This is a genomic window from Mesorhizobium sp. B2-3-15, from assembly GCF_006442875.1.
In the GTDB taxonomy this organism is placed as follows: domain Bacteria; phylum Pseudomonadota; class Alphaproteobacteria; order Rhizobiales; family Rhizobiaceae; genus Mesorhizobium; species Mesorhizobium australicum.
The window spans coordinates 113,091-228,433 of the sequence record NZ_VFVO01000011.1 but is presented as its reverse complement, the minus strand read 5'-3'; the positions used below and the strand labels follow the sequence as shown (position 1 = coordinate 228,433).

Here is a 115,343-nt window from a genome sequence, read left to right as displayed (position 1 = left end):
GGTGATGCGTTTGTATTTTGTCGAGGCAGCGGCATCGCTTTGCCTCCATGCAGACAGAAACGCCAATGATTGACCTGCATTCCCATATTCTGCCTGGTCTCGACGATGGCTCTTCCAGTCTGGCTGAATCGCTCGAAATGGCGCGGCTGGCAGCGGCTGATGGGACAACGCATATGGTGTGCACCCCGCACGTCATGCCCGGCGTCTATGAGAACGGCACGACAAATATTGCCCAGGCAGTCGAGGCGCTGGTCAGGGAACTTGCTTGCGCCAGCATCCCGCTTGTCCTCTAGGTCGGCGCCGACGTTCATGTTTCGCCTGATCTTCCCGACCGGCTGAAGCTCGGCAAAGTGCCGACGTTGAACGGATCGCGCTATTTCCTCTTTGAGCCACCGCATCACATCTTGCCGCCGCGGCTCGAGGATCTCGCTTCCCGCCTCGTTGGCGCGGGCTATATTCCGATCCTGACCCATCCTGAACGGTTGACCTGGATCAAATCGAACTATGACGTAGTCGAGCGATTGAACGCATTGGGCTGCCTTATCCAGCTCACGGCGGATTCGGTCGTAGGAGCCTTTGGCCGGACCGCTCTCTACTACTCGGAAAAGCTGCTCGACGAAGGCAGGGTGGACATCATCGCATCCGATGCGCACGGCCCGTCGAGGCGTCGGCCGGGGCTTTCCCAGGCGGTGGTCGCCATCGCAAATCGGTGCGGCGAAGATGAAGCCTACAATATGGCGGTGAAACGCCCGGGCGCGATATTGCAGAATCAGCTGCTCGCGCCCATTGGAAAAGTGAGCACCAAGAAATTGTATGCCGGCAGCGCGAGCCGTTTCGGCGGATTGGGTCGGCTGTTCAAGAGCGGGTCTCTCGGATGAACATTTTCGATCTTGCCAGAAACAATGCAGGTATGCCGACGCTGGCCGCGTTGCTTGCACTCTCTGCTTGCGCGAGCTCTTCTTCGACATCATCGACGGCCTCCGTCGAAGCGTTGCAACCGACATCGTCTTCGACGGCCCTTGCCGGCGGTGGTGCGCTGCAGGTGGTGAAAGACCTGCCAGCGCCGCAAAACACGCAAAATGGCAGCGAGCAGCCGCTGTCAGCCAACGACGTGCTCGAAGTCAGCGTCTTCCAGGTCGATAATTTGAACAGGACCGTTCAGGTCGATGCCAGCGGCCAGATTTCCCTTCCGCTCATTGGCGCGATGACCGCGGCCGGCAAGACCGTTCGTCAGCTCGAGAAGGAAATCGAGACCGCGTACGGCGCAAAATATCTGCAATCGCCCGACGTGACGATTTTCGTGAAGGAATCGGTAGGCCAGCGCATTACGGTCGACGGCGAAGTCAACAGGGCAGGCATCTATCCGGTGTCCAGCAGCGCTTCCCTGCTGGATGCGATCGCACTCGCCGGAGGATTCAATGCTGTCGGCGACGCCGGCAAGGTCTTCGTCTATCGCAATTTTGGCCAGAGCAGGCTGGTCGCCAACTACAATGTCGAGGAAATTCGCGCAGGCAAGAATCGCAACCCGCGCATCTACGGCGGCGACGTGATCGTCGTTTTCGCTTCGAAGTCGAAAATCGCGATGAACAATCTCAAGGACGCGTTGGGTCTCGCCTCGAGCGCGGCCCGCATTGCGGTCATTCCATAAGACAGGCACGGCCGGCCACGGACAAACCAGGATGACTTTGCGCCATGCTCGATCGCAACAGGCAGCCCCAAATTGCCGGCCCCGGATATGGCCAAGCCCTGTCCGCGGATCTTTATTACGATGGGGCGCAGAATTATAGCCCGTATGGTCGTGACTATGCCGCCCAGGACGAGGGCTTCAATCCGCTCCGTTTGCTGTTCTATGTCATCCAGTATCGCTGGCTGATCGTCATGATGGCCGTCGCGGGCCTCGTCGCCGGTGTCATTGTGACGATGATGCAGACACCCAAATATCAAGCGACGACGCAGCTGGAGGTTCTGGTCCCTTCGGCAAAGGTCTTCCAGGACATTGAGGTGGTTTCCGAAAACAGTGACGTCCGGGCGTTTCTGACCGCCCGGGAGAAATTGAAGAGCAGGGCCTTGGCGCAGCGCGTGGTCTTTCAACTGGGCCTAGCCGAAAAGCCGGACTTCCTGTTTCCGACTCCGAGTTTTTCAATAGGCAACATCTTCTACCGCGCCTTCGGAATTTCCAAATCGCTCTCGATCCAGGAAAAGACGCCCGAAGAGCGGGAAGGCATGGCGATCAAGCGCGTCCTCGATGACCTCACGGTCAATCTGGTGACGAACACCAGCCTGCTGTCGATCACCTTCGTCGACCAGAAGCCGAAATATGCGAGCGATGTCGCCAATCAGGTCGCCCAGAGCTTCATCGATCAACGTCTCGACCAGACCAGCGAGACGTCGGATCTGGCAAGGCAGTTCATTCAGGAGCAGGTCCTGCAGGTCAAACAGAAGCTGCAGAAGTCCGAGGAGGAACTGGTCGCCTATGCCAAGGATGCCGGCATTACCGTCACCGGCGGCGACAAATCGCTGATCGGGTCAAACATCGAGGCCCTCAACACGGCACTCGCGACCGCAATCCAGGAGCGTCTCGATGCCGGGCGGATGGTGGATCAGGTGGACAAGGGGCGTGGCGCCAGTCTCGGTCCGGTTCTGGAGAGCGAAGGCCTGCAGAAGCTCAGTGAAAAGCTCGCGGACCTCACAAGCCAATACCAGCAGAAATTAGGCATCCTGAAACCTGGCTTTCCAGAAATGCAGCAGTTGCAGTCGCAGATCAAGGAACTGCAGCGGCTCTACAACAATGGCGTGCTGGCGATAACCGACTCGCTACGGTTGAAATTTCAGGAAGCGCAGAACAAGGAAGCCGACCTCAAGGCCAAGCTCACGGAGCTGGAAAAGCAGCAGATCGTCTTCAACGACAAGAACATCAAATACACCATCCTCAAGCGCGAGGTCGATTCCAACCGGTCGCAGTACGACGGCCTGATCGCCAAGCTGAACGAAGTCGGCGTGAGTTCTGAGCTCAAGACGCAAAGCGCTGCCGTTGTCGATGTCGCGACCCGGCCCTTGAGCCCTTATTCTCCTCGCCTCAGCATCAATCTTGCAATAGCCTTGGTGCTCTTCATGGCCTTGAGTGCGTCGATCATCTACATCGTCGAATTGCTCAACAACACCTTCACAAATCCGGAGCAGATCGAAAAAGAGCTCGGATTGGCCATGCTCGGCATCTTGCCGCTCGTCGACGACCGGGAACTCATAGCCAGCATAGCCGATCAGAAGTCGGGGCTTTCGGAGGCCTATCGTTCGTTGCGGACGTCGCTGCAATTCTCAGGAGCGGAAGGGGCGCCGCGTTCGCTGCTGGTGACCAGCTCCGAACCGTCGGAGGGTAAATCGACCACATCGTTCAAGCTTGGCCAGGATTTTGCCGCTCTCGGCGCAAAGGTTCTGCTTGTCGACGGTGATTTGCGCAAACCCAATCTGCATCGGCTGTTCGGCCTCGACAACGCGATCGGCTTAAGCAATCTCCTGACAAACACCGTTCGCAAGGAAGATCTGGCCGGTATCTTCAGAGCGACGAAATATCCCAATGTGACTGTTCTGACATCGGGGACGATACCGCCGAACCCGGCGGACCTGCTCTCTTCGCCCAAAATGGCGCTGATCATCACCAATCTCGGCAAGCGCTTCGATCTGGTCATCATCGATGCGCCGCCCGTCGTTGGCCTTTCGGATGCGCCGATCCTCGGCCGGCTTGCCGAAGGCACGCTGATGGTGATTTCCACCAACCAGGTAACCCGCAAATCCGCCAAAACGGCTCTGAAGCGTCTACGAGCAGCCGGAGCGAATGTCATCGGGGCAGCGATGTCGAAATTCCAGGTGAACAAGTTCGACTACAACTACGCCTACAAATACATGAATTCCCAGTATTACGAATACGGCACGAATATCCCGAAAATCGAGGGCAAAGTCGATGGTGGAGCAGGCCAGCCCGCGCATGCAAAGTCTCCTGCGTTCAGGCGTTTGGTTCGTCGCCTCCGTTCTGGTGTTGATGGCTTCGTCGACCGGGCTAAGTCGTCTTCTTGAGACGGGAACGCCAAGCGTCTCTCTCGCGCTGGATCCGTTGAACGTAGATGCTTTGATAGGCGAGATCGCCGGCGAACTGAACCAGACGAACGACGGTGCCGATCTCGATGGGTTGGCCGCAAAGGCCCGGAATGCGCTTCGCTTCAACGTCGCGGATGCACGCCTCTATAGCCTGATTGGTGAGATCAAGTATCGCCAGGGCGAGAAGGACCAGGCGTTCGAACTCTTTGATCGAGCTCGAATGCTGTCCAAGACCGAAATACACGCATTGCAGAGATCCATCGATCGCTCCGTCGCGACGGGCAACCTGGTAAGGGCTGTAGCCGAGATCGATATCTTGCTGCGTCGGTGGCCTGATCAATTTTCAACCGTGGCCGCCGGTTGGCCCGCCATTCTCGCCAATCCCGACGGGTACGGGGCCGTGCTCGCCGCCATCCGGGCGGAGGCGCCATGGCGGGGCAAGCTTTTTTCGACCCTTGGCCAGAACCCCCAGGGTTTGGCAGCCGCAAACCAACTGTTGCTCGATCTCGCGGGGTCCCCGACGTCTCCAACGTCCAACGAATTGTCGGCCGTGATCGATGGCTACATCAAGCAAAGGCAATATGACCCGGCCTATCGGCTGTTTCTCTTCAGCCTGTCCGACGAGGAACGGAAACTGGGCGGCTACATTTTCAACGGCGGCTTCGAACCGGTCCACAGCGGCAAACCATTCGACTGGGTGATACACGACCGGTCGGGTATGGAGATCACCTTCGCCGGATCGCGGGATGCAGGTGAAAGCGACAGCGGAGCGACGATTCGATTTCTGAACACGCCCGTCAAGAACGCGGCGCTTCAGCAATTTACCGAACTTCCTCCTGGCTCCTACAGGATTTCCCTGAACGCTTCGGCCACGAATCTCAAACTGCCGAAGGATTTGTTCTGGTCTCTCAGATGCGTCGCTCCCTCACGCGAGATAGCGCGCTTCAACATACCGGAAGGTACCTTCAACAGGCGAAGCCTGAGCCTGGACTTCACGGTTGGGCCGGCGGCGTGCCCCATGCAGTTGCTGAGTCTGGAAACGGCCGCGATCGCACAGAGTTGGCGGTTTCGGTATGTCGGGACGTTGGTCATGCACAAATTGAGCATCGAAAGAGTATCGTCGTGAGAGAACGGTCGCGACAGCCCACGCAGTGGGATAAATATCTGCTTGGCTCGGTGCTCTTTCTATCGATGCTGATTGGTGGCGGCACCGCGAGCGGTCTGTACACCGAGACGCTGATCGAGATTGCGGCGGTCATCTGCGCCGCGGCGATCCTCTCGAGGCCGTCGCAACAGGCAATTCCCCGCGCCGTGTTGTGGTTGCTTGCTCTTGTGGTTGCGGTGTTCTGTTTTCAGGTCGTGCCGCTGCCCGCGACCCTGCTCGAGGGGGTACGGCCCGCGGTGCTGCTTGCGGATCCATGGCTGGATGGCGAAAGCCGGTTGCGCTTCGTCAGCGTCGGAGTGGGGCGCACCATCGAGTGCATGCTCTATTTTGTCGCGGCCGCGGCGTTCTTCCTCGCCGTCCTGCGCCTGCGCGCCGAGCAGGTCCACGGTCTTCTGCCGTTCTTTTTCATGGGGGTGATCTGCAATGGCCTGGCGGCGGCGATCCAGTATTCGCTCTCCGATACCGTTGCCATCGAGGGACTGCTGCCGTTTACCATCAATGCGGGTCTCTTTGCCAACCAGAACCACTTCTCGGCCTTGCTCTTCGTCTCGATCCCCTTCGTGGTTTATTATGGCTTGTTCCGCGGCCACCTTCTTTCAGGAGCGCTCGGTCTGGTAACCCTCCTGCTGCTGCTTCTGGCCGCCGGTTCGCGGGCCGGCATTTTGATCGGGCTGGCGATCACCGCCATCTCCGTTGTCTTCCTGTCCGCGCGCTCGAGGGTTGGTGGTTATGGCATCCTCGCGGTTTTCATCGGTCTTTCGATCTACACGATCGGCGCGTGGGCAAAGATCGATGCCAAAGTGGTCGACCCGGCCTTTGGACGAGCCGAATTCGCACGGACCACGATTGAGGGAATTGAACAGAATTGGACCACCGGTGTCGGATTTGGTGCTTTCAGAAGGTTTACCAGATCCATGAGAAAGGCAGCATGATCTTCAAGTCTTATGTCAATCATGCGCACAACGATTATCTGGAATTGGCGTTGGAGGGCGGTTTGCCGGCTATCCTGCTGATGGTTGCCTATGCGGTGCTGCTGTCCGCATCGTCCGCCAGAATTCGCGGGGAACCGTTGCAGAAGGCGGCTTTTCTGTCGCTAGCTTTTCTGCTCGTTCATTCCCTCGTCGATTATCCCTTGCGAACCGCCGCCCTTGCGATGACGTTTGCCTGTTTGAACGGTATTGTCTTTCACCGCGGTTTTGCCGATCGGCTCAACCAGAGGGATGAATTGGGCAAGGCCAGCCGCCGCGACGAGGACAATCTGCTTGTCCCGGCCAGGGCATCGGCCTTGCCAAGGTAGGACCAGGTGGGTTCGGCCGAAGCGGGAGGCGCCAGCCGATTGCCCGTGCGTGGCCAATGCGTTTGTTGTGTGCCGCATTGACAAGCCAATGCATGAAACCTAAGCACAGGCACTCAGGGCCGGGGGGCTTTGGCATGTCGAGGAGAGCTTCTTGAAAGGAATTATCCTTGCTGGAGGCAGTGGAACGCGTCTCTATCCACTAACATTAGCAGTCTCTAAGCAAATTCTTCCCATCTACGACAAGCCGATGATCTATTATCCGCTGAGCGTTCTGATGCTCGCGGGAATAAGAGAGATCCTGGTCATTTCGACGCCGCGTGATCTGCCGGCTTTCCGTGGCTTGCTCGGCGACGGGTCGGATTTTGGGCTGGCGCTGTCCTACGCCGAGCAGCCGCAGCCCAATGGCCTCGCCGAAGCCTTCATCATCGGCCGCGATTTCATCGGCAAGGACGGCGTGTCGATGATCCTGGGCGACAACATCTATTTTGGTGACGGGCTGTCGCAGCTTTGCCGCGCCGCTGCATCGCGCCAAACAGGCGCTTCGGTGTTCGCCTACCATGTCGAGGATCCCGAGCGCTATGGCGTGGTGTCCTTCGACAAGGCGACCGGGACCGCGCTGACGATCGAGGAAAAGCCACAAAGCCCGAAGTCCAACTGGGCCGTCACGGGTCTCTATTTCTACGACAATGACGTCGTCGACATCGCCCCGACCATCCGCCCTTCGGCGCGGGGCGAGATCGAGATCACGGCGGTCAACAATGTCTATCTCGAGCGCGGACAGCTCCATGTTCACCGGCTGGGACGCGGCTATGCCTGGCTCGACACCGGCACGCATGACAGCCTGCATGAAGCCTCTTCCTTCGTGCGCACGATCGAACACCGCCAGGGCATCAAGGTCGCCTGTCCGGAGGAAATCGCCTTCGAACAAGGCTGGCTGAGCGCTGACGAGGTGTTGCAGCGTGCAGCTCGCCTGGGAAAGAACGAATACGCCGCCTATCTGCGCCGGCGTGTCGCCGATCTGTCGGAGGGCTAGATGCTGGAGGTGAGATCCCTTGGCATCGACGGGGTGCTGGAAATCGTTCCCAAACGCCATGGCGACGCGCGCGGTTTCTTCATGGAAACCTACAATGCCGAGCTCTTTTCGCAGGCCGGGATCGACCTGGTTTTCGTGCAGGACAACCACTCCTATTCCGCCGCCGCGGGCGTGCTGCGCGGGCTCCATTACCAGCTAGCGCCGCGTGCCCAGGACAAGCTGCTGCGGGTGATCCGCGGCAGCATTCTCGATGTCGCCGTCGACATCCGCCGCGCCTCGAAGACCTTCGGAAAATGGGTCCCCCTCGAAGTGTCGGCGCAAAAAGGCAACCAGATCCTGGTGCCCAGGGGCTTCGCGCACGGCTTCGTCACGCTCGTGCCCGACACCGAGGTGCTGTACAAGGTGACCGACACCTATTCGCCCGAGCACGACCGGTCGATCCGTTTCGACGATCCTGCCATCGATATCGAGTGGCCGTCGCTGGCCGGCGGCTTCCAGCTTTCGGACAAGGACCTCAAGGCGCCGCTGCTCGCCGTCGCCGAGGTATTCGCCTGATGGGTGTTTGCGTGAGGACTGCGGTATGAATTTTCTGGTGACGGGCGGTGCCGGCTTCATCGGCTCGGCGGTGTGCCGGCATTTGTGCGCCAACCCGGCCTACCGGGTGACCAATCTCGACAAGCTGACCTATGCGGGCAATCTGGCCTCGCTGCGGCCGATCGAGAACGCCCATAATTACAGCTTCGCCCAGGCCGACATCTGTGACGAGAGGGCGGTGCTCGACCTTCTGCGCCGGCACGACATCGACATCGTCATGAACCTGGCCGCCGAGAGCCATGTCGACCGCTCGATCGACGGACCGGGCGCCTTCATCGAGACCAACATCGTCGGCACCTACAAGATCCTCAACGCCGCGCTGGAATACTGGCGTGGCCTGTCCGACGACAGGAAAAGCCGCTTCCGCTTCCATCACGTCTCCACCGACGAGGTGTTCGGCGACCTGCCTTTCGACAGCGGCATGTTCGTCGAGGAGACGCCCTACGCGCCGTCCTCGCCCTATTCCGCCTCGAAGGCGGCCTCGGACCATCTGGTGCGCGCCTGGCACGAGACCTACGGCCTGCCGGCCGTGCTTTCCAACTGTTCGAACAATTACGGCCCCTATCATTTTCCCGAGAAGCTGATCCCGCTCGTCATCCTCAACGCGCTCGACGAAAAGCCGCTGCCGGTCTATGGCGCCGGCGCCAATGTGCGCGACTGGCTGTTCGTCGAGGATCACGCGCGCGCCCTGGAACTCGTCGCCACGAAAGGGCAGCCGGGCGAGAGCTACAATGTCGGCGGCAATTCGGAACGCACCAACCTTGCCGTCGTCGAGACGATCTGCGACCTGCTCGACACCAGGCGTCCGCGCGCCGGCGGCAGGCGCTATCGCGAGCTGATCTCCTTCGTCACCGACCGTCCCGGCCACGACCGCCGCTACGCCATCGACGCCACCAAGATAAGCCGCGAGCTCGGCTGGACGCCCAGGGAGAATTTCGACAGCGGCCTTGCCAGGACCGTGGACTGGTTCCTCGACAACGAATGGTGGTGGGGGCCGATCCGCGAACAGCGCTATGCCGGCGAAAGACTGGGCGAAGCCCGCAAGGTGGGCGCGTGAGGCTGCTTGTCACCGGACGCGACGGCCAGGTCGCTGCGAGCCTGCTCGCGGCCGGCCAGGCGCGCGCCGGCGTGGAGCTCGTCGCCATCGGCCGCCCGGCGCTTGACCTGGCACGGCCTGACGCCATCATCGACGTCATCGCGGGTGCGAAGCCCGATATCGTCGTGTCGGCCGCCGCCTACACCGCCGTCGACCAGGCCGAGGACGAGCCCGATCTGGCCTTTGCGGTCAACGCGACCGGTGCCGGCAAGGTGGCGGAGGCCGCGGCGCGGCTGGGCGTGCCGGTCATCCATCTTTCGACCGACTATGTCTTCGACGGAACCAAGGCCGATGCCTATATCGAAACCGACCCGACGGCGCCGCTCGGTGTCTACGGCGCGTCCAAGCTCGCCGGCGAGCAGGCGGTGGCATCAGCCAATCCGCGCCACCTGATCCTGCGCACCGCCTGGGTCTACAGTCCGTTCGGCAAGAATTTCGTGAAAACCATGCTGCGGCTGGCCGCCGACCGCGATGAGATTTCGGTGGTATCAGATCAATGGGGAAATCCCACATCCGCACTTGATATCGCCGACGCGATCCTGCATGCGGCCACCATGCTGCATGGCGACAAGGACTTCGCCGGGTTCGGCATCTGTCATCTGGCCGGCAGTGGCGAGACCAACTGGAGCGGCTTCGCCGGTCATATCCTCGACACAAGCCTGAAGTTTGGTGGTCCCTGGGCGCGGGTACGGGATATCACGACGATGGACTACCCAACCAAGGCGCGCCGCCCTGTCAACTCGCGGCTATCGAGCGCGAAATTTGGCGCGGCATTCGGATGGACGGCGCCGGACTGGCAGAAGTCGGCCCGAGAAGTGGTCCATCGTCTCGTAAGCGGGGGCTCCAACGGTCCCTAACTGCATGACCAAGCAGCGGCCGGTGGAGGGTTGTCGCGGCGCAAAGCCGCTTCAGCGGCGGCCACTATCGAGCTGGCGGTAGAGATCGGCATAAGCCTTTCCCATCCTGTCGGCTGTAAAGAGCCTGATGTAGCGATCACGGGCAGCTTGCCCCCAATTCGCTGCTTCGACGGGCGAATCGACGATCTGGTTGATGGCTTCGGCCAGGCGTGCTGGATTTGAAGGCGGAACGACTAGCCCCGTCTCGCCGGCTTTGTTCACATAACTTGTTCCCGTTCCAATTTCGCACGAAATCATCGGTTTGCCGCACATGGCAGCCTCCACCAGTGAAAGCCCGTAGGCTTCCGACCTCTGGTTAGACGGAAAAACGAAGCCGAGGCAGTTGCGCAGGAGCGCCATCTTATGCTGCTCCATGACCTCGCCAAGAAACATCACATTGTTGCGGCGCAACGTCTTGGCCTGAAGCTTGAGGCTCTCCTCGATAGGCCCCGACCCGGCAATAACGATCTTGCACCTGATCCTGTCGGCTGCCTCAATCAGCACGTCCAGCCCCTTGTAATAGCGCAAGACGCCGACGAATAGCACGAAAGGCTCCGCCACAGCCGCTTGGCACCAGCTGTTGTCGGCTTTGGTCGGCGTGGGATAAGCCATTTCATCTATGCCGATGGGAATGATCGTTGATTTGCCCTCCAAGGCTCTGAGAACGGGGCTCGATTTCAAATAGTCCGGAGACGTCGCAACGATAGCGTCCACATCCCTGAGGAAGCGCAGCATCAGCGGTCGATAAAGAGGTAGGATGAGTTTCTGTTTGACGATATCGGAATGGTAGGTGACGATCGTCGGTTTGCCGTGACGGGCGTGGAAATGCACGATGTCCATGAACGGCCATGGAAAATGGTAATGTATCAGGTCGGCATTTTTGGCGAGCGCTCTGAATTCCCAAAAGACCTCGCGTGAAAAACCGGTCGATGCCAGCTCGAAATCCAGTTTGGCCTTGCGGGCCATATGCCCACCGAAAGCCTGTGTGTTCTCTCCAGGGCTTCGGCTCAACGAAAGCACTTCGGTTTCGATGCCGTGGCGCGCCGTGCTTTGCGCGATGGCATGGATCGTCCGCTCCACGCCGCCAAACGTATCCGGCCAGTAAGTCTTGAAGAAGTGCAGGACTTTCAAACGCGGGTCTTCCGTCTTTGCTCGATGGCCTGCTCAAAAATTTGCAGCATGCCCTTGGCGTGGTTCTCCCAGGTGAAGCGCCCGGCATTTTTCTTCGCATCCGCAGCGATCCCGTTCCGGAATTCCACATCGGTACAGAGGCGGTGGAATGCAGCGGCGATTGCCGCAGGATCTTCCGGGTCGACGAGCACGGCATTGCTTCCCGCCACTTCAGGCATTGACGAGGTGTTCGACGTCAGCACCGGTTTGCCGAAAGACTGTGCCTCGACGATCGGAAAGCCAAACCCCTCGTAAAGCGATGGCATCGCCAGAAAGAGGCAATTCGCATAGAGCGTGGCGAGCGTCGCGTCATCGACGAAGCCGGTAAACTTGATATTCGTCTCAAGCGCGCTGTCGCGCACGTCGCCGGCCAGGCTCGTCTGCTTCCAGCCCGTGCCGCCGACGATAACCAGGTCGCAGCGCGACCGGGCGCTCTGCGGCAGGAGGCCATAGGCCTTAACCAGGTTGCCGAGGTTCTTTCGCGGCTCGAGCGTGCCGACGAAAAGCGCGTAGGGCTTGGTGATGCCGAGGGGCGCCAAACTCGAAAAATCGCTCGGAGCCGGCAACGCGGTCGTGCCGGGTGCGACCGTCTTGATCGGCGATTTCAGCCAGGGAAACTCGGCGGTCAAGGCGGCGGCCGTTGCTGTCGAATCCGCGACCACGACATCAGCGGTTTTCAGCGCGGGCTTCATCATCAAGCGGTCGCCCAGCCAGGTCCGGGTCCGCATGGTCTGTGCGGCGTACAGCCAGACGAGGTCATGAATCGTGACCACCCTTCCGATGCGCCTGTCCAGGATGAAGGGCAGGCGATGGGACGGCCCCCACAAGACATCCACCCGATCGCGCAAGGCCCAGGAGGGCAGGACTGCCTGTCCCCAGAACACCCTCGCGTAGGGACCATTGAAGTTGGCGACCTGGACGGAAACGCCAGGCGGAATATCATAACTCGCATTGATCTTGCTCGGCGCATAGACAAACACATCGGCGCCGAGCGCCACCAGCGCTTTGACCGAATTGTGCACGAACCTGCCAATTCCATCGGTGGCTGATCCGAGATTCCTGCCGTCGATCCCTATTTTCAATCGTCTCTCCGGAAGCGAATTAGGCAAAGAATGCCGGACATTTTTGCGGCGATAGCAGGACAACGCTGCGAGGGAGGATCATGCGGCAGATCATTATGAAGCAACGCTAATATACATTTCGCAGGTTCCGTGGTTCGAAATGGGAATACGGTTTCCCGAGGAAAATCATTTGCGCCTCCGCCCGATGGTGGTAGACGCACGGAGTGTCAGGATCCAATTCGAGAGTACGCCGCTGCCAAAGCTGATTATCCAGATTCCTTGCTATAACGAAGCCGAGACGCTTGCGACAGCGCTGAGTGATCTGCCGCGGACCGTCACCGGGTTTGACAGCGTCGAATGGCTGGTCATCGATGACGGCAGCAGCGACGAGACGGTGAGGGTCGCCGAGGAAAACGGCGTAAACCACATTGTGCGTCATACCAGCAACCGCGGTCTCGCCTATGCCTTCATGACCGGCATCGAAGCTTGCCTCGCGCGCGGCGCCGACGTGATTGTCAACACCGATGCGGACAACCAGTATCGCGCCGCCGACATTCCGGCGATCACCAGGCCGGTGCTGGAGGGGCGTGCGGATATGGTCGTGGGCGCGCGGCCGATATCGGAGATAGAGCACTTCTCCCCGGTGAAGAAGCTTCTGCAGAAGTTGGGCAGCTGGGTCGTGCGGGTGACCAGCGGCACTGATGTGCGGGATGCCCCGAGCGGCTTTCGCGCGATCTCGAAAAACGCGGCCCAGCGCCTGATCGTGTTCAACAACTATACCTATACGCTGGAAACCATCATCCAGGCCGGGCGCAAGAACATGCGCGTGGTCTCGGTTCCGATCCGAGTCAATGGTGATTTGCGGCCGTCAAGGTTGGTGAAGAGCATTCCTTCCTATCTGAAGCGCTCCATCTTCACGATCATACGTATCTTCGTCATTTACCAGCCGGCTCGGTTTTTCGGCTGGATCGCGGCTATCCTCTTCAGCCTTGGTTTTTTCCTCGGCCTGCGCTTCCTTTATTTCTATTTGACCGAAGGGGTTAGCGGCCATATTCAGTCGGTGGTCCTGGCGGGCGTGCTGATGACGATGGGTTTCCAGTCCCTTCTCGTCGCCTTTCTGGCCGACGTGATCGCCGCCAACCGCAAGCTTCTCGAAGACATTCGTTATACGCAGCGTTCCGCGCAGGGAGAGAATGGCAACTACGCAGAAGCCCGCTTCAGCAGGAAAGCAGGATAGGAAGATGAAGGTAGCTGGCGGGCAGGCGGAAGACGGTATCGTCATAGGCAACACCTATGACAAATATGGCACGCGCAACCCGATCGCCCGCCGGATGGTGCAAGGTTTCGAAGCGGCATTGTCCAGCTTGGTGACTAAGGTGACGCCCGCTACTATTCACGAAGTCGGATGCGGAGAAGGCTATTGGGTCATGCGCTGGCTGGAGCAGGGTATCGACGCGCGAGGCACCGATTTCTCTGCCCAAGTCATCGGAATGGCAAAGGAGAACGCGCGCGGAAAGGATGTTGACCACCGGCGTTTCGCTGTCCGCAGTATTTATGAGGTGGCCCCTGAACCAGACAGCGCCGATCTCATCGTATGTTGCGAAGTAATGGAGCATCTCGAGGAGCCGCGGAAGGCATTGCAAGCGCTGGAGCGTATCGTCAGGTCGGACCTGATCCTCAGCGTACCCCGGGAGCCGATCTGGCGTGTCCTGAACTTGGCGCGCGGGAAATACATCTCGGCCTTGGGCAACACGCCCGGCCATCTGCAGCACTGGTCGCAGCGCGGCATCGTCGCGCTGGCTTCAGAGTTTTTCGATGTGGTCGAGGTTCTGTCTCCGCTGCCATGGACCATGATGCACTGCAAGCCGAAGAAAAGGCATTGATCGTGGCGCTTGGCCCTCGTGCCAAGACCTGGCTCAATCGCATTGGAGCCTTCCTGGGGTTGGCCGGTGTTGTTTTCGTAGGGATCAGACTCCAGGGGTACACCGGCGAGATCGATTTTCGCCGCATGGGAGCAGCCAGCTACACCGCCATTATAGCCTTGGCCGGCGTCTATGGAGTGTCGAACCTGCTGCTTGCTCTCGGCTGGCGACATCTTCTGCACCACCTTGGTGCTCCCGTCTCGCGGCCTTGGGCGATTCGCACCTATGCCATTTCGCAACTCGCCAAATATGTTCCCGGCAATATCTTTCAATTTGCAGGACGGCAGGCGATCGGCGTGGCGGCCGGCATCGGCAACGGACCGCTCGTCAAGTCGACCGCCTATGAAGTGGCGGCCCTCATTGTCGGCGGACTTCTCTTTTCGCCGCTTGTGTTGCCGCTTGTTCTGGCCGGCTTGCCGAGTTGGTTCGGCTGGATTTCGTTCGTCGCGGCAGTAGCTATCGCGTTTTCGCTGATTGGCCATCTCGGCGGCGCCGTTTTTTGCAGGGCCGCTATCTGCTATTTTGGGTTTCTCGGGCTTTCGGGCCTGATCTTCGTCGCAGTCTTCGACCTTGTAGGTGGAGCTCGCGAACTCGCACTCTACCCGGCAATCGCTGGAGCATATATTTTGGCCTGGCTTTTGGGGCTTCTAACTCCGGGTGCGCCGGCCGGGCTCGGCGTCAGGGAGGCGGTACTGCTCTTTCTGCTTGGAGGGCTCAGCTCGAGCCCGGTCATTCTGCTGGCGGTGGTGATCGGGCGAGCGATCACTGTCCTGGGCGACGTTCTCTTTTTCGCCGGCGGGCACTCAATTACCGCGTAGCCTTGCGCGCCAGTACAGGATTTCGCCGTTTAAGCCTTCCTAAAACGCAACACGCAGCACGCCTTCCTGGTCATGAGGTGCGAAACATAAGAAACATAAATAGACACTGGCCTCGCCGGACCAAGTCGGCTAAGAGCGCCGGTAGCCTGGAGGGCTCTATGTCGGTCAATATTAAGGCCCTTGTGGCGGCAGCTTTTTTGTTGTCGCTCGTACTGATCGTCAATGGCGCTATTCCCGGCTATCTAAGCCCCACCACAGGACAGGTTTTCTGGCTACTGGGGTTCTCGAAGGCATTCGTGAATTCAACGTCTGTGTATTCGTACAATTTCGGGCTCCCAAGTCCGGCGCCACTATCGTTTGGTCTCTCGGCGGCGCTTCCGGCGGCGGTGCTTCTTGGGGCTGGCGTGTCTCTCGTCAACGCTTATGCCGTTCTTTTTGCTGGCTGGCTGAGCGTCGCTTTCGCGGGGGCATATTTCCTCGCCCGCTATCTGGAAGCGGGCGTCCTAGCGTCACTCTTTGCGGCATTAATTTGGTGCAGCTTCCCGATGATCACGCAGCATCATTTATTCTGCGCCTTGGCCCTCGGGATGGCCCTGCTGCCGTTGTATTTTTGGTCCTGCATGAGGGTTGTTTTCTCTGAAAGGCTCTCCCTTTGGAGCTCTGCCTGGCTGGTAGTTATAACGATCGTGGCTGCTTTCATGGACGGGTACACGTTCATGATGTTCGCAACTGGAACGGCCATTATCTGTGTCTGCGAATGCGTGAAAAGAAGGCGAAGCGCCAGGGTTGACCTGATCTACCGAGCGGCAACAATTACTACAGCCTTCGGGGTCGCCTATGGACTTTACGCTCTGTACGAAGGAACTCCAACGCTCGCCCCGGTCGAGCTCGATTTTTTCCGGGGTTGGGCCGCCAACGTTGAGTTCTTCTTCATCCCGACAAAGATGGTGCTGGCCCTCCCGGACCTGCTGAACTTGAGTGTCGAGCGGGCTCAAGGCGATTATTTCGGAGACTACACAGTCTACCAGGGCACCTTCTGCACGGCGATAGCCGGCGTGGCTGCATATGGCTTAGTGACAGTCAAAGGCAACCGATTCTGGCTGGTGGCCTTTGGGTTAATAGCTCTATTTGGATTTTATATGGCGCTCGGGCCTACGGTGAAATTCTTCACATATCGCCCTCCTAATGGGCCGACGATCATGCCGGCCGAATACGGATGGTTTCCAACCGGCAGTGCTGTGATCTCAAAATACTTGCCGGGTTTCAACAACATGAGGGCAAGCTATCGATGGGCCGTCGTTGCCATATTCGGGTGCTGGGCCGTCTTCGTCGTCATGATGGCAAGTGGCAAACTCTCAACGGATGCGAAAGCTGCGCTGGTCGCCTTCCTTTTTATGTTCAACATTCCGAACCCTCACCAATTTAGCGAGGCAAAGCGGTTCCATGATCTGGTCCAGGACGTAAGCGACGAGGTCGCGTCATGGGACCCATACTTTGCCGACGGCGAGAAGGTGGCATTCCTTCCGTACCGCAACGACTTTCTAATCAACTACGTCGCGGCTGATCTGAACATCAAAACGTACAACATTGGCGGAGACAAAAACCTTGAATGGGCCGTTGGCGACTGGCCGCCCGAGATGGCGGCGTTCCAGCAAGGCGCAATTTCCCCTGACTTTGAGAGTAATGTGCGCAGTCTTCTAAAATCGAGAAAGGCTGACGCCGTAGTGCTTTCCTACACAAATATGATGCTTGGCGCTTATGTTTGGCCGTTCGATGATGACGACAAGGATCAGTTATTGCCCATAGCGCGCAAGCTTGATGCAGACAGCCAATTTCATGTAGTCTTCGCCCCGCATTTCGCGACCGTGCGATTGGCGGACAACCTCCAGGCTGGTGGGTAACGGACGTCTCGTCGTGATCTTGCAATGTGTTGTCGCACTCGCCGCTCTCGCGCGTTCTGTGCTCTGTATGACTACCCAACCGGCATCAGCTACGCGAGCCCCTGGCGCCTCCCCCAGTGGCTGGCCAGCCCGGCCTAGGAGTGGAGCGAGACAAGAGGTCAAGGCTAGAGACGTCGCCGACTAGGGTGACAATGATATTGGCGCTGGGCAAGGACCATGTCCGCAGCTTGATGTAGTCGGCCTCTAGCCAGACACGAGGCTCTTTATAGTAGACGGATAGGCACGGAGAATAGTGTCCCAAGTCAAATTGCGAACATCATCAAAATCTCTTTCGCTATTCGCTCCAAATAATAGTATATCTCTGATGTGCTGTTTAAACTCGGCTGGGTCGTCAGATATATTAACCCCTGGAAGAGTTGCATAATCTTCAAAACCAGAAAAGCTCTTGGAGGTGCCGACAACTGGCTTCAAGGAAAGGAGGGCTTCAGCTGTTTTCAGGTTAGACCCACCGCCGGAGGTTACCGGCAGCACGACAACCTCGGCCAATCCAAATAGCGCGTTTAGTGCATCTTCCTCTTGGCGCCCAATTAGCAGCGTTGTCTCAGCAAATATGGCGCGATTCGTAGAGTATAGTGGTGAAGACGTGATAAGGTCACAAACCCCGCCAACGACAACGAGCTTAGCTTCTGGCGGTATACATCCAGGGGCGGGAAGAAACATCCGAAAAAAACCTTCCGCGTTAGGGGGGTGCGCGCTGCCGGTAAAGATCGCAATCTTCTGATACCGGAGTTCATGCCGCCAAGAGCGCAATAGACTCTCGGACGCGTGGCGACGAATGTGACCGTTGCCAAATACACAAACCTTCCGGGCTCCCCATTTAACGTAGATGTCGGCGTCGCGTCTTGTGCAGGCCAGTACCAAATCCGCCGCTTCCACCAAATCTCTTTCCAGCTTCTCCGCCGCCTTTCGATCATGCAGAGACGGCATAAGTTGCGACTCGACGTTCTGGCTCGAGTAAACGATCTTCACGTCTTCCAAGCCGCTTTCGCGAAGATCGGATAGCAAGGCCGAATGCCACGGCTGTTCGAAGATTATTACCTTAGGTGAGCATCGATTGATCCTAGCCAAAAGACTGTTCTTGTACGAGGGCTCTGCGTCAAAAATCGAGTATGCATGAAGATCGAGCTTTCTTCCGTCTGAAAAAAGCGCCGTATGAAGGTCCCTACCAAAAGCAAATTCCCTCTCCTTCTCATCATACTCGGGATAAGAAACCCCCGAGAAGATCGGTATGTAATCGACCCGGATCCCACTGTCGATTAGCGCATCAACAAGTGCTCTGACCCTCCTCTGCCCACCGTGATACGGCTTGCTGATGGGATAGATTCCGATGTAGCAAACGTCATAAGTCATTTCGAAGCTTCTGTAATTTCCAGTCTAGTCTATTCGCCTGTCAGCGGCAGACTGCATTCCCCCAAGCATATGCTGTATGATTGGAGTGGTAAAATTGTCCCAACTATAAGGCCTGTAATTCTCTATAATAAACCTTGATCGATTCTGCAAACAATCATCGTCAAACATATATTCTTCAATCTTCCTGATCCATTCCAAGCCATCAAGTGTATCCACGTGGTCGGCAAGTCCCTGGCCGGCTTCTTCTATAGACGATCCTGTCGACGCTACGCAAGGTTTTCCAAATGCCAGACTTTCGGCCACCGTCATGCCGAAGCCCTCGTAGTGAGACGGAAATATTGTAAAGGCGCAATTGGTGTACAGCCAGCGCAGCTGATTGTCGCTGACGCTACCGAAGTGTATGATGTGGTGCCCCCCGATAACAGGATCGTGAGAGATTCTCTTCAGGAGACTCTCTGTGTCCCAGCCTTGTTTACCGGCAAAAACCAAGGGAAACAGATTGGTGCCATGCTTCAAGGCAAGGCGCCGCCACAAAAGGTATGCGAACTCGTGGTTTTTTCGCGACTCAATAGTGCTTACAAAGAGTACGAATTTTCCTGGAGTGATGGCATCTATACCGGGAATGCGGGGATGTTCCGCTAACGCACCGGCGTCGAGGACAAACCGCGCAGGCCCCAGTTTGCAAATTTGCGTCTTACTCTCCGAGATTGAAGGGTAGCCGCATGTCTCAGCATAGCGTCGGAGGTCTAAGGCGGTGCTGGAAGAGATACAGAAAAAGTGATCACATGACCACAACAGGTAATGAAGACATTTAGCAAAATTTTGAGCAGCCCCGGATTCCGAAAATTGTCGAACGACAATAGGAATCAGATCGTATAACAGTACACCTATATAAATATTTCTTTTCGATTTTGTTTTCCAAATCCATTTTGCTTTGTTTCCTTCCCAGAAGACGCCAGGCAGGAGTATTGCAGAAATCGTGTCCATCGAGATCGGGGTCGAGTCAGGTGGAGGGGCACTGTGGACTAGGGTCATACGAAGACCACCCAATGATGCCTTCAAATCGACATTACGACCAACCGACCAAAATCTAGCAAATCTGCCTAACATCCCGAAGTCGATAGAATCGAAGTGATCTGCCACAAACTGCTTGGCACGTGTTACCCCTCTGACGCGCCATGCGCTGGATCTCGAAGCGCGCGCTATCATGTAGTTAGCAAATAAAACTCCGGCGAAGAAGGTATTTACATAAGACTTTGTGGAAACGGGTTCCTGCAGCGACCGCTCAACAGAAGCTTCTTTGCCAAGCTCGGGTGCGTGACCGGCAGATGCCGAGTTCGTGATCATCTGGACAACGATATCTTGTGAGATTTCGCTATATTGCTGCGCGTCGTCGGAATAAAAGCCAAAAACTACGCTCTCTGCAGACGTCGCAAGGAAATGCCTAGCAACCTCGTGCTCGCATCGAATTATTCCGACAGGAGGAGAGGACCGATGACGCCAGCTGGTGCTTAGGTCAACAAGTATACGACCGCCAGGCGAATTACGATCGAAATTGATGTTAGATTTATATATACCGGTTCCAGCCATGCCCGTAGTCACAATTGTCCTCTGAACACTGATTTGTATTTATCATTTAAAGACACTAAGGAAAAGGCGGTGAATTCTGCTTAGTATCGTCTTTTGTAAATTGGCAATATCATTGTGAATAAATGATATCGTTGAGTCGACGCCGGTCATTTTTACGCTAAGCCGATCAATTTCGCCGCCTTGCATTTCTAACCGACTTTCCAAAGAAGCGGTGATATCCCGAAGTGTAGTCCGTTCCGACTCCATCAATTCCATCTGTGCGATCAGGCTTTCGAGCAACTGTCGGGCGTGATCTGCATCAGCTAATTTTCTGGCTATTTCGTTGTCAGCGGAATGAAGCCAACCCTTAATACTTGCAAGGTCGGCGGGCGTCTCTTGCGATATCGCCCTTACAAAATCAGCGAGAGGCTCGGTTCCGAATTTCGAATGCTCCTTTCTTGCTAAACACGCATAGTCTCTTGCGCCCTCAAACATGAGATGGACGCTGCGCTCAATTGGGCCTGCCTCGATCATCGGCGCGCCGTTCAGCCTCAGGATCGCCGTCTCCGCAAAGCCGGCCTGTCCCACCAGGAACTCAAGCAAGCCCGGCGGCAGGGGGCTTTTATGGGTCGGATCCAAATGGAAGGTATTGGTGCTGACCGAAATATTTTCGGGATTGGGCGTTTCCAAGATCAGCAGGCCGTCCTCGGCCAGCACCCTCTGGCATTCGTCTAGCAGACCGATCAGATAATCGGTCGGCACATGCTCGACCATGTGAAAGGCTGTAATGATCGCCACGCTGTTGTTAGGCCTGCCCCCGAGATGTTCAAGCGCGTCCTGCAATTCTATTCTGAGGCCGTTGTCGGCGGCCTCCTGCGCCATTCGCGCATTGGTGTCCACGCCTATCGCTTCCAGCCCGGACTCTGCAAGTATCTCCAGCCATTCGCCGCGTCCGCAGCCGAGATCAATCGCAAGGGGCGGTCCTTCGGCCTGCCGAGGCACCTGCGCTAACAAAGGCTGATAGATCTGGAGGCGCTCCTTAACGTGCTCCCTTGATCCACGAAAGCGGTCCTCGAAGGCCTTGTACAGATCGTCAAAATTCTTTCTCATCGGACGATTTCGAACGCGTGCTCAAGGCGGCTCGTCCCGACAAAGAAGGGGCGGTCTGAATTGATGACGTCGAAAACCTCCACATTTTCAATCCAGTCGAAATTGTTGTCGATGTGAACATCTCCCGTATGGAGCGAAATAGAAAGCCCGTATGAGCCTTGGCCAAGGGCGCAGGCAAGGTGCAGGTTACATTCGAACCCGCTGCCTGCTGCAATATTTGAAAGCACCTGACCCGTATGCCACGTATTGGTTCCCCAAACAGTGTGGCCGGCGCGATCTTTCAACATGAACCCGATGACAAGTTCCGAAATATCCTCTTTTGCAGCGACCCGGGCTCGAATTGTCAGGCTCTGTCCTGAAATGGCGGTTTTGATCGGCTTCCCACTTTCGCCGTCGATCAGCGCGACCGACTCAACAGCGGCCGCCTTAGTTCCACTCCTGCTGTAGAGCCAATTGTCCTTTTCCCGCCGTTGCTCGATGGTCAGCCTCGCGTTCTCTTTCGTTGCGATCAGGGCGTTATAGTAATCGACCACCTCGTCAGGCGGCCCATCCTTCAGCACATGTCCCTTGTCCAGCAGAATCACCCTATCACACAATGATCTGACATCGCCCAAACCGTGAGTGACCAGAATGATCGACGTGCCTGCGGCCCTGAAACTGCGTATCCGGTCAAAGCTCTTGTGCTGGAAATAGCTGTCGCCAACCGAAAGCACCTCGTCGACGATGAGCACGTCCGGCCGTTCCGCTGTGGCGAGCGCGAAGGCCAGGCGCGCCTGCATGCCGCTCGAGTAGGTTCGCAGCGGCTGGTCGAAGAAGTCGCCGATTTCTGCGAAGTCCTCGATATGCGGCATGAGTTCGGCCAGGCGCGCCTGCGAGAGACCCATCAGCCCGCCGGCATGGTAGGCGTTCTGCCGCCCGGTGAATTCCGGGTTGAAGCCGAGCCCGAGTTCCAGGATGGCGCTTATGCGGCCCGAGACGCTTGCCGCACCCTTCGTTGGCCGTACAGTGCCGGTAATCAGCTTCAAAAGCGTGCTCTTGCCGGCGCCGTTCTGCCCGATCAGCCCAAGCGCTTCCCCGTGGGACAGGGAAAACGAGACGTCCCTGACTGGCCAGAATTCCTCCGTCGGCGTAACCGGCGCTCCGAACCAGCCGGCAAACCTCTCGAGGTTGCTGGCATAGTTCGCATAGCGTTTCGACAAATGACTGACGGAAAGCACGGTCATGGTTACAGCACGTCGACGAGTTCGGGGCTTGCACGGCGAAAAAACATCATCGCGAAGACCATGCTGAGCAGCCCCAGAATGGCCGGCATGATCAGGCTTTCAAGGCTGGGCCAGCGGTTGAACAGCAGCGCATCTTGATAGAGCGCCACCAGCGGTGCGATCGGATTGAAATTGATCATGAAACTGTATCTCTCGGGCACCACGTTAGCCGGGTAGACGATCGGCGTCAGCCAATACCAGAGCTGAAGTAGGATCGTCATGACCTGCGCGACATCGCGAATGAACACATTCATCACGCCGAGGATCACGCCAAGGCCAAATCCGATCGCCGCGATCAAGATGATTCCAATCGGCAACAAAATCAGAGCACGGCCCGGAACATGCCCGAGGAATATGAAGATGACGAACAGGGCGACGAGCAGCAACAGATGGTTGATGAGTGCCGTTCCCCCTACGATCACAGGCAGGCACAAACGCGGAAATGCGATCTTCTTCATGACCGGTGCTTGCTCGATGAAAACGGTCATGCTCCGCGTGAGGATCTCACTGAAGAGCGTCCATGCGGCCATGCCAGAGAGGAGATAGATGGGATAGGCTGCGGGACTGTTTGCCTCGGGAAGTCGTGCCTCGAGAACCTCCGAAAGAACGATGGAAAAGATGAGCGCCTGCGCAAGCGGGTGAAGGATGAACCAAAGGCCGCCCAGGCGCGACCGCACGAAGCGCCCCTTCAGGTCGCCTCTGATAGAGGAAATGATGAAATGGCGGTACTGCCATAGGCTTCGGAGCATGCGATCGACCTTTGCGCGTTGCGTCTTGCCGTCAACGGGCGCTACATAGCCCTGTGCCAATATCCGAAAACGTCGGCAATTGTCTGTTCGAACGGCACCAAAGGCCTCCAATTCAGCCTATCGCGTGCTTTTGCCGCATCACCGCACATAACGGGAATGTCATTGGGGCGGAATTTGGCCGGATCGGCACGCACCTCGATGTCCATGCCCGACTGCGCTATGAGCATGTCGAGTATATGCTGGATCCTCCGCGGTTGTCCTGATGCGATGTTGTAGACATGGTCGGGCCCGGCATCCAGTTCCAGAAGAGCCGCGCTCGCATAGGCGCGCACCACGTCGCGAACATCGAGGAAGTCCCGCTCGGCTTCGAGATTTCCGACGTGAATGACGGGCTCGCTTTTTCCCGACACGATCTCGGCAATCTGCCGCGCGAAGGCGGAAACCACATAGGCGTCCGACTGACCAGGGCCGGTATGGTTGAACGGGCGAAAGCGCACCGCGCGCAGGCCGTCATAGGCCATTTGCCCGATCATCAAGTCCGCAGCCGCCTTGGTGGCGCCGTAGACCGTCATCGGTTGAAGCGGCACGGTTTCCGTCACTGGGCCGGCCACGCTCGCAAACGAAGCCCCATAGGCTTCCGAACTGCCAATGTAGACGAACCGGGCCTTCGCCGCGTGGCGCATCACCGATTCGGCAAGGTTCATCGTTCCCGTGAAGTTGACGTTCCAGGCATGGCGCGGCGCGTTGCGGGCATCGGAAGGTGCTGCAACCGCGGCCAAATGAATGAGCGAGGTGGGCTGGACCTCCCGCACGGCGGTGTCGACCGCATCCCGGTCCAGCAGGTCGATGGCATTTCGCTGGCCTTCGCCATGGCCAAACGCGAACACCTCGCAGGAACTGTGTTCCCGTTCCAGGAGGCGCAACAGCGCGGAGCCGACAAATCCGCTTGCCCCGGTAATCAGGATACGATGCTTCAAATTACCGACCATGAGGCAAAAACGGTTCCCATCCAGCTTAACGTCTGGCTGGGTTCGCGTGGCGTTCGAGATCCGCATCCACCATTTCGCGGATCATCTCTTCCAGCGAGATCGTCGCCTCCCAGCCCAGCTTCGCCTTTGCCTTGGCTGGATTGCCGAGCAGGATTTCGACTTCCGCCGGCCTGAACAAGTCGGGGTCGATGACAAGGTGATCGTCAACATTGAGCCCGACGTGCTCGAATGCAATCCGGCACATGTCGCGCACAGTCGTCGTCCTGCCTGTCGCGATCACGTAATCATCCGGCTGGTCCTGCTGCACCATCAGCCACATCGCGCGGACATAGTCCTTGGAATGACCCCAATCACGCTTGGCGTCGATGTTCCCGAGCCGCAATTCCTTTGCCATGCCCTTCTTGATGCGCGCGACCGCGTCAGTGACTTTGCGGGTGACGAACTCAATGCCGCGAAGCGGGGATTCATGATTAAACAGGATGCCGCTCGAGGCATGCAAACCGAAACTTTCACGATAATTGATCGTAATCCAATGGCCATAAAGTTTCGCCACCGCATATGGAGAGCGTGGGTGGAAAGGTGTCGTCTCGGATTGCATCGGTTCCTGGATAAGGCCGTACATCTCCGAGGACGATGCCTGATAGAAACGGGCTTCAGGCGATTCGAGGCGGATGGCCTCAAGCACATTGGTCACGCCTATGCCGGTCACGTTGCCGGTCAGGATCGGCTGCTGCCACGACGATTTGACGAAGGATTGAGCGGCAAGATTATAGACCTCATCCGGCTTCACGTCGCGCATCGTTCTAGCCAGACCAGACAAATCCGTCAGGTTTCCGTCCACGATCCGAACATCTTTTTCAATGCCAAGCCACTTCAGGCGCGTGGTGTTCACATCGGCGGTGCTTGAACGCCGCGCAAGTCCGTGAACCTCATATCCTTTGGCAAGCAGGAGTTCCGCCAGATAGGCGCCGTCCTGCCCGGTAATGCCGGTAATCAAGGCTTTCTTTGTCATCAATGTTCTCGGTTCTATCTAGTGGTTGCTCGCCAAGCACAGCGAGCCAACCGGTTGTCAGGCGCGGCCGTATACGTCGTCGAAGCGCACGATGTCATCCTCGCCGAGATAATCGCCGCTTTGTACTTCAATGATCACCAGGTCGATTCTTCCCGGGTTTTCCAGCCGATGTTTGTGACCGCAGGGGATGTAGGTCGATTCGTTGGTCGCCAGAAACAGCTCCTGGTCGCCATTGACTATTTTCGCGGAGCCGCTGACCACGACCCAGTGCTCGGAACGATGGTAGTGCATTTGCAGGCTCAAACGTCTACCGGGCTTCACCTCGATGCGTTTGATCTTGAAGCGCTCGCCTTCCTCCAGAACCGTATAGGTACCCCACGGGCGGTGCACCGTGCTGTGAAGCAGGTGCGCTTCATGTCCAGAAGCCTTGAGGTCGTCAAACAGCTTCTTGACGTCCTGAACACGGTCGCGGGATGCGACAAGCAACGCATCCGGGGAATCCACGATCACCAGGTCGCTGACGCCGACCGTGCCGATAACGCGCTTATCGGAGCTCACATAGCTACCGGTTGTGTCGATCATGTGAACATCGCCGCGTATCCTGTTCCCGCTTGCATCGGGAGCGATCAGGTCGGCCATTGCGTTCCACGACCCGATGTCGTTCCAATCCATGTCACAGGGAACCACGGCAAGATTGTTTGTCTTCTCCATGACCGCGTGGTCAAGCGAGACTCGCGGGGCGGAGCCAAAGTGCTCGGGCGCGAGTTCGATCTTGGCAAAGCCTTCGCCTTGACTGAAGTGGCCGTTCTCATAGCTGTCGGAGACAGCCTGGATCACCGCGGGACAATGCAAAGCCATTTCGTCGAGCATGGTTTGTGCGCTGAAGCAGAAGATGCCGCCGTTCCAGAAGAAGCGCTTGGATGCGACATAGGCCTTGGCCGTCTCGAGATCAGGTTTTTCAACGAAACGGACGACTTTCTCACCATCCGCTTCGATATAACCGAATGCAGTGTCCGGTCTGGTCGGGCTGATGCCCAATGTGGCGATCCGCCCCAGCTGGGCGTGTTCGATGGCCCGGCCCATCACGGCCAAAAAAGCAGGCAGGTTGCCAATCATGTGATCCGCCGGGAAGACACACAGAATCGCTTCAGGACCCTGCGTTGCCTTGGCATGGATAGCGGCCGCCGCCACCGCGGCGGCCGTATCGCGGCCTTCCGGTTCGAGCAGAAATGTGCGCGGCAACATCACGGAATCCAGTTCGTCGAAATCGTCTTTCGTCAGGAACAGGTGTTCTCCGGACGTTACCACGACGAGTTCCACGACATGCTTTATCGAAGCTGCGCGCAACACTGTGTGTTGGATAAGAGAATGTCCGTCAGCCACTTTGAGGAAAGGTTTGGGGTGCGATTGCCTGGAGGCGGGCCACAGTCGCGATCCGGCTCCACCGCTGATGATGACGGGAACCACTTTCATTAAACGACCTCTGTTTCGTTTGTGGATGTGATTGCCCGCGCTCTTTTGAGCGTCAGCGCCACGATCGCTGTCGCTCTGCTTGGGTCCATAGCCTCTGAATAACAGCGAAGCTCCGGCGCGTTGCCGGACGGCCGCAGATGGATGATCTCGCCGGTTTCCATTTTTGTCCTTAGCCCGTCAGTCTCGTCGACGTCGGCAACGGTCCCGAACGGCGCCAGAAATCGCTGCAGTGCATCCCGGTCCGCAAGCCGGCGCATCAAGCTGCGGGAACTCTCCACCGGAAAATTTTCGAGACGTTCGCTTGCGCAGGCGGGAAGATTCCACAGTTCGCGCAAACGCGACAGGGATTTTCCTGTCGACGCGACCATACCGAGAACGGCGAGGATGGGGAGCAGGGAATCTCGTGTCGGCAATGCCGTCAACGTTTTTCCGTGAATTGAACAGTCCGACCCCAGGAGAACGCCACCATTGGCCTCAAAGCCAATGACGATTTTTTCGGGATGATAGGAGGCTTCCATGGTTTCGACGACAAATGGAGATCCCACCTTTGTCCTCAGAACCGTAAAACCGAAAGCTTCCGAAATGCCTGAGTTGGAGGTCACGGGCGTCACTACAATATCAGCCCGCAAGAACAAGGCCGTGGCGAGGCCGATCAGGTCGCCACGAAACAGATCGCCATTCTCGTCGGCGATAAGTGGTCGATCGGCGTCGGCGTCGGCCGACACGATGGCGTCGAGCTTGAATTCTCGAGCCCAACCCTTGAACTTTGCAATTGTGGTCGGGTCAACGGCTTCGGTGTCGACAGGTACGAAGGTATCGGACTTCCCGACAGGTATCACATGGGCGCCAAAAGATTGGAGAACCTTCACGAGAAGGTCCGCCGCGACCGAACTGTGCTGATAGACGCCGAGCCTCATGCCTGAAAGGGATCCAGGCTCCAGGATGTCGTCAGCGCGCGCGCGATAGGCGGTAATCGCCTGGTCATGATGTCCTGGCAAAGCCGTTCCTATTGCCGGCGGGGCGTTATAAGCGTCTGACCTTTCCGCGGCATAGCGTGCTATAGCGGCTTCATCGGCCTTGCTGATCTCACCCTGCGGGTTATAGAATTTGATGCCATTGCGGTCAGCGGGTATATGCGAACCGGTCACCATAAGCGCCGCTGCGCCATGCTGCCGAGCATACAACGCCAAAGCTGGTGTTGGAATGGCACCGCAATCGATCGGTTGAAATCCACCAACCACCAAGGCAGCCATGCAGTTGGCTGCAATGGTCGGGCTACTATCGCGCAAGTCGCGACCTATGAACACCTTGGCCTTCGGCTGGAGCCCGCCTGCTGCTAGGCGCCAAGCGAAGGCTTCAGTATAAAGTCCACTCGGTTTGCCGACCAGTTCCGAAGCCAAGCCTCGAAGGCCACTCGATCCAAATTTCATTACTTCACTTTGGCTAGTGTGGGGGAAGGCCGTCATATTGCAGTGCGCCCATCTGTCAACCGGAAATCGTTTGGCCAGCCGTCCAGTGTTCCTCGGGCTCTCCAAATAGTGCGTCGGTAATGGCTTGGGCGAGACTTGGTGAGTAGTTGACCAGAAAGGCGGCGTCAAATCCGCCGAAATTTCCAATCTTTGGTAATCCACCCGAGTCGCGCGACAGTGCTTTATAAGCAGAAGCTACTTTTCCAATCGCTGTTATATGATATCTTCATCAACGCGCCCGTTCCTAGACGCCTGTGAAAAATCCCTGGCGATGGCTTCAAGTCCACGCTATGCGATAAAGGCGGCGGGGGCCGAGAAATTTGCGCTAACATAGGTGGCCGGTGGCGAATGGTATTCGACCTGGCGCCGCATTGGTGTTGAAGTTCTCACGTCCGGAGTTCAGTACTGCCCAATGGTATCCTATATAGAAGCTGTGTTCGGGCTCAGGCCTCAGATGCGGCGCGCCTTCATCATGGTCCAGGACGTGGTCATGGTCCTGGTCGCCGTGGCGCTTAGCCTTCTCCTGTCGCGGTCGGATCTTTCCTTTGCGGCGCTCTCCACGGAGGGCCTTGTCACCTGGGCCGGCATCGTGGTCATCAGCCATCTGCTGTTCAGATATTGCGGCCTATACACCACGGTCTGGCGCTTCGCCTCGACGCCTGATTTCTTCAACATCCTGAAGAGCTGCGCGATCCTGACATTCGTGCTCTACGCCGTTTCGCTGGTCGTACGTTCTTTTCAGCCTGTAGCGGGGCTCAACGAGCGCCAGTTCATCGTCTTCCTGCTCGTCTCCTTCACCATCATCTCGGCGCCCCGGCTGTTCTACCGCTTCCTGCGTGACGGCGCGAGCTGGGGTGTTCTCAGCGGCAAGGCCGACTTGACGCGCACCAAGCAGGCCCTGTTCGTCGGCCGGCTCGGCGAGGCCGACCTGATCATTCGTTTCACGCGCACGGCGCAACCCCCCGAGCATACCATAGCCGGCATCATGGCCACCGAGCATGGCGCACCGCTCGGCACGCGCATTCAAGGGGTCCCGGTGGTGGCGACCCGGCCGCGCCTGATCGATGTCCTGGAGGACTATGCGAGCGGCACCAAAAGCCTCGATCTGCTGATCTTCGGCAGCGGCGCCGAGCATGAGATCGAGGAATATTCGGAGCTGGTCCGCGTCGCGCGTCACGGCGACATTGCGGTCGTGCAGTTCGCTGGCCTTTCGCAGCTGGGCCAGGAGGGAAAGCTCGTTCTCGACGCCGTCGAGATGGAAACGATCCTGCGCCGCCCGACTGTGCCATCCGACATCGAGCGCATCGGCGCCTTCGTGGGCGGCAAGCGCGTCCTGGTCACGGGAGGCGCCGGCTCCATCGGGCGAATGCTGGTCAAGCGGTCGCTGGAGCTTGGAGCCGAGGCCGTGCTGGTCGCCGACAATTCCGAATTCGGCATCTTCCAGTTGAGCCAGTATATCGACGAGAAGCATCATGATCGCCTCAAGGTCCGCATCGTCGATGTCGCGGACCGGCGCCAGATGACGCGCGTGGTCACGGAATTCAAACCTGACATCATCTTCCATGCAGCGGCGTTGAAGCATGTTCCGCTGCTGGAGGAGAATTGGGAATCGGCCATCCAGACCAACGTCTTCGGCACGCTTGTCTGCGCCGAGGTCGCCGCCAAATGCGGAGTGGCGCAATTCGTAATGGTCTCGAGCGACAAGGCCGTCGATCCGACCTCCGTGCTCGGCATGACCAAGCGGGCCGCCGAACAGATCGTCAGCGCCCTGCACGGCACGCCGGCCGGCGAACCGGGCGGGCGTCGCGCCTCCACCAAGTTCATCGCCGTGCGCTTCGGCAACGTCTTCGGCAGCAATGGCTCGGTGGCGACCATATTCCAGGCGCAGATCGAGGCCGGCGGGCCGGTCACCATAACCGACCGGCGCATGACGCGCTATTTCATGACTGTCGCCGAAGCCGTCGATCTCGTCATCATGTCGGCGGCCGATGCCGCCTCGCGGCCGGCCGGCCAGGATTACGCCGTCTACATGCTCGACATGGGCAAGCCCGTGCCGATCGTCGAAGTGGCCGAAACGATGATCCGCATGGCGGGAAAAAGCCCCTATACGGACATTCCAATCCGCTTCACAGGCATCCGCCCGGGCGAAAAGCTCCACGAGACCCTGCACGGCGAGGACGAGGAACTGGTGGAACTCAGCATTGCCAAGATCTTCGGCCTGAGCACCGATGTCGCGCAGTGGTCGGATGTCCAGACAGCACTTGCGGCGCTTCAGCAGGAGATGAAGAGCCAGAACAAGGCAGCTTCGCTTGCCGCGCTTGCCGGTCTTGACCGCGCCAAGAAGGCGAGGGGGGCCACGCCTCAAGAGGTGATCCCGAAAACGGCTGGGCAGGCGACTTAGGCTGTGCAGAAAATAATCTTGAGTGCTTGATCTGGTCGGCGCCAATGCATCGTGGCAGGCGCCGATCTCGCGGCTGGGTCGCCTGTTCAAGGGCCAGTTCGCGGACTGGACCGATCTCAATCTTGCCGGCCTTGCCGTCAATCGCGATCTCCTTACGAAGGATGCGGTGGCGTGCCTCGACCTGTTCGCGAACGGTCGGCGAGGCTCTCTTTTCCAACGCCTGGGCGCCCTGCGCAAAAGCGGTGTCTATCGACAGACTTTCGCCGGCACCCTTGGGCTCTATCTCGCCTTTGTCCTGGGTCGTATCTGAAATCGCGGACTGCGCGCGCTTGGTTGGGAAGGCGACCTTATGCTACGGCCGGATTGACGGGCGTCGCTCGCGGTTATCGCGTAGAGCCCTGGCAGGGAGCCCTATCGGCCACATGAAGACAGCCAAGAAAATCTTCGATCTCGCCGGTGCGGCTGTGCTGCTGGTGGCAACCTCTCCCATTCTATTGCTGGCCATTGTCGCCGTCCGGGTATCCTCGCCCGGTCCGGTGATTTTTTCACAAACGCGGATTGGCCGCGAAGGTGTGCTTTTTCGCTGCCACAAGTTGCGGACGATGTACCAGGGAACGCCGTCCTTGCCCTCGCATGAAACCCCGGTGAGCGCCGTGACATCGGTTGGAAGGGGCTTGCGGAAATTCAAGCTCGACGAGTTGCCGCAGCTCTGGAATGTCCTGCGCGGCGAAATGAGCCTGGTCGGGCCGCGTCCTTGCCTGCCGACCCAGACGGAACTGATCGAATGCCGCAGGCGGCTGGGCGTTTTGCAGGCTTTGCCCGGGATGACAGGCTTGGCCCAGATCAGGGGCATCGACATGTCGAACCCGCAACTTCTGGCCGAAACCGACGCCACCTATCTCAGGACCGCGTCGTTCTGGCTCGACCTTCGGATCCTGTTTGGAACACTTTATCGCGGCTGAGCAGCCCCGCTCCTGAAGCGGAAACCTGTCTTTGAGCCGGGATCAAACAGGACGTCGAGGGTTTCGGAGCCGCGCTATCTCGGTCAGCCGCTCCAGCGTGCTGGTTTCCGGCGCCCAGCCTTCCGAGACAAGCAGCGACGGGTCGCATATTTGCGTCGCCGTCAGGCTGTCCCAGAACATCCGCTTGCCAAGCAGTGTGGCGGCTGTCCGCATTGGTCCAGCCGGCACGGTCATCAGGCGCGTCGGCCTCCGCAAGCCGCGGCGAAGGGCACCGATGACGGCAGCGACGGACACCGGCGGCTCGTCGCTGGCGAGATAGATCGGACGAAGTGGCTGGGAATGGCAAAGCAGATGCCACACCGCCCGTGCCGCGGATTGCGATGATAGCAGCGAACGGTTCGCCGTCAATGCGCCTGTCAGCATCGGCAGAGCCGTATCGGCGAGCCGCATCAGCGTCGCCAAGTTTCCTTTCATGCCGATCCCGTAGACTGGCGGCAGCCGCAATATGGCCGCGTCGGCACGGCCATGCGAGGTATAGGCGCCCAACACGGCAATTTCTGCTTCGCGTTTCGAGCGCCCGTAGGCGTCTTGTGGGTCGGGGATCGTGTTTTCGTCGATCGTTGCGCTGGCACGCGCGCCGATCACGGCCCGGATCGAGGAAAGATGAATGAACCGTCCGCTTGCCTGCGTGGCGGCGGCATGCGCCAGACGTGCGCTCAATTGCGCATTGGCTGCCCGAAAATCGGCTTCGGTGGCATTGCCCTGATCATTGTTCAGACCCGCGCAATGGACGACATCCGTAACATCCCTGGTCAGCGCCAGGAACGCCTCGGCAGGTGCATCGTACCCAGGCATCAGCATCGCGTCGGGCCCGGCATCAAGTCTATCCGGCTGGCGGGAGGCAAGGCGAAGTTCGACGCCGGCCTCGCGAAGCCGATGGACCACCTGGCGGCCGATGAAACCCGTCGCGCCCGTAACCAGGACTTTCATTGTCTTGCCCGGACCGGCTATCGGGCGGCTGGCGGAGGTGCCAGATCTGATGGAACGGCTTCCGTCACCAGTGGAACGGCTTGGCTTTTCGGTGGTGACATCGCCTGGGCTCCCACCACTGGTGGAAGGGCCTCCCTTTCCACCAACGCGGCCTGGCGCCCGCAGGCAAGATATGTTCCCGACACCAGGAAGACCATAAAGACCGAGTCCAGAATGTCATGGCCGATCAGAATGCCCGTCATGCCGGCAGTCAGATAGGTGATCACGACGGCGACGATCATGGTGGCGCCGAACCGTTCGATCGGATCGGTGCTGTCGCGAAGGACCAGGGCTGCATTTCTGACGGCAGCCACAAAGATCGCCGCCAGCGTCACCGCACCCAGGATTCCCGCTTGCACCAAGGCGGTCAGGAAGCCGTTGTGGAAATGACTGAAACCTGCATCCATCCCGAACTGATCCTGAAAGCCCTGCTTGATCAAGAGCCGGGTCGCACCCACCCCATGTCCAAACAATGGCATCTCATGAAACGCCTTCAGGCCGATATCCCAAAGCGCGACGCGTAGTCCCAAAGCAGTCGTGTGGTCACCATGGGCCGCCAGCGCATCCCAGTCGGAGTGCAGAAATGCGACGCGCCCCGCTATCGTCTGGAACCCGAAAAACGCGATCGCGACCGCAATCGCGGCCAGCAGCAGAAGCACGCGAGCGGCATCTCTCCCTCTTAGCTTCTGCTGGTTGATCAACAGAACGGCGACACCGGCAATCAGCAGTGCCAGCCAGACGATGCGCGTACCGGAGTAGATGATGGCGATCGTTCCGCCGAGTGCGGCGCAGGCGAGGGCGATCCTGTATTTCTCTATACCGGATAGGGCAGCGGCCACGCAGATCACCACCGCAAGGCAGAGGACCTCAGCAAAAACGATCGCATTCCCCGCCCCACCCTCGGCGCGCATACCAAGTCGATATTGCTGATAAACCGCCAGCAGCAGCGCTCCGAAACAAGCCGCCATGCTGGCCAACACAATGATGCGGACGAGCGTTGTTTTTTGCGTAGTGCTCCAGGTCGAATAGGAAATGGGAAAAAACAGAAAGGTGATCAGCGGGACAAGATGCCGTGCGTCCTTGACGATCGCGTGGTTGACGATGGACGCCAGGACATTGCTTGCGCAATAGGCGTAGATCGCGATCGTTAGCGCCATCATCGCCCGGTCGACATTGAAGTGCCTTCTCTTCAAGACGATCAACAGGACGGACCATAGTCCGCCGCCATTGAACACGAAGCTGACCGCCGATCCCAGGACCGGGGGAGAAAAGAAGCAGAGAATGGAGAAATAGACATTGATCCGCGAAGGCGTGATTTGCTGCCTTATGAATGAAAGCCGGTTCAATTTTCGGACCCGCTATCCTCGAGAAAATTTATGCGGCACATCGTGTTCGGTGAAATCCCAACATGCTCACCTCGAAATTGCCCATTCATAATGCATCTTGCCCGCCCTCAAAAAGCGTATAGCGGCTGGGCCGCTGTTTCGATAGTGCGCCCTGATCGATTGCCGCTGAAACCTGCGGTCGGCACCGGTTGACCCTGCAGCATCCCCGGCGCTCTCGCAGGCAATATTTTTTCAGCCTTTCCCCGGCGGGAGGCTCTCCAAGCAGAAATTTCCGGGTTCTGTCGCAAGCGTGGAAAATTCATTCCCGAACGAATGGCTGTCGGGCTCGTCTTGCATTGTTCTGGGCCGCGACGATCTGCTAGAACGCCCGCACGAAACACTTGTCCAGAAGCGAAGCTTTGAACCGGGCGCAAAAGGCTCGATGATTTGACGCAGGATCTTCTGTTGCAAGGCATGAGAGAACGCTCACGGTCCATGATACCAGCGCTTACGCATCTGCAGCGGCTTGAAGCCGAGTCCATTCACATATTCCGCGAGGTCGCGGCAGCCTTCACCAAGCCGGTCATGCTCTATTCCGTCGGCAAGGATTCGTCGGTGCTGATGCATCTGGCGATGAAGGCGTTCTATCCGGCCAAGCCGCCATTCCCGTTTCTTCACGTCGACACCACCTGGAAATTTCGCGAGATGATCGCATTTCGCGATCAGATGGCGAAGAAGCTGGGTTTCGATCTTCTGGTTCATGTCAACGAAGATGGCGTGCGCGACAACATCAATCCGTTCGATCACGGCTCGAACACCCACACTCATGTGATGAAAACCGTGGCGCTGCGCCAGGCGCTCGACAAATACGGCTTCGACGCTGCCTTTGGCGGCGCCCGCCGCGACGAGGAAAAGTCGCGAGCCAAGGAGCGCATCTTCTCTTTCCGCAACGCCCAGCATGTGTGGGATCCGAAGAACCAGCGGCCCGAAATGTGGAAGATCTTCAACACACGTATCGCGCAGGGTGAATCGATCCGCGTCTTCCCGCTGTCGAACTGGACCGAGCTCGACATCTGGCAGTACATTCTGCAGGAAAACATCCCGATCGTGCCGCTCTATTTCGCCAAGCGGCGGCCGGTTGTCGAACGCGATGGCATGCTGATCCTCAAGGATGATGATCGCATGAAGCTACTGCCCGGCGAGGTCGTGGAGGACAGGTTGGTGCGATTCCGTACGCTCGGCTGCTATCCGCTGACCGGCGCCATCGAATCCGACGCCGACACACTTGAAGCCATCGTTGGCGAGATGCTGACGGCACGCACCTCCGAACGGCAGGGTCGGTTGATCGACCGCGATGAAGCCGGTTCGATGGAAAAGAAGAAGCGCGAGGGGTACTTCTGACCATGCGCCACATCATGGCAAAGAGCCTCGCTCCAACGGACGGCGTCCGCGATTATCTGGCCGCGCAGGAGAAGAAGTCGCTGCTGCGCTTCCTGACCTGCGGTTCGGTGGATGATGGCAAGTCGACGTTGATCGGACGCCTGCTCTCCGACACCAAGCAGATTTTCGAGGACCAGCTCGCCGCGCTCGAACGCGATTCGCGCAAGCACGGCACGACGGGCGACGACGTCGACTTCGCGCTGTTGGTCGACGGCCTCGAGGCGGAGCGCGAGCAAGGCATTACCATCGACGTCGCCTACCGCTTCTTTGCCACGCCGAAGCGCAAGTTCATCGTCGCCGACACGCCCGGCCACGAGCAATATACCCGCAACATGGCGACAGGCGCTTCGACCGCCGACCTGGCGATCGTGCTGATCGATGCCCGGCAGGGGGTGCTGCGCCAGACGCGGCGCCATTCGATCATCGCCTCGCTGCTCGGCATCCGCCACATCGTGCTGGCGGTCAACAAGATCGATCTCGTCGGTTTTGACCAGGCGGTCTTCAACAGGATCGTCGAGGACTACCGGCAGTTCTCACGCGATCTCGGCTTCCAGACCATCGCGCCGATCCCGATGTCGGCCCGCTACGGCGACAATGTCAGCGGCCGCTCCGAAAACACGCATTGGTATTCCGGCCCGACATTGATCGAGCATCTCGAAACCGTCTCCGTCGACGAAGCCACGGCCGAGCTGCCGTTCCGCTTTCCGGTTCAGTACGTCAATCGCCCCAATCTCGATTTTCGCGGTTTTGCCGGCACCATCGCGTCCGGTATGATTGCGCAAGGCGACGAGGTCGTGGTCGCCAAGTCGGGCAAGTCCTCGCATGTCAAACGCATCGTCGCCTATGGCGGCGATCTCAAACAGGCGGTGGCCGGCCAGGCCATCACGCTCGTTCTCGACGACGAGGTCGAGGTTTCCAGGGGCAACATGCTGGTTTCGCCGTCCGCACGGCCGCAGGTCGCCGACCAGTTCGCCGCCAACATAGTCTGGTTCGACGAGCATGCGCTGTTGCCGGGCCGTTCCTATATCCTGCGCACCGAGACCGATCAGACCAGCGCCACCGTCACCGACTTGAAGTACCGCATCAATGTCAACGACTTTGCGCATGAGGCGGCCAAGTCGCTTGAAATGAATGAAGTCGGTATCTGCAACATTTCGACCCGGGCGCCGATCGCCTTCGATCCGTTTGGCGAGAACCGTACCACTGGCGCCTTTATCCTGATCGATCGCATCAGCAACGCCACGGTTGGCGCAGGCATGATCGTACACTCGCTGCGCCGCGCCGAAAACATCCATTGGCAATCGCTCGATGTCGGCAAGCGCGTGCGTGCCGACATGAAGAACCAGCGGCCCGCCGTGTTCTGGTTCACGGGGCTTTCGGGCTCCGGCAAGTCGACCATCGCCAACCTGTTCGAGAAGAAGCTTTTCGCCACTGGGCGTCATACCTACATTCTCGATGGCGACAATGTCCGCCACGGTCTCAACCGCGACCTTGGATTCACCGATGCCGATCGCGTCGAGAACATTCGCCGCGTCGCCGAAGTTGCCAAGCTGATGGCCGACGCCGGGCTGATCGTCATTGTCTCCTTCATTTCCCCGTTCAGCGCCGAGCGGCGGATGGCCAGGGAATTGATGGCCGATGGCGAGTTCATCGAGGTGTTTGTCGATACGCCTTTCGAGGAATGCGCCAGGCGTGATCCGAAGGGCCTCTATGCCCGCGCGCTGAATGGCGAGATCAAGAATTTCACCGGTGTCGATTCGCCTTACGAAGCACCGGAGAAACCGGAGATCCATCTGAAGACGCTCGGCAGATCGGCTGAAGAGATGGTAGATGCCTTGGAACACTGGCTGAACGAGCGTGACATTGCCGAAGACCAATATGACAATGGCGGCGGCATCTGACGACACGTCGATGCTTGAAATCTTCGAGCGGCTGGCGCTAGCCGCCGGGCGCGAGGTGATGCGCGTATTCCACGCCGGCTGCGCGGTCGACCGCAAGTCGGACGCCTCGCCGGTCACCGAGGCGGACCGGGAGAGCGAGAAGATCATTCTTGCAGGCCTGCGCGCCGCATTCCCCGATATTCCCTGCGTGGCCGAGGAGGAAGCGGCGGCCGGCATCATGCCGGGCGAACTTGGCGAGACCTTCTTCCTCATTGATCCGCTTGATGGCACCAAGGAATTCGTCAACCGGCGCACCGACTTCACCGTCAATATCGCGCTTGTCCGCCATGGTGTGCCGGAAGTCGGCGTTGTCTTCGCACCCTGCAGCGGCCGGTTTTTTTCCGGCCGGCCGGGCAGGGCGGAAGCCCTCGAAGTCGATAAGGACTACCGGATCGTTTCCCGCCGGCCGATTTCGGTGAGAATGGCCGCGACGCCGCTGGCCGTGGTTGCCAGCCGCTCGCACAACACGCCGGAAACCGAAGCCTATATTCGCGACCTTGGTGCCGCCGAGATCGTCTCGGTCGGTTCGTCACTGAAATTCTGCCTCCTCGCCAATGCCGAGGCGGATGTTTATCCGCGCTTCGGTCGCACCATGGAATGGGACACCGCTGCGGGTGACGCGGTGCTGCGTGCCGCCGGCGGCACGACGCGGACGCTGGACGGCAAGCCCTTGACCTATGGCAAGCGCAACCAGGCCGATGACGCGGACTTCGCCAATCCGCATTTCATCGCCAGCGGCGAGGCTGCAATCCAGGGACGTATCGAACGTAGGTGAAAAGCCCTCGTCGATGGCCTATCCTTTGTCGACGTCCCCTGAGTCGGTAAGTGAATGTCCTTGTTTCAGAAATGCCATGCCGTCATTTTGGGCGGCTTTCCCGCATGGACCAGCAATCGTGATGAAATAGTCTTCAGGATGTTGCTGGGCCTCTACGCCCTCTCTCCCGCCCTTTTCGCCTTCGTCGAAATGTCCCCAACGGTCTTGGCGCTTGTCGGGGCACTCATGGGCGCTCTCGCCCTTTTGACGAAGCGTGCGCGTTTTGCCAGAGGCACGATAGGCCTTGCAATTGCTCTCGCTCTCTTGTCAGGCTTTGTCCTTGCGAGCGCCCTGTGGTCGGTCGATGCGAGCCGCTCTCTCATGGCGGCGAGGGACGTGTTTGGCTACTCGATCGCCGCTATCCTGCTGTTTCAGGGCATCCTCGCGCTTGCGAGCGCTCAGCGCGAGCGGCTCGCGCGGGTGTCATTGGCCGGCATGTTGATCGGCGTCGTATCGGTGATGGGCTGGGAACTGTATTTTGCGTTTCTGACCGAAGATCCACGCTTTGTGGAGAACGTTTTCACCCTCCATAAGATCACGGTGTACGGAGCTTTTTTTGCCGTCATATTTCTTGCCCAGCCGAGGCTGGTCTGGAAAGGGCTTGCGGCTCTCTTTGCCGTTCTGACATTGCTCTACGGCCGATCGACCGGCGTCAATCTGGCGATTGTCCTCGTGGCGGTGATGTTTGTCATGCCCGCGAAATACCGCCAGCACGTTTTGGTTGGATTTTTCGCCGTCTATTTGTCTCTTGCCCTGATTGCCCCCTTCGTCGTCGCGCCGCTGTTCGCCTACCTCAAAACAACGGGATGGCTGGTTTTCTATCCAGGAACCTTCGCAGCGCGGCTTGATCTATGGCAGATGATTTCGCCCCGCATCGCGGACCAGCCGATCCTCGGCCATGGCGCCAATACGATGAGAAACGCGGCCGGGGTTGTCGTGAGTCCGACATATTATGCGCAGGCGGATCTCCCAAGCGCACATAATATCGTATTCGATTTGTGGTACGAACTGGGAGCGCTGGGCATCATCGTGTATGGGGTGCTCCTGGCGGCGATCATAAGAATGATCGGCGGTTTGAGCGGCCCCTGCCATTTCATAGCCAGCTGCTACCTGATCATAGCTGTCGTCGAACTCTCGGTCGACCATCGGATCTGGTTGTCATGGGTGCTGGGCACTTTGGTCTTCGCGGCGGGGATCTGCATAGTGCAGTGCCGTTCCATGACCCGATCGGGAATGGAAGACGGGACCACAAGACACGCGGCGGCCTTCTCAAAATAACGGGCGAAGCGCACGGCCTGCGCCGTCGTCGCCCTATGCCAAGGAGGTGTCGGTCGGGTATCCGTGCCCGACGCCTATTCGGCCGCGGCCTGCGCCGAGTTCGAGCCGATATAATTGCGGATCGTTTCGATGATCCTGTCCTGGTCTGCCTCGCTAAGATAGGGGTGCATCGGCAGGCACAGGATACGTTTCGGCAGGTTCTCCGAAACGGCAAGACCGGTCGGCGTGCGCGGGTAGTCGCGATAGGCGATCTGCTCATGCAGCGGCTTGACGTAGTAGATGACGGACGGAATGCCCTTTTCGCTCAAATGCGCCTTAAGCCCGTCGCGTTTCGGCGTTTCGATCGCGTATTGCGCCCAGGCCGAGCGGCTGCCATCCAGGTTGCGGGCTGCGGTGACGATGTCACCGAGGCCTTCAGCGTAGCGTTGGGCCACCACCTGCCGCGCCACCATCTCTTCCTCGAGGATGGCGAGCTTCTCGAGCAGGATCGCCGCCTGCAGCGTGTCGAGCCGTGAATTGATGCCGACGCGGATGTTGTCGTACTGCGTCTCGCCCTTGCCATGGAAGGCGAAGGATCTGAGCGCGTCGGCCAGCGCGTCATCATTGGTGAACATCGCACCGCCGTCGCCATAGCAGCCGAGCGGCTTGGCCGGATAGAAGCTGGTCGAGCCGACATGGCCGAACGCGCCGCACATCCTGCCTTCGAGCGAGCCCCCCATGGACTGGGCTGCGTCCTCGATCACCAATAAGCCTTCGCGATTGGCAATAGTCATGAGCGCCTCATAGTCGGCGGCAAGACCGAACAGGTCGACAGGGATGATCGCCTTCGGCTTCAGTCGACCTTCCTTCTTGACGGCCGCGATCGCCGCCTCGAGGCTGGCGATGTCGATGTTGTAGGTTGTCGGATCGACATCGACGAAAACCGGCTCGGCCTTGGCCAGCGCCACCACTTCCGCCGTGGCGGCGAAGGTGAAGCTCGGCACGAACACCGCGTCACCGGGACCGATGCCGGCGGCGAACAGCGGCAAAAGCAGTGCGTCGGTGCCGTTGGCGCAGGCAATCACATGCTTGACGCCGACATAGGCGGCGAGCTTCTTCTCGAATTCGGCGACCTGCGGGCCAAGGATGTAGCGGCCATCCTCGACCACGTGGTCGATCGCGGCTTTCAGCCGATCGCGGATTCGTTCGCGCTGCGCGCCAAGATCGATGAATTGCATGTCGGCCTCAATATACCTGCCAATAACCGGCCCGCTGGTACCAGACTTGGCGCGGCTGAAAAAGCCAGCTGCGGATCGGGGACTTGGCGCAAGTGTCGCGGCCCGTTACCACGTTTTGCCGGCATATTGTCCCACAAAGCCGGGAATCCGGGCTTGGCGGTGCAATTCAGCCCATTCTTATCGAGGTTTTCCGGCGCCTGGAAACATAAAGTGATCGCGCTGGAGAGCCGATTAGCCGATCTCGTGCCGCCAGGGGGGATTGGCGCCGGCTCGTGACACTGTCACTGCCGCCGCCTTGGCGCCGAGCGCCAATGCTTTGCGGATGGCGTCTTCGGACAGGCTGGAAATCGCCGCCTTCGTCAACAGGCCTTGCTCATGCAGGGAGGCAAGGATGCCGGCGTTGAACGTGTCTCCGGCGCCGACGGTGTCCACCACCTTCACTGTCTCCGGCATGACGGTGACACGATGCTGTTTGCTGTAGCCAACGGCACCCTCGCTGCCATGCGTGACGACGATCAGCTTCGGGCCGCGGTCGAGCCAATTGCGCACGACATCCTCGTGCGAGCCGGCTTCGCCGAACCAGTGGAGGTCTTCGTCCGACAGTTTGACGATGTCGGCCATCGCCATCATCTCCCGGATGCGCCTGAGGTGCTTGGCCTTGTCGGGAATGAAGTTCGGCCGGATGTTGGGATCGAGCATCATCACGCGGGTCTCATGCTCGCGCTGCATGAATTCCTCATAGGCCGACCCAGCCGGCTCCGAGATCAGGCTGATGGCGCCGAACAGCATCGCCTCGATCTCGCTGCCGAGTTGCGGCAGGTCTTCGATGGTCAGCATGCGCCCGGCCGTGTTCTCGTCATAGAAGGTGTAGGTCGCCTGGCCATTGTTCAGCCGCACGAAGGCTAGGGTCGTCGGTCGGGGCGAGGTGTGCGCGTAGGTGGAACTGACCTTGCTCGCCCCCAACGCGTCCCTGAACTGACCGCCGAACAGGTCCGACGACAGGCCCGAGAAAAAGCCGGCCGGCGCGCCCAAGCGGCCGAGCGCGATCGCTGTGTTGAAGACAGCGCCGCCGACATAGGGGGCAAAAGCCGGCTCATTCTCCGTAGTGGTGCGCGGCAGCATGTCGATCAGGGCTTCGCCGCAGCAGAGGATCATGGCTTCTCGGTCTCCGGCGGATAGATCACGCCCTTGCGGATGATGATATTGGCGTAAAGCCGCGGCTCGCTTGTCGCGACGATGGCATGCGCCGATTTGACCCGTGCATAGAAGTCGGCGCCGGCCAGTGCAACCACCTTGCGGCCAGGCGCGCGTTTGGCGCAGATCGCCTCCATTTCACGATGGACGGGGTCGGCAAGCGACGGATCGCCTTTCACCGAGGCGCGAAACAGCGCCTCCGGCACGACATCGTCGACCGGAAGCAGCGTCAGTATCGCGTCGAGTACGGGCATGAGGGCGTGGCCATCGGTCCTGATGAGGCGCTTTGCCTGCTCCTGTGCCGGATAGTTCCCGTCGACCACGGCAATCTCGTCACCATGGCCCATGGCGCGCAACGTCGCCAGAAGCTCTGGACCAAGCAGCGCCGGAATCCCGATCAGCATTTTACGCGCCCCTGGAGATCGTCGTCGAACCGATCAGGAAGCGTTCGGAAAGCGGCAGGCTGGCGCCGCCGAGCGCCCGGGCATGGATACCCACGCTTCCCTCGCGGACGGCCGGGAGTTTCAGCCCTTCGCCGTCGATCGCGCCGATTGCCGTCACGACCGCCTCCACCAGCCTCTGGCGCACGGCCTTCGGCATCCAGCCGTCGATCACCGCGGCTTCGAAATCGATGACCGAGGATGCTGCCACGATGGCATAAGCGAGCGCCTGCGAGGCGCTGGCGATCCACTCGTCGAGCGCGGCGCCGATCTCCCCCCAATCCTCGGGCGAGGTCCACAGATACGAGGCCTCGACGCCACGCGCATTGAGTGTTTTTTCGAGCATGGCGATCGAGGCCACGTCGATCAGCTGGGTCGGTTTTCCATCCGGCCCCGGCACAGGCATTGAGCCGAGCGCGCCGGCATTGCCGGTCGGCCCGCCAAACAGCCGGCCGTTGAGCACGATGCCGCCGCCAGCAAAGGCGCCGATGTAGAAATAGACGAAATCCCGCGCCGCGCCCGTCTGGCCAAAGACCAGTTCGGCGCCGCAGGCGGAGGTGGCATCGTTCTGCAGATAGACCGGAAAATCGCATTGCGCCTGGATGTCGGTCCTGATGTCACGATGGCGCCATTCGTCCATCACGTCGCGCGGCGCGCCGGCGGTGTCGGCCCAGTTCCAGAGCTCGAACGGCATTGCGATGCCAAGTCCGGCGATGCGCTTGTCCTGTGCCGGCGTCAGCTCGCCGCGCATCGTCTTCATGCCTGACGTGACGAACTCGACCGTCTCGTGGGGGGCAGGGTAGCGGTAGGAATGCTGCAGCATCGCGCGCACCTGTCCGAGGAAATCGATCAGCACGAGTTCGGCGCTGCGGCGGCCGATCTTGAGGCCGATGAAGAAGGCGCCTTCGGGGTTGAGTGCCATGGGGATCGAGGGCTGGCCGATCTTGCCGCGCAACGGCGCCTGGCGCACGAGCAGGCTTTCTTCCTCCAACTCGCGCATGATGACCGAGACCGTCTGCGCCGAAAGTCCGGTCATCCGGGCAATGTCGGACTTCGCCAGACTGCCGTGCTGGCGCACCAGCGAAAGCACCAGGCGCTCGTTGTGGTCGCGCATGCCACTCTGGTTGGTGCCGCGGTGAATGAGGCTCTCGTTCGCTTCGGGCGAACCATGCCTCGCAGTGGCCGTCTCCACCCTGTTCCTCCCGTCGTTTCCCCACAATGCTTTTGGGTCAGAATGAGTGAACGACGCAAGGGTGTCAATAATAAATAAGAGTGATTTAATTATTGACAGATGCGCTGGCGTGGTGTTCCTTGAGGGAGCATCCGCGCTGGGAGAAGTCGCTGGATGCCGTGCGGGTGCCGGTTGGCCGGCATTCGAAAAATGTTCCACTGGGAGGAAATCGTGACCAATACAAAATTGTTGAAGTCCACCGTTTTCGCGGCGGCCGCGCTGGGTCTGATGGCGTTCGCTTCGTCTGCGTCCGCGGCCGGCGTCGGCGCCTGCCTGATCACCAAGACCGACACCAATCCGTTCTTCGTCAAGATGAAGGAGGGCGCGACCGCCAAGGCCAAGGAACTTGGTGTCGATCTCAAGACCTATGCGGGCAAGATCGACGGTGACAGCGAGAGCCAGGTGGCGGCGATCGAAAGCTGCATCGCCGACGGCGCCAAGGGCATTTTGATCACCGCGTCCGACACCAAGGGCATCGTGCCGACGGTGAAGAAGGCGCGCGATGCGGGCCTGCTGGTGATTGCGCTGGACACGCCGCTCGATCCGATCGACGCCGCCGACGCGACCTTCGCCACCGACAATCTGGAGGCCGGCAAGCTGATCGGCGCCTGGGCCGCCGCCACGCTCGGTGACAAGGCCAAGGACGCCAAGATCGGCTTCCTCGACCTGACACCCTCGCAGCCGACCGTGGACGTTCTGCGCGACCAGGGCTTCATGATGGGCTACGGCATCGACGTGAAGGACCCCAACAAGATCGGCGATGAGACCGATCCGCGCATCGTTGGCCATGATGTGACGAACGGTAACGAGGAAGGCGGCCGCAAGGCGATGGAAAACCTTCTGCAGAAGGACAACACCATCACCGTCATCCACACCATCAATGAGCCGGCCGCGGTCGGTGCCTACCAGGCGCTCAAGGCTGTCGGCCTCGAAAGCCAGGTGCTGATCGTCTCGGTCGACGGCGGTTGCCCCGGCGTGAAGTCGGTCGCCGAAGGCGTCATCGGCGCCACCTCGCAGCAATATCCGCTGCAGATGGCCGCACTTGGCATCGAGGCGATCGCCGCTTTCGCCAAGGACGGCACCAAGCCGAAGCCGACCGAGGGCAAGAACTTCTTCGACACCGGCGTCAACCTCGTCACCGACAAGCCGGCGACGGGCGTCAAGTCCATCGACACCAAGGAAGGCCTCGCCAAGTGCTGGGGCTGATACTGGCCTGACCGGCAACGGAACCGATGCGACCGGGGGGACTTGATCCCCGGTCGCATCGGGTGGACGATGCATCACTGTAAACGCGAATAATCCCGGCGACAGACCGGAAGGCGTGGACGGCGTCAGCGTGTGGCTGAAGCCCTACGGGGAGGAAACATGGCTCAAGCTCAGGAATTCGAGAAGGTTCTCTCGGCTAGCGATACAAGTGTAGCCGCTTTTGACGAGCACAAATCAGCCGTCAAGCGCATCCAGCATTTTCTGCATTCGACGCCGGCGGCGGTGCCGCTGATCGTGCTGCTACTGTCAATCGTCATCTTCGGCATCACGATCGGGGGGCGGTTCTTCTCGTCCTACACGCTGACGCTGATCCTGCAGCAGATCGCCATCGTCGGCATTCTCGGGGCCGCGCAGACACTGGTCATCCTGACCGCCGGCATCGACCTGTCGATCGGGGTAATCATGGTGATTTCGGCCGTGATCATGGGCAATTGCGCGGTCAGCTACGGCATGCCGAGTGTGCTCGCCGTGGCGATCGGGCTTGCCGCCGGTGCGGCTTGCGGGCTGCTGAACGGGCTGCTGGTCGCCTATATGAAGCTGCCACCCTTCATCGTGACGCTTGGCACCTGGAACATCGTCATGGCCACGAACTTCATCTATTCGGCCAATGAGACGATCCGCGACACCGACGTCGACAACCAGGCACCGCTGCTGCACCTGTTTGCCCTGAGCTTCAAGGTCGGCACGGCGGTGCTGACGCTCGGCGTCATCGCCACGGTCGTGCTCGTGCTGGTTCTTTGGTACGTGCTCAACCACACGGCATGGGGCCGTCATGTCTACGCCGTCGGCGACGACCAGGAGGCGGCGAAGCTGTCGGGTATCCAGACAAAGAAGGTACTGATGACGGTCTACACCCTTGCCGGGCTGATCGCCGCTTTCGCGGCCTGGGTCTCCATCGGCCGCAACGGCTCGATCTCGCCGTCCGCCGCTGTTACCGACTACAATCTGCAGGCGATCACCGCGACCGTGATCGGCGGTATTTCTCTCTTCGGCGGCCGCGGCTCCATCCTCGGCACGCTGTTCGGCGCGATGATCGTCGGCGTCGTCTCGATGGGCCTCAACATGCTCGGCGCCGATCCGCAATGGAAAGTGCTGCTCACCGGCGTGCTGATCATCGGCGCCGTCGCCATCGACCAATGGATCAGAAAGGTTTCGGCATGACCCAGGAACCCATCCTCACCGCGCGCGGTCTGGTCAAGCGCTATGGCCGCGTCACCGCTCTCGACAATGCCGATTTCGACCTTTACCCCGGCGAAATCCTTGCCGTCATCGGCGACAACGGCGCCGGCAAGTCGTCACTCATCAAGGCGATTTCCGGCGCGGCCGTGCCGGACGAAGGCGAAATCCGGCTTGAAGGCAAACCCGTCTCTTTCAAGTCGCCGATGGAAGCCCGTGAAGCCGGCATCGAAACCGTCTACCAGAACCTGGCCTTGTCGCCGGCACTTTCGATCGCCGACAACATGTTCCTCGGCCGCGAGATCCGCAAACCCGGCTTCGTCGGCCAGTGGCTTCGCATGCTGGACCGTCCGGCAATGGAAAAGCGTGCCCGCGACAAGCTCACCGAACTAGGCTTGATGACCATCCAGAACATCAGCCAGGCGGTGGAGACCCTGTCGGGCGGCCAACGCCAGGGCGTGGCGGTGGCCCGGGCCGCCGCCTTCGGGTCGAAGATGGTCATCATGGACGAGCCGACGGCGGCGCTCGGCGTCAAGGAGAGCCGCCGCGTGCTTGAACTGATCCTCGACGTGAAGAAGCGCGGCCTGCCGATCGTGCTCATCTCGCACAACATGCCGCACGTCTTCGAGGTGGCGGACCGTATCCACATCCACCGTCTGGGCCGTCGACTGTGCGTCATCGACCCCAAGCAATATACGATGTCCGACGCCGTTGCCTTCATGACCGGGGCAAAAACACCCCCGGAGGCGGCATTGGCGGCCTGACTGCCAACTTGCCGCAGGGTAAGTAGATGACGGCGTTCTCTAAATCGATTGAAAAGATGTTGCAATGCACTAGGGTGGGCTGGGAGAAACGGTGAAAGCCGGTATGATCAGGCCAAACCGAACGAGAGGCGATATGACATCCGCCATGACGATCGAAGCCCCCGCTCTCGACAATCCCGATCCCAAGACGCTTGCTGAAGAAGTCTTGATGTCGCTCAAGTACCGGGTCGGCAAGGACACCACCGTCGCGACCCAGTACGACTGGCTGACCGCCACGATCAAGGTCGTGCGCGACCGCGTCGTCGACCATTGGATGCAGGCGACCAAGGAAGCCTACGACCAACAGGAAAAGCGCGTTTATTACCTGTCGCTCGAATTCCTGATTGGGCGTCTGATGCGCGACGCCTTTTCCAACCTCGGCCTGATGGAGAACATGCGTGAGGCGCTGTCGTCGCTCGGCGTCGATCTCGACCTGATCGCCGCGCTGGAACCGGACGCGGCCCTCGGCAATGGCGGCCTTGGCCGGCTCGCCGCCTGCTTCATGGAAAGCATGGCCACCGTCGACATCCCCGCGCATGGCTACGGCATCCGCTATGCCAACGGCATGTTCCGCCAGGAAATCCACGATGGCTGGCAGGTCGAGTTGCCCGAGACCTGGCTTGACCACGGCAACCCCTGGGAATTCGAGCGGCGCGAGCGCTCCTTCGAAGTCGGTTTCGGTGGATCGGTCGAATCGATCACCTCGAAGGACGGCCGCCTCGAACGCCACGTCTGGAAGCCGAGGGAGCATGTGCTTGCGGTCGCCTATGACACGCCCGTGGCTGGCTGGCGGGCCAAGCGCGTCAACACGCTGCGCCTTTGGTCCGGCATGCCGATCGACCCGATCCGGCTCGACAAGTTCAACGCCGGCGACCACATCGGGGCGTTGGCCGAAAGCAACAAGGCCGATGCACTGTCGCGGGTGCTCTATCCAGCCGATTCCCACATGGCCGGCCAGGAACTCAGGCTTCGCCAGGAATACTTCTTCTCCACCGCTTCGCTGCAGGACATCCTGCAGCGCCATCTCAGCCAATATGGCGATCTCAAGTCTCTGCCCGACAAGGCGGCGATCCACCTCAACGACACCCATCCGGCGATCGCCGTGCCCGAGCTGATGCGGCTCTTGATGGATGTCCATGGCATGGATTTCGATCTCGCCTGGGATGTCACCAAGCGCACCTTCGGCTACACCAACCACACGCTGTTGCCAGAGGCACTGGAAAGCTGGCCCGTGCCGCTGTTCGAGAGGCTTTTGCCCCGCCACATGCAGATCGTCTACGCCATCAACGCGCAGGTGCTGCTCGAAGCCCGCGCCACCGATCAGTTCTCGGACGAGCAGATCAGCCGTATCTCGCTTATCCAGGAGAATGGCGACCGCAGGGTGCGCATGGGCAATTTGGCCTTTGTCGGCTCGCGTTCGATCAATGGCGTGTCGGCGCTGCACACCGAGTTGATGAAGGAGACGGTCTTCGCCGACCTCCACAAACTTTATCCCGATCGCATCAACAACAAGACCAACGGCATCACGCCGCGGCGCTGGCTCATCCAGTGCAATCCAGGCCTCACCGCGCTTGCCCGCGAGGCGATCGGCGACCGCTTCATGGATGACATCGAAGCGATCAAGGGGCTCGATCCCTTAGCCGACGACACCGCCTTTCGCGAAAAATTCGCCGCGGTGAAACGCCAGAACAAGGTGAGGCTTGCCAATCTGGTCGCCGATCGCCTTGGCATCAAGCTCGACCCTTCGGCGCTCTTCGACATTCAGGTCAAGCGTATCCACGAATACAAGCGCCAGCTGCTCAACATCCTCGAAGCGATCGCGCTCTATGACCAGATCCGTTCGCATCCCGAACGCGACTGGATGCCACGCGTGAAATTCTTCGGCGGCAAGGCCGCGCCCAGCTACCATAACGCCAAGCTGATCATCAAACTGGCCAACGACGTCGCCAGGGTGATCAACAGCGACCCTTCGGTGCGCGGCCTGCTGAAGGTCGTGTTCGTGCCGAACTACAATGTCAGCCTGGCCGAGGTGCTGATGCCAGCCGCCGATCTTTCCGAGCAGATCTCGACCGCCGGCATGGAAGCCTCCGGCACGGGCAACATGAAGTTCGCGCTGAACGGCGCGCTGACCATCGGCACGCTCGACGGCGCCAATGTCGAGATCAAGGAGCATGTCGGCGACGACAACATCTTCATCTTCGGCCTCACCACCGAAGAAGTCGCCGAGCGGCGCAACAATGGCTACAATCCGCGCGGCGTGATCGAGGCATCCCCTGAACTGGCGCAGGCGGTTGCGGCCGTTTCATCGGGCGTCTTCTCGCCCGATGATCCCAATCGCTACCGCGACCTCATCAATGGCCTCTATGACAGCGACTGGTTCATGGTCGCGGCGGATTTCGACGCCTATGCCGCCTGCCAGCGCGAGGTGGACGCTGTCTGGCGCAACAGCCCGGACTGGTACGCGCGCGCCATCCGCAACGTCGCGCGCGTCGGCTGGTTCTCCTCCGACCGCACCATCCGTCAATATGCGAAAGAAATCTGGAACGTACCCGTCTGATATGATTGCATAAGGCCACGAACGATGGCCGCAAAAACAAACACTTGGTGCCCGGGGAGGGCGACCGCCTGATGAGGAAGCCGCGCGCGACCGCTGCGACAAGCGGGCCGGACGGACTGGCGCCAGCCAGCGATGTCGAGGCGATTGTCGCCGGTACGCACGGCAATCCCTTTGCGGTTCTCGGTGTCCAGGAGGCCGGCAAGAGCCTGTTCGCACGCTGCTTCGTTCCGCACGCGGAGTCGGTTACGGCCTACACCCTGACCGGCGTCGAGGTCGGCGAATTGACCAGGCGCGACGATGCCGGTTTCTTCGAAGGCAAGCTGTCGATCAAGAAGCGCCAGCCGCTGCGCTACCACGCCCGCAATGCCGGCGGCGACTGGTGGCTGACCGACCCCTATTCGTTCGGTCCGGTACTCGGTCCGATGGACGATTACTACATCGCCGAGGGTTCGCACCTCAGGCTGTTCGACAAGCTCGGCGCGCATGTCATCGAGCACGAAGGCGCGTCCGGCGTGCATTTCGCTGTATGGGCCCCAAATGCCAGGCGCGTTTCGGTGGTCGGTGACTTCAACGACTGGGACGGCCGCCAGCATACGATGCGCGACCGTCGCGACACCGGCATCTGGGAGCTGTTCATCCCCGATATTGGTGCTGGCCGGCCCTATAAATATGAAATCATCGGTCCCGATGGCGTGAGGTTGCCGCTGAAGGCCGATCCGTTCGCCTTCAAATCAGAGCTGCGCCCGGCAACCGCCTCGGTGACCGCGATGCCGCCGGCGCATGCATGGGGTGACGAGGCGCATCGCAATTTCTGGCGCAACGCCGACCCTCGCCGCGAGGCCATCTCGATCTACGAGGTCCACGCCGGGTCCTGGCAGCTTGGCGATGACGGCTCCTTCCTGTCATGGGATGAACTGGCCGACCGGCTGATCCCCTATGTAATCGAGACCGGTTTCACCCATATTGAATTCCTGCCGATCTCCGAGCATCCCTATGATCCCTCCTGGGGTTACCAGACAACCGGCCTCTACGCGCCATCGGCCCGCTTCGGCGATCCGGACGGCTTTGCCCGCTTTGTCGACGGCGCCCACCGTGCCGGCGTCGGCGTCATCCTCGACTGGGTGCCGGCGCATTTTCCTGTCGACGAGCACGGTCTGGTCCATTTCGACGGCACCGCGCTCTACGAGCATGCCGACCCGCGCAAGGGCTTCCATCCGGACTGGAACACCGCGATCTACAATTTCGGCCGCCGCGAGGTGGTGTCGTTCCTGGTCAACAACGCGCTGTTCTGGGCCGAAAAATACCATGTCGACGGTCTTCGCGTCGACGCGGTCGCCTCGATGCTCTACCTCGACTATTCGCGCAAGGCCGGCGAGTGGATCCCCAATGAGAAGGGTGGGCGCGAAAACCTCGAGGCGGTCAGCTTCCTGCAGAAGATGAACAAGGAGGTGTACGGCCACCATCCGGGCGTCATGACCATCGCCGAGGAATCGACGTCATGGCCAAAGGTCTCGGCGCCTGTCCATGAAGGCGGGCTGGGCTTCGGCTTCAAATGGAACATGGGCTTCATGCACGACACGCTGGAGTATTTTTCCAAGGAGCCGATTTTCCGCAAGCATCACCACAACGAGCTGACCTTCGGCCTGACCTACGCCTTCTCGGAGAATTTCGTGCTGCCGCTCTCGCATGACGAGGTCGTGCACGGCAAAGGCACGCTGCTGGGCAAGATGGCCGGCGACGACTGGCAGAAATTCGCGACCTTGCGTGCCTATTACGGCTTCATGTGGGGTTATCCCGGCAAGAAGCTGCTGTTCATGGGCCAGGAATTCGCGCAGCGCCGCGAATGGAGCGAAGCGCGCGCGCTTGATTGGGACCTGCTCGATTTTCGCCCGCATCGCGGGGTCTGGCAGACGGTGCGCGACCTCAACTATCTCTATCGTTCACGCCCGGCCCTGCATGGCCGCGACTGCGAGCCTGAAGGGTTTTCCTGGATGATCGTCGACGACAGCCAGAATTCGGTTTTCGCCTGGGTGCGCAGCGCTCCCGGCGGCGATCCGGTCGCCGTCATCTCCAATTTCACACCGGTGCCGCGCGACAATTATCGTGTGCCGCTGCCGAAGGCCGGCAAGTGGCGCGAGATCATCAACACCGACGCTTCCGAATATGGCGGTTCCGGCATGGGCAATGGCGGCATGGTCGAGGCAAGGGCGGAGGGCAAGGGCATCTCGGCAACGATGCTCCTGCCTCCGCTGTCGACGATCATGCTTGAACTCGCTGCCGACTGAACTCGTTAAGGCTGGTTAGCGCATCGATACGAGTAACTTGGGAGGGTATAAATGGCAGACTTGAAGAGAACGCAGCCGCTGGCCCGCGACGCCATGGCCTACGTGTTGGCCGGCGGGCGCGGCAGCCGCCTCAAGGAACTGACCGACCGGCGCGCCAAGCCCGCGGTCTATTTCGGCGGCAAGACACGCATCATCGATTTCGCGCTCTCCAATGCGCTCAACTCCGGCATCCGCCGCCTCGGCGTCGCCACCCAATACAAGGCGCATTCGCTGATCCGCCACCTGCAGCGCGGCTGGAACTTCCTGCGGCCCGAACGAAATGAGAGTTTTGACATCCTGCCGGCCAGCCAGCGTGTGTCGGAAACGCAGTGGTATGAGGGCACGGCGGACGCCGTCTACCAGAACATCGATATCATCGAGGCCTATGGCCCGGAATACATGGTAATCCTGGCCGGCGATCACATCTACAAGATGGACTACGAGATGATGCTGCGCCAGCATGTCGATGCCGGCGCCGATGTCACGGTCGGCTGCCTCGAAGTGCCGCGCATGGAGGCGACCGGCTTCGGCGTCATGCATGTCGATGCCAAGGACAACATCATCGCCTTCGTCGAAAAGCCCGCTGACCCGCCCGGCATTCCGGGTAACCCGGAATTCGCCTTGGCCTCGATGGGCATCTACGTCTTCAAGACCAAGTTCCTGATGGAGCAACTGCGCCGCGATGCCGCCGAGCCGGGCTCCAGCCGCGACTTCGGCAAGGACATCATCCCCTATATCGTCACGCACGGTAAGGCGATCGCGCACCGCTTCACCAAGTCCTGCGTGCGTTCGACCGCCGAAAACGAGGCCTACTGGCGCGATGTCGGCACGGTTGATGCTTATTGGGAGGCCAACATCGACCTGACCGACGTGACGCCCGAACTCGACCTCTACGACCGCGATTGGCCGATCTGGACCTATGCCGAACTGAAGCCGCCGGCAAAGTTCGTGCATGACGAGGACGGCAGGCGCGGTTCCGCCATTTCGTCACTGGTGTCGGGCGATTGCATCGTCTCGGGCGCTTCGCTGAAGAAAAGCCTGATCTTCACCGGCGCGCGCATCAATTCCTATTCGACGCTGGAAGAGGTTGTCATGCTGCCCGACGTTCATGTCGGCCGGAACGCAAAGTTGAAGCGCGTCGTCATCGACCACGGCGTAAGGATACCCGAAGGGCTGGTGGTCGGCGAGGATCCCGTCCTCGACGCCAAGCGCTTCCGGGTTTCGGAAAAGGGTATCTGCCTGATCACACAGGACATGATCAACAAGTTGTCAACCTGAACAGGTGATCAACAAGCTGTCACTTTAGGGTGTTTTGTGCATGTCGTGGTCCAAACCGCACACGGTTGGGCGGCATGGATGGGAAGCGGATCGTTAAGCGCATGCAGGTTCTGTCGGTCACTCCCGAAATCTTCCCGCTGATCAAGACCGGCGGGCTTGCCGACGTGACCGGGGCGCTGCCCATCGCGCTCGCGGCCAAGGGCGTGGCCATGCGTACGCTCGTTCCGGGCTTTCCTGTGGTGATGAGCGCCTTCAAGAAAAAGAAGGCCGTCTATCAGTATCCCTTGCTGCAAGGCGGCAAGGCCGCGGTCCATGCTGTCCAAGTCGCCGGGCTCGATTTGTTCGTGCTCGACGCGCCGCATCTGTTCGACCGCCCCGGCGGCCCCTATGGTAACGCCTCGGGCGCGGACTGGCCGGACAATTGGCGGCGCTTCGCGGCGCTGAGCCAGGCCGGCGCCGATATCGCCGGGGGCGCCATCTCGGGCTACCTCCCCGACATCGTCCATGCCCATGACTGGCAGTCGGCGATGACGCTGGCCCATATGCGCTATGGCAAGGCGGTCGGCACCCCATCCATGATGACCGTCCACAATCTCGCCTTCCAGGGCCAGTTCGGGGCCGGTATCTTCGGCGAGCTCGGCCTGCCTGCCGCGGCGATGGCGCTTGACGGCGTCGAATATTATGGCGGCGTCGGCTTCCTCAAGGCTGGCCTGCAGGCCGCCTGGGCGATCACCACGGTGAGCCCGACCTATGCGCAGGAAATCCGTTCGCCGGAATTCGGCATGGGCCTCGACGGCCTTATCAACATGCGTTCCAGCGATCTCCATGGCATCGTCAACGGCATCGACACCGACATCTGGGATCCGGCAACCGACAAGCATCTGGTATCGACCTATACGGCCGAGACGTTGAAGGCCCGCGCGCCGAACAGGGCCGCTGTCGAGGACCGTTTCGGCCTCGACCGCGACGGCAGTCCGATTGTCTGCGTCGTCAGCCGCCTGACCTGGCAGAAGGGCATGGACATATTGGCGACGGTGGTCGACGGCATCGTCGCGACAGGCGCAAGGCTGGCCATCCTCGGCTCGGGCGACGCCGGCCTCGAAGGCGCGCTGCTGGCCGCGGCCGCACGCCATCGTGGCCGCATCGGCGTGGTCGTCGGCTATGACGAGGGGCTGTCGCACACCATGCAGGGCGGCTGCGACGCCATTGTCATCCCGTCGCGCTTCGAGCCTTGCGGGCTGACGCAGCTTTACGGCCTGCGCTATGGCTGCGTGCCGGTCGTCGCCCGCACCGGCGGCCTGGCGGACACCATCATTGATGCCAATGAAGCAGCGTTTGCCGCCGGCGTGGCGACCGGCTTCCAGTTTGCCCCCAACAATGGTGGCGCGCTGCTGCACGCGATCCGACGCCTGGCCGACGCCCACGCCAGTCCCGCAATCTTCGAAACCATCCAGCGCCAGGGCATGAAGACCGATGTGTCGTGGGATCGAAGCGCCGAAAAATACGTCGAACTCTATCGCCTGCTGCTTTCGAAAAGGGTTGCCTGAAGCATGATACGCACCGTTCCCACCAAGCCCTATTCCGACCAGAAGCCCGGCACGTCGGGGCTGCGCAAGAAGGTGCCAGTGTTCCAGCAGGAGCACTATGCCGAGAACTTCATCCAGTCGATTTTCGATGCGCTCGACGGGTTCAAGGGCAAGACCCTGGTGATCGGTGGCGACGGCCGTTTCTATAACCGGGAGGTCATCCAGAAGGCCATCGCCATGGCGGCCGCCAATGGCTTCGGCAAGGTGATGGTCGGGCAGGGCGGCATCCTGTCGACGCCCGCGGCCTCGCATGTCATCCGCAAATACAAGACCTTCGGCGGCATCATACTCTCGGCTAGCCACAATCCCGGCGGCCCGCACGAGGACTTCGGCATCAAGTACAATGCCGGCAATGGCGGCCCGGCGCCGGAAAAGCTGACCGACGCCATCTTTGCCAAGACCAAGACGATTTCGAGCTTCAAGATCGCCGACATCGACCCGATTGACATCGATACGGTCGCGACAGTCGAGGCTGCCGGCATGACCGTCGAGATCATCGATCCGGTTACCGACTATGCCGAGTTGATGGAGAGCCTGTTCGATTTCGATGCGCTGCGCAAACTGTTCAAGTCGGGCTTCCGCATGCGCTTCGACGCCATGCATGCGGTGACCGGGCCCTACGCCAAGGAAATCCTCGAACACCGCCTCGGCGCACCGAACGGCACCTGCCGCAATTTCAAGCCGCTGCCCGATTTCGGCGGTCATCACCCGGACCCCAACCTGGTCCATGCCAAGCACCTTTATGATGAGATGATGGGACCGGACGCGCCCGATTTCGGCGCCGCCTCCGATGGCGATGGAGACCGCAACCTGATCATCGGCAAGGGCATTTTCGTCACCCCTTCGGATTCGGTCGCCATGCTCGCCGCCAATGCCCGCCTGGCGCCGGGCTACAAGGATGGGCTGAAAGGCATCGCCCGTTCGATGCCGACCAGTGGCGCGGCCGACCGCGTCGCTCACAAGCTAGGTGTCGGGATTTACGAGACGCCGACCGGCTGGAAGTTCTTCGGCAATCTGCTCGACGCCGGCATGGCGACGATCTGCGGCGAGGAAAGTGCCGGCACCGGCTCCAACCATGTCCGCGAAAAGGACGGTCTGTGGGCGGTCCTCTTGTGGCTCAACATCCTCGCCGCGCGCGGCGAAAGCTGCAAGCAGATCGTCACCGAGCATTGGGAGACCTATGGCCGGAACTACTACTCGCGCCATGATTACGAGGAGGTTGAGAGCGGCCGCGCCAATGCGCTGGTCGACGAACTCAGGGCCAAGCTCGGCTCGCTACCGGGCACCAGCGTGCGCGGCCTGAAGATCGCCAATGCCGATGATTTCGCCTACCACGACCCGGTCGACGGCTCGACCAGCGAGCACCAGGGCATAAGGGTGCTGTTCGAAGGCGGCTCGCGCGTGGTCTTTCGGCTTTCGGGCACCGGTACGTCTGGCGCGACCTTGCGCGTCTATATCGAGCGCTACGAGCCGGACAAGTCGAGGCACGACCTCGACACGCAGGAGGCGCTCGCCGACCTGATTTCGGCGGCCGACGACATTGCCGGGATCAAGAGCCACACCGGGCGCAACAAGCCGAGCGTCATTACTTGAGGGCGGTGGAGCGCTCTTGACCCAGCTCGGCCCCACCATCACCAGCGAAGGCATCCGCTTCGCCGCATGGTCCTCGTCGGCAAGACGGCTCTGGGTTTCGATCTTTGACGAGCAGGGAAACCGCGAACTCGATCGTCTCGAGCTGGCGTCGGAAGGCAACGGCGTCCATTCACTCTTTGTCTCCGGCCTGGCCGCGGGCGCGCGCTATGGCCTGCGCGCCGATGGCGACTATGCGCCCGAGCGGGGGCTGTGGTTCGACCCCGACAAGTTGCTCACCGATCCCTACGCCGTCGAAATCGACCGGGCCTACGCCTATCACTGGCGGCTCGCCGCGCGGCGCAATGAGGGCGCCGACACCGCGTCGCTGATGCCCAAGGCCGTGACCAAGGCCTCGCCCACGGCTCCACCGATCCTGCCGCCCCTGTTTCGCCCGGGCGGCCTGATCTACGAACTGAACGTCCGCGCTTTCACCAAGCTGCATCCGGATGTACCGCAAGAAAAGCGCGGCACGATCGCCGCTCTTGCCCATCCGGCCATCATCGAGCATCTGCAAAGGCTCGGCGTCTCCGCCGTGGAACTGATGCCGATCACGGCCTCCATCGACGAGCGGCATCTGCCGCCGCTCGGCCTGAGCAACGCCTGGGGCTACAATCCCGTCACCTTCATGGCGCTCGACCCGCGCCTCGCGCCCGGCGGCCTGACGGAATTGCAGGACACGGTCGCCGCGTTGCGCCGGGCCGGCATCGGCACCATTCTCGACCTCGTCTTCAACCACACCGGCGAAAGCGACAGGCTGGGGCCGACGCTCTCGCTGCGCGGCCTCGACAATAAGGCCTACTATCGGCACCGGCCGGATGGCGGGCTGGTTAATGACACGGGCACCGGCAACACGATCGCTTGCGACCATCCGGTGATGCGGGAAATGGTGCTCGACACACTTCGTCACTTCGTTCGCCAGACCGGTGTCGACGGCTTCCGTTTCGATCTGGCTCCGGTGCTGGGCCGGGTCGATGGTGCCTTCGATCCGGAAGCGCCGCTGCTCCAGGCCATCACCCATGATGCGGTGCTTTACGACCGCGTGCTGATCGCCGAGCCTTGGGACATCGGGGCAAACGGCTATCAACTCGGCAATTTCCGGCCGCCATTCCTTGAGTGGAACGACCGCTATCGCGACGATGTCAGACGCTTCTGGCGCGGCGATGCCGGCATGGTCGGTGCTCTCGCAACGCGCCTTGCTGGTTCGTCCGACGTGTTTAACAGGGCAGGGGAGCCGGCAAGCCGCGGCGTGAATTTTATCGCCGCCCATGACGGCATGACGCTGGCTGACATCGTCGCCTATGAGCGCAAGCACAACGCGGCCAATGGCGAGCAGGACCGCGACGGCCATAACGAGAACCTGTCCTGGAACAATGGCGTCGAAGGCGAGACGGACGACGCGGCAATCGTCAAGGCCCGTTTCGACGACCAGCGCGCTCTGCTCGCCACGCTCTTCGCCTCGCGCGGCACTATCATGCTGACCGCGGGCGATGAATTCGGTCGCACCCAGAAGGGCAACAACAACGCCTACGCACAAGACAACCCCACCACCTGGCTTGACTGGGCAGGCCGCGATCAGAAGCTGGAGCGTTACGCATTCGTACTCGCGGCACTTCGCCAGGCGGTGCCCGCATTGTCGGACACGCGTTTCCTGACCGGAGAACCGATTGCGGCATCAGGCGTTCCCGACGTCGCCTGGCTGACCGAGACCGGTGAGCCGCTCGACGCGACCGACTGGAACGATACCAGCCGGCATCGCCTCGTCATGCTGCTTGGCGGCGAGGAAGGCAGGCTTGCCGTTCTGATCAATGGCGACCGCCGCCAATGCGTCTTCACCTTGCCGGCGCGGGAAGGTTTTCGATGGCATCCGGCGATCGAAACGCACGTGACTGACCTTGCGCGCCCGCTGCCGGGGCGCAGCGTCAATTTCGTGATCGAGAGCCGAACCGGAAACGGCGGCGTCAGGAAGGGTTCGTGATGACCGGTGAGAGTCTGGGGCAGGGACCCGAATGGTGGCGCGGCTGCGTCATCTACCAGGTCTATCCGCGCTCTTTTCAGGACACGACCGGTGATGGCAGCGGCGATCTCGGCGGCATTACGTCGAGGCTCGCTTATATCGCCTCGCTCGGCGTCGACGCTGTCTGGCTGTCGCCCTTCTTCAAGTCTCCGATGGCCGACATGGGCTATGATGTATCGGATTATCGCGACGTCGACCCGATGTTCGGCACATTGGCCGATTTTGATGCGCTGGTCGCCGAAGCCCATCGGCTCGGCCTGAAGATCATCATCGACCAGGTGCTGTCGCATTCATCCGACAAGCATGAATGGTTCATCGAAAGCCGGGCCAGCCGCGATAATGCCAAGGCCGACTGGTACGTCTGGGCCGATGCGAAGCCCGACGGCGGCGCGCCCAACAACTGGCTGTCGGTCTTCGGGGGGCCGTCCTGGGAATGGGACGCGACCCGCCGCCAATATTACATGCATAATTTCCTCGCCTCGCAGCCAGACCTCAATTTCCACAACCCGGAAGTCCAGGATGCGTTGCTTGACACGGTGCGGTTCTGGCTCGATCGCGGTGTCGACGGCTTCCGGCTCGACACGGTCAATTACTATGTCCACGACCGCTGGCTACGCGGCAATCCGCCCTTGGCCTCGAGCGTCGCCGGCACCAACACGGAGACCAACACCTACCTCTATCAGGAGCATCTGTTCGACAAGACGCAGCCCGAAAACCTGGCGTTCCTGCGGCGCTTCCGCGCGTTGCTCGACGAATATGGCGACCGCGCAGCCGTCGGCGAAATCGGCGACGAGGGCCGCTCGCTGCAGACGCTCGCCGCCTACACCTCCGGCGGCGACAAGCTTCAGATGAGCTACACTTTCGACCTGCTCGGTTCGCAGTTTTCGGCGGCGCATGTGCGTGGCTGCGTCGAGGCCTTCGAAAGCGCGGTGGCCGACGGCTGGGTTTGCTGGGCGTTTTCCAACCATGACGTGGTGCGCCATGTCAGCCGCTGGATGCGGCCTGGTGGCGATCCCGATCTTGTGGCCAAATTCTCAATCATGCTGCTCGCCTGCTTGCGCGGCTCGATCTGCCTCTATCAGGGCGAGGAACTCGGCCTTGAAGAGGCGGAGCTTGCCTACGAGGATCTGCGCGATCCGGTCGGCATCCGCTTCTGGCCCGGCGTGAAGGGCAGGGATGGTTGCCGCACGCCGATGGTCTGGGAGGCCGACGCCGACAATGCGGGCTTCTCCACTGCAAAACCCTGGCTGCCTGTGCCGGCAAGCCATCGCGCCCGCGCGGTCGATATGCAGATCGGCGACGAGCAATCGGTGCTGTCGGCCTACCGCTCGGCGCTTGCCTTGCGCAAACAGCATCCGGCGCTGGTCGGCGGCTCGATCCGCTTTCTCGATACCGAGGGCGACGTGCTCGCCTTCATCCGCGAAGGTGGCGGGGAGAGGTTGATCTGTGTCTTCAATTTCGCTGAGGAGCCGGCGACCTTGCCGTTGGTGGGTAATATCGGACCCGTCACGGCTATCTTCGGCGGGACCGCTTCTGTCGAGGAAAACACCCTCTCGCTGCCAACTCTCGGCTGCTTTCTCGGTCGGCTCGACTGATTGGCACTTCGGTTGTGGCTAGGCGGTCCTACTGAACGAGCACCGCCCGGCCGCAGGTCGCGCCGGTGACGCGCACGTCGGCCTGGCCGACACGCACACCAAGGGCTCCGAGCAAATTGTAAACCAACTCGTCGACCGGCGCCGCCACGCCGTTCAAGAGCGCAACCACTGCCGGCCGCACGGTGGAAAGCAAGGTATTCAGATTCAGCAGCGGCAAGCCCAGCAAATTGGTCGTCAGCGACAGATCAGTGATCAGGGAGGTCGTCAAAGACTGTGTCAGGTTTTGCGTGGAGACTGTCTTTATCGTTTTGGCGTCGATGTCGGCCTTGTTGAAGGTCAATGCGGTCGGCGCGTTGTTGGCCATTTCAAATGCCGCTGAGCCCGTCACTGAAAGTAGATTGATCAGAAGACTGACCTTTGCGATTTCAGTGTCGGAGAACGATTCCGGTTTGGTGAAATCGGCAAAGCCGGAGCTACTGCTGTCGGCCAAATGCGCTTCCACAACACCGGGGCGGGCAGAAACGGTGACCTTGATGCTGTCGGGACCCGTAGGACAGCTTATGTCGGTGAGTTTGGCTTCGGCGTAGGCGACTTCCACATGCAGTGGCAGGTTGACCGACACCAGAGTAATGCCCCCACCGACATTGCCGCCTGCGCCGCCGACTGTCGCGGCTACTTTGATGCGCGTCTGGGCGGTCCGCACGACAGTGCCGATACCATCGATCGCCAGCCAGGGCGAGGACTGCATCGGCTCGCCGATGGCGATGCTGAGTTTGGTGGAGAGCAGCCCCGGGATGGTGGCGCCGAGATCGATCGCGGCCTGGTTGGTACCGTTGGCGAGCACGGCGGCTGCCGTCAGCATGCCCATGGCGCTTGCGTCTACCCCAAGCCCGGACGGCTGTTGGCCGAGGCCCAGGCTGCCGACCGAACCAAGGTCGACAAGGCTGCTGAGCGGGATCTTGACGGTGCTGGTCGATTTGGAGGCGATGGTCTGCAGGGCGACCTTGGCCGTATTGCCGAGGCCGGGAACATTGGCCATGGCGGTAGCGATCTGGCCGACCGTCGCCTTCGATGCCAGAACGTCGGAATAGGTACCGGCCGTGATGTTCAGTTGCGTGGCGAGCGCACTGATGAAGGAAAGCACGCTCACATCCGCCGAGATCAGCCCGTTGTAGTCCATGACGCTGAGCGAGATGTTGCCGCCGAGAAGTCCGCTCAAAAGTGCGTTGAGGATGCCGCCATTGACGCTGAGCAACCGCGATCCGACCGAGAACGTCGCCAGCGGCGTCATGCTGGCCGTGGCCTGGGTGCCGATGACGGGAGTGGGGATCAGCGAACTTGCGAAATAGCGGTTCGGAATCTTTGCCAAAGTGACGCGGACGGCATTGTAAGGCGTCACACCCGCCTGGAAGCGCTGGCTGACATTGGCGGTCGATGAGGCATATCGGCCCTGCGTGACCGTCACCACCGTTTTGCCGGTGGCCGGGGCAATGGTCTGGCCCGAAGCTTGAACGACGACGCCCGGCATGCCGTTGTCGGTCAGTGTGGTGACGACCGCGGTGTTGACGTTGTTGATGTTCGAGGCGGCGGTAATCGCCGCCAGGTCGACCATCGCCTGGGCTTCCCGGCGCTCGGTATAGATGGAGGCTTCGTCAATGGCCACAGCCGCCAATGCCAATGCGACCGGCGCGCTCAATGCGGTCATGACGGCGAAGTTCGCCTTCCTGTCTCCCATCATCGACCGTGCAAGCCGGTCGATACCCTTGCCCGCCCGCCGCAGCATTCAGATACCCCCGACCCTGATCGTTGACTGACGCTTGATGGTCGTCCCTGGCATGGCTATGCCGGGGAACAGGTTCCAGATCGGCAGGTTGCGGGCATCGTAGGAGATGGACACCACGAACTGGCTTCCGTCGGCGATGCTGTCGTTGGCCTGGTAGGTCAGTTTGCTGGCGTCCACGAAGGGGTAGCCGCCGGCATTGTTGGTGAGATAACTGGCCACGAGCGTCTGCCGCTCGGTCTGGTTCACCCCAGCGATGGCTGTTCGGGCAGCGTCGGCTGCAATTTGCTGGATCGAATTGGCGGCGCCAAAATAGATGCCGTACGCAACCATTCCGAGCAGAAGAAGGATGAAAAGCGGGGACAGCAAAGCGAACTCGACCGCCGAAGTTCCCGAATTGTTTGATCGGAACCGGCGCCTTCGAGCCTCGAAAATGGGGTGGTGAACCATGGCACCAGCATGCCCAAATTCGCATGCAGAAAGCGAAAACTCTGGGTGCAACCAAAGGGTGCGGTCGATTGAAAACGAATCTCTAATTTAGCCGTTGCTTTCTCTACAATGGGGATTGACTTAGGGTCAATCAGTACTCGGTTGAAAAGAGCTTACCTCCTGTCTAGTCTCCTGCCACCAGCCGCCGGAGGGAACCGGGGGCGCGCTCAAAGGAGCCAGTCATCGGCTTCGGGGCGTCAACACGTAAGGCGCGCCGATGGCAGCGCCGACAGGGAGAACTTCATGCTGAAAAACATGCTGAAGGCGACGGTATTCGCCACCACCATGGCCGTAACCGCCGGCGCATTCTACACGCCGGCTTTCGCGGAGAGTGTCTATAACAGGGGCACCGCCGCTGAATCGGAGTCGGTCGATCCGCACAAGACCTCGACGGTCTATGAAGCCAATGTGCTGCGTGACCTGTTCCAGGGATTGGTCATGCAGGACCAGAAGGCGAACCTCATTCCGGGCGCGGCCGAAAGCTGGACGGTATCGGATGACGGCACCGTCTACACCTTCAAGCTGCGCAAGGACGGCATGTGGTCTGACGGCAGCCCGGTGACGGCGGAGGACTTCGTCTATGCCTTCCACAGGCTGGAAGATCCGGCGACCGGCGCCGAATACGCCTCGATGCTGTATCCGGTTAAGGGCGCGGAGGATGTCAACACCAAGAAGGGCAAGCCCGAGGACATGGGTGTCAAGGCGATCGACGCCGGCACCCTTGAGGTGACGCTGAAGGCGCCGACGCCGTACTTCCTGGAGATGCTGACCCATCAGGCGACCTATCCGGTCAGCAAGGCCTCGATTGAAAAGCTTGGCGCCGACTGGATCAAGCCCGGCAATCTGGTTTCGAACGGCGCCTATACGCTGGCCGAATGGGTTCCCAACGATCACATGAAACTGGTCAAGAATCCCAAATTCTGGGACGCCGCGACCGTCAAGTTCGACGTGGTCAACTACATTCCGACCGAGGATCGTTCGTCGGCGATGAAGCGCTTCGAGGCCGGCGAACTCGACAGCTATGACGATCTGCCGACCGAACAGCTCGCCGACCTCAAGACCAAGTTCGGCGACCAGATCCATGTCGGGCCGTATCTCGGCACCTACTATTATGCCATCAAGACCGACAAGGCGCCGTGGAACAACCCCGAACTGCGTAACGCCATCTCGATGGCGATCGACCGTGATTTCATCGCCGAGAAGGTCTGGCAGAATTCGATGCTGCCCGGCTATTCGATGGTGCCCCCCGGCATCGAGGGCTATACGCCCGCAATGGCCAAATACGCCGACATGCCGCAGATCGACCGCGAGGACGCGGCCAAGAAGATCCTCGAGAAGCTTGGCTACACCCCCGAACATCCGCTGAAGATGGAAATCCGCTACAACACCTCGGAAAACCACAAGAACACGGCAGTGGCGATCCAGGAACAATTGAAGCCGCTTGGCGTCGACGTCACGCTGCTCAACACCGACACCAAGACCCACTACTCCTTCCTCGAGCAGAAGGGCGACTATGACGTGGCGCGTGCCGCCTGGATTGCCGACTATAAGGATCCAGAGACCTTCCTCGGTATCACGCGCAAGGCCAGCGGCAACAACTATTCCAACTACAACAGCCCGCAATACGAAGCGGCAATGGACAAGGCCGCGGCCGCCGGCGGCAAGCCCGAAGAGCGCATGAAGGACCTCTCAGCGGCCGAGCGCATCCTCATCGACGATGTCGGCCAGATCCCGCTTCTCTACTACAGCTACCACGACATCGTTTCCTCGAAGCTGCATGGCTTCGTCGACAATGTGATGGACGTGCATCCGTCGCGCTTCGTCAGCAAGGATTGATCCCTGGCCAAGCCGCCGCGCTCTAAAGAGCGCGGCGGTGCTGGTTTGCCATCGCATCGGCCCGGGAAGCGGAAATCGATTTTCGGAACATCCGGTGCGAAGATTTGAAGGCTGGAGCGCAATCGTCCGAGTGGAAGGGCGTGCTCTGGATCAAGTGGGGCACCGATGCTGCGATACGTATTCCGGCGGCTTTTGACCGCCATCCCGACGCTGTTCGTCATCGTGACGATGGCGTTCTTCCTGATGCGCGTCGCGCCAGGCGGTCCATTCAACCAGGAGCGGGGGCTGAGCCCAGAGATCAAGGCCAACTTGGAAGCCCAGTTCGGCCTCAACGATCCGCTCTGGCTGCAATATGTCCATTATCTCGGCAATCTGCTGCGCGGCAATTTCGGCCCGAGCTACAACATGCCGGATTTCACCGTCACCGAACTGTTTGCCAAGGGCCTGCCCATTTCCGTGCAGCTCGGAGCCTCGGCGCTGACCCTGGCGCTGCTGCTCGGCAGCGTGCTCGGCACCATCGCCGCGCTCAACCAGAACAAGCTTGGCGACTATACGGTGATTGCCCTGGCGACCGCCGGCAGCACCATCCCGACCTTCGTCATCGCGCCGGTGATCCAGCTTGTCTTCGGGCTGACCTGGAGGCTGCTGCCGATCGGCGGCTGGGGTGACGGCGCCTTCATCAACAAGGTCGGCCCGGTGCTGACACTTGCCTTGCCGCAAATCGCCATCGTTGCCCGCCTGATGCGCGGCTCGATGATCGAATCGCTGCGATCCCATCATATCCGAACGGCGCGCGCGCTCGGCCTTTCCGACTGGTCGGTGGTGGTCAAGCACGCGTTGCGCGGCGCCATCCTGCCGATCGTCTCCTTCACCGGCCCGGCGGCGGCGGCACTGCTGACCGGCTCGGTCATCGTCGAGACGATCTTCTCCATTCCCGGCGTCGGCCGCTATTTCGTCGATGCCGCGCTCAACCGCGATTATACGCTGGTGATGGGAACGGTGGTGGTGATCGCCATTTTTACCATCGTCTTCAACCTGATCGTCGACGTCATGTACGCGGTCGTCGACCCGAGGGTGCGCTATGACTGACATCGCAGCCACGGCCCCCGCAATCGTTGGTCGCTCGCTTTGGGGCGATGCCTGGGCGCGCCTCAAGGCCAATCGCGCCGCCATGTTCAGCCTCTACTACCTCGTTCTGATTGGGATCATCAGCGTCTTTGGCCCGTGGTTCGTGCCGCATCAATACACGACCATCTACGCCGACTATGTGCGCATGCCGCCAAGCCTCTCAGCCTATCCGAAACCCGACATGATCGAGACGGCACTTACCGAAGCGATCAAGCGCATGCGAGTCGACATCAAGGACTGGCACCAGGAGGGGAGCCAGGTCTTCGTCACGGTCAAGTCGACCAAGCCGATCGACGACCGCAACATCCGCTACCTCGACCGTTCCGATGCCTTCGATGACACCAAGATCGAAAACAAGTCGCCCGACGGCCTCGAAGTAACGATGAGCGCATCGGTCAAGCAGCAGTATTTCCTGTTCGGCACCGACAATACCGGCCGCGATCTTCTCTCGCGCACGCTGATGGCCGGGCGCATATCGCTGGCCATCGGCCTGCTTGCCGGTGTCGTGGCGGTGGTGATTGGTGTGATCTATGGCGCCGCCGCCGGCTTTTCCGGAGGCAAGGTCGATGAAGTCATGATGCGCATCGTCGACGTGCTTTATTCCTTGCCGTTCATCTTCTTCGTCATCATGCTGGTGGTGTTCTTCGGCCGCAACTTCGTGCTGATGTTCCTGGCGGTCGGTGCCGTGCTGTGGCTCGACATGGCGCGCATCGTGCGCGGCCAGGCGCTGTCGATTCGCCGGCAGGAATATGTCCAGGCGGCGGAAGCCATGGGCATTGGCCAGCGCGGCATCCTGATCCGCCATGTCATCCCGAACCTGCTTGGCCCGGTGGTGATCTACATGACGCTGCTGGTGCCGCAGGTCATCATCCTGGAGAGCTTCCTGTCGTTCCTCGGGCTTGGCATCCAGGAGCCGATGACCAGCTGGGGCGTGCTGATCTCGGTCGGCGCCAAGAACATCGGCACCGCCAACTGGCTGCTCCTGTTTCCCGCCTTCTTTCTGGTCTCGACGCTGTTCGCCTTGAATTTCGTCGGCGACGGCCTGCGCGACGCGCTCGACCCACGGGATCGATAAAGATGGGGACCACTGAAATGGCTGCTTCCGAAACGATCCTCAGCGTCAAGGACCTTCGCGTCCGCTTCCGCACGCTCGACGGTGCGGTCGAAGCGGTCAAGGGCATCAACATCCACGTCAACGCGGGCGAAACGGTTGCCGTGGTCGGCGAGTCCGGTTCCGGCAAGAGCCAGACGATGATGGCGGCGATGAGCCTGCTGGCCTCCAATGGCGAAGCGTCAGGCCATGTCGACTATCGCGGCCGCAACCTGCTGACCCTGAGCAAGTCCGAGCTGAACAAGGTCCGCGGCCGCAAGATCAGCATGATCTTCCAGGAACCGATGACTTCGCTCGATCCGCTCTATTCGATCGGCAACCAGCTGATCGAGCCGATCCGCCGCCATCGGGGCCTGAGTGCCGCCGCAGCGCATGAAGAGGCGCTCAAGCTGCTGCGGCTCGTGCATATTCCCGATCCCGAACGGCGGATGAAATCCTATCCGCACGAAATGTCCGGCGGCCAGCGCCAGCGCGTGATGATCGCCATGGCGCTCGCCAATGACCCCGACATCCTGATCGCCGACGAGCCGACGACGGCGCTTGACGTCACCATCCAGGCGCAGATCCTGATGCTTTTGGCCGAACTGCAGCGCAAGCTCGGCATGGCGATCGTCTTCATTACCCATGACCTCGGTATCGTCCGGCGCTTTGCCGACCGTGTCTATGTCATGCGCCAGGGCGAGGTGGTCGAGGAAGGCGAGGCGGAAGCCATTTTTGCCAATCCGCGGCACGCCTACACCAAAATGCTGCTGGCGGCCGAGCCGACGGGAACCAAGGCGCCGCCGCCAGCCGATGCGCCGGTGGTGCTCGAAGGTAGGAATGTCGAAGTCACATTCAGGATCGGCGGTGGGTTTCTGGCCGGCGAACCGCTGATGCTGCGGGCCGTCGATCACATCTCGATCCGGCTGCAGCGCAACCAGACGATCGGCATTGTCGGCGAATCCGGCTCGGGCAAGTCGACGCTCGGCCGCGCCTTGCTGCGGTTGCTGCCGAGCGATGGGCTCATTCAGTTCGGCGATCGCGACATCTCCACTGCCGACCGGCAGCAGATGCGGCCGCTGCGGCGCCAGATGCAACTTGTCTTCCAGGATCCGTTCGGCTCGCTGTCGCCGCGCATGACCGTCGGTCAGGTCGTCACCGAAGGGCTGCTGGTGCATGAGCCCAACCTTTCAGGAAAGCAGCGCGACCAGCGCGCGGTCGAGGCCCTGCGCGAGGTCGGCCTCGACCCCAATGCCCGCAACCGCTACCCGCACGAATTTTCCGGCGGACAACGGCAGCGCATCGCCATTGCCCGCGCCATGATTCTGAAGCCGAAGATGGTCGTGCTGGACGAGCCGACATCGGCGCTTGACCGCTCGGTGCAGAAACAGATCGTCGAACTGCTGCGCAAGCTGCAGGCCGACCACGAACTGTCCTACCTCTTCATCAGCCACGATCTGTCGGTCGTGCGCGCCATGGCCGACTACATCATCGTCATGAAGCAAGGCAAGATCGTCGAAGAGGGGCCGACGGAAGAGATCTTCAGCAATCCACGGGCGCCTTATACGCAGACGCTGATGAACGCCGCGATCGACGTCACACGGTTTCGACTGAGCGCGTAAGGCGCCGGCAGGGGCAATTGTCGTGGCGTCGTCTGTCGCTCAGCTCGCGCACTTGCGTGCGCGCACAGCGACAATGGCATCCTGCTGTCGCTTCAGCCGGTCGATCCTGGCCGTTTCACGGTTGGCGACCGCGGTCTTGACGCGCGATCCGCCCAGCAGCCAGCGCGGCACGCTGGTGTTGGCGACCTTGCCGCGGGTGATCGCCGTCTGCGAGATGTCGCGCGCGCTGCTTCCCAGCGCACTGTTGAGGTCGCTACAGCTCATGCTCTCGTATTTGGCCGGATTGGCCGTCCTGCCGATCGATGAGCATCCGGCAGCCATGAAGGCCGCAGCCAGAAGAGCGGGTGCCGACCTTGTCCTTGAAATCAAACTCATGCGCGCGTCCGGCCCGGCCGTTTTTGCCGCCTCCCCGATCTTCATCGATCAACCTAGCGCTGATAGCCAATTCGTCAAAGTTTCACCGGCCGGCCAGTGCTCGCGTTCTGCACTGGCTATCGGCCAATTATCGCTGTCGGAATTTTTACGCTGCTTGGGCGGCCAATTCGGTCATGAAGTCACAACCGCCGAGCATCATCTGGGCAATGTCGGTCGCATTGTCGTCGACATGCGCCGTCACCAGCACAATCCCCCCGCCAATACTTGGCCGCTCGGGTCTTCTGGCGGCCGCTACAATGGCTTCGAGCAATCCGCCAAGGCCGCCGCAGAACACGCTGGCCAAGGCTATTGCCGATAGGCCGGTCGGGAAAAGGTTGATGTCGTAAACAGCAACGGCGCCGAGACACGCCAACAGCCCGGCGGCAGCGCCCAGCATGACACCCGGAGACCTCAGGACATCGATTTCGTCACGATAGGGCCCGATAATGGCGACCTGTACGCGCGGAACCCCGGCCGCCAACAGGTCGCCGGCAATCCGCGCCGCTTCGGCATGGGATTCGAAAAGCTTACTGATTGTTGGCATGGTTACTCGGACATCGCGTCCGTCAGCGTGTCGGTAACGAAGGATGCGGCGATCAGATCGTCGCCGTCGATGCGGCCTCGCCCGCCTTCAATCACGGCCGCTACCTTTTGGAAGGTCTTCATTTCACCCTCGGTGATCTGAGCGTGTTGCATTCTGGTTTTGAGGCTATCTATGCGCATCCCCAACACATGGGATGTTACAGTCTCATGGTTCGACATGGTGGTGCTCATCCGTTCCCGCTTCGCTTGGTTTTCCCGCGCCCGATCTCGAACTTGGGCCGAGCGGAAACGTTCCCAGGGCAGGGCTTCGGTCGGGCGGAGGTCGGACCTAAGTCTGGGCCTGGAACGCATTGGTCTTGCCAAGCGGGCCGGCCGGAACAGTCGCTCTTCGTCACCGTTGTCTGCTGCAATACCGGAGGAATTTGATGGAGAAGAGTGTTGGTCAGGCGCGCTGGTTGCTCGCACCGATTTTCGCGGTTGCCATCACCTTCATGGTGGCTGGAATAGTCCTCAGCTAATCTCTTGGCACATTAGCGCAGCCCAGTTCTTTCCCAGGCCGATAGGCTTCGTGAGCGAGCATGGATCTGGCGAACCCTGAAGTCTTGGCCAGGCCAGCTCAAATGACCTGGTCACCGAGCAGAATTCCCGCGACGCTTCCGAGCGGTATGGGAGATTCGAAGTTGAAACGATCGCTTCGCATGGCTGCATTTCAGCCGCGGGCGAGAACTCGAAGCTATTCGCATGAAACGCGCGCGAGCGTGCTGGGCAAAGTCACCTGGTGGCCGGGCTCGCGAGAGCCGGGCCACCAGTTGGGCATCAGTAACCGCCGTTTTCCATTACCACCGGATGATGGTGACGGTGGTGGGTGGAAACGGAGCTGGTGACGACGACTGCATTCCGATCGTGATGCCGCCGGCCATGGTCATAGAACGCCACTGTCCCGTGGTGTCGGTGATGCAGGCGCTGGCCTTCCTCATTGATGATCCTGACGTTGTGGTGGTGCCGATGGTGGGTCCTGATGACGACGTCGGCCTCGGCTGCCGAAGCCAAAGCGGGCAATCCCATTGAAAGCGCCAAAGCGCACATGATCATTGTTTTCATTGCAAGTTCTCCAACTGCTTTGATTAGCCCTTCGTTGGTTACAACTGCTGCTGATCCCTTTGGTTCCGGTTCCCCGGGGGACAGCCGCACGCAAGCGAAGGGCTGGCTATCGCGTCGCCACGATTGGCAAAGAGGAGGCTTGCTTCCGGCCATCTGCCCAGGCGGCGGCAAACGTCACCCGCGTTCTGTCACTGCCAGGGAGGAACGCTCTGCCGCAATTGTTAAGACAGTTCGCCCACCTGTCGCCAGATCCCCGTCAGGCGACGGAACATTAGGCCGGCCTAACAGTTCTTCCCGCAGCGGACATCACGGTTTGGTGTTCGCTGAAGATCAGCAGGCAAAGGCTGATCGGCCCGCGTCCTCCGCCAGAGGCGCGGGCTTCACCAGGCAACAGGAGTGAGATTATGAACAACATCATTTGGCTTGTGGGAGCGGTGGTCGTCGTCATAGCGGTATTGAGCTTTTTCGGCCTCCGTTAAACGCCTGCATATGGGGGCAGGGACTTCGTGGCCCATGCCCCCAAAGAGGAACGAATCTCGTGTCCGTTCCCTAGGAACAGGCATCATCTTGGACAAGGCTCTATCTCTGGTGAATCTCGGGTGGGCGCCAAAGTCGGGATGCGCTAACACATTGTTTTTTCTGGTCGGAGTGGCAGGATTTGAACCTGCGACCCCCTCGTCCCGAACGAGGTGCGCTACCAGGCTGCGCTACACTCCGTGACCAGATCGCGGGCTTATAGCCGCCACACATCGTTCCTGCAAGCGGCAATGGCAGCCCTTCTGTCGCATTTCGTCCGCTTTCTGCGGGCATTGCCGGAAGGCCCGAATTTCCGTCCGGGATAAACGCGGCTTAAAGCCTTGTGTGCTAAGCCGCTGCCTTGATGGATCGTATTTCTGCCGCTTGGAGCCCTGCCGTCTTGCCCCTAAATATTGTCGGCGAAGCGTGGCCAAACAGCTTCGAATTCGAAACCGCGGCGCTGATCAAGGCATCCGGTTTTCGTGAATATGATGCGCGCTGGTGGTTCGGCCATCCCGGTTCGGCAGTGCCGCCTGAACTCAATCTGATCGGCGTCCAGGCGCTTGGCATGGGGCTCGGCACGATGATCCGGCGGCTCGGCGCTGGGCCTGACATCGTCACCGGGCATGATTTCAGATCCTATTCGCTCGGCATCAAGCTGGCGTTGGTTTCCGGGCTGATGGCGGCCGGCGCACGGGTGAAGGATATCGGTCTGGCGCTGTCGCCGATGGCCTATTTCGCGCAATTCGCGCTGGAGACGCAGTCGGTGGCCATGGTCACCGCATCGCACAACGAGAATGGCTGGACCGGCGTCAAGATGGGAGCGGCGCGGCCGCTGACCTTCGGCCCCGAGGAGATGAGCGCGCTGAAGGCGATCGTGCTGGCCGCCGATTTCGACCTTACCGGCGGCGGCTCCTATGATTTCGTCGACAATTTTCGCGCCACCTATCTCGACGATGTGACAAGGGACAAGCGCATCACACGAAAGCTGAAAGTGGTCGCCGCCTGCGGCAACGGCACTGCTGGCGCCTTTGCCCCGGAAGCCCTGCAGCGCATTGGCTGCGAGGTAATCCCGCTCGATGTCGAACTCGATCACACCTTCCCGCGCTACAATCCAAACCCGGAGGACATGCAGATGCTGCATGCAATCAGGGACAAGGTGCTGGAGACAGGGGCCGATGTCGGTCTGGGCTTCGATGGCGACGGCGACCGCTGCGGTGTCGTCGACAATGAAGGCAACGAGATCTTTGCCGACAAGGTCGGCGTCATGCTTGCGCGGGATATTTCGCGGCTCCATCCGGGTTCGACCTTCGTTGTCGACGTCAAGTCGACCGGACTGTTCAACACCGACACGGTGCTGCGCGCCAATGGCGCCGTTACCGACTATTGGAAGACCGGCCATTCCTACATCAAGCGCCGGGTTGCCGAACTCGGCGCGGTCGCCGGCTTCGAAAAATCAGGCCACTTCTTCTTCAACCCCCCGATCGGGCGCGGCTATGACGACGGACTGGTCACGGCAATCGCCATCTGTCAGATGCTGGACCGTAACCCCGCCAGTTCGATGGCCGATCTCTACGGGGCACTGCCACTGACCTTCGGCACGCCCACAATGTCCCCGCACTGCGCGGACGATGTGAAGTACGGCGTGGTCGAGCGGGTGGTCTCCGATTTTCAGGCGATGAAGCGGGACGGCTCCAGTTTCGCCGGCCAGAAGATCGTCGACCTTGTCACCGTCAATGGCGTGCGCGTCGTTGCCGAGGACGGTACCTGGGGTCTGGTGCGCGCTTCGTCGAACAAGCCGGAACTGGTCGTGGTCGTCGAAAGTCCGGTCTCGTCCGAGCGTCGCCAGCAGATGTTCGATGCCGTCGATGCTGTGCTGCGCCGCAGTCCGGAAGTCGGCGCTTACAACCAGACTTTTTGACAGGGCATCCATGGGCCAGCGCATCGTCAGTTTTGTCATGAGCGGCGGCGTCGGCTCTCGGCTGTGGCCGCTGTCACGCGAGGACAATCCCAAGCAGTTCCACGACCTGTCGGGCGACGGTTCCATGCTCGCCAAGACCTTGCGCCGCCTGACGGCGAGACCGGCTGGCGAGACGCCGATCTTCCTGATCGCTTCGGAGCGTCATGCCGATCGTGTCCATGCCGACTTGGCCGGTCTCGATCTTGCCGGCGGCGGCCCGCTGTTCGAGCCGGCGGGACGCAACACGGCCGCCGCCGTCGCACTGGCGACCCTGCGCACGCTGTCGGAATTCGGCGACAGCCTGGTTCTGGTGGTGCCCTCGGACCATGAAATAGCGACGGCAGGGCAATTCTGGCAAAGTATCGAGGCGGGATCGCAGGCGGCGCGCGCCGGCCGTCTGGTGGTGTTCGGCATCAAACCGACCCAGCCGGAAACCGGTTACGGCTATATCGAGGTATCGGCCGAGAAGGGCGGGGTGTTCGACGTTTCGCGCTTTGTCGAGAAGCCCGACCTTGCGACGGCCAACGACTATCTCAAGGCGGGAAATTTCTACTGGAACACCGGCATCTTCCTGTTTCGGGCCGGTGCCATGCGCGACGCCTTCAAGACATTCCAGCCCGACATCTGGCACGCCACCGAAGCGGCCTACGAGGCGGCCACGACGGACCTGTCCGGCCTCTATATGCCGCTGGAACTTTACGCGGCGATCCCGTCGAACTCGATCGACTATGCCATCATGGAGCGGGCAAAAAACATAGCCATGGTGCCGGCCGGCTTCCGCTGGAACGATCTCGGCTCCTGGCAATCGCTCCTCGATGTCGGTCCCGCCGACGACCGGGGCAACGTCGTTGTCGGCGATGTCGTCGCCATAGATTGCGAGAATTCCTATATCCGCAGCGACGGCCGCCTGCTGTCGGCGATCGGCATGAAGGACGTTGCCATTGTCTCGACGGCGGATGCCACTTTCGTTGCGCCGGTGAGCCACAGCCAGCACGTCAAGAAGATCGTCGAACAACTCGAAAAATCGGGACGGCTGGAAACCAGGTTCACGCCGGCGCATGACCGCGTCATCGAAAGTGGCGCCTGGCGGCGGCGCGTTCATCACTGGCTGTTCCAGGAGACCTTGCCGTTGTGGTCGACATCAGGCGTCGACGAGCGCCACGGTGGCTTCCACGAGGCGCTGGGTTTCGACGCCAAGCCGCTCGTCAAGCCCAAGCGCATGCGCACCCAGGCCAGGCAGGTCTATGCCTTCGCGGTTGCCAAGGAGCGCGGTTGGACCGGGCCGGCCGACCGGCTGATCGCGCATGGCATCGACTTCATGGCGGGGCAGGGCCGCACCGAACGGGGCGGTTGGGTGCGCACGCTGAATGTCGATGGCTCCGTCGCCGATCCCGTCGAGGACGCCTACGATCATTCCTGCATCCTGCTGGCGCTGGCGCATGCGCATATGTCGGGCAATGCCGATGCCTTGCGGCTCGGCCAAGAGACCTTCACCTTCCTCGATGCGCATCTGGAGGACAGCCGCATGACCGGCTTCCTCGACACCTCGGACGGGGCGGGCGAGCGACGCTCCAACCCGCACATGCATCTGCTCGAAGCTTTCCTGGCCTGGCACCAGGCAACCGGTGAGCGTGCGCATCTGCGTCGCGCGGCGCGCATCATAGACCTCTTCCGCAGCCATTTCTTCGACGCCGAGAGCTGGACACTCGGCGAGTATTTCGATGCAGAATGGAAACCGGTACCGGGAGAGAAGGGGAGCTGGACCGAACCTGGCCATCACTTCGAATGGGCATCGCTGCTGGTCGATTTCGCCGGCCGCAGCGGCCAGGCCGAGCTGAGCGTCTTCGCCCGAAAACTTTACGCATCGGCAATCGCCAATGGCCTCAACCGGGCCACTGGCCTTGCCTATGGTGCAGTCTCGCGGCAAGGACTGCCGCTCGACCTGATCTCGCGCAGCTGGCCGCAGGCCGAGGCGCTCAAGGCGGCGATCGCCCTGGATGGCTCGGGCGGCCCCGATCTGAAGCCGGAGATCGAGGCGAGGGTCGGCCGGCTGTTCCGCTGGCACGTCGACCCGGCGCCGCTCGGCCTGTGGATCGATCGCATCGACGAGCGCGGCCGCTCGCTGGCATCTGACGTGCCGGCGAGCATCTTCTACCATCTGGTCTGTGCGCTGACGCAGTATCTGGATGGAACGGCGGAGAAGTAGGCGGGATCAGTACGGACTGGCGACGTCCCCGGTCTCGACATAGATCGACTTCAGCTGCGAATAGAGCGCCAGCGCCGCCAGCGAGTTCTCCCGCCCGATGCCCGATTGCTTGACGCCGCCGAAGGGAATTTCCACCGGTGTCAGATTGTAGGCATTGATCCAGCAGGTTCCGGCCTGCAACTCGGCGATGACGCGGTGGGCGCGCGGCAGGTCGCGCGTGAAGACGCCGGCGGCAAGACCGAACTCGGTGTCGTTGGCGCGGTCGATCACCTCGTCCTCGCTGTCGAATTTCAGCACGCTCATGACCGGGCCGAAAATCTCCTCGCGGGCGATCCGCATCGTGTCGGTAACGGCGGTGAACACGGTCGGCTCGACGAAGAAGCCGCCCTGGAAGCCCTGCAGCGACGGCACATTGCCGCCACAGGCCAGCGTCGCCCCATCGTGCTTGCCGGCCTCGATATAGCCGACGACCTTGTCTTGCTGTGCCTTGGAGACCAGCGGCCCCATCTGCGTTTCCGGGTCGAGCGGATCGCCGATGCGGATTTTCTTGGTCCGTTCGATCAGCCGCTCGACAAAGCGGTCGTGAATGCCACTCTGGACGAAAACGCGCGTGCCGTTGGAACAGATCTGGCCGGTCGAATAGAAGTTGCCGAGCATGGCGCCGCCAATCGCATTTTCGAGATCGGCATCGTCGAAGACGATCAGCGGCGACTTGCCGCCGAGTTCCATCGTCGCGTGCTTCATCCTGGAGCCCGCTAGCGACAGCACCTTGCGCCCGGTCGGCACCGAGCCGGTCACCGAGACCTTGGCCACGACATCATGGCCGACAAGGCCGGCGCCGACGTCGCCATAGCCTTGCACGACGTTGAACAGCCCGTCGGGCAGGCCGGCTTCCGAGTAGATCTCGGCCAGCGCCAGCGCCGAAAGCGGCGTGTTTTCCGATGGCTTGAACACCATGGCATTGCCCATGGCGAGTGCGGGTGCGGATTTCCAGCCGGCGATCTGGATCGGATAGTTCCATGCGCCGATGCCGACACAGACGCCGAGCGCCTCGCGGCGCGTATAGGCGAACGGCCCGCCGAGGTCGACCGCTTCGCCGTTGAAGACAGCGACCGCGCCGGCGAAATATTCAAGGCAGTCCGCAGCGGAAGGTGCATCCGCCACCAGTGTCTCCTGGATCGCCTTCCCGGTGTCGAGCGTCTCGATGCGGGCAAGATCGGCGTTGCGGGCGCGCAAAATGTCGGCGGCTCGGCGCAGGATGCGGCCGCGCTCGACCGGCTTAAGCCGCGCCCAGGCCGGCTGTGCGGCGCGGGCGGCCTCGACCGCCAGTTCCAGCACGTTCGGCGTCGCCGATCGCAGCATGGCGATGGTCTCGCCCGTGGCCGGATAGATCACCGGCAGCGGCGCGCCGCCTTCGTCCTCGATATAGCGTCCGTTGACATAGTGCGAAGCCGTGGGCTGGGCGCGCATGGGAGGTCTCCAATCGTTGTGCCCAAGACGGCTATTGGGCGGGCGCCTGTCGGGCAGCTCACTCTATCGGCGGATCATGGCCTATCTGTCGGAAGCCTGCCAGCGCGGATTGATCCATGGTTCCTGGTTGGACGGCGCGAGCGGCGTGCGGCCAAGGATGTGATCGGACGCTTTTTCGCCGGTCATGATCGATGGCGCGTTGAGGTTGCCGTTGGTCACGCGCGGGAAGATCGAGGAGTCGGCGACCCGCAATCCGTCGACGCCGATGACCCGGCATTCCGGATCGACCACGCTCGATTGATCATCGACGCGGCCCATTCGGCAGGTGCCGCAGGGGTGGTAGGCGCTTTCGGCATGGTCGCGGATGAACACGTCGAGATCGTCGTCCGACTGGACATGGCTGCCCGGCGAGAGTTCCTGTCCGCGATAGGCATCGAAGGCCGACTGGCCGAAGATCTCGCGGGTCAGGCGGATGCAGTGGCGGAACTCCGCCCAGTCGTCCGGATGCGACATGTAGTTGAAGCGGATGACCGGCTTCGCTTTCGGATCCGGCGAGCGCAGCGTCACCGAGCCGCGCGACTTCGAGCGCATCGGTCCGACATGCGCCTGGAAGCCGTGCGACTTCGCCGCCGCCTTGCCGTCGTAACGCACCGCCGCCGGGATGAAGTGGTACTGGATGTCGGGATAGTCGACGCCTGCCTGCGAGCGCACGAAGGCGGCCGCCTCGAAATGATTGGTGGCGCCAAGGCCCGATTTGAAGAACAGCCACTGCGCCCCGATCATCGCCTTGGAGAACGGGTTCAGCACTGAATTCAGCGTGATCGGTTTGGTCGATTCCTGCTGGATGTAGAGCTCCAGATGGTCCTGCAGGTTGCCGCCGACGCCAGGCCGGTCGGCCACGACGGCAATGCCGTTTTCGTGCAAATGCCCGGCCGGGCCGATACCGGACAGCATCAGGATCTTCGGCGAGTTGATCGACGACGCCGCGACGATTACTTCACGTCGCGCCTTAACGACCTGAATCTGTTTGTGAGCTTCGATCTCGACGCCGATGGCGCGTTGATTCTCGATGATCACCCGGCGCGCAAAGCCTTTGACCAGTCTGACGTTTTTGCGCCGGAGCGCCGGCTTCAGATAGGCTGATGCCGCCGACCAGCGGCGGCCGCCCAGAATGGTCTGCTCCATCGGGCCGAAGCCTTCCTGCTTGGCGCCATTGTAGTCGTCGGTCAGTTCAAACCCTGCCTGGCGGCCCGCTTCGACGAAGGCGCCATAGAGCGGATTGCGCCGGGAGCCGCGCTGCACATGCAGCGGGCCGCCGTGCCCGCGCCAGCCATCCTCGCCGCCATCTGAATCCTCCATGCGTTTGAAGTAGGGCAGCACGTCGGCGAAGCCCCAGCCGGCCGCGCCCTGTTCGGCCCAATGGTCGAAGTCGCGGGCGTGGCCGCGCACATAGACCATGCCGTTGATCGAGGACGAGCCGCCGATCACCTTGCCGCGCGGCGTCGCCAGCACGCGGCCACCCAGATGCGGTTCCGGTTCACTGGCGAATCCCCAGTCGTAGAGGCTCATGTTGAGCGGTATCGACAGCGCCGAAGGCATCTGGATCAGCGGCCCGATATCAGTGCCGCCGAATTCGATGACGATGACCGAATGCTTGCCGTCTTCCGACAAGCGATAGGCCATGGCCGAGCCGGCGGAGCCGGAGCCGATGATAACGAAATCCGCTTCAAGCATGGTTCATATGCGCCATAAAATCGGCGAGCGAAACGTTGCCGCCGGTAGCCACCACCAGGACGGTTTTTCCCGCCACATCCACCTTGCCACCGAGCAATGCCGCCAGCGACGCCGCACCTGACGGTTCGAGCACCAGCTTCATCCGCTCGAAAGCGATCCGCATCGCGCGCCGCACCGACTGATCGTCGACCGTGATGCCGCGCACGCCAGCGGTCTTGACCGCGGCGAACGGCGCGTCGCCGGGCCGGCGCGACATCAGTCCGTCGCAGATCGATTTCGGACCGATCGGCATGGTCTCGATGCTGCCATGCGCCAGTGAAGAGCCCATGCCGTCGAACCCTTCGGGCTCTACGCCGATGATCTCGGTCGCCGGCGACAGATAGTGGAAGGCGAGCGAAACGCCGCCGATCAGCCCACCGCCGCCGACCGAGCAGAACAAGAGATCGGCGCTGGCATCCTTACCCGACAGCTGGTCGAGCGCTTCGAGGCCGGCACCCGCCTGACCGGCGACGATCTCGGGATCGTCGAATGGATGCAGGAGCGCTAGCCCTTCTGTTTCAGCGATTTCGCGCGCCTTGGCCGCCGCGACCTCTTCACGCGCGCGATCGTCATGGTCGGTCAGCACGACGCGCGCACCATAACCCGCGGTAGCATCGCGCTTGGCGGCCGGCGCGTCGATCGGCATGACGATGGTCACGGGAATGCCGAGCGCCTGGCCGGCCGCGGCCAGCCCTTGCGCGAAATTGCCCGAGGAATAGGCAACGACGCCCTTCTTCGCCTCGTCGGGCGAAAGCCGCTTCAGCCGCCAATAAGCGCCGCGAACCTTGAAGGATCCGGCCCATTGCAGCGATTCCGGCTTGATGAAGACCCGGGCCGCGCCGGTTTCTCTGGCGAGCGCCGCCGATTCCAGCAGCGGCGTGACCTGTGTCGCCCGTGACGTTACCGCATAGGCCTGCCTGAGATGGTCGAGAGTGGGAACGAGAAGGTCTGCCATCATTCGCCTCGCGGATACCTTTTGCTCTCTTCGAGATTGTCGAGGTTCATGTGATTGCGCATGTACCGCTCTGACGCTTTCTGCAACGGCTGGAAATCCCAAGGGTAGTAGGCGCCGTTGCGGAGCGCCGGATAGACGACCCAGCGGCGTGCCTGGTTTTCGCGCACGGCGGCATCGAAGCCGGCCATGTCCCAACGCGTCCGGACCTTTTCCAGGAATGCCGCCACAAGACTCGCATTGGCGGGGTCGTCGGCCAGATTGTCCCGCTCGAGCGGATCGGCTTCGAGATCGAACAATTGCGGCGGATCGAGTTCGCAATGGACGAATTTGTACCTGCCTTCGCGGATTGCCACCAAGGGCGCATAGGAGCCCTCCGCCGCGTACTCGATCAGCACCGGTGCCGTGCGCTGCCCGCCCTTGGTGAGCGGCAGCAGCGACTGGCCGTCGGTCCACGGCGCGATCGCCCCGATGTCGATGCCGGCAAGGTCGCAAAGCGTTGGTGCTACGTCGAGATTGGAGACCGGCGCCTCGATCAGCCCGGCACGAATGCCCTTGCCGGCAATCATCAACGGCACTCGCGCCGAGCCTTCGAAGAAGCTCATCTTGAACCACAGGCCTCGCTCGCCGAGCATGTCGCCGTGATCCGAGCAGAACAGGATGATCGTGTCGTCGAGCATGCGCGTCCGCGTGAGAACATCGAGGAGCTCGCCGACCTTGTCGTCGACATAGGAGATGTTGGCGAAATAGCCGCGCCGCGAACGACGCACCTCTTCAGGCGTGATCTCGAAAGAGGGATAGTCGCTGGCATGGTACAGCCGCCGAGAATGCGGATCCTGCTCGTCTTCGGCGATGTACCCGGTTTCCGGATCCAGCACCTGGCAATGCTCATAGAGATCCCAATACTGCTTGCGCGCGACATAGGGATCGTGCGGATGCGACAGCGAGACGGTGAGGCACCAGGGCCGATGGCTCGCATCGTCCTGTTCGCGCGAAAGCTGATAGAGCTTCTGAGACGCAAGGAACACGACCTCGTCGTCATACTCCATCTGGTTGGTTGTTTCCGCAACGCCGGCGCCGGTCACCGAACCCAGATTATGATACCACCACTCTATGCGCTCACCGGGTTTGCGGTAGTCCGGCGTCCAGCCGAAATCCGCCGGATAGATGTCGGTGGTCAGCCGTTCCTCGAAACCGTGCAGCTGATCAGGTCCGACGAAATGCATCTTGCCCGACAGGCAGGTGTAGTAGCCGGCCGCACGCAAATGATGGGCGAAGGTCGGGATCGACGAGGCGAACTCGGCGGCATTGTCATAGACCCCGGTGCGCGACGGCAACTGGCCGCTCATGAACGAGGCACGGCCCGGCGCGCAGAGTGGCGAGGCGGTGTAGTTGTTGGCAAAGCGCGCCGAACGCGCCGCCAGTGCCTTCAGATGCGGTGTGTGCAGAAATTCCGCCGGCCCATCCGGGAACAAGGTCCCGTTGAGCTGGTCGACCATGACGATCAGGAAATTGGGTCGCTTCGCTGTCACTGCTTGTGCCGTCCGCCAAGTTTGGTTTCGAGATAATCCTCGACCAGCGCGATCGCGGTCGCGGCGTCAGGCACGCCATCCTTCAGCGCGCGCCTGATGTAGAGCCCGTCGATCATCGCCGCCGTCGCTTCCGCGGCGCGGTCGGCCTCGGTCCTCGGCAGGATGCCGGTCAATCCACTCATCAGGTTGGAATGCAGCCGCCGAGCATAGATTCTAAGCAGCCGGCGCAGCGAAGACGATTGCTGCGCCTCGACATAGAACGCGAGCCATGCGGCAATGGTTTCGGCCTGGAACTGGACATCGGAGAAGTTGACGGCGACCACGGCCGAGACGCGCTCGCGCGCGGTGCCGGCGCACTGCAGGGCGCGGCGCATATCGATGGTCAGTTCGGCCAGGATGTGCCGCATCGTCGCGAACAGCAGCTCGTCCTTGGCGCCGAAATAGTGGTGGGCGAGCGCCGAAGAGACACCGGCGCGTCCGGCGATCTCGGACATGGTCACGTCAAGCGAGCCACGCTCGCCGATCGCCGAGATCGTCGCGTCGATGAGCGCCCTGCGGCGCAATGGCTCCATTCCGACTTTTGGCATGCCGTTTCCGATTTTTGCGGGAGATTATTTTTTATTGACGCGTCAATCAATAAAAAATCGACCTCGACGCGACCTGTGCCAAGCGATTGTTGCGTTGCGGCCCTTCACGGCCCGGGCGAGAATGTTTATATTTGAACAATAAAGGCGAAGTGCGTCACGAGCCATGGGCGCTGGCGCCAAGGATGGAGACCGCCATGACCGCATGCATCGTTGGCTGGGCGCATTCGCGCTTCGGCAAGCTTGAGGGCGAGACGCTCGAAAACCTGATCGTCAAGGTCGCGACGGACGCGCTCGACCATGCCGGCATTGGCCCGGACGAGGTCGACGAGATCGTGCTCGGCCATTTCAATGCCGGTTTTTCGGCGCAGGATTTCACGGCAAGCCTGGTTCTCCAGGCGGACGACCGGCTGCGCTTCAAGCCGGCGACACGCGTCGAGAACGCTTGCGCCACCGGTTCGGCGGCGGTCAGGCAAGGTATCCGCGCCATTGATGCAAACGCCGCCCGCATCGTGCTGGTGGTTGGCGCCGAGCAGATGACGACGACGCCCGGGCCCGAAATCGGCAAGAATTTGCTGAAAGCTTCCTATCTGCCCGAGGACGGCGACACGCCAGCCGGCTTCGCCGGCGTCTTCGGCAAGATCGCGCAGGCCTATTTCCAGCGCTATGGCGACCAGTCGGATGCGCTCGCCATGATCGCTGCCAAGAACCACAAGAATGGCGTCGACAATCCCTATGCGCAGATGCGCAAGGATTTCGGCTATGACTTCTGCCGGCAGGAGAGCGAGAAAAACCCGTTCGTCGCAGGACCCTTGAAGCGCACCGACTGCTCGCTGGTCTCCGACGGCGCCGCTGCCCTTGTCCTTGCCGACACGGCAACGGCGCTGAAGATGCGCCGCGCGGTCGCCTTCCGCGCCAACGAGCATGTGCAGGATTTCCTGCCGATGTCGAAGCGCGACATCCTGACCTTCGAAGGCTGCGAACAGGCCTGGACCCGCGCGCTGAAGAACGCCGGCGTAACGCTCGACGATCTCTCCTTCGTCGAAACGCATGACTGCTTCACTATCGCCGAATTGATCGAGTATGAAGCGATGGGACTGGCCAAGCCGGGTGAGGGCGCCAAACTGGCGCTGGATGGCACAACGGCAAAAGACGGCGGCCTGCCGGTCAATCCCTCCGGCGGACTGAAGGCCAAGGGCCATCCGATCGGCGCCACCGGCGTATCCATGCATGTCTTGACCGCCATGCAGCTTGTCGGCGAAGCCGGCGGCATCCAGGTGCCGGGCGCGAAACTCGGCGGCATCTTCAACATGGGCGGTGCGGCGGTCGCCAACTACGTTTCCATTCTCGACCGGATCAGGTAAACCGCCCCGGCATTCGCGGGAGGTAGCATGGCAAATCCGGTTCTGATCGAAGTTTTGCGCGGCGCCATTGTCGAGAGCGCCCATCGCGGCGCCGTCGCCGTCTTCGATGCCGACGGCAAGCCGGTGCTGGAGATCGGCGATACGTCGAAGCCGGTCTTTCCGCGTTCCGCCGTAAAGGCGATCCAGGCCCTGCCGCTTGTCGAAACGGGTGCCGCGGATGCCTATGGCTTCGGCAATCGCGAACTGGCGCTGGCCTGTGCCTCCCACTCCGGCGAGCCGGCGCATGTCGAACTGGCGCGGTCCATGCTGGCCAGGGCCGGGCTGGACGGGTCGGCGCTCGAATGCGGGGTCCACTGGCCCTCGAACCATGACGCGGAGATTGCGCTCGCGCGTGCCGGCGGCTCACCGAATGCGTTGCATAACAATTGTTCCGGCAAGCACTCCGGTTTCCTCTGTACCTGCGTTCATTTGGGCATCGCGCATCGCGGCTATGTCAGACCGGATCACGCCCTGCAGGAAATGGTGCGCGACGCCATGCAGGCAGTCACCGGCGCTGTCCACGGCCCCGACGAACGCGCGGTCGACGGCTGCTCGATTCCGACCTATGCGGTGCCGCTCAGGAGTTTCGCGCTCGGCTTTGCTCGCATGGCCACGGCCCAAGGCTTTGGCCCGGAGCGGGCGAAGGCCGCGAAGCGGCTGCTTTCGGCCTGCATGGCGGAGCCGTTCTTCGTGGCCGGCACCGGCCGCGCGGACCTGTTGCTGATGGAAGCCGCTCCGAGGCGAATTTTCGCGAAAGGCGGGGCCGAGGGCGTCCATTGTGCCGCAATTCCGGAACTCGGCCTCGGCATCGCGGTCAAATGCGATGACGGTGCCGGGCGCGCCGGCGATGCAATCGCCGCCGCGGTCCTCGCCAGGCTGCTGCGGGCGGACGAGGCCTTGGCGGCGAAGCTGCTCGAACTGGCGAATGCGCCTATCGAAAGCCGGATTGGCGCCAAGGTCGGGGCGCTGAGGCCGACGCCGGCCCTGAATTGAAGGCGGTAATCAGCTGACGCGGTTGCGCTCGACGGTTAAGTGCGCATAGCCGCTGCTGCTGGTCTGGGTGAGGTCTGATGTCACCGGCTCGGCCCAGCGCTGGCCGACAACCGCTCCGTTCGACGCGCCATCGATGACGTTGTCGGAGATGACGGCCGTGCCGGCACCTTCGACCACACTGACGACGATGCCGGTGCCTGCCTTGCGAATGATGTTGCCGGTGGCCACGACGTTGCGCAGATACGGCCCCCAGCCGATCGACATGCCGTAGAGCGGCGCGTTCTCGATGACGTTGTTGGAAGCGACGGTGTCGGCCTCGACGGCGATCCCAACGCCGAAGCCGGGTGGATCCGCGGTATAGGGGCCTGATGTCGACAGATTGCGCACGATGTTGCCGGAGCAGATACCCATGCGGCCGCCTTCGTTGAAGTTGACGATCGAGATGCCGTTGGCCGCGCCGTCGACGATGTTGTTGGAAATGACGGCGCCTTCGAACGAGAACTCGGAATAGACCGCGGTCTCGCCCGAGCGCGAGCAGGTGTTGCCCGATATCTGCAAATTGCTGGAACTGTTGGCCCGGATCGCCGAGAAGGCGCAGTCGGAGACCACATTGCCCGAGATGACGACATTGCCGGCGCGGAAGGCATTGATGCCGTTGCCGTTCTGGCCGGTGCCGCCGCTGCGCGCGCCAATGCGTTCGACGCGGTTGCCGGTGACCATGGTGCCGTCTTCCGCAGCTTGCCAGCGGTGCACTAGGATGCCGCCATTGGCACAATCGGAGACGGTGTTGCCTGATATCGCCAGTCCTGCGGCCTCCACCGAATAGATGCCGGCGTCCGCCGCCCCCGATATGTCCGAACGCTCGATCCGGCCCGCGGCGTGTTCCAGCGCCAGCCCGTTCTTGCCGCTGCCCGTGATCTGGCAGTTGTCAACCACGAGATGCGCCACCCGGCGCAGATCGAGCAGTCCTTGCGCGTAGTCGCCCATAGAGCGATTCGCGCCGTCGAAAACCAGTCCGCTGAGTTCGATATGGTCGGCGTGTTCGGCCATAAACAAATGGCCGTCGCCGCCATAGACGATCCGTGTCGCGCCCGGCACGCCGGAAAGACGCACGCGACCAGGCAGCGAGAGATTGGACACCACATAGGTGCCGGGCGGCAGGAAGACCGGCATGTCACGGCCATTCGCGTCGCGCAGCAGCTTGGCGAAGGCCTTGCTCTGGTCGTCAAACGTACCGGGCTGGACGCCAAGTTCGGTGGCGTTGATCGAGCCTCGCATCGAGGCTTTCTCGATGCCGGTTAGGCCGGCGGCGGCCGTCTTGCCGAGCGCGAGGCCCGTGACCGCAAAGCCGGCGGTCTGCGTCAGCAGCGTTCGTCTGTTCAACATCGGCACAGAATCCCAGTGTTCAGCCCCGACACCGCAGGAATCATGCCAGACGTTCAACGCGCCTCTTCTCGGCGGCAATGACTTGTCGGGCAGCCACTCGGCGCCTAAGTTCAGGGGATGAGCAGAGCTTTTACCCGCGAAGAAGACAGCGAAAACGCGATCGCCGGTGTTGGCGAGCGGCCGATCAGCACGCACCGCAACCTGGTGACGGAGCGCGGCCTTGCGCAGATCGACGACAATCTGGCCGATCTGCGCGATATCATGGCGAAAGCGGAGCGGAAAGCCGACCGCGAGCGCATTGCGGTCGTGTCGCGCGACCTGCGCTACTGGACCGCACGGCGCGAGAGTGCCGAGCTTTCCGTGCCGGAGCCCGGCAGCGATGTCGTCCGCTTCGGCATGGGTGTCACGCTGCAAAGTGACGACGGCAAGAAGGTGCACTGGAAGATCGTCGGCGAGGATGAAGCCGATCCGGCCAAGGGCAGCATTTCGCATGTCTCGCCGATGGCGGTCGCGCTGTTCGGCAAGAAGGTTGGCGACGTGGCCACCGTCAACGGCAAGGAGTGGGAGATCGTCAAGCTCTCCGAGAGTTAGTCTTCAAGCTTGACGACATGCTCGCGGAAGAATGCGGCCGCACCCGCTTCGTCTATCTCGCCGGCAGCGACCATCATCACCAGTTGGATGACTTCCTCCTGTTCGGCTTCGATGCTTAATCCGTTGAAATAGAGAAACAAGTCGGCCGCAGCGAAAGCCGTGCGCTTGTTCCCATCGACGAACGGATGGTTCTTTGCGATGCCGAAGAGATAGGCGGCAGCGAGTTCGCTCAGATCCGGCTCGCCGTATGCTTCTTTCTGTTGCGGACGTTCGAGCGCCGATTCCAACAGGCCTTCATCGCGGATACCCGACGCGCCGCCGTGAAGACGCAACTGCTCGGCATGCATCGCCTCCACGAACTCTCGCGAATGATGTGCCGTCATTTTGCGAGCGCGCGGTAGGCAACCTCGTATTTCCTCATCCGCTCGCGCGCTACCTTCATCTTGCGCTCGAATTCTTCGGCAGAATCTTCCAATCGGCGCAAGCGAAGCTCTTGACCTTCCTGGACGACGACCACGTTGTCGCCTGTCTTGAGATTCAATCGATCGAGAAGCTCTTTCGGCAGAATCACGCCGTCCGAATTCCCGATCTTGCGAATTGTGGTGTTCATGATGAAACATCCTGTTGCAACGCTAATTATAACGCGGTGCGCCGGGTGTTGCAACAGATATTATAACAGATTCGTCACGAGGATAGCAGCCGATCCAGCAGCCGCTCCGCCGCTTCCGGAATGACCGTGCCCGGCGGGAAGATTTCCGCCGCGCCGGCTTGCAGCACCGCATCATAGTCCTGCGGCGGGATGACGCCGCCGGCCACGATCAGCATGTCGCCGCGGCCGAGCTTCTTCAGCGTGTCGCGCAATTCTGGGATCAGCGTCAGGTGACCCGCTGCCAGCGATGAGGCGCCGATGATGTGGACGTCATTCTGGACAGCCAGTTTCGCGATCTCTTCCGGCGTTTGGAACATGGCGCCGACGGTAACGTCGAAGCCGAGATCGGCGAAGGCCGTGGCGATCACCTTCTGCCCGCGGTCGTGGCCGTCCTGTCCCATCTTGGCCACGAGGATGCGCGGCTTGCCGCCGTTTTTCTTTTCGAAGGCACCGAGCTTGTCCTGCAGGCGGTCGATCACCGGACTGTCGCCAAGCGCCTTGCGGTAGACACCGGAAATGGTCTGCACCGTGGCCACATGGCGGCCATAAGCTCTTTCCAGGGCGAACGAGATTTCGCCGACAGTGGCATTGGCGCGCGCGGCGCGGATGGCGAACTCCAGGAGGTTGTCCTCGCTCTGTGCGGCACGGGTCAGCGCATCGAGCGCGCTTTCGACGGCAGCGACGTCGCGCGTGCCCTTCAGCCGTTGCAGCTTCGAGAGTTGCCGGGCCCTGACCTCGGCATTGTCTATCTTCAGCACGTCGACCTCGATATCGGTCCCGGGGCGATGCGCATTGACGCCGACCAGCATCTGCTCGCCGGAATCGATGCGCGCCTGCGTGCGGGCGGCGGCTTCCTCGATGCGCAGCTTGGGTATGCCCTTTTCGATCGCCGCCGCCATGCCGCCGAGAGCCTCGACCTCCTCAATATGGGCGAGCGCACGCGCCGCCAGATCATGCGTCAGCCGTTCGAGATAGGCCGAACCGCCCCACGGATCGATGATGCGCGTGGTGCCGGATTCCTTCTGCAGGACGAGTTGCGTGTTGCGGGCGATGCGCGCCGAATGGTCGGTCGGCAGCGCCATTGCTTCGTCGAAGGAGTTGGTGTGCAGCGACTGGGTATGCCCCTGGGTCGCGGCCATCGCCTCGATCATGGTGCGGATGATGTTGTTGTAGGGATCCTGTGCCGTCAGCGACCAGCCGGAGGTCTGGCAATGGGTGCGCAGGGACAGCGACCGCTCGTCCTTTGGCGCGAAGTTCTTTTTCATCAGCGTCGCCCACAACAGGCGTGCGGCCCTGAGCTTGGCAACTTCCATGAAGAAATTCATGCCGATCGCCCAGAAGAACGACAGGCGCGGCGCGAAACGGTCGATGTCGAGCCCCGCCGCGACGCCGGCGCGGGCATATTCAATCCCGTCGGCGATCGTATAGGCGAGCTCCAGGTCGGCGGTCGCGCCGGCCTCCTGCATGTGATAGCCGGAGATCGATATCGAGTTGAACTTCGGCATGTTCTTCGAGGTGTAGGAGAAGATGTCCGAGACGATCCGCATCGAGGGCTTCGGCGGATAGATATAGGTGTTGCGGACCATGAACTCCTTCAGAATGTCGTTCTGAATGGTTCCGGCCAAATCCTTCTGCGCGACGCCTTGCTCTTCCGCCGCCACGATGTAGAGCGCCATGATCGGCAGCACCGCGCCGTTCATCGTCATCGACACGGTCATCTCGCCGAGCGGAATGCCGTCGAACAATTGCCGCATGTCGAGGATGGAATCGATAGCCACACCCGCCATGCCGACATCGCCGGCGACGCGCGGATGGTCCGAATCATAGCCGCGGTGCGTGGCGAGATCGAAGGCAACCGAAAGGCCTTTCTGGCCGGCGGCAAGGTTGCGCCGGTAGAAGGCGTTGGATTCTTCGGCGGTCGAAAAACCGGCATATTGCCGGATGGTCCAGGGTTGCTGGACATACATGGTCGGGTAGGGGCCGCGCACGAAGGGCGGCAGGCCCGGATAGGTGTCGAGATGCGACAATCCCTTGAGGTCGCCCTGACTGTACAGCTGCTTGACGACAAGGCCTTCCGGCGTTGTTCGCTGTCCCTTGACCTCGACAGGCGCGCGGCGCGGCGGCACCCAGCCGATCTGACCGAAATCCGGAATCAAGAAGCGGCCCCGATGGATTGATCGATGCGGACCGGAGACAACGCTTCGCACAGGACGACGCCCTCGGTGAAGGCAGGTCGCTTCTCTGCGTCCAGCGTCTCGACCGGGCGCTCGCTTTTCAACGGATAAAGCGTGGCGCCGACAATGGCCCGCTCGTCTGACTTGAAGGCTATGGCGCGATGGGCGGCGGCGTTGCGGACGCGCTGCTGGATATGTCCGTCCCGAAGGCTGGACAGCACGCCACCCTCAGCCTCGATGGCCTGTAATTCCGCCCACGCGGCTTCGCAAAGGTCTGAGGTGAGCGCTTCGACGGCGCCGGAGCCATGGGCGGGATCGGCGACATGATCGACATGGCTTTCATTGGCCATGATCAGCTGCGCGTTGCGCGCGACGCGGCGGGCAAAGGCCGCCGGCAGGCCGTGCGCGATCGTATGCGGCAGGATTGAGATCGAATCGGCGCCTCCCGCCGCCGCGGCGAAGCAGCCGATCGTCGTGCGCAGGATGTTGGTTTCGGAATCCAATGCCGTCATCATGCGAAATGATGTCTCGGCATGGATGTTGGCCGTGGAATTGGGGATCGAGCAGGCCTCCTGCACCCGTGCCCACAGCCTGCGCAGGGCTCGCACCTTGGCCATCGACAGGAACTGGTCCTGGTCGACGCTGAGCGCGAAACCGATATGAGGCGCGGCATAGACGAGCGGCTGCCGCGCCTTCTCGAACATTCGCAGATACGAGACCGCCGAGGCCAGCATGATGCCGAGTTCCTGCGCTTCCGTGGCGCCGGCATTGTGGAAGACGCGACCGTCCGCCTCCAGAAGCACACCCGGAACGCCCATCGAGAAGAAATGCGCCAGCGATTGCGGCATGGATTCCTGCAGCGCCTCGATCGACATGCGCAGCCGGCCGGTGCCGGCAAGGATAGCAGCCGGATCGATGCCGAAGGAAAGGTTGAGCTTTGCCGGATCGGAGCGGCGCTTGCTCAGGAACGCCACCAGCCAGTCGGCCATGGGGCGGCTCCAGGGGTGGGTGTCGATACGGATCTGGACCCGGTTGAGGGGCACGCCCTCCAGCACCGTCTCGAGCGCCTGCGCCGTCCTCGGCAGGCCGTAGCCAAACGCGTTCGGGGCGCCCTCGAAGACGAGCGACAATCCCGTCGCGCCCTGGGCGACATCTTCCAGGACCTGCCTCTTGGCGCGTTCGACATCGGGGTCGTCGACGCGCTGGCTGACGATCCACGGCGATTGAGGATTGGCGCGCACGATCGGTTCCGTTCCGGTCGCGCGTTCATAGAGCGGCTCGACGCGGATGTTGTCGTCGGTATGCGAGACCAGCTTTTCCTCGAAGGATGCGCCAGCCAACGCTTTTTCCGCCAGGGTCAGCCATCGCTGACGCTCCGCATTCGTTGGCTCAACATCCCTGGTCAAGGCTCCGGCGCCCATTCATCGTCCTCGTTCTATGTGGCCGCACCAGCCCGGGCAGCCTAATCTACGGTCCCCGGTCAGTTATCGCAATGCACGCCCAGGGCTTGAATTCGACCCACCTGATATTCGATCCACCTGATATAGGTCGCTTGCGTGGACGGACCATGAACGATTGCCAAACACCGTCGAAATCCGCAAGTTCCAAAATCCGATTTTGGCGATTGGTCCGATTTGGACGATAGCCCTGATTGGACGATTGGTCCTGCCTTGGACAATTGTCATTGTCGCTGTGCGGCAGCCTCACTATACCATCGGGCAAAGGCTGGCTTTAGACACATCAGTTTTGCGGAGACCCGACCTATGGCTGACGACACCAGTATTTTTATCGGCGCCAGCCGCAAGCCCGACGACAGCTATCAGCGCGCCGAAAACCTGCTGCTGCAATACGGAAATCGCCATGGCCTGGTGACCGGCGCCACCGGTACGGGCAAGACCGTCACCTTGCAGATCCTGGCAGAGGGATTTTCCAACGCCGGCGTGCCGGTCTTCTGCGCCGACATCAAGGGCGACCTTTCCGGTATCGCCATGATGGGCACCGCCCAGGATTTCCTGGTCAAGCGGGCAGAACAGGTCAAGCTCGACCCTTACGACTTCCAGGAATTTCCCGTCATCTTCTGGGATCTGTTCGGCGAGCAGGGCCACCCCATCCGCGCCACCATTTCGGAAATGGGCCCGCTGCTCCTGTCGCGGCTGATGAACCTGACCGACGCGCAGGAAGGCATCATGAACATTGCCTTCCGCATTGCGGATGAAGAGGGCCTTCTTCTCTTCGACCTCAAGGACCTGCAGGCGCTGCTCGCCAACATCGCGGAGCGCGCCGAGGAAATCAGCGCCCGTTATGGCAACGTCACCAAGCCGTCGGTGGGGGCGATTCAGCGCACGCTGCTGGTACTTGAGCAGCAGGGCGCGGCGAACTTCTTCGGCGAGCCGGCTTTGCGCATTGCCGACATCATGCGCACCACCCGCGATGGTCGCGGCGCCATCAGCGTGCTGGCCGCCGACAAGCTGATGATGAATCCGCGCCTCTACGCGACGTTCCTGCTCTGGCTGATGTCGGAGCTGTTCGAGGAACTGCCGGAGGTTGGCGACCCCGACAAGCCGAAGCTGGTGTTCTTCTTCGACGAGGCGCACCTCTTGTTCGACGAGGCGCCGAAGGTGCTGATCGACCGGGTCGAGCAGGTGGTCCGCCTGATCCGCTCGAAAGGCGTCGGCGTCTATTTCGTCACGCAGAACCCCTTGGATATCCCCGAAAAGGTCCTGGCCCAGCTCGGCAACCGCGTGCAGCACGCGTTGCGTGCCTACACGCCGCGCGAGCAGCAGGCGGTGAGGACGGCGGCCGAAACCTTCCGGCCCAATCCGGATTTCGACTGCGCCACCGCCATCACCCAACTCGCCACCGGCGAGGCCCTGGTCTCGACCCTGGAGGCCAAGGGCATTCCGTCCATGGTCCAGCGCACGCTGATCCGTCCGCCGTCATCGCGGCTCGGACCCATCACCCCGGCCGAGCGGCAGAAGCTGATCGGGGAAAGCCCGGTCACCGGCCAGTATGACCAGGTTGTCGATCGCGAATCGGCCTTCGAAATGCTGCAGAAGAAGGCAAAGCAGGCGCAGGACGCCGAGGCGCAGGCGCAGCAGGCCGGCACCGGCGGCTCGCGCTGGACCATTCCAGGCTTCGGCAATGACGATCCCGCGCCGCAGTCCGGTGGCCGGCGCGCGCCTGCGCCGCGCCCCTCCAATCGCCAGACGGTGGCCGAGGCCGCGATCAAGTCGGTGGTGCGCTCGGTCGGCTCGTCGGTTGGACGTGCCATTGTGCGCGGGATTCTGGGTAGTTTGTCGCGGGGACGGTAGGATCGGGGCAGCCGCAACGCCACTGCCCCCTGAAACTCAGAAGCCCCTGAAACTCAGAAGATCGCGTTCGTGACCGCTTTGACTGGGCCGAGCAGCACGGATCCATCCGGCACGCCGGCATCGATCGGGATCGCCTTGTGGTTGGCCGTCGCCACCATCGGCTGGCGAGCGTCGCTGGTCACGATGACCGGCGTCTTCGAGGGCACGCGGTCATAAAGGTCGATAATGTCCTGGTTCATCAGGCGCACGCAGCCCGACGACACCGATTTGCCGATCGAGCGCCATTCCGGCGAGCCGTGCAGGCGATAGAGCGTGTCCACATTGCCCTGGAAGAGATAGAGCGCACGTGCGCCGAGCGGGTTCTTTAGGCCGCCGGGCATGCCGCCATTGTCGGCGCTGTACTGCTTCAATTCCGGCTGGCGGGCGATCATCTCATCCGGCGGCGTCCACTTCGGCCATTTCTGCTTCCACTGGACGACAGCGTCGCCCGACCATTCGAAGCCGGCGCGGCCAAGGCCGACACCATAGCGAATGGCCTGGCCGCCAGGGCGAACCAGATAGAGGAAATGGCCTGTCGTATCGACGACGATGGTCCCCGGCTTCTGCCCGGTCGGGTCGGGTACGATCTGGCGCAGGAACTGCGGATCGATCCTGTCGACGGGGATGGCCGGCAGATCGAAACCGCCATCGTTGACCGCAGCGTACATCGACGCATAGTCGGCGAGCGGAGGCTCGACATACGTTGGTGGCGGCGGCGGCTCGACTGGTCCCGGTCCGGTGGTGGCGCATGCGGAAACCGCGATCGAGGCGGCGCCCAGGGCTGCGGCGTTGAGGAAGCCGCGACGGCTCAGGCGATAGGATTCGATTTCGGTTATGGACATGGCTGCCTTCTTTAAGACTCAAATCGCAACAAAGCGTCAACACGCGACGTTCGCTGCGGGTGCCTGACAACACCTGAGGCGATAGGCGGTTCCGATTCTGGCTCGAACGTGGACAAACAAAGGCGAAGCTGTGACTGCGCCGCCACTGTGGCGCTGGAGCCACAGGTCAGTTAGGCGCCGGATACGAGTGCCTCCAACGATGGCAGGATCAGGGCCGGTGGCAAGTCCTGGTATTCCTCCGGCTGGTTGGAGCGGTTGATCCAGACCGTGCGGAAGCCGAATTTGGTGGCGCCCGCAATGTCCCAGCGGTTGGAGGACTGGAAGGAGACCGCGCCGGGGTAGAGGCGCCATCCCGTGGCGACCATGTCGTAGACAATAGGATCGGTCTTGAAGCGACGCACCGCATCGACCGAATAGATGTCGTCCAGGACCTGGTCGAGTGCCGCCGACTTGACTGCTGCCTGCAGCATTTCGGGCGAACCGTTGGAGAGGATCGCCAGCCTGGCGCCCGAAGCCTTGAGCGCTTTCAGCACGGCCGGCACTTCGGGATAACAGTCCAGCCGCCAGTAGGCTTCCAGAAGTTTCGCCTTGAGGCTCGGATCGGCCGAAGGGACCTTGCGCAAGGCGAAGTCCAGCGCCTGTTCGGTCAGCTGCCAGAAATCGGCATAGGCGCCCATCAGCGTGCGAACCCAGGAATACTCGAGCTGTTTGGCGCGCCAGATTTCGGACAGGAGTTGGCCGTCCGGGCCGATCGCGTCCGCATGGCGGCGCACGGCGGCGTGCACGTCGAACAGCGTGCCATAGGCGTCGAACACGTAGGCGGCGTATTGCATGGCAACAGTTTTGAGGCGAGGCGGGACAAGGTGCAAGCCTTGATTGCAGCGCACCCGTCGCTGGCCTCAACAAAACTCCCCGATGCTGGTTGACGGCGGCGGTCAAAGCATCATCCAATGTTGTCACACAAGATTGACCGGAACGGGAAAACGCGATGACACTGGCGGCGGCGGCGCAATCCGCGACATGGACTTTCGTCGATGGCGATTGGTACGAAGGCAATGTCGCCATTCTGGGGCCGCGCAGCCATGCCATGTGGCTCGGCACCAGCGTGTTCGACGGCGCGCGGTGGTTCGAAGGCGTGGCGCCCGATCTCGAACTTCATGCCGCACGCGTCAATGCCTCGGCGATCGCGCTTGGGCTGGCGCCGAACATGACGCCCGAGCAGATCGTCGGGCTGACCTGGGACGGATTGAAGAAATTCGACGGCAAGACGGCGGTCTACATCAGGCCGATGTACTGGGCCGAGCATGGCGGCTACATGGGCGTGCCGGCCGATCCCGCCTCGACCCGTTTCTGCCTCTGCCTCTATGAATCGCCGATGATCTCACCGACCGGCTTTTCGGTGACCGTGTCGCCATTCCGGCGCCCGACTATCGAAACCATGCCGACCAACGCCAAGGCCGGCTGCCTCTATCCCAACAACGGCCGCGCCATCCTCGAGGCCAAGGCGCGCGGCTTCGACAACGCGCTTGTGCTCGACATGCTGGGCAATGTCGCGGAGACCGGAAGCTCAAACATCTTCCTGGTCAAGGACGGCCATGTGCTGACGCCGGCGCCGAACGGAACCTTCCTGTCCGGCATTACCCGCGCGCGCACGATGACGCTGCTTGGCGACTATGGGTTCACGACGACTGAAAAGACGCTGTCGGTGCGGGATTTCCTCGAAGCGGACGAAATCTTCTCGACCGGCAACCACTCCAAGGTGGTGCCGGTCACCCGCATGGAGGGCCGTGATCTGCAACCCGGCCCGGTGGCCAAGAAGGCACGTGAACTCTATTGGGAGTGGGCGCATTCGACCTCGGCTGGCTGAGATAGCCGGCCTTTTTGTCGCCGCGCGGCTGGTCACAGGAAAAGCATGTGACAGTTCCCGGGAACCCGCTTAGAAAGGGAACCGGCGCTTCACTTCCGGAGTTGCTCCAGCTCAATCCCGACCTATCTTACTCCGGTATCCACACCGGATTTTCCACGAGGGAGTACTACCCATGGCTTTCGAATTGCCCGCTCTGCCCTACGACTATGAGGCCCTGCAGCCCTATATGTCCAAAGAGACGCTGGAGTATCACCACGACAAGCATCACAAGGCCTATGTCGACAACGGCAACAAGCTCGCCGCCGAAGCCGGCCTTGGCGATCTTTCGGTCGAAGAGGTGGTCAAGCAATCGTTCGGCAAGAATGCCGGTCTCTTCAACAATGCTGCCCAGCACTACAATCACATCCATTTCTGGAAATGGATGAAGAAGGGCGGCGGCGGCAACAAGCTCCCTGGCGCGCTGCAGAAGGCTTTCGACAGCGATCTCGGCGGTTACGACAAGTTCAAGGCTGATTTCATTGCCGCCGGCACAACGCAGTTCGGTTCGGGCTGGGCCTGGGTTTCGGTCAAGGACGGCAAGCTGGCGATATCGAAGACGCCGAACGGCGAGAACCCGCTGGTTCATGGCGCATCGCCGATCCTCGGCGTCGACGTCTGGGAGCACTCCTACTACATCGATTATCGCAACGCCCGGCCGAAATACCTCGAGGCCTTCGTAGATAGCCTGATCAACTGGGATCACGTGCTTGAACTCTACGAAAAGGCGAATGCCTGATCAATCTTCCGAAAGGCCCGGCACCCCCGGGCCTTTTCTTTTCGTCTCGAACCCCACGGCTAGGGTCATGCAATTTCATGCGGGAGAATGGGAATATTCCACCTCCCGCATCCGTTAACGTCCTGTCCTGAAATGCCTTCACCACGGAGCCAAATGAATGAGAAAGCTTGTCATCGCCATCTCCATGCTCGCACTCGCCGCATCGGCGGCCTTTGCCGATCCGATCCTCGATCGGCAGGCTCTGATGAAGGAACGCGGAAAGATCGTCGGCGGCCTGTCGAAAGTGGTCAAGGGCGAGGAGCCATTTGATGCCGCCGCGGTGCTGACGCAGTTGCAGGCACTGCAGGCAAATGCCGAGAAGTTCGACGTAGAGGCCTTGTTCCCGAAGGGCACCGACACCGGCGACACCACGGCGGCGCCAAAAATCTGGGAAGACATGGCCGGCTTCAAGGCGACCGAGGACAAGTATCTCGCCGATGTCAAGGCTGCGGTCGCGGCGGCTCCGGCCGACGTCGATGCGCTGAAGACGCAGATCGGCACCATCGGCTCGGACTGTGGTACCTGCCACCAGGGCTACAGGGTCAAAAAGGGCTGATCGCCAGCCATGGCATGGCTGAAGAAGCTCGTCGGCGCGGCCCTCGTCCTGGGCGTCGCCGGCGCGTCGGCGGGGTGGCTGCTGTCGGCACCGGTCACGCTTGATGCGGCGACCCTGGCGCAACTCGGCCCAGGCGATGTTGCCCGGGGCAAGCGCATCTTCTATGCCGGCGGCTGCACCTCCTGCCATGCCAAGCCCGGGTCGCAGGGCGATGCACGGCTTCAGCTCATAGGCGGGCTCGAACTCAAGACGCCATTCGGCATCTTTGTTCCGCCCAATATTTCGCAAGATCCCAAGGACGGCATCGGCGCATGGTCGGCCGGGAATCTCGCTAACGCCATGCTGAAAGGTGTGTCGCCTTCGGGCGAGCATTTCTATCCGGCATTCCCCTATGCCTCCTATGCTCGCATGAAACCGTCAGATGTCGCCGACCTTTACGCTTTCTTGAAGACGCTTCCCGCCGTCGCCGGCAAGGCGCCCGGCAATTCGCTGGCGTTCCCGTTCAGCATCCGGCGCGGCATTGGCCTGTGGAAGCGGCTCTATCTCAGTGACAAGCCTGTCGTGCCCCTGCCTGATGGCGCGCCAGACCCTGTGATGGCAGGCCGCTACCTGGTCGAAGGACCGGGCCATTGCGGCGAATGCCACACGCCGCGCGACCTCGCTGGAGGCACCAGGAAAAGCGAATGGCTGGCCGGTGCGGTGGCCGCCGAGGGCTCGGGCGTCGTGCCGAACATCACTTCGGGCGAGGGAGGTATCGGCAGCTGGTCCGCGTCCGACATCGCAAACTACCTCGAAACCGGATTCACGCCGGACTTCGATTCCGTCGGCGGCGCCATGGTCGACGTGCAGCGCAACATGGCCGAGCTGACGGCGGACGACCGTGCGGCGATTGCTGCCTATCTGAAGGCGGTGCCGCCGCATCCCAACGGCTATCCGGCGCGCAAGAAAAGTACGAACTAATCCTCGGACTGCAGGTGGCGATCGCCGAGGAAATCGAAGCCCGTTTCGAAGAAAAGGTTGTAGTTGCAGGTCATCTCCTCGCCAGGCGCGATGTCGCGCAAGGCGTAGGTCTCCTCGGGCGACGAGACATCGCAATTCGGCTCGTCGTCATGGTTCATGTAGCGGGCGTCGTCGGCTTCGAAGACGATATAGGCGGGATCGCGACGGTCGGGGTAGGAATAGCGGTCGAGGTAGTTCTTCACCGGCCCGGTTTCGCTCTCATAGGTCTCGACGTCGATGATCCGATCGAACCGGGGGTCGAGCTTCCAGACCAGCGTGCCCTTGGCAATATGGTTCTTGGCAAACACACCGATGCCCTGGATCGGCGATTTGTCGAGATAGACGTCGACGAGCAGCATAATGGACCCTTGTGCAAGTGCGGACTTCGTGCCCGGGAAAATCGTGCTTTGGGTAGCGCGCGACCGTCGCAATTGCGAGCGGAAATGAGCCGCGCGGAATTCAAAAAGTGATGATCATCAGGCCTGCCAGCGGACGTGGGTCGCCTGGCCTCAGCGCTCTTGCAAGGCGAGGCGGACACCCAGGGCGCAGTAGATGCCGCCGACAACCTTGCCTTGCCATTTCAGCACTGTCGGATTTCGGCGCAGGAAACTGCCGAGCCGCCCTGCGCTCACGGCAAACACGACCGTGCTGAAAAGCCCCAGCATGACGAAGATGATCCCCAATACGGCCAATTGAACCATCACTGATCCGTTTTCGGGCCGCACGAACTGAGGCAGGAACGCCAGGAAGAAAAGCGCGGTCTTGGGGTTGAGCACCTCGGTCAGGACAGCCTGTCGAAACGCCTTGCCGGCGGAGCTTGCAAGCGCGCCGGCGGTCGGATCGGTTGGCGCTTTCTCGATGATGGCCCGAATGCCGAGGTAAACGAGGTAGGCCGCGCCGATATACTTTACGATGCTGAACAGCGTCGCCGATGTGGCGATGATCGCCGAGATCCCAACCATCGCCATGGCGGTATGAAACACATCGCCGGCCGCGATCCCGCCGCCTGTGGCGATTCCGACTCTCGTCCCCGAACTCGTTGCGCGGGCGATCGTCAACAGCGTGGCCGGGCCAGGAATGAAGACAAAGCCGAGCACAACCGCGATGTAAGCTATCGTTGTGGCCAGATCGATCATCGCAGCGTTCCTCCGTGAGCTATGCCTTGTCCGTCACCTTCAGCGTGAAGGCATAAGTATAGGCGATCTCCTCCAGGCGTGAAAACCGGCCGGAGGCACCGGCATGGCCGGAATCCATGTTGATCCTGAACAGTACCGGATTGTCGCCGCTCTTGCGGTCGCGCAGCCGCGCAACCCATTTGGCCGGCTCCCAATAGGTGACGCGCGGATCGGTGAGACCGGCGAGCGCCAGGATCGGCGGATAGTTGAGCGCGGCGACATTGTCGTATGGCGAATAGGCGGCGATCGTCAGGTAATCGTCGGCCGACGCGATCGGATTGCCCCATTCCGGCCATTCCGGCGGGGTCAGCGGCAGCGTTGCATCGAGCATGGTGGTGAGTACATCGACGAAGGGAACCTCGGCCACGATGCCGCCGAAGCAATCCGGCGCCATGTTGGCGATGGCGCCCATCAGCATACCGCCGGCCGAGCCGCCTTGCGCGACGATTCGGTCATGCGCGGTATAGCGCTCGGCAACGAGGTGGCGGGCGCAGGCGATGAAATCGGTGAAGGTGTTCATCTTGTGCGCCCGCTTGCCGTCGTCGTACCAGCCATATCCCTTGTCCTTGCCGCCGCGCACGTGGGCAATGGCAAACACGAACCCACGGTCCACCAGCGAGAACCAGTTGGTGTTGAAGGCGGCCGGCACGGTGATACCGTAGGAGCCGTAACCGTAGAGCAGGCATGGCGCGGAGCCATCCAGCGGCGTGTCGCGGTGATGCAGAAGCGAGATCGGCACCAGTTCGCCATCGGCCGCCGGCGCCATCAGCCGCCTCGTGACGTAGAGGTGCGGATCGTGGCCGGACGGCACTTCCTGGGTCTTGAGCAGCACACGCTCACGAGTGCGCATGTTGTAGTCGAACATCTGTGACGGTGTCGTCATCGACGAGTAGGAAAAACGCATCATCTCGGTGTCGTATTCCAGGGACCCTGAAAGGCCGAGCGAGAAGGCTTCCTCGTCGAAGGAAATCAGATGCTCTTCGCCGCTGGCCCGATCCCGCACGACGATGCGCGGCAGGCCTTCCTTGCGCTCGAGCCGCACCATGTGGTCCTTGAAGCCGATCACCGACAGGATCAGCCGGCCGGGTTCATGCGGCACCAGTTCCTGCCAGTTGGCGCGGACCGGGTCGCTCGCCGGCGCCGTCATGATCTTGAAGTCCTTGGCACCGTCCGCGTTGGTCAGGACGAAGAAGATATCGCCGCCTTCCCCAAGTTCATATTGAAGGCCGGTCTCGCGCGCCGAAACCAGCTTCGGCTTGGCAAATGGATCGCTGGCGCTCAACAGGCGGTATTCCGAAGTCTCGTGATCGTTGATGCCGATCATGATCCATTGGTTGTTGCGGGTCCCGTCGACGTTCATGAAGAAGCCGGGGTCGGTTTCCTCGTAGATCAGCCGGTCGTTTTCAGGGGCCTGCCCCAGTGCGTGGAACAGCACCTTCGACGGCCGGTGGTTTGGGTCGAGACGCGTATAGAAGAACCCGTCATTGCCCGCGTCCCAGACCCCCGAACCGCCGGTGGCCTGTATCTGGTCCGCCAGTTCCTTGCCGTCGGCAAGGTCGCGCACACGCAGCGTGTAGAATTCCGAACCCTTGTCGTCGAAGGCCCATAGCAGCTTGCTATGATCGGCCGAATGATCGACGCCGCCAAGCCGGAAATAGGCCTTGCCCTCGGCCTCGGCGTCGCCGTCGAGCAGGATCTGCTCGGGTCCGCCGCCGCGCGGCGTTCGGAAATAGCGCGGCTGCTCGCCGCCGAGCTTGAAGGAAGAGCCGTAGGCATAAGGCCCGTCCTTCATGGGAACGGAAGAATCATCTTCCTTGATGCGGCCCTTCATTTCCTTGAAAAGCTGCTTTTGCAGATCTGACGTGTCGGCCATCAGCGTCGACTGATAGGCATTCTCGGCTTCGAGTTCGGCGCGGATCCCAGGATCGAGCAAGGAAGGATCCCTGAACATTTCTTGCCAGTTATCCGCTCGCAGCCAGGCATATTCATCGGTTCGCGTGATGCCGTGATGCGTGTCCGAGACGGGCCTTTTCTCGGGGGCAGGGGCGCTGGCGATTGGAAATCGGGAAGTCCTGGTCATTGCGTCTCGCTCTGGAAATATCTTGAATGACGAATGAACACGCCGATCAGGGCAGGTTCAAGAGCTGTGGCGTAGAGTTGGTGTCGGCCCATGCGACGGCCGGGGGAGAGAAGATGACTATTCGGTCTCGTATTGCTGCGGCTTTCGCCGTCGCTTCGCTAAGTCTGGTCTTTGCCGGCCAGTCTCATGCGACCGTATTTTCGGCTTGGCAAGTGGCCAATGTGCCGTTCGGCGACACGCTCAATGTGCGCAAATATCCGTCGGGAACATCCCAGAAGCAGGTCGCATACCCGAACGGGATCGTCCTGCAGATGACCGGACGATGCACCGGCGGCATAAACCTGCTCGATATCGCCAATCAACCGGCATGGAAACAGCAGCAGACGGTTCGCTATCGCTGGTGCGAAATCTGGCATGACCCGGCCAAGAACGGCACCTTCGTGGCCGGCTGGGCCTATGGCAGATATATCATCCCGTATTGAACGACCATCGATTTTGGCCCCGACGGGTTCGGCCGGCGGGCATGTCGCCTGGTTGCCTGCCCGACAGAGAGGAGCGGCAACCTGTGGTTTTGAGGACAGATGCGAACAACCAAGTTTGCCGAAGCGACGGCAAAGCAAACGAGAGCATTGAAACCTGATTTGTGAGTTATCGCGAATGTAACGGTGAACTGACGTTACGTCAGGCTTTATCGGTTTGGCGGGCGAAATATCGAAAAATTACATGATGCACGAAAGATTGAAGCTGATCGCGGAATAGTTGATCAAGATTCATAAATATAATGCGCGCAACGAATTGACTTACTTGACCTGCGGCCGCATTGATGTCCCCGTGACACGAATCGCGGCAGCTCTATCTGCGCAAATTCGTGCAATGCCCTGCCTGTAAAAAGGGGCACAGACCGACGTAACTCTTGTTGGGGCCTGAAGACCATGGATATTGTCGAAACACCTTCCAGAAACAATGATGCGCTGATCGAGCTCACCGCCGACGTGGTGGCTGCCTATGTCAGCAACAATCCGGTGCCGGTCGGCGAACTGCCGAACCTGATATCCGATGTCCATGCCGCCCTCGGGCGTGTGGGCGGAACCGTCGAACAGGCGCCTGCCGACAAGCAGAAGCCGGCTGTCAACCCGAAGCGCTCGGTTCATGACGACTACATTGTCTGTCTCGAAGACGGCAAGAAGTTCAAGTCGCTCAAGCGTCACCTGATGACCCACTACGATCTGACGCCCGATCAGTATCGCGAAAAGTGGAACCTGGACCCAAGCTATCCGATGGTTGCCCCGAATTACGCGGCGGCCCGCTCGCAGCTTGCCAAGAAGATGGGCCTCGGCCGCAAGCGCAAGGCGGCGCGGTAGTCGCTGCTTGCCAGATTGGATTGAAATCAAACGGCGCCTTCGGGCGCCGTTTGATTTCAGGGGTGGGCGGAAGATCGACAGGTCGATCAGGCAGTCTGGGCGAGCGCCATCTCGGCATCGCGTTTGATGCGCTTGACCATCGAGCGAAGACCGTTGGCACGCTGGGGCGACAGGTGCTCGTCGAGGCCGAGTGCCTTCAGCGTCGCTTCCGCATCGATTTTCTGGATTTCGCTGGCCGTCTTTCCGGAAAACAGCGCCAGCATGATCGCAACCAGTCCGCGCACGATATGGGCGTCCGAATCGCCGGTGAAAGTGATGACGGGGTCGGCGCCCGGACCCCGTTCGGTGGTCAGCCAGACCTGGCTGACGCAACCTGGCACCTTGTTGGTGGCGTTGCGCTCCGCATCGGGAAAGGGCGGCAGCGCTTCGCCGAGTTCGATGACGTAACGATAACGATCCTCCCATTCGTCAAGGAACGAGAAGTCGTCGCGGATCGTCTGGATCGTGGTCGTCATGACCCGGATATAGTCACGCGGCGGCGCCGCGTCACGGAAAAAACAAGGACACCGCGGGCGTCGAGAGGGCAGACTGCCCGCGGTGCGCCGTCGAGACGGCTTAATTGTTTATCGGCAGGTTGACCGTTTCAGGCAGGACGACTTCCGGTACGCTGCCCGTCATTGTCGAGGTATCGGGGCCGGCGGACTTGTCGTCCAGCATGGCCGCCGCGATCTTGGCAGTTTCCTTGGCGCGTGCGGTGATGGTGTGCATCGCCGACTTGCCCGTCTCGCAGACATCGGGCTTGCGTTCGCAGATACCGGCGATGTCGCCGACGGCGTCTCGCGCCGCGAACAGGGCCTGGATCGGCCCGACGCTTTCCTGGCCCGTTTCATCGGACCCGACACCCAGCGGCAGCGCCAGCAGCACCAGTGAAAACCAGAAAGCCATTCTTATCAGGAAGAACATGCCTTGCCTCTCGTCGTGACCGGATCATGCATCATATGGCATGACCTCTTTTATGGGCAGGATGTTGACACACAGGCACAAAGGACGGCTTGCACGATCGCCGAGAATTTTCCTCAAATTTTAGGCAAATTCGAAACGAAGCGTTTTGCTGTCGATTTGTTTCATATCGGAACGATTCTTCTCACCATTCGATAACCATCTATCCCGTTGAATGAATTGTGTCTTCGAGGAAATAAAGCGGCTTCGACGACTTGGCCCGCGGTCCGACGACAGGGCCGCCAGGATAACCCTCCGTTTACTATGGCTGCATTTGACCGGGTTTTCGGCCGCCGTCATCCCGATATTTGCCGCAGGGCGGGCCTTGGTCGGCCCTGCCTTATCCATTCCTTAAACGCTGGATGCGAGTTTCAAAGCCAACCAAGACAATCTGCAAAAGCAGAGCTGTTCACGACGAGTGCGAGTGCGTTGAATTGATGCCGATCGAGGCCAGATACGCTGAATTGCCTGGTGCAATAGCGGCCGGTTGTGAGCGCATGGTTCATCCCAGCGTTCTCGAACGGAGCGACCGCGAGCGCCAGCGCCGTTTCATCGGCGTGATGCTGGCCGCGCCATTTTTTGCAGCGGGTGCCGCGGTCACGCTGGTTACATCGGGGATGGGCGCCGCGGTGACCATGGCCGCCATTTTCGCGGCCTTCGGCCTGTGCTGGTTCGTCGCCCTGCTGGTAGCCGCTACCGGCAAGATGGCTGCCGCGGGGCCGATCGCCCTGGCGATGGCGGCGCTTGCCCTTGCCGGTCTCATCGGTGCCGCCGGCGGATTGAGTTCACCTGTCGCCATGCTTACCCTGGCGCTGCCATTCGAAGCCTGGTGGATCGGCGCGTCACGGCGTGCGGCATTGTGGGGGGGCGCGACAGCCGTCATCGCCATCGCCCTTCAGTCCTTGTCGGCCGCCTTCCTTCCATTGGCGGATGCGCACATCGCCGCCTGGCATTGGCTGGTGCCATTGGCCTGGGCGCTGGCCCTCATCCCGCGGATATCGGCTTTTCGCGGCACCGCCGGCGCGGCCGATACGCTCGATGCCGGTGATCGACTGGAAGACATCATCGACGCGGTGGTCTTGCGGGTCGCCCGCCATGGCGAAGTCGTGGATGCATCCGCCAAGTCGCGTACGCTTCTGAAATTGCCGCCTGAGCTGTTGTCCGGAACGGGCCTCTTCGATCGGGTCCACCTGTCGGATCGTGTCTCCTATCTCAGCGCCCTGGCCGACATGCGTGACGGCGCACGGTCGCGCCGCCTCGACTTGCGCATCAGGCTGCCCCAGAGTGGCAACGGCGCCCACAATGGAAATGGCTTTGTGGCCGACAATTACCAGCCATTCGCGCTCGAACTGGTGCGTAGCGAGAAACAAGGCGACGTCTTCACGCTTGTCCTGCGCCAAAATGACGAGACCGCGCGGCTGCGCGAAGAACTGGCGCAAGCCAATGAGACGGCCGCCGCCGCCGAAGTGGCTAAGGGCCGGTTCCTGGCAGTCGTGAGCCATGAACTGCGCACGCCGTTGAACGCCATCATCGGTTTCTCCGACATGCTGCTGCACGAGATGTTCGGCGCCTTCAAGGATCCGCGCCAGAAGGAATATGTCGGTCTGGTGCGGGATTCGGGCCAGCATCTGCTGGCAGTCGTGACATCCATACTCGACGTATCGAGGATCGAATCGGGCGTCTACGCCACCGAGCCGGAGCCGTTCCGGTTCGTGGAAGCCGTGGACATGTGCCAGTCGATGATGCGGCTGCAGGCGCAGGCCAAGAATATCGACCTGCAGACGCAGATCGCCCCTGACGCCGGCGATATCAATGCCGATCGCCGCGCCGTACAGCAGATGCTCATCAACCTCGTTTCCAACGCGATCAAGTTCACCCCCGACGGCGGCGATGTCGTCGTCGGCGCCAAGCGGATCGGCTCACGTCTGCATTTCTGGGTGAGGGACACCGGTATCGGCATCGCCGAGGAGGATTTCGCCAATCTCGGCAAACCCTTCACGCAGATCCAGAACGACTATACCCGCCGTTTCGAGGGCACGGGTCTCGGCCTTTCCCTGGTGAAGGGGCTGGTGGCCTTGCATGAAGGGACCATGTCGATCGAAAGCATGCCGGGCGAGGGCACCACGGTGACCATCAGCCTGCCGGTCGGCGGGCCGAAGGGGCGCCCCGCCAACCCGACCGGAGTGCTGACAATGCCGGTGACGAGGGCGAAAGGGGACAGAAATGGCTCGCTCCGCAAAACAGGCTAAGGCGGTCAAACGCCGCGGCAATGCCTTTCAAGACGGCGCCATCGCCGTCGGCGGCATGATTTCGCGCAATCCCGTCCTGGTGGGAGGATCGACCGCATTCCTGGTGACGCTGTTCTATGTCTCGGCGAATGCGCTATGGTATCAGCCTTTCCCGCACGCCGGGGCGTTTTTCGCCACACGCAATTTCCAGGGCTTTCCGCACGCCGCCGCCGACGAGCCCGAGACGACAATCAACATCGTGCGGTCCAATGCCGCGCCCGCCCCGATCAAGGGTGACCCGGTGGTCGAGCAGGTGCAAGGCATATTGAAGGACCTTGATTTCTATTCCGGCACCGTCGACGGCATTTCCGGCCCCAACACGCGCAAGGCCATACAGGCCTATCAACAGAAGGTCGGGCTGAACGCCTCGGGCGAGATCGACGCACTGCTTCTGGATCAACTGGGTGCAACGCCGAAGACGGCTGCCGTGCCGAAACCGCAACCTCGTCCTGACATGCCGCCGGCCGCCGTTCCCGTGTCCTTGCAGACCAACGAGGCACAGGCGAACGCCGCTTTGCAGGGGCCTGACCCCCGCATCGTCAAGATCCAGGCCGGGCTGAAGGCCTTCGGCAATGACGACATGCAACTGGATGGCGTCGTCGGTGCACGTACCAAGGCGGCGATCAAGGAATTCCAGTCGCTGTTCGGCTTGCCGCAGACCGGCGAGCCCGACGAGATCGTCTACGTCAAGATGCGCGAGATCGGCCTCACCAACTGACGGCCGAAAACGACGGCTCGCCCTCCACGGGAAATTTCGGTAGAGAGCCCGCATGTCGTCGGGAGTCTTCCATGCGCGTAACCGCTGATCTGTGGGTCTCGGCCCTGTTGCGCCGGGTTTTCGGCGTCGGCGGATTTGCCGCCGTGGTCAATCGCGGCGCGACGGAGGCCGGGGCCGTGTTCATCCTGGCGCGGGGCAGGCTGGGTGAAACGGCTCTCTACGGGCCGGCACCGCAGACAAGCTACGATTCGGCCAAGCCCGAAGACCGTTTTTTCAGCCTTCTCGCCGCCGGCAACGATGCCGCCGTGCTGGATGCGAGACTGGAGCGCGAGAAAAAATTCGATCCCGACATCTGGGTGGTCGAGATCGAGGCCGGTAGCGTTCCCGTCGAGGAACTTATTTCCGTGAAGACGCCCTGAGGCCGGGGGCGTCGGCTTCGTCGCTGTTGGAGGCCCTGCGGCTGTCGCCGTTTGCCGGTGGCTTGCCGCGAACCGTCTTGGACAGGGTTTCGGCCTTCCACTCCCGCACCTTATCCAGGGCCGCGTCGCGATGCAGCAGGCGGTAGCGGTCGAGATAGGCGCGGATGGCCTGGGGATGCGGGAACAGGCCGGGATAGACGGCGACAGTGATCAGGAATGCCCGGTCCTCGCTGAAGTCGAGCGAACGCAGCGCCGCAAGCAGCGGCGCATAGTTCTGGTGGGCGGTCAGCGATTGCGCAATCGAAAAATCAATGTCGAGAGCGTCCGCCAGCGCGGTGTGGAAGAACGCGGCGTTTCCGGTCAGTGCGGTCTCGCGCAGTTTGACAAAGGTGTCCGCACCGGGAAACGCATCGACCTTCGCCGCCAAGGCTTGGTCGCCGGTGCGCATCATGGAGCGCAGCTTGCGCCGAGCGCTCTCGGCGGCAACGCCGGGCGTCTGCTGAGTTTCCGCGCTGTCCGCCGTCGCTTGCGCCTTCACGACAAGGCTCTGCGCCGGGGCTGCTTCCGGATCCCGCGTCCGCACCAGGGTTGGTCTTTCGAGCGCCCTGATCAGATCGGCGATGGTCGGGTTCAGGTCCTTCCGCCGCGCTATGGCGCGCGCATGCGGCAGCCCATGCCGGCCAATCAGCGCGATCAGGTCGATGTCGCTGACGGCGCGCGAGCGGATGAGCAGTGGAGCGGCAATGTCGACCGGTTCCTCGCAGAGGCGCCGCACCAGGGCCGCGGGTGCGTATTCGCATTCGGAAAGGGCGGCTGCCACGTAGCGCCGCGATTCGACGGATACATCATCGAACAGAGGCAGCGTCAGGTCTTCGAGTTGGCCGATCTCCCGGCGCGACGGCCGCGTCAGCGAGCAGAACGCGGAAACGGCGGCGCGGAACAGCCTTTCGGCTTTTCCCGATTGCGTCCTTATCGCGATTTGCCTGAAATCCGAAGATGACACGAAGGATACGCCTGACACCAGATACACACTCGACTTCGCGCACCGGGACTATGTCGGTTTCGCGATTGCCTCGGTCAGAACTCACTGACCGGGGAACAAAGATCAATTTAGCCGCGATCCGTTAGCGCTCCGTTAACCCTCTGCCGGCCTTAATGATATTTGGAGGCGTTGCGTTGTGCTCCGGGGAAACCGAGAGGAATGCGCGAATCATGGGCATGGTACTGTCTTTCGTGCCGCGTGCGGCACCGGCCAATCGAGCCAAGCAAACCACCGAAATACCGGCGGCTGTGATCATATTTCCCGGCATCCGTTATGAGCGGTCCAGCATCGGCGAAGCGCGGCCTGCAGGGCCAGACAAGCCGGGATCGCCACGGACGCCAGTCCCCCATCACTGAGCAGTCCCCATCACTGAGCAGTCCCCCATCACTGAGCTTTGCTGAAGCCATGGTGTGGTCCGTCAGTCCCTCTGCTCCGGATCCGCGATCGAGGATCGCGGCTTAGAAATCCTGCAACTCGCAGGAACTCTGATCGAGAAAGCGCGACACGATCGGCTTCCAGCTCTCGTCGGGTACGAAGCTGCGGATGACGAAGATGCCTTCATCGATGGGCGCCTCGACGAAGATCGCTCCCTGAAGATCCTCGGGCAGGTCCTTGCGCACGTCGATCATCTGCGCCGGCGTCAGCACGACGGCATCCAGCTTGCCGCCCGCCGCCGTGTGGTCGTTGAAGGAATAGATGTTGTGACCGCTGCGGTCATAGACCGACACCGACCAGAACGGGACGTCCCCCGGCGCCTTGATCCGGACCATTCCTTCCTCGAGGTCGAAGCGGCAGGCCGTTGCGTAGAACAGCGGGTCAACCGATTTCACCACCGGTGCGCCGCCCGCTTCGGCATCGAGCCGGTTCATCTTGTAGAGATCCGAAGCCATGGAGAGACGCGACCAGGCGTCGCGTTCCGAAAATTCCGGCACCAGAAGCAGGACGACAATGTGGACGATGCCGGCGCCGACGAGGCCGAGCAGGATGGCATGCAGAAGCCTGCGCAATGCGGCACGCAAACTACGCATCGCAGCCCGCCTTGATGATCCTGGGCAGCGAAACGTCTGACAGGCCGGTGCTGCTGGCGATCGGCGTGTCGTAGAGGGTCAGGACGAAATACATCCGTCCAGAACCGTCGGTCAGCAGCCAGTTGCCCGGCATCGGGTGATGGCCCACGGATATAATCACGGAATTGTCCGGTTGGCGTAGCACCTCGTAGGACTGAAGAGCCGCAAGCCGCGATTTGCCGGTCTCGACGACGCCGAGCGACTGATCGGCGGCATAAAGCGTCCAGAACCGCGCTGTCGGAAATCCGCCCTCGATCCTGTAAGTGCATTCCCGCTTGAGCTGGTCGCCGGCGGCATCCTTTTCCGCCACGAAGGACAGGCCCTCGGCGCGACCAAGCGCCAGCACGCCCTCGCGCGCCACGCGGGCCTTGGAATAGGGGTCCGCGGCCGGTGTGCCGATGTCGGGGAAGGCAGTCCACTGGCCGATCCTGATTGCGCCGACACCGTCCTGGATCTTCAGCGCATACCAGACGCTGGCACCGCCTCCGCCAATGGCTATGGCAAGCGAAATCAGCATCAGGAAGGCGTTCTTGAGCATGAAGGGCCAGGTGCGCGCAGGATTGCCGTTCGGGGATATCGCGGCGCGGGGCCTTGTGGCAAGCAGGCGTGATGGATTTGCCAGTCGGTCTTGTCTCAGCGGGCGGATATCACAGTGCCGACAACGTTTCGGGTGAAGCGGGGGCGTCGAGTTTGGGGGCCGCCTGGAACATCTGGCTCATGTCCCGCAACGTCTGTGTGGTTCGACTGGACAGCACCGGCGGCCGCTCGGCGGCGGCTTCAGCCGCTGCCTGCTCCTCGCTCTTCTTCTGTGCCTCGGCGGCCTTTGCCGCGACCTCCTCGTCGACGAAGGGCTTGTCTATCCCCGGGATCGGCTTCAAGTCGATGTTCTGGTGCGCGTAGACCATCAACCGCTGCCACACCATCGCCGGCAGCGAGCCGCCGGTCATGTTCTTGGTCGGGGTGAAATCGTCATTGCCCAGCCACACGGCTGCCGTGTAGTTGCCGGTAAAGCCGACGAACCAGGCATCGCGGTAGGATTGCGTGGTGCCGGTCTTGCCGGCGACGACGATGTTGGGAATTTGCGCCCGCCGCGCCGTGCCCATCACCGGCACGGCCGCCAGCATGGTGTTCATGGATTTCAGGGCCTGCTCGGACAGGACGCGATGCGGCGGCGGCGCGTCCTTGGTCCAGTCATACACCACGTCGCCGGTGCGGGTTACGAGCTGGGTGATGCCGTGCCGGGAACCGACGAAGCCATTCTGGGCGAACACGCTGTAGCCCGTCGCCTGGTCCATCACGGTCATGCCCGAGGTGCCGAGCACCATCGTCTTGTGCCCTTCGAGCGGCGATTCCACCCCAAACGATTCCGCCAATGCCTTGATCGGCGCGATGCCGAGATGGTCCTTGGCCAGCCGCACCGGCACGGTGTTGATCGACTTGGCCATCGCCATAATCAGCGTGATGTTGCCCGCCGACTCGCCGCTGTAATTGTGCGGCGACCAGTTGCCCCAGCTGATCGGCCCGCCAGAAATGATCGAGTTCGGCGTGAAGCCGTGTTCCATCGCCGTGGCGTAGACATAGGGCTTGAACGATGAGCCGGTCTGGCGCAGTGCCTTGGTGGCGCGGTTGAACTGGCTGGCGCCGTAGTCGCGGCCGCCGACGATCGCCCGCACCGCGCCATTGGTCTCGATGACCACCACGGCCCCTTCGGTGACGTTGTACTCCTTGCCGAACTGGCGCAGGTGGAACTCGACGGACTCCTCCGCCGCCTTCTGGATGTTGGCGTCGAAGGTGGTGTGGGCAACCAGCGAGTGCTGGCCTGGCTTGGCGATCTTCTTGACCTCATCGAAGGCCCAGTCGAGGTAGTAGTCGGGGCTCTTCTGTTCGCCGCGGTCGACGACGTCGGCCGGGTGCAGTCTGGCCTGCAGCACCTGGCCCTCGGTCATGAAGCCGGAATCGACGAGGTTGGACAGCACCACGTTGGCCCGCGCGCGCGCCGCCGGCAGGTTGATATGCGGCGCATATTTGGTCGGCGCCTTGAACAGGCCGGCCAGCATCGCCGCCTCGGCAAGGTTCAGGTCCTTGACGCTCTTGCCGAAATAGAAGTCCGCCGCCGCCTCGATGCCGAACGTGCCACCGCCCATATAGGCGCGGTCCAGATAGAGCTGCAGGATTTCCTTCTTCGACAGATTGGCCTCCAGCCACAGCGACAGGAACGCCTCCTTGATCTTGCGCTCGAACGTGCGCTCATTGGTCAGGAACAGGTTCTTGGCCAGCTGCTGGGTGATGCTCGAGCCACCCTGGACGACCGAATTCGCCCGCACGTTCTCGAAGATCGCGCGCGACAGGCCGAGCACATCAATACCGTAATGGTCGAAAAACCGGCGGTCCTCGGTGGCGAGCACCGCCTTGATGACATGGTCCGGCATCTCGTCGACCGGCACGGAATCGCGCTGTATGATGCCGCGCTGGCCGATCTCGTTGCCATAGCGGTCCAGGAAGGTGACGGCGAAGTCGCCCTGGGCACGCCAGTCGCCGGTGGTGTCCTGGAAAGCGGGTATCGCCAGCGCCAGCATCACCACCATGCCGCCGGCGCCGAGTGTAAAACCTTCGCTCAAAAGTTCTATGAAGCCGCGGCGCCAGCCCTTGAGACGGAAGCGCCGCGAGAAGATCGTCGCGGCCTCCCAGAACTGGCGCGCCTTGAACCCGATTTCATAGAGCGAGGAGTCGAGCCACGCGTCCAGCGCCAGCAACCAAGCGGCGATCGGACCTCTTCTCTTGCGTGGTTCAGGGCTGACCATTCAAAAAACCCGGCTCGGTTCTGGCGCGACCTGAAAACCGCAAGCGGGCAATTTCAGGGCGGCGCCCTGTCCGACTATTCATCCATTTACCGACACTCACAAGGGCGGCGAGGACACAGGGGCACGGTTTGTTGATGGAAGAGCCAGGTACCCGGCGGCCGGTTCCTCGCCCGCCAGGTACTCGATCCGGCGAGCGGGGGCAGTTTTGCCGTTTTCCCGACTATCAGGCCGCCTCGCGTTTCAGCGCCTGTGCCATGCAATGGATGCCGCCGCCGGTCTTGGAGATTTCGCTCATGTCGACGGCCGCGACCTCGAAGCCGCGCGCCTTGAGCTTTTCGATCAGCGTCTTGCTGGACGTCGGCGCGATCACCCGGTCCTTGCCCAGCGACATGAAGTTGCAGCCGAGCGCCATCGTATCCTGGAAGGGAACGTCGATGATCTCGTGACCCTTGCCCTTCAGCCAGTCGACGATGCCAGGCTCGGTGCAGGCGAGGCAGACGGCGGTGAGCTTTTCGGCGATCGGCACCACCATCAGGTCGATATGGACGTAATATTCGTCGATGAAGGCAATGCGTGTCTCCCAGCCTTCCTTCTCGAACCAGGCCTGCACCTGCCGGGCGCCTTCCTCCTGCGTGCGGGCGCCGCCGCAGCCGATCAGCACCACGCCGTCCTCGATGACATTGAAGTCGCCGCCCTCGAAAGTGCCGGCCGTCACCATGTCGTAGATCGGGATGCCGAGCTTTTCATAGGTGCGGATGGCGGCGTAGTTCTCGCCGCGCCGCCACCAGTTGGCCATGGCGGTGATGATGGCGCCATAAGGCGTCATCACGCTGGAATCGCGGGAATAGACCTGCATCGGCAGTTCCGGCGTCGGCTCGTGCCAGTGAATGTTGACGCCGAAATGCTCGTAGGCCGCGACAAGATCCTTGTGCTGTGCCTGCGCGATCTGAACGTTGCAAGGGGCTTCACGCAGGTGCTTGCGCGACAGCGAACTGGTCGACAGGTGGCGCAGGAAATTCGGCGATCCGAGCAGCACGTCGGTCAACACGTCGGTTTCGTTGGCGAAGCCCCAGACGGTCAGCGGCTGGGTGCCGCCGGCCGGGTTGCGGCGTTGCAGCGAAAACGGCTCGGTGATGATGCGGTCATGGACGGTCATGCGGGTTCTCCTCGTGGGCTCGTTCTAAAGGGTTGGTCAGGTCATGCATTGCTTGGGATCCACCAGTCGCGGCCGCGCGCGGTGGTGACATATTCCGGCCAGCGAAAGTTGATCGGCGGGTCGTAGTCGCAGAGCGGCGCGATCCAGTTGGAGCCGCCGACGCCACCGCCGGTACGGGTGATGAACTCGTCCATTGCCGCATCGCGGGCGGTCTGGTCCTCGAGCAGGCGCAGCGCCGCCAGCGCGACCGTCTTGGCGGCGCAGATGACCATCGGGTCGATCGTCGCGGGAATGCCACCCAGCGCATTCATCACCCAGGAGGGATAGGCACCGCCATTCGCCGAGCGGAGCGCTGGGCGGGCGACATAGAAGCGGGCGGTCGGCGCTTGCCAGCTCATGTCGGTGTAGTCGTCGGAGGTCGAGTTCACCTGGGACGGTGGCAGGTCGCGGCGCAGGATCGCCTCAGCCTCTTGTGGCGAAATCAGCCGCTCAAGCTCATCGATAAAGGGGTTTTCGGTAGCAGTGCCGCCGGCATTGACCTGGATTTCCCGCGCGATTGTTCTGGCCAGTTGGTCCCAGCGTGGCGGCCCGACTGTCGACAAGGCTTCATAGGCAATCCCGGCCATGGCGTGGTTCGCGAGCCCCGGCCGTGACTTCGACACCCAGTGCCGCTCGTAGCGGCAGCCGCTGATCGCGGCCGCGGCCGCGGCGTTGCGGTCGAGCACCGCCGTTACCTGCTCGGCCATGCCGATGGTGGGCACGCGGATCATGTACTGGATCTCGGCCAGTCCCGCCGGCAGATTGTCGGCCGTGGCCTGGCCGGCCGTCAGGATAGCCTCGCTGATCGACCAGCCGCCCTGGTGTGGCAGCATGGAATCGCGCAACGCCTTGGAAGCCATGTACATGGTCATCAGTGCATCGTTGGCGCCCGGTGCCCTGACCGCCGAATGCGCCTGCGGGATCGGTGCGCCGTCGCTTGCGCGAACCCAATTTTCGGGTTCGTCGCAGACGAACCGATAGATCATCGCGTAGGCCGCGCCGCAATGCGTGTCCCAGCGCGCGGTATTGCAGAGCGGCAGCATGTAGAAGGGATGGAAGGAGATCATGCCAGCAAGGCCGTCATAGTAGCCTTTTGCCGCATGGATCGGCTTCGAACCGCGCACTTTCTCAGCCGGCTCGCCGGTAAAGCGCAGCGTGCCTTGAATGTCGTGGCGCTGCATGGCGGCTTTGGTGGCGAGCAGGCCGCCGAGACTTGCTATGCCGAGCCCCGAATGCGGGTCGGTATGGCCGCCGGCCTCGGCGCCAAGGCCAGGTCGCGGCTGCCTCACCGTCACGGCGTCCTGGCAATTGCCGGGCACGGCATCATATTCGGCATACATGCCCACTGTCGGTCCGGCACCGTTCGTCCAATGGGCGCAAAAGGCGGTCGGCATGCCGCCCGAGCCTTCCTCGACCGAAAATCCCTCGCGCTTGAGTCGATCGACATACCAGGCGGCCGATTGGTACTCGCGCCAGGCGGTCTCGCCGAAATCGAAGATGGTGCGTGTCCATGCCGACAGCAGGGGCTGGATGCCGTCGAGGCAGGCAAGCGCGGTCTCTTGCGCCGATGTCGTCACCGGTTTGTCCATGCGTCAAAGAAAGCAGTGAAGTGGTTCGCCAAAAAGTGATATGTTTTCGTGGTTCATGCAAATTCGGTTCACCTCTTGAGAATTCCATCGACACAGGCGCTACGCGCGCTCGACAGTTTCGCCAGGCATGGCAGCGTCTGGCGCGCCGCCGACGAACTGCACCTGACCCGCAGCGCGGTGAGCCACCAATTGCGGCTGCTCGAGCGCGATCTCGGCTTCGATCTGCTGGAGCGTATCGGCAAGGGTGTGGCGCTCACCCCGCGTGGGCAGCGTTATGCCAGCGACGTTCGCAAGGCGCTGACCGTGCTCGGTGACGCGGTGACGCGCGATGCCGGCACTGGCGTCGGCGGCTCGTTCGCCGTCTCCTGTACGCCGGGTTTCGCCTCGCTGTTCCTGTGCACCCATATCGGCGAGTTCCGGCAGATGTACCCTGATGTCGCGCTGCGCGTCCTGACGCCCCGGCGGCTCGACGATGTCAGCAATGCCGACGCAGACGCCTTCATCGCCTTCGGCGTGGGCAACTGGCCGAACCGCATGGCCGAGCTGTTGTGCGAAATCTCGTTCACGCCGCTCTGCAGCCCGACGCTGCTCAACAAGGTCGGCGGCTTTTCCCGGCCGGCGGACGTGCTGCGCGCCAATCTGCTTCATCTCGACGACACCGAGGATTGGGCACGCTGGCTGGCGCTGTCCAAGGTCGAAAACCCGGACACCGAAGGCGGCATCTTCTTTTCCGACATGAACCTCGTCTTCTCGGCGGCGATTGCCGGGCAGGGGATCGCCATGGGTGACGAACTGACCAGCCGCCGTGCGCTGAGCGAAGGCCGTCTGGTCAGGCCTTTCGACATCGCGATCAAATCGCCGCGCTCCTATTTTCTGGTCTCCGAACACGCCAAGGCCTCGCACCCGGTCCTGGAAGCGTTCGCGGGATGGCTGAGGTCGACTCTCTCCGAGAACCGCATTCAGCCCTATTGAGAGGCAGCGTGGCGTCAGCCCGCCATAGATGAATGAAATTTGCCGATCAGGCGAAAACTATTCGGTTGCGGTGAGCTTCCGCCCTGCCTACGATTTGGCTCAACGGTAAGGATAGAGGCAGGATGCAGCAACCCGGCCGGGCCGCAGAGATCAAGGCAATCGGGATCGGCAAGAGCTTCGGCTCGTTCCGTGCGCTGGACAATCTGACGCTCGACATAGGCCGCGGCGAATTCCTGACGCTGCTTGGGCCCTCCGGCTCCGGCAAGACCACCTTCCTGATGATCCTGGCCGGCTTCGTGCAGCCGAGCGAGGGCAAGCTTTTCAGCGACGGCGCCGATATCACCGACCGCCCGGCCGAGCAGCGTGCCGCCGGCATGGTGTTCCAGGGCTATGCGCTCTTTCCGCATATGAGCGTCGAGGCCAACATCGCCTTCCCGCTCAAGGTCCGCAAGAAATCGGCCGCCGAGATCAGGAAGCGTGTCGGCGAGATGATCGAGCGCGTCGGTCTGGTCGGCCACGAGAAGAAATTGCCCTCGCAGCTTTCCGGTGGCCAGCAGCAGCGCGTCGCGCTGGCCCGGGCGCTGGTGTTCGAGCCGGGCGTGCTCCTGCTCGACGAGCCGTTTTCGGCGCTGGACAAGAGCCTGCGCGGCCAGATGCAGGCAGAGATGAAGCGCCTGCACCAGGAGACCGGCACCACCTTCGTCTTCGTTACCCACGACCAGAGCGAGGCGCTGGCGCTGTCTTCGCGCGTCGCCATCTTCAATCATGGCAAACTGCTGCAGGTCGGCGCGCCGGACGAGGTCTACGACCGGCCGGACAATCGCTTCGTCGCCGAGTTCCTCGGCGAGATCAACATGCTGCCGCTGAAGGGGGTTAAGGCCGTCGACAACGGCTCGACCGGCCTCTGTGAGGACCGCGCGGTCAGCATGCACTGCAAGGCTGAGAAGGTCCGTGGCGACGCCATCCTGGCGATCCGGCCCGAACACATGTCGATAGCGCGCGAGGCCGCCGCCGGAGAGAACGGCATTGCCGCGACGGCAATCGCCTCGACCTATCTGGGGGCGGCGACCAAGCTCGACCTCACCACGCGCCAAGGTGCCAAAGTCACCGTCTCGGTGCCCAACGAGGTCGCGGCGGCGGCGCTCAGCAAGGGTAATTCCGTGTGGCTGACATGGCCGGCGGAAAAGGGTTTCCTCCTTCCGGACGGAGGACAATGAGCACCGGCGCGGCCTGATCAGCCGCACCGGCTTCCGGAATCAAAATCAACGAAAACAAAGGGGAACTGACATGAACGACACCAAGAAACAGGCCATCGAAACGCTGTCCGAAAGGACGAGACGCGGCGAGATCTCGCGTCGGCAGTTCACGCAACTTGCTGCCCTCGTGCTCGCCGGCACGCCGATGCTGCTGCGCTCGACCGGTGCCTT

General features: G+C 61.4%; 98 protein-coding genes, 1 tRNA gene and 1 pseudogene (1 of these 100 only partly in view). 53 read left to right on the top strand and 47 right to left on the bottom strand.

What is annotated here, in order from left to right:
• The first annotated feature begins 47 nt into the window (after positions 1-47).
• From FJ954_RS22595 to rfbD, 10 genes and pseudogenes are all read left to right on the top strand, one after another.
• Positions 48-878, top strand: a pseudogene (locus FJ954_RS22595) (CpsB/CapC family capsule biosynthesis tyrosine phosphatase).
• A 32-nt stretch (positions 879-910) separates the two neighbouring features.
• Positions 911-1,648 carry a polysaccharide biosynthesis/export family protein gene (locus tag FJ954_RS22590; protein ID WP_224526015.1) on the top strand — a complete coding sequence of 246 codons (738 nt, stop codon included), beginning with the start codon at positions 911-913 and terminating at the stop codon, positions 1,646-1,648.
• A gap of 44 nt (positions 1,649-1,692) precedes the next feature.
• The gene (locus tag FJ954_RS22585; RefSeq protein ID WP_140663239.1) at positions 1,693-4,071 is read left to right on the top strand and encodes a polysaccharide biosynthesis tyrosine autokinase; all 2,379 of its coding nucleotides are present in this window, start codon (positions 1,693-1,695) and stop codon (positions 4,069-4,071) included.
• The gene (locus FJ954_RS22580; protein ID WP_246681125.1) at positions 3,959-5,218 is read left to right on the top strand and encodes a hypothetical protein; all 1,260 of its coding nucleotides are present in this window, start codon (positions 3,959-3,961) and stop codon (positions 5,216-5,218) included. The genes FJ954_RS22585 and FJ954_RS22580 overlap by 113 nt, the downstream gene beginning before the upstream one ends.
• Positions 5,215-6,189, top strand: a complete 975-nt coding sequence (locus FJ954_RS22575) for an O-antigen ligase domain-containing protein (RefSeq protein ID WP_246681124.1) — start codon at positions 5,215-5,217, stop codon at positions 6,187-6,189. Before FJ954_RS22580 ends, FJ954_RS22575 begins: the two co-directional genes overlap by 4 nt.
• Positions 6,186-6,554, top strand: coding sequence for a hypothetical protein (locus FJ954_RS32110; RefSeq protein ID WP_246681123.1), 369 nt, complete (start codon positions 6,186-6,188; stop codon positions 6,552-6,554). The genes FJ954_RS22575 and FJ954_RS32110 overlap by 4 nt, the downstream gene beginning before the upstream one ends.
• 151 nt (positions 6,555-6,705) lie before the next feature.
• Entirely contained in the window at positions 6,706-7,587 is an 882-nt protein-coding gene (gene rfbA, locus FJ954_RS22570; protein ID WP_140663238.1) for a glucose-1-phosphate thymidylyltransferase RfbA, read from the top strand.
• Positions 7,588-8,142, top strand: coding sequence for a dTDP-4-dehydrorhamnose 3,5-epimerase (gene rfbC / locus FJ954_RS22565; RefSeq protein ID WP_140663237.1), 555 nt, complete (start codon positions 7,588-7,590; stop codon positions 8,140-8,142).
• A gap of 25 nt (positions 8,143-8,167) precedes the next feature.
• Positions 8,168-9,238: a dTDP-glucose 4,6-dehydratase gene (gene rfbB / locus FJ954_RS22560; RefSeq protein WP_140663236.1), complete on the top strand. Its 1,071-nt coding sequence runs from the start codon at positions 8,168-8,170 to the stop codon at positions 9,236-9,238.
• Entirely contained in the window at positions 9,235-10,134 is a 900-nt protein-coding gene (gene rfbD, locus FJ954_RS22555) for a dTDP-4-dehydrorhamnose reductase (protein ID WP_140663234.1), read from the top strand. Before rfbB ends, rfbD begins: the two co-directional genes overlap by 4 nt.
• A 51-nt stretch (positions 10,135-10,185) precedes the next feature.
• Here rfbD and FJ954_RS22550 read toward each other — a convergent pair whose 3' ends face one another.
• Both FJ954_RS22550 and FJ954_RS22545 read right to left on the bottom strand, forming a co-directional pair.
• Entirely contained in the window at positions 10,186-11,304 is a 1,119-nt protein-coding gene (locus FJ954_RS22550) for a glycosyltransferase (RefSeq protein WP_140663233.1), read from the bottom strand.
• Complete coding sequence (locus FJ954_RS22545) at positions 11,301-12,425, bottom strand: glycosyltransferase family 1 protein (protein WP_140663280.1); 1,125 nt, start codon at positions 12,423-12,425, stop codon at positions 11,301-11,303. Before FJ954_RS22545 ends, FJ954_RS22550 begins: the two co-directional genes overlap by 4 nt.
• 169 nt (positions 12,426-12,594) lie before the next feature.
• Between FJ954_RS22545 and FJ954_RS22540 the strand changes: the two genes are divergently transcribed.
• The 4 genes from FJ954_RS22540 to FJ954_RS22525 all read left to right on the top strand — a co-directional run bounded on the left by FJ954_RS22540 (position 12,595) and on the right by FJ954_RS22525 (position 17,045).
• Positions 12,595-13,641: a glycosyltransferase family 2 protein gene (locus tag FJ954_RS22540; protein ID WP_246681121.1), complete on the top strand. Its 1,047-nt coding sequence runs from the start codon at positions 12,595-12,597 to the stop codon at positions 13,639-13,641.
• A gap of 4 nt (positions 13,642-13,645) precedes the next feature.
• Complete coding sequence (locus FJ954_RS22535) at positions 13,646-14,287, top strand: class I SAM-dependent methyltransferase (protein ID WP_140663232.1); 642 nt, start codon at positions 13,646-13,648, stop codon at positions 14,285-14,287.
• Positions 14,248-15,144, top strand: coding sequence for a hypothetical protein (locus FJ954_RS22530; protein WP_246681120.1), 897 nt, complete (start codon positions 14,248-14,250; stop codon positions 15,142-15,144). The genes FJ954_RS22535 and FJ954_RS22530 overlap by 40 nt, the downstream gene beginning before the upstream one ends.
• Positions 15,145-15,302: 158 nt before the next feature.
• On the top strand, positions 15,303-17,045 hold the full coding sequence (locus tag FJ954_RS22525; RefSeq protein ID WP_140663231.1) for a hypothetical protein: 1,743 nt from the start codon (positions 15,303-15,305) through the stop codon (positions 17,043-17,045).
• A 243-nt stretch (positions 17,046-17,288) separates the two neighbouring features.
• Here FJ954_RS22525 and FJ954_RS22520 read toward each other — a convergent pair whose 3' ends face one another.
• The 9 genes from FJ954_RS22520 to FJ954_RS22480 all read right to left on the bottom strand — a co-directional run bounded on the left by FJ954_RS22520 (position 17,289) and on the right by FJ954_RS22480 (position 28,049).
• Entirely contained in the window at positions 17,289-18,455 is a 1,167-nt protein-coding gene (locus tag FJ954_RS22520; RefSeq protein WP_140663230.1) for a glycosyltransferase, read from the bottom strand.
• 24 nt (positions 18,456-18,479) lie between these two features.
• Positions 18,480-19,802: a glycosyltransferase gene (locus FJ954_RS22515; RefSeq protein ID WP_210243328.1), complete on the bottom strand. Its 1,323-nt coding sequence runs from the start codon at positions 19,800-19,802 to the stop codon at positions 18,480-18,482.
• 285 nt (positions 19,803-20,087) lie between these two features.
• Complete coding sequence (locus FJ954_RS22510) at positions 20,088-21,134, bottom strand: class I SAM-dependent methyltransferase (RefSeq protein WP_140663227.1); 1,047 nt, start codon at positions 21,132-21,134, stop codon at positions 20,088-20,090.
• Entirely contained in the window at positions 21,131-22,357 is a 1,227-nt protein-coding gene (locus FJ954_RS22505) for an ABC transporter ATP-binding protein (RefSeq protein WP_140663226.1), read from the bottom strand. The genes FJ954_RS22510 and FJ954_RS22505 overlap by 4 nt, the downstream gene beginning before the upstream one ends.
• A gap of 2 nt (positions 22,358-22,359) precedes the next feature.
• Positions 22,360-23,205, bottom strand: coding sequence for an ABC transporter permease (locus tag FJ954_RS22500; protein WP_224622153.1), 846 nt, complete (start codon positions 23,203-23,205; stop codon positions 22,360-22,362).
• Positions 23,187-24,134: a GDP-mannose 4,6-dehydratase gene (locus FJ954_RS22495; RefSeq protein WP_140663225.1), complete on the bottom strand. Its 948-nt coding sequence runs from the start codon at positions 24,132-24,134 to the stop codon at positions 23,187-23,189. Before FJ954_RS22495 ends, FJ954_RS22500 begins: the two co-directional genes overlap by 19 nt.
• Before the next feature lie 25 nt (positions 24,135-24,159).
• Complete coding sequence (gmd, locus tag FJ954_RS22490) at positions 24,160-25,146, bottom strand: GDP-mannose 4,6-dehydratase (protein WP_140663224.1); 987 nt, start codon at positions 25,144-25,146, stop codon at positions 24,160-24,162.
• A gap of 57 nt (positions 25,147-25,203) precedes the next feature.
• Entirely contained in the window at positions 25,204-26,619 is a 1,416-nt protein-coding gene (locus tag FJ954_RS22485) for a mannose-1-phosphate guanylyltransferase/mannose-6-phosphate isomerase (protein WP_140663223.1), read from the bottom strand.
• Positions 26,619-28,049, bottom strand: coding sequence for a phosphomannomutase (locus FJ954_RS22480; protein ID WP_140663221.1), 1,431 nt, complete (start codon positions 28,047-28,049; stop codon positions 26,619-26,621). Before FJ954_RS22480 ends, FJ954_RS22485 begins: the two co-directional genes overlap by 1 nt.
• A 451-nt stretch (positions 28,050-28,500) precedes the next feature.
• On the opposite strand from FJ954_RS22480, the gene FJ954_RS22475 reads away from it, so the two are divergent.
• From FJ954_RS22475 to FJ954_RS22465, 3 genes are all read left to right on the top strand, one after another.
• Positions 28,501-30,489: a nucleoside-diphosphate sugar epimerase/dehydratase gene (locus FJ954_RS22475; RefSeq protein WP_181177891.1), complete on the top strand. Its 1,989-nt coding sequence runs from the start codon at positions 28,501-28,503 to the stop codon at positions 30,487-30,489.
• Positions 30,490-30,511: 22 nt separating this feature from the next.
• Entirely contained in the window at positions 30,512-30,799 is a 288-nt protein-coding gene (locus FJ954_RS22470; RefSeq protein ID WP_246681119.1) for a hypothetical protein, read from the top strand.
• 112 nt (positions 30,800-30,911) lie between these two features.
• Entirely contained in the window at positions 30,912-31,451 is a 540-nt protein-coding gene (locus tag FJ954_RS22465) for a sugar transferase (RefSeq protein ID WP_140663220.1), read from the top strand.
• Positions 31,452-31,493: 42 nt separating this feature from the next.
• Here FJ954_RS22465 and FJ954_RS22460 read toward each other — a convergent pair whose 3' ends face one another.
• Both FJ954_RS22460 and FJ954_RS22455 read right to left on the bottom strand, forming a co-directional pair.
• Complete coding sequence (locus tag FJ954_RS22460; RefSeq protein WP_140663218.1) at positions 31,494-32,441, bottom strand: NAD-dependent epimerase/dehydratase family protein; 948 nt, start codon at positions 32,439-32,441, stop codon at positions 31,494-31,496.
• Positions 32,442-32,458: 17 nt separating this feature from the next.
• Positions 32,459-33,826 (bottom strand): O-antigen ligase, encoded by a 1,368-nt coding sequence (locus FJ954_RS22455; RefSeq protein WP_140663217.1) that lies wholly within the window; start codon positions 33,824-33,826, stop codon positions 32,459-32,461.
• A gap of 474 nt (positions 33,827-34,300) precedes the next feature.
• Between FJ954_RS22455 and cysD the strand changes: the two genes are divergently transcribed.
• Genes cysD through FJ954_RS22435 form a run of 4 tightly spaced genes read left to right on the top strand, consistent with a single transcriptional unit; the run spans position 34,301 to position 39,277 of the window.
• Entirely contained in the window at positions 34,301-35,206 is a 906-nt protein-coding gene (gene cysD / locus FJ954_RS22450) for a sulfate adenylyltransferase subunit CysD (protein WP_015318702.1), read from the top strand.
• Between the two features lie 2 nt (positions 35,207-35,208).
• Positions 35,209-37,146, top strand: coding sequence for a sulfate adenylyltransferase subunit CysN (gene cysN / locus FJ954_RS22445; protein ID WP_181177890.1), 1,938 nt, complete (start codon positions 35,209-35,211; stop codon positions 37,144-37,146).
• A gap of 10 nt (positions 37,147-37,156) precedes the next feature.
• Positions 37,157-37,960 (top strand): 3'(2'),5'-bisphosphate nucleotidase CysQ, encoded by an 804-nt coding sequence (gene cysQ / locus FJ954_RS22440; protein WP_181177897.1) that lies wholly within the window; start codon positions 37,157-37,159, stop codon positions 37,958-37,960.
• Positions 37,961-38,014: 54 nt separating this feature from the next.
• On the top strand, positions 38,015-39,277 hold the full coding sequence (locus tag FJ954_RS22435) for an O-antigen ligase family protein (protein WP_140663212.1): 1,263 nt from the start codon (positions 38,015-38,017) through the stop codon (positions 39,275-39,277).
• A gap of 74 nt (positions 39,278-39,351) precedes the next feature.
• Here FJ954_RS22435 and FJ954_RS22430 read toward each other — a convergent pair whose 3' ends face one another.
• The 4 genes from FJ954_RS22430 to FJ954_RS22415 all read right to left on the bottom strand — a co-directional run bounded on the left by FJ954_RS22430 (position 39,352) and on the right by FJ954_RS22415 (position 43,320).
• Entirely contained in the window at positions 39,352-40,494 is a 1,143-nt protein-coding gene (locus tag FJ954_RS22430; RefSeq protein ID WP_140663210.1) for a DegT/DnrJ/EryC1/StrS aminotransferase family protein, read from the bottom strand.
• Between the two features lie 231 nt (positions 40,495-40,725).
• On the bottom strand, positions 40,726-41,649 hold the full coding sequence (locus FJ954_RS22425; protein WP_140618637.1) for a carbohydrate kinase: 924 nt from the start codon (positions 41,647-41,649) through the stop codon (positions 40,726-40,728).
• A complete protein-coding gene (locus tag FJ954_RS22420) occupies positions 41,646-42,092 on the bottom strand; it encodes an RbsD/FucU domain-containing protein (protein WP_140663208.1) in 447 nt (148 codons plus the stop codon). The genes FJ954_RS22425 and FJ954_RS22420 overlap by 4 nt, the downstream gene beginning before the upstream one ends.
• Before the next feature lies 1 nt (position 42,093).
• Positions 42,094-43,320, bottom strand: a complete 1,227-nt coding sequence (locus tag FJ954_RS22415) for an ROK family transcriptional regulator (RefSeq protein WP_140663206.1) — start codon at positions 43,318-43,320, stop codon at positions 42,094-42,096.
• 228 nt (positions 43,321-43,548) lie between these two features.
• Between FJ954_RS22415 and FJ954_RS22410 the strand changes: the two genes are divergently transcribed.
• The 10 genes from FJ954_RS22410 to FJ954_RS22365 all read left to right on the top strand — a co-directional run bounded on the left by FJ954_RS22410 (position 43,549) and on the right by FJ954_RS22365 (position 59,590).
• Positions 43,549-44,565, top strand: a complete 1,017-nt coding sequence (locus FJ954_RS22410; protein ID WP_023771510.1) for a sugar ABC transporter substrate-binding protein — start codon at positions 43,549-43,551, stop codon at positions 44,563-44,565.
• A 159-nt stretch (positions 44,566-44,724) separates the two neighbouring features.
• Positions 44,725-45,786 carry an ABC transporter permease gene (locus tag FJ954_RS22405; protein ID WP_015318693.1) on the top strand — a complete coding sequence of 354 codons (1,062 nt, stop codon included), beginning with the start codon at positions 44,725-44,727 and terminating at the stop codon, positions 45,784-45,786.
• Positions 45,783-46,565 carry an ATP-binding cassette domain-containing protein gene (locus tag FJ954_RS22400; protein ID WP_015318692.1) on the top strand — a complete coding sequence of 261 codons (783 nt, stop codon included), beginning with the start codon at positions 45,783-45,785 and terminating at the stop codon, positions 46,563-46,565. Before FJ954_RS22405 ends, FJ954_RS22400 begins: the two co-directional genes overlap by 4 nt.
• A gap of 133 nt (positions 46,566-46,698) precedes the next feature.
• Positions 46,699-49,161 (top strand): glycogen/starch/alpha-glucan phosphorylase, encoded by a 2,463-nt coding sequence (locus FJ954_RS22395; RefSeq protein WP_140663204.1) that lies wholly within the window; start codon positions 46,699-46,701, stop codon positions 49,159-49,161.
• Positions 49,162-49,232: 71 nt separating this feature from the next.
• Positions 49,233-51,446, top strand: a complete 2,214-nt coding sequence (gene glgB, locus FJ954_RS22390; RefSeq protein WP_140663203.1) for a 1,4-alpha-glucan branching protein GlgB — start codon at positions 49,233-49,235, stop codon at positions 51,444-51,446.
• Positions 51,447-51,497: 51 nt separating this feature from the next.
• A complete protein-coding gene (gene glgC / locus FJ954_RS22385; RefSeq protein ID WP_015318689.1) occupies positions 51,498-52,763 on the top strand; it encodes a glucose-1-phosphate adenylyltransferase in 1,266 nt (421 codons plus the stop codon).
• A 101-nt stretch (positions 52,764-52,864) separates the two neighbouring features.
• Positions 52,865-54,310, top strand: coding sequence for a glycogen synthase GlgA (gene glgA / locus FJ954_RS22380; protein ID WP_140663201.1), 1,446 nt, complete (start codon positions 52,865-52,867; stop codon positions 54,308-54,310).
• 3 nt (positions 54,311-54,313) lie between these two features.
• Positions 54,314-55,942 (top strand): alpha-D-glucose phosphate-specific phosphoglucomutase, encoded by a 1,629-nt coding sequence (locus FJ954_RS22375; protein WP_140663200.1) that lies wholly within the window; start codon positions 54,314-54,316, stop codon positions 55,940-55,942.
• Positions 55,943-55,958: 16 nt separating this feature from the next.
• On the top strand, positions 55,959-57,956 hold the full coding sequence (glgX, locus tag FJ954_RS22370; protein ID WP_140663199.1) for a glycogen debranching protein GlgX: 1,998 nt from the start codon (positions 55,959-55,961) through the stop codon (positions 57,954-57,956).
• Positions 57,956-59,590 (top strand): alpha-glucosidase family protein, encoded by a 1,635-nt coding sequence (locus FJ954_RS22365; protein ID WP_140663197.1) that lies wholly within the window; start codon positions 57,956-57,958, stop codon positions 59,588-59,590. The genes glgX and FJ954_RS22365 overlap by 1 nt, the downstream gene beginning before the upstream one ends.
• Positions 59,591-59,618: 28 nt before the next feature.
• Here FJ954_RS22365 and FJ954_RS22360 read toward each other — a convergent pair whose 3' ends face one another.
• Positions 59,619-61,373, bottom strand: a complete 1,755-nt coding sequence (locus tag FJ954_RS22360) for a TadG family pilus assembly protein (protein WP_140663196.1) — start codon at positions 61,371-61,373, stop codon at positions 59,619-59,621.
• Positions 61,374-61,820: a TadE/TadG family type IV pilus assembly protein gene (locus FJ954_RS22355; RefSeq protein ID WP_083883080.1), complete on the bottom strand. Its 447-nt coding sequence runs from the start codon at positions 61,818-61,820 to the stop codon at positions 61,374-61,376.
• Positions 61,821-62,102: 282 nt separating this feature from the next.
• Between FJ954_RS22355 and FJ954_RS22350 the strand changes: the two genes are divergently transcribed.
• The 4 genes from FJ954_RS22350 to FJ954_RS22335 all read left to right on the top strand — a co-directional run bounded on the left by FJ954_RS22350 (position 62,103) and on the right by FJ954_RS22335 (position 67,535).
• Entirely contained in the window at positions 62,103-63,695 is a 1,593-nt protein-coding gene (locus FJ954_RS22350; RefSeq protein ID WP_015318682.1) for a peptide ABC transporter substrate-binding protein, read from the top strand.
• A gap of 165 nt (positions 63,696-63,860) precedes the next feature.
• On the top strand, positions 63,861-64,784 hold the full coding sequence (locus FJ954_RS22345) for an ABC transporter permease subunit (RefSeq protein WP_140663194.1): 924 nt from the start codon (positions 63,861-63,863) through the stop codon (positions 64,782-64,784).
• Positions 64,777-65,898 (top strand): ABC transporter permease subunit, encoded by a 1,122-nt coding sequence (locus FJ954_RS22340; protein WP_015318680.1) that lies wholly within the window; start codon positions 64,777-64,779, stop codon positions 65,896-65,898. Before FJ954_RS22345 ends, FJ954_RS22340 begins: the two co-directional genes overlap by 8 nt.
• A 17-nt stretch (positions 65,899-65,915) precedes the next feature.
• A complete protein-coding gene (locus FJ954_RS22335; RefSeq protein WP_140663193.1) occupies positions 65,916-67,535 on the top strand; it encodes an ABC transporter ATP-binding protein in 1,620 nt (539 codons plus the stop codon).
• Between the two features lie 39 nt (positions 67,536-67,574).
• Here FJ954_RS22335 and FJ954_RS22330 read toward each other — a convergent pair whose 3' ends face one another.
• The 5 genes from FJ954_RS22330 to FJ954_RS22310 all read right to left on the bottom strand — a co-directional run bounded on the left by FJ954_RS22330 (position 67,575) and on the right by FJ954_RS22310 (position 70,310).
• The gene (locus FJ954_RS22330; RefSeq protein ID WP_140663192.1) at positions 67,575-67,910 is read right to left on the bottom strand and encodes a hypothetical protein; all 336 of its coding nucleotides are present in this window, start codon (positions 67,908-67,910) and stop codon (positions 67,575-67,577) included.
• A gap of 145 nt (positions 67,911-68,055) precedes the next feature.
• Positions 68,056-68,493 (bottom strand): hypothetical protein, encoded by a 438-nt coding sequence (locus tag FJ954_RS22325; protein ID WP_015318677.1) that lies wholly within the window; start codon positions 68,491-68,493, stop codon positions 68,056-68,058.
• Between the two features lie 2 nt (positions 68,494-68,495).
• Complete coding sequence (locus FJ954_RS22320) at positions 68,496-68,723, bottom strand: hypothetical protein (protein ID WP_318011560.1); 228 nt, start codon at positions 68,721-68,723, stop codon at positions 68,496-68,498.
• 585 nt (positions 68,724-69,308) lie between these two features.
• Positions 69,309-69,593 carry a hypothetical protein gene (locus FJ954_RS31855; RefSeq protein ID WP_140663191.1) on the bottom strand — a complete coding sequence of 95 codons (285 nt, stop codon included), beginning with the start codon at positions 69,591-69,593 and terminating at the stop codon, positions 69,309-69,311.
• A gap of 640 nt (positions 69,594-70,233) precedes the next feature.
• Positions 70,234-70,310: transfer RNA gene (locus tag FJ954_RS22310), tRNA-Pro, on the bottom strand.
• Positions 70,311-70,509: 199 nt separating this feature from the next.
• Here FJ954_RS22310 and FJ954_RS22305 point away from each other — a divergent pair.
• Complete coding sequence (locus FJ954_RS22305; RefSeq protein ID WP_140663189.1) at positions 70,510-72,030, top strand: phosphomannomutase/phosphoglucomutase; 1,521 nt, start codon at positions 70,510-70,512, stop codon at positions 72,028-72,030.
• 10 nt (positions 72,031-72,040) lie between these two features.
• Positions 72,041-74,275 (top strand): mannose-1-phosphate guanylyltransferase/mannose-6-phosphate isomerase, encoded by a 2,235-nt coding sequence (locus tag FJ954_RS22300; RefSeq protein WP_140663188.1) that lies wholly within the window; start codon positions 72,041-72,043, stop codon positions 74,273-74,275.
• Positions 74,276-74,281: 6 nt separating this feature from the next.
• Here the strand turns inward: FJ954_RS22300 and betB are convergent, their stop codons facing one another.
• The 5 genes from betB to betI all read right to left on the bottom strand — a co-directional run bounded on the left by betB (position 74,282) and on the right by betI (position 80,589).
• On the bottom strand, positions 74,282-75,745 hold the full coding sequence (betB, locus tag FJ954_RS22295) for a betaine-aldehyde dehydrogenase (RefSeq protein WP_140663187.1): 1,464 nt from the start codon (positions 75,743-75,745) through the stop codon (positions 74,282-74,284).
• Positions 75,746-75,826: 81 nt separating this feature from the next.
• Complete coding sequence (gene betA, locus FJ954_RS22290; protein ID WP_015318670.1) at positions 75,827-77,479, bottom strand: choline dehydrogenase; 1,653 nt, start codon at positions 77,477-77,479, stop codon at positions 75,827-75,829.
• Positions 77,472-78,476, bottom strand: coding sequence for a threonine/serine dehydratase (locus FJ954_RS22285; RefSeq protein ID WP_041163494.1), 1,005 nt, complete (start codon positions 78,474-78,476; stop codon positions 77,472-77,474). Before FJ954_RS22285 ends, betA begins: the two co-directional genes overlap by 8 nt.
• Positions 78,473-80,002, bottom strand: a complete 1,530-nt coding sequence (gene betC, locus FJ954_RS22280) for a choline-sulfatase (RefSeq protein WP_140663185.1) — start codon at positions 80,000-80,002, stop codon at positions 78,473-78,475. Before betC ends, FJ954_RS22285 begins: the two co-directional genes overlap by 4 nt.
• Positions 79,999-80,589: a transcriptional regulator BetI gene (betI, locus tag FJ954_RS22275; RefSeq protein ID WP_015318667.1), complete on the bottom strand. Its 591-nt coding sequence runs from the start codon at positions 80,587-80,589 to the stop codon at positions 79,999-80,001. Before betI ends, betC begins: the two co-directional genes overlap by 4 nt.
• Before the next feature lie 194 nt (positions 80,590-80,783).
• Here betI and FJ954_RS22270 point away from each other — a divergent pair, with 194 nt between their 5' ends.
• Positions 80,784-81,950, top strand: coding sequence for an acetyl-CoA acetyltransferase (locus FJ954_RS22270; protein WP_015318666.1), 1,167 nt, complete (start codon positions 80,784-80,786; stop codon positions 81,948-81,950).
• Positions 81,951-81,977: 27 nt separating this feature from the next.
• The gene (locus tag FJ954_RS22265; protein WP_140663184.1) at positions 81,978-82,982 is read left to right on the top strand and encodes an asparaginase; all 1,005 of its coding nucleotides are present in this window, start codon (positions 81,978-81,980) and stop codon (positions 82,980-82,982) included.
• A 9-nt stretch (positions 82,983-82,991) separates the two neighbouring features.
• Here the strand turns inward: FJ954_RS22265 and FJ954_RS22260 are convergent, their stop codons facing one another.
• The gene (locus FJ954_RS22260) at positions 82,992-84,368 is read right to left on the bottom strand and encodes a TIGR03808 family TAT-translocated repetitive protein (RefSeq protein ID WP_140663183.1); all 1,377 of its coding nucleotides are present in this window, start codon (positions 84,366-84,368) and stop codon (positions 82,992-82,994) included.
• Between the two features lie 117 nt (positions 84,369-84,485).
• Here FJ954_RS22260 and greA point away from each other — a divergent pair, with 117 nt between their 5' ends.
• Positions 84,486-84,959: a transcription elongation factor GreA gene (greA, locus tag FJ954_RS22255; protein ID WP_140663181.1), complete on the top strand. Its 474-nt coding sequence runs from the start codon at positions 84,486-84,488 to the stop codon at positions 84,957-84,959.
• On the opposite strand, the gene FJ954_RS22250 is transcribed toward greA, so the two are convergent.
• The 4 genes from FJ954_RS22250 to FJ954_RS22235 all read right to left on the bottom strand — a co-directional run bounded on the left by FJ954_RS22250 (position 84,956) and on the right by FJ954_RS22235 (position 89,203).
• On the bottom strand, positions 84,956-85,342 hold the full coding sequence (locus tag FJ954_RS22250) for a type II toxin-antitoxin system death-on-curing family toxin (protein ID WP_140663179.1): 387 nt from the start codon (positions 85,340-85,342) through the stop codon (positions 84,956-84,958). The genes greA and FJ954_RS22250 overlap by 4 nt on opposite strands.
• Positions 85,339-85,569, bottom strand: coding sequence for an AbrB/MazE/SpoVT family DNA-binding domain-containing protein (locus FJ954_RS22245; RefSeq protein ID WP_015318661.1), 231 nt, complete (start codon positions 85,567-85,569; stop codon positions 85,339-85,341). Before FJ954_RS22245 ends, FJ954_RS22250 begins: the two co-directional genes overlap by 4 nt.
• A gap of 74 nt (positions 85,570-85,643) precedes the next feature.
• Positions 85,644-87,764 carry a methylmalonyl-CoA mutase gene (gene scpA / locus FJ954_RS22240; protein ID WP_140663177.1) on the bottom strand — a complete coding sequence of 707 codons (2,121 nt, stop codon included), beginning with the start codon at positions 87,762-87,764 and terminating at the stop codon, positions 85,644-85,646.
• The gene (locus FJ954_RS22235; RefSeq protein WP_140663175.1) at positions 87,761-89,203 is read right to left on the bottom strand and encodes a methylmalonyl-CoA mutase subunit beta; all 1,443 of its coding nucleotides are present in this window, start codon (positions 89,201-89,203) and stop codon (positions 87,761-87,763) included. The genes scpA and FJ954_RS22235 overlap by 4 nt, the downstream gene beginning before the upstream one ends.
• Positions 89,204-89,545: 342 nt before the next feature.
• Here FJ954_RS22235 and FJ954_RS22230 point away from each other — a divergent pair, with 342 nt between their 5' ends.
• Positions 89,546-91,093 (top strand): helicase HerA-like C-terminal domain-containing protein, encoded by a 1,548-nt coding sequence (locus FJ954_RS22230; RefSeq protein WP_140663173.1) that lies wholly within the window; start codon positions 89,546-89,548, stop codon positions 91,091-91,093.
• 53 nt (positions 91,094-91,146) lie between these two features.
• On the opposite strand, the gene FJ954_RS22225 is transcribed toward FJ954_RS22230, so the two are convergent.
• Both FJ954_RS22225 and FJ954_RS22220 read right to left on the bottom strand, forming a co-directional pair.
• On the bottom strand, positions 91,147-91,974 hold the full coding sequence (locus tag FJ954_RS22225) for a L,D-transpeptidase (protein WP_015318657.1): 828 nt from the start codon (positions 91,972-91,974) through the stop codon (positions 91,147-91,149).
• Positions 91,975-92,144: 170 nt separating this feature from the next.
• Entirely contained in the window at positions 92,145-92,807 is a 663-nt protein-coding gene (locus FJ954_RS22220; protein WP_015318656.1) for a haloacid dehalogenase type II, read from the bottom strand.
• A 155-nt stretch (positions 92,808-92,962) separates the two neighbouring features.
• On the opposite strand from FJ954_RS22220, the gene FJ954_RS22215 reads away from it, so the two are divergent.
• The 4 genes from FJ954_RS22215 (at position 92,963) to FJ954_RS22200 (ending at position 96,171) form a co-directional block, all read left to right on the top strand.
• Positions 92,963-93,841 carry a branched-chain amino acid aminotransferase gene (locus FJ954_RS22215; RefSeq protein WP_015318655.1) on the top strand — a complete coding sequence of 293 codons (879 nt, stop codon included), beginning with the start codon at positions 92,963-92,965 and terminating at the stop codon, positions 93,839-93,841.
• Between the two features lie 172 nt (positions 93,842-94,013).
• Positions 94,014-94,616, top strand: a complete 603-nt coding sequence (locus tag FJ954_RS22210; protein ID WP_015318654.1) for a superoxide dismutase — start codon at positions 94,014-94,016, stop codon at positions 94,614-94,616.
• A gap of 157 nt (positions 94,617-94,773) precedes the next feature.
• Entirely contained in the window at positions 94,774-95,211 is a 438-nt protein-coding gene (locus tag FJ954_RS22205; protein ID WP_015318653.1) for a cytochrome c, read from the top strand.
• A gap of 9 nt (positions 95,212-95,220) precedes the next feature.
• Entirely contained in the window at positions 95,221-96,171 is a 951-nt protein-coding gene (locus FJ954_RS22200; protein WP_015318652.1) for a cytochrome c, read from the top strand.
• Here FJ954_RS22200 and FJ954_RS22195 read toward each other — a convergent pair.
• The 3 genes from FJ954_RS22195 to FJ954_RS22185 all read right to left on the bottom strand — a co-directional run bounded on the left by FJ954_RS22195 (position 96,168) and on the right by FJ954_RS22185 (position 99,465).
• Positions 96,168-96,569 carry an SET domain-containing protein-lysine N-methyltransferase gene (locus FJ954_RS22195; protein ID WP_015318651.1) on the bottom strand — a complete coding sequence of 134 codons (402 nt, stop codon included), beginning with the start codon at positions 96,567-96,569 and terminating at the stop codon, positions 96,168-96,170. The two genes, FJ954_RS22200 and FJ954_RS22195, sit on opposite strands and share 4 nt — an antisense overlap.
• Positions 96,570-96,719: 150 nt before the next feature.
• Positions 96,720-97,346 carry a LysE family translocator gene (locus FJ954_RS22190; protein WP_140663171.1) on the bottom strand — a complete coding sequence of 209 codons (627 nt, stop codon included), beginning with the start codon at positions 97,344-97,346 and terminating at the stop codon, positions 96,720-96,722.
• A gap of 19 nt (positions 97,347-97,365) precedes the next feature.
• Positions 97,366-99,465, bottom strand: coding sequence for a S9 family peptidase (locus tag FJ954_RS22185; protein ID WP_140663170.1), 2,100 nt, complete (start codon positions 99,463-99,465; stop codon positions 97,366-97,368).
• A 113-nt stretch (positions 99,466-99,578) separates the two neighbouring features.
• On the opposite strand from FJ954_RS22185, the gene FJ954_RS22180 reads away from it, so the two are divergent.
• Complete coding sequence (locus tag FJ954_RS22180; protein WP_140663272.1) at positions 99,579-99,947, top strand: SH3 domain-containing protein; 369 nt, start codon at positions 99,579-99,581, stop codon at positions 99,945-99,947.
• Positions 99,948-100,397: 450 nt separating this feature from the next.
• Positions 100,398-100,826 (top strand): MucR family transcriptional regulator, encoded by a 429-nt coding sequence (locus tag FJ954_RS22175; protein WP_015318648.1) that lies wholly within the window; start codon positions 100,398-100,400, stop codon positions 100,824-100,826.
• Positions 100,827-100,912: 86 nt separating this feature from the next.
• Here FJ954_RS22175 and FJ954_RS22170 read toward each other — a convergent pair whose 3' ends face one another.
• Complete coding sequence (locus FJ954_RS22170) at positions 100,913-101,341, bottom strand: SufE family protein (protein WP_015318647.1); 429 nt, start codon at positions 101,339-101,341, stop codon at positions 100,913-100,915.
• Positions 101,342-101,441: 100 nt separating this feature from the next.
• Positions 101,442-101,789 (bottom strand): DUF5330 domain-containing protein, encoded by a 348-nt coding sequence (locus tag FJ954_RS22165; RefSeq protein ID WP_015318646.1) that lies wholly within the window; start codon positions 101,787-101,789, stop codon positions 101,442-101,444.
• 533 nt (positions 101,790-102,322) lie between these two features.
• On the opposite strand from FJ954_RS22165, the gene FJ954_RS22160 reads away from it, so the two are divergent.
• The 3 genes from FJ954_RS22160 to FJ954_RS22150 all read left to right on the top strand — a co-directional run bounded on the left by FJ954_RS22160 (position 102,323) and on the right by FJ954_RS22150 (position 105,250).
• On the top strand, positions 102,323-104,074 hold the full coding sequence (locus FJ954_RS22160) for a HAMP domain-containing sensor histidine kinase (protein ID WP_140663168.1): 1,752 nt from the start codon (positions 102,323-102,325) through the stop codon (positions 104,072-104,074).
• On the top strand, positions 104,049-104,831 hold the full coding sequence (locus FJ954_RS22155; protein ID WP_140618573.1) for a peptidoglycan-binding protein: 783 nt from the start codon (positions 104,049-104,051) through the stop codon (positions 104,829-104,831). The genes FJ954_RS22160 and FJ954_RS22155 overlap by 26 nt, the downstream gene beginning before the upstream one ends.
• Before the next feature lie 71 nt (positions 104,832-104,902).
• Positions 104,903-105,250 carry a DUF1491 family protein gene (locus tag FJ954_RS22150; RefSeq protein ID WP_140618571.1) on the top strand — a complete coding sequence of 116 codons (348 nt, stop codon included), beginning with the start codon at positions 104,903-104,905 and terminating at the stop codon, positions 105,248-105,250.
• Here the strand turns inward: FJ954_RS22150 and FJ954_RS22145 are convergent.
• The 6 genes from FJ954_RS22145 to FJ954_RS22115 all read right to left on the bottom strand — a co-directional run bounded on the left by FJ954_RS22145 (position 105,228) and on the right by FJ954_RS22115 (position 112,944).
• Complete coding sequence (locus FJ954_RS22145) at positions 105,228-106,253, bottom strand: hypothetical protein (RefSeq protein ID WP_140618569.1); 1,026 nt, start codon at positions 106,251-106,253, stop codon at positions 105,228-105,230. The genes FJ954_RS22150 and FJ954_RS22145 overlap by 23 nt on opposite strands.
• A gap of 497 nt (positions 106,254-106,750) precedes the next feature.
• Entirely contained in the window at positions 106,751-107,320 is a 570-nt protein-coding gene (locus FJ954_RS22135) for a DUF1254 domain-containing protein (RefSeq protein ID WP_140618565.1), read from the bottom strand.
• Positions 107,313-107,897: a DUF1214 domain-containing protein gene (locus tag FJ954_RS22130; RefSeq protein ID WP_140663167.1), complete on the bottom strand. Its 585-nt coding sequence runs from the start codon at positions 107,895-107,897 to the stop codon at positions 107,313-107,315. The genes FJ954_RS22135 and FJ954_RS22130 overlap by 8 nt, the downstream gene beginning before the upstream one ends.
• 109 nt (positions 107,898-108,006) lie before the next feature.
• On the bottom strand, positions 108,007-110,160 hold the full coding sequence (locus FJ954_RS22125; RefSeq protein ID WP_140618563.1) for a penicillin-binding protein 1A: 2,154 nt from the start codon (positions 110,158-110,160) through the stop codon (positions 108,007-108,009).
• 223 nt (positions 110,161-110,383) lie between these two features.
• A complete protein-coding gene (locus FJ954_RS22120; RefSeq protein ID WP_140663165.1) occupies positions 110,384-111,316 on the bottom strand; it encodes a dimethylarginine dimethylaminohydrolase family protein in 933 nt (310 codons plus the stop codon).
• 41 nt (positions 111,317-111,357) lie between these two features.
• Positions 111,358-112,944, bottom strand: coding sequence for an amidohydrolase (locus tag FJ954_RS22115; RefSeq protein WP_181174102.1), 1,587 nt, complete (start codon positions 112,942-112,944; stop codon positions 111,358-111,360).
• 75 nt (positions 112,945-113,019) lie between these two features.
• Between FJ954_RS22115 and FJ954_RS22110 the strand changes: the two genes are divergently transcribed.
• The 3 genes from FJ954_RS22110 to FJ954_RS22100 all read left to right on the top strand — a co-directional run.
• A complete protein-coding gene (locus FJ954_RS22110) occupies positions 113,020-113,916 on the top strand; it encodes a LysR substrate-binding domain-containing protein (RefSeq protein ID WP_140663161.1) in 897 nt (298 codons plus the stop codon).
• Between the two features lie 122 nt (positions 113,917-114,038).
• A complete protein-coding gene (locus tag FJ954_RS22105) occupies positions 114,039-115,133 on the top strand; it encodes an ABC transporter ATP-binding protein (RefSeq protein ID WP_140663159.1) in 1,095 nt (364 codons plus the stop codon).
• Between the two features lie 70 nt (positions 115,134-115,203).
• A protein-coding gene (locus FJ954_RS22100; RefSeq protein WP_140663157.1) for an ABC transporter substrate-binding protein crosses the window boundary here: on the top strand, positions 115,204-115,343 show its 5' end (the start). The gene runs 973 nt beyond the window's last position; only the first 140 of its 1,113 coding nucleotides appear in the window; it begins with the start codon at positions 115,204-115,206; its stop codon lies beyond the right edge, outside the window.

Excerpts from the sequence above, each read along its gene's own strand:
- FJ954_RS22435 (WP_140663212.1), top strand. The coding sequence starts at position 38,015 with ATGTCCTTGTTTCAGAAATGCCATGCCGTCATTTTGGGCGGCTTTCCC.
- rfbB (WP_140663236.1), top strand. The coding sequence starts at position 8,168 with ATGAATTTTCTGGTGACGGGCGGTGCCGGCTTCATCGGCTCGGCGGTG.
- FJ954_RS22165 (WP_015318646.1), bottom strand. The coding sequence starts at position 101,789 with ATGTTCTTCCTGATAAGAATGGCTTTCTGGTTTTCACTGGTGCTGCTG.
- FJ954_RS22175 (WP_015318648.1), top strand. The coding sequence starts at position 100,398 with ATGGATATTGTCGAAACACCTTCCAGAAACAATGATGCGCTGATCGAG.
- FJ954_RS22135 (WP_140618565.1), bottom strand. The coding sequence starts at position 107,320 with ATGCGTAGTTTGCGTGCCGCATTGCGCAGGCTTCTGCATGCCATCCTG.
- FJ954_RS22395 (WP_140663204.1), top strand. The coding sequence starts at position 46,699 with ATGACATCCGCCATGACGATCGAAGCCCCCGCTCTCGACAATCCCGAT.
- FJ954_RS22195 (WP_015318651.1), bottom strand. The coding sequence starts at position 96,569 with ATGCTGCTCGTCGACGTCTATCTCGACAAATCGCCGATCCAGGGCATC.
- FJ954_RS22205 (WP_015318653.1), top strand. The coding sequence starts at position 94,774 with ATGAGAAAGCTTGTCATCGCCATCTCCATGCTCGCACTCGCCGCATCG.
- glgA (WP_140663201.1), top strand. The coding sequence starts at position 52,865 with ATGCAGGTTCTGTCGGTCACTCCCGAAATCTTCCCGCTGATCAAGACC.
- FJ954_RS22510 (WP_140663227.1), bottom strand. The coding sequence starts at position 21,134 with ATGAGAAAGAATTTTGACGATCTGTACAAGGCCTTCGAGGACCGCTTT.
- FJ954_RS22345 (WP_140663194.1), top strand. The coding sequence starts at position 63,861 with ATGCTGCGATACGTATTCCGGCGGCTTTTGACCGCCATCCCGACGCTG.
- FJ954_RS22150 (WP_140618571.1), top strand. The coding sequence starts at position 104,903 with ATGCGCGTAACCGCTGATCTGTGGGTCTCGGCCCTGTTGCGCCGGGTT.
- FJ954_RS22200 (WP_015318652.1), top strand. The coding sequence starts at position 95,221 with ATGGCATGGCTGAAGAAGCTCGTCGGCGCGGCCCTCGTCCTGGGCGTC.
- FJ954_RS22580 (WP_246681125.1), top strand. The coding sequence starts at position 3,959 with ATGGTGGAGCAGGCCAGCCCGCGCATGCAAAGTCTCCTGCGTTCAGGC.
- cysD (WP_015318702.1), top strand. The coding sequence starts at position 34,301 with ATGATACCAGCGCTTACGCATCTGCAGCGGCTTGAAGCCGAGTCCATT.
- FJ954_RS22520 (WP_140663230.1), bottom strand. The coding sequence starts at position 18,455 with ATGACTTATGACGTTTGCTACATCGGAATCTATCCCATCAGCAAGCCG.
- FJ954_RS22365 (WP_140663197.1), top strand. The coding sequence starts at position 57,956 with ATGACCGGTGAGAGTCTGGGGCAGGGACCCGAATGGTGGCGCGGCTGC.
- FJ954_RS22355 (WP_083883080.1), bottom strand. The coding sequence starts at position 61,820 with ATGGTTCACCACCCCATTTTCGAGGCTCGAAGGCGCCGGTTCCGATCA.
- FJ954_RS22400 (WP_015318692.1), top strand. The coding sequence starts at position 45,783 with ATGACCCAGGAACCCATCCTCACCGCGCGCGGTCTGGTCAAGCGCTAT.
- FJ954_RS22330 (WP_140663192.1), bottom strand. The coding sequence starts at position 67,910 with ATGAGTTTGATTTCAAGGACAAGGTCGGCACCCGCTCTTCTGGCTGCG.
- betI (WP_015318667.1), bottom strand. The coding sequence starts at position 80,589 with ATGCCAAAAGTCGGAATGGAGCCATTGCGCCGCAGGGCGCTCATCGAC.
- FJ954_RS22480 (WP_140663221.1), bottom strand. The coding sequence starts at position 28,049 with ATGAAATTTGGATCGAGTGGCCTTCGAGGCTTGGCTTCGGAACTGGTC.
- FJ954_RS32110 (WP_246681123.1), top strand. The coding sequence starts at position 6,186 with ATGATCTTCAAGTCTTATGTCAATCATGCGCACAACGATTATCTGGAA.
- FJ954_RS22405 (WP_015318693.1), top strand. The coding sequence starts at position 44,725 with ATGGCTCAAGCTCAGGAATTCGAGAAGGTTCTCTCGGCTAGCGATACA.
- FJ954_RS22115 (WP_181174102.1), bottom strand. The coding sequence starts at position 112,944 with ATGGACAAACCGGTGACGACATCGGCGCAAGAGACCGCGCTTGCCTGC.
- FJ954_RS22325 (WP_015318677.1), bottom strand. The coding sequence starts at position 68,493 with ATGCCAACAATCAGTAAGCTTTTCGAATCCCATGCCGAAGCGGCGCGG.
- FJ954_RS22350 (WP_015318682.1), top strand. The coding sequence starts at position 62,103 with ATGCTGAAAAACATGCTGAAGGCGACGGTATTCGCCACCACCATGGCC.
- FJ954_RS22155 (WP_140618573.1), top strand. The coding sequence starts at position 104,049 with ATGGCTCGCTCCGCAAAACAGGCTAAGGCGGTCAAACGCCGCGGCAAT.
- FJ954_RS22495 (WP_140663225.1), bottom strand. The coding sequence starts at position 24,134 with ATGGTCGGTAATTTGAAGCATCGTATCCTGATTACCGGGGCAAGCGGA.
- FJ954_RS22230 (WP_140663173.1), top strand. The coding sequence starts at position 89,546 with ATGGCTGACGACACCAGTATTTTTATCGGCGCCAGCCGCAAGCCCGAC.
- gmd (WP_140663224.1), bottom strand. The coding sequence starts at position 25,146 with ATGACAAAGAAAGCCTTGATTACCGGCATTACCGGGCAGGACGGCGCC.
- FJ954_RS22360 (WP_140663196.1), bottom strand. The coding sequence starts at position 61,373 with ATGCTGCGGCGGGCGGGCAAGGGTATCGACCGGCTTGCACGGTCGATG.
- FJ954_RS22430 (WP_140663210.1), bottom strand. The coding sequence starts at position 40,494 with ATGCAATTCATCGATCTTGGCGCGCAGCGCGAACGAATCCGCGATCGG.
- betA (WP_015318670.1), bottom strand. The coding sequence starts at position 77,479 with ATGCTTGAAGCGGATTTCGTTATCATCGGCTCCGGCTCCGCCGGCTCG.
- FJ954_RS22125 (WP_140618563.1), bottom strand. The coding sequence starts at position 110,160 with ATGGTCAGCCCTGAACCACGCAAGAGAAGAGGTCCGATCGCCGCTTGG.
- FJ954_RS22185 (WP_140663170.1), bottom strand. The coding sequence starts at position 99,465 with ATGACCAGGACTTCCCGATTTCCAATCGCCAGCGCCCCTGCCCCCGAG.
- FJ954_RS22425 (WP_140618637.1), bottom strand. The coding sequence starts at position 41,649 with ATGATCCTCTGCTGCGGCGAAGCCCTGATCGACATGCTGCCGCGCACC.
- FJ954_RS22335 (WP_140663193.1), top strand. The coding sequence starts at position 65,916 with ATGGCTGCTTCCGAAACGATCCTCAGCGTCAAGGACCTTCGCGTCCGC.
- FJ954_RS22525 (WP_140663231.1), top strand. The coding sequence starts at position 15,303 with ATGTCGGTCAATATTAAGGCCCTTGTGGCGGCAGCTTTTTTGTTGTCG.
- FJ954_RS22535 (WP_140663232.1), top strand. The coding sequence starts at position 13,646 with ATGAAGGTAGCTGGCGGGCAGGCGGAAGACGGTATCGTCATAGGCAAC.
- FJ954_RS22465 (WP_140663220.1), top strand. The coding sequence starts at position 30,912 with ATGAAGACAGCCAAGAAAATCTTCGATCTCGCCGGTGCGGCTGTGCTG.
- glgB (WP_140663203.1), top strand. The coding sequence starts at position 49,233 with ATGAGGAAGCCGCGCGCGACCGCTGCGACAAGCGGGCCGGACGGACTG.
- rfbC (WP_140663237.1), top strand. The coding sequence starts at position 7,588 with ATGCTGGAGGTGAGATCCCTTGGCATCGACGGGGTGCTGGAAATCGTT.
- FJ954_RS22475 (WP_181177891.1), top strand. The coding sequence starts at position 28,501 with ATGGTATCCTATATAGAAGCTGTGTTCGGGCTCAGGCCTCAGATGCGG.
- betB (WP_140663187.1), bottom strand. The coding sequence starts at position 75,745 with ATGCGCGCCCAGCCCACGGCTTCGCACTATGTCAACGGACGCTATATC.
- FJ954_RS22220 (WP_015318656.1), bottom strand. The coding sequence starts at position 92,807 with ATGCAATACGCCGCCTACGTGTTCGACGCCTATGGCACGCTGTTCGAC.
- FJ954_RS22105 (WP_140663159.1), top strand. The coding sequence starts at position 114,039 with ATGCAGCAACCCGGCCGGGCCGCAGAGATCAAGGCAATCGGGATCGGC.
- FJ954_RS22215 (WP_015318655.1), top strand. The coding sequence starts at position 92,963 with ATGACACTGGCGGCGGCGGCGCAATCCGCGACATGGACTTTCGTCGAT.
- FJ954_RS22265 (WP_140663184.1), top strand. The coding sequence starts at position 81,978 with ATGGCAAATCCGGTTCTGATCGAAGTTTTGCGCGGCGCCATTGTCGAG.
- greA (WP_140663181.1), top strand. The coding sequence starts at position 84,486 with ATGAGCAGAGCTTTTACCCGCGAAGAAGACAGCGAAAACGCGATCGCC.
- FJ954_RS22250 (WP_140663179.1), bottom strand. The coding sequence starts at position 85,342 with ATGACGGCACATCATTCGCGAGAGTTCGTGGAGGCGATGCATGCCGAG.
- FJ954_RS22590 (WP_224526015.1), top strand. The coding sequence starts at position 911 with ATGCCGACGCTGGCCGCGTTGCTTGCACTCTCTGCTTGCGCGAGCTCT.
- FJ954_RS22300 (WP_140663188.1), top strand. The coding sequence starts at position 72,041 with ATGGGCCAGCGCATCGTCAGTTTTGTCATGAGCGGCGGCGTCGGCTCT.
- FJ954_RS22515 (WP_210243328.1), bottom strand. The coding sequence starts at position 19,802 with ATGATCACGAACTCGGCATCTGCCGGTCACGCACCCGAGCTTGGCAAA.
- FJ954_RS22225 (WP_015318657.1), bottom strand. The coding sequence starts at position 91,974 with ATGTCCATAACCGAAATCGAATCCTATCGCCTGAGCCGTCGCGGCTTC.
- FJ954_RS22180 (WP_140663272.1), top strand. The coding sequence starts at position 99,579 with ATGACTATTCGGTCTCGTATTGCTGCGGCTTTCGCCGTCGCTTCGCTA.
- FJ954_RS22160 (WP_140663168.1), top strand. The coding sequence starts at position 102,323 with ATGGTTCATCCCAGCGTTCTCGAACGGAGCGACCGCGAGCGCCAGCGC.
- glgC (WP_015318689.1), top strand. The coding sequence starts at position 51,498 with ATGGCAGACTTGAAGAGAACGCAGCCGCTGGCCCGCGACGCCATGGCC.
- FJ954_RS22270 (WP_015318666.1), top strand. The coding sequence starts at position 80,784 with ATGACCGCATGCATCGTTGGCTGGGCGCATTCGCGCTTCGGCAAGCTT.
- FJ954_RS22170 (WP_015318647.1), bottom strand. The coding sequence starts at position 101,341 with ATGACGACCACGATCCAGACGATCCGCGACGACTTCTCGTTCCTTGAC.
- FJ954_RS22340 (WP_015318680.1), top strand. The coding sequence starts at position 64,777 with ATGACTGACATCGCAGCCACGGCCCCCGCAATCGTTGGTCGCTCGCTT.
- FJ954_RS22420 (WP_140663208.1), bottom strand. The coding sequence starts at position 42,092 with ATGCTGATCGGGATTCCGGCGCTGCTTGGTCCAGAGCTTCTGGCGACG.
- cysQ (WP_181177897.1), top strand. The coding sequence starts at position 37,157 with ATGCTTGAAATCTTCGAGCGGCTGGCGCTAGCCGCCGGGCGCGAGGTG.
- FJ954_RS22245 (WP_015318661.1), bottom strand. The coding sequence starts at position 85,569 with ATGAACACCACAATTCGCAAGATCGGGAATTCGGACGGCGTGATTCTG.
- FJ954_RS22285 (WP_041163494.1), bottom strand. The coding sequence starts at position 78,476 with ATGATGGCAGACCTTCTCGTTCCCACTCTCGACCATCTCAGGCAGGCC.
- FJ954_RS22585 (WP_140663239.1), top strand. The coding sequence starts at position 1,693 with ATGCTCGATCGCAACAGGCAGCCCCAAATTGCCGGCCCCGGATATGGC.
- FJ954_RS22460 (WP_140663218.1), bottom strand. The coding sequence starts at position 32,441 with ATGAAAGTCCTGGTTACGGGCGCGACGGGTTTCATCGGCCGCCAGGTG.
- FJ954_RS22120 (WP_140663165.1), bottom strand. The coding sequence starts at position 111,316 with ATGACCGTCCATGACCGCATCATCACCGAGCCGTTTTCGCTGCAACGC.
- FJ954_RS22505 (WP_140663226.1), bottom strand. The coding sequence starts at position 22,357 with ATGACCGTGCTTTCCGTCAGTCATTTGTCGAAACGCTATGCGAACTAT.
- FJ954_RS22320 (WP_318011560.1), bottom strand. The coding sequence starts at position 68,723 with ATGAGCACCACCATGTCGAACCATGAGACTGTAACATCCCATGTGTTG.
- FJ954_RS22485 (WP_140663223.1), bottom strand. The coding sequence starts at position 26,619 with ATGAAAGTGGTTCCCGTCATCATCAGCGGTGGAGCCGGATCGCGACTG.
- FJ954_RS22235 (WP_140663175.1), bottom strand. The coding sequence starts at position 89,203 with ATGGGCGCCGGAGCCTTGACCAGGGATGTTGAGCCAACGAATGCGGAG.
- FJ954_RS31855 (WP_140663191.1), bottom strand. The coding sequence starts at position 69,593 with ATGAAAACAATGATCATGTGCGCTTTGGCGCTTTCAATGGGATTGCCC.
- FJ954_RS22190 (WP_140663171.1), bottom strand. The coding sequence starts at position 97,346 with ATGATCGATCTGGCCACAACGATAGCTTACATCGCGGTTGTGCTCGGC.
- FJ954_RS22130 (WP_140663167.1), bottom strand. The coding sequence starts at position 107,897 with ATGCTCAAGAACGCCTTCCTGATGCTGATTTCGCTTGCCATAGCCATT.
- cysN (WP_181177890.1), top strand. The coding sequence starts at position 35,209 with ATGCGCCACATCATGGCAAAGAGCCTCGCTCCAACGGACGGCGTCCGC.
- FJ954_RS22375 (WP_140663200.1), top strand. The coding sequence starts at position 54,314 with ATGATACGCACCGTTCCCACCAAGCCCTATTCCGACCAGAAGCCCGGC.
- FJ954_RS22530 (WP_246681120.1), top strand. The coding sequence starts at position 14,248 with ATGGACCATGATGCACTGCAAGCCGAAGAAAAGGCATTGATCGTGGCG.
- FJ954_RS22210 (WP_015318654.1), top strand. The coding sequence starts at position 94,014 with ATGGCTTTCGAATTGCCCGCTCTGCCCTACGACTATGAGGCCCTGCAG.
- FJ954_RS22260 (WP_140663183.1), bottom strand. The coding sequence starts at position 84,368 with ATGTTGAACAGACGAACGCTGCTGACGCAGACCGCCGGCTTTGCGGTC.